Origin of the sequence: Bradyrhizobium frederickii, assembly GCF_004570865.1 — a bacterium.
GTDB classification, from domain to species: Bacteria; Pseudomonadota; Alphaproteobacteria; order Rhizobiales; family Xanthobacteraceae; genus Bradyrhizobium; species Bradyrhizobium frederickii.
The window spans coordinates 55,208-165,912 of sequence record NZ_SPQS01000013.1 but is presented as its reverse complement, the minus strand read 5'-3'; the positions used below and the strand labels follow the sequence as shown (position 1 = coordinate 165,912).

The window sequence follows — 110,705 nt, the reverse complement described above, 5'->3', positions numbered from 1 at the left end:
GTGCTGAGCGAAATCCGCTACGCGCTCGAAGTCTCGGGCCTGCCGACGCATCGGCTGGAGATCGAGATCACCGAGTCCTCGCTGCTGCGCAATACCCAGCTCACGCACGACATCCTCTCGCAGCTTCATGCGCTCGGCGTGCGGATCTCGCTCGACGATTTCGGCACCGGCTATTCCAGCCTGAGCTATCTGCACAATTTCCCGATGCAGAAGGTGAAGATCGACCGTTCCTTCCTCGAAGGCATCGATGCCGATCGGCCGCTGACGCTGTTGCGTGGGGTGGCGCGGCTAGCCGCCGATCTCGGCATGTCGGTCGTGGTCGAGGGCATCGAGACCAACGAGCAGCTCGAGCTGATCAGCGCCGACGGGACCATCACCGAAGGGCAGGGCTATCTTTTCAGCCGGCCGGTGCCCGCCATTCGGGTTCGGCAGTTGCTGAATGCCTCGCACGGCCGCCGCTCGCCCGACGATCAGCTGACCATCGCCTCGCGATCGATCGCGTGACGCCTCCGTAGAATTGCGGGAAATCCCTGATTCTTTGCAACCGGCAGGGTTAACCCTAACGGGGCGCTTTAATTGCGCCGGCGTTAAGAAGGTGTTAATCCTGTTCCTCCCGCAAGGGTTGTTTGTCAGTTGAGGAATGTTGGATGAAGCCCGAAGCCGAACCGCGCGCTTCGCTCTCTGTGCGGGGGGGAGCGCTGTTCGATCGCGTCGACTACCGATCCATCGAGACTCCTGAGGAGAAAGATCAGCTCTATCAGATGCGCTATAGGGCCTATACGCGTGGCGGATTGATTCCGCCGTCAGAGTCCGAGCGCTACAGCGATAGCTACGACGATGCCCCCAATGCCAGGACGTTCGGAGTGTATGTTGACGGAGAGCTCTGCAGCTCCATCCGTCTCCACGTCCTGACGTCAGAACATCGGGCGTCCTGCACGACCGACTTGTTCGGCGACGTTCTTCACCCCCGCCTTGATCGCGGCGAAGTTTTCATCGATCCGGCCCGCTTTGTTGCGAGTCCGGAAAAAGCCAAGTGCTTTCCGGAGCTGCCTTATGTGACGGTGCGGCTCGTCTTTCTGGCCTGCGAGCATTTTAATGCCGATACCGGGCTCGCGCTGGTTCGTCCCGCGCACGAGGCGTTCTATCGCCGGGTCTTTCTCAACGAAACCATCGCAGAACCGCGCTTGTTTCCAAATGCGTTGGCAAAGGTCGCATTGATGGCGTCCAACTTCCGTGCCGTGCGGGAAAAGGTCTTAACGCGTTTTCCGATCATGCGCTCAAGTGCATTTGAGCGACGAATGCTGTTTGGGCCCAGCGGTCAGCCATCCCAGAGCATCGTCTCGCCGAAATTGCCCTCCGAACGTCCAAAGCTGGTCGTCTATTCCTGAGAGACCTCGAGCTCCGGTCCGGCACCAGGCCCGGACCGGGCTTAATTTTAGCCGGTTTGCGCCGGTGCCGAGGCTTGCCTTCACCCTCGCGCCACATTTACAACCCATTAACCATGACGGGTGCTTTTCGCTGGTTGGGGGCATTTGATCGGCTGAGGCAAGGTTCCGTCAAGGTTGACGGAACGTTCGCTTAACCAACCCCCTGTAGACCGGACAGCAGTGGACTAACGTGAGCGTGGAGGCTCCGGAATGAAACATCCTATGCGTATCCTCCAGGGATTGAAGCTGGTCGCGGTGCTGGCCGTCGCGCTGTCGATGGGCGCCTGCGCCAACAAGAATGCCGCGACGGATGCGATGGCCAATGCGGCGACGCCGGGCAGCCAGCAGGACTTCGTGGTGAACGTGGGCGACCGCGTGTTCTTCGAAAGCGACCAGACCGATCTGACCCCGCAGGCGATCGTGACCCTGGAGAAGCAGGCGCAGTGGCTCCAGACCTATCCGCGCTACTCCTTCACCATCGAAGGTCATGCCGACGAGCGCGGCACCCGCGAATACAACATCGCGCTCGGCGCCCGCCGTGCCCAGTCGGTGCGTTCGTTCCTCGCCTCGCGCGGCATCGATCCGAACCGCATGCGCACGATCTCCTACGGCAAGGAGCGGCCGGTCGCCGTCTGTAACGACATTTCGTGCTGGTCGCAGAACCGTCGCGCCGTCACGGTGCTGAACGCGAGCTCCTGACGCGAATATACTGACGCGCAGTCAGGCGCCGTTCATCTTCAGAAACCGATTATGCCGGCGCCCTCTCGGGCGCCGGTTTCGTTTCAGCAATCCGTGACCTAAAACCCCTTGGTGGCAGTCACAGTTTTGGCGTACTCCCTTCCTCATTGTGTGGCGCGGCGAATGGTCTGCCGCGCGCCACGTCGCTTTCGTCGTCAGGGCAAGATGTCATCGAAATTCAAGGCAATTACCGGCACCGTGGCGACCGCCGCGCTGCTCTCTTTGTGCTCGCCCGCACCTGCGCAGTCGATCTTCGCGCAGTCGGATGATGCCGACCCCGAGATGCGGATCGAGCGGCTGGAGAACCAGCTGCGCCAGCTCACCGGCCAGAACGAAGAGCTGCAATACCGCAACCGCCAGCTCGAAGAGCGGCTGCGGGCGCTCGAGGGCGGCGCGCCGGCCGCGCCCGGACAGGCGCCCAATGTCGCCGCCATGCCGCCCGCCCAGATCGCACCAAGTCAGGTCGCGCCGGGCTATCGCCAGCCGCAGCAGCAGGCCGTGCAGCCGACTTACGAGCAGCCGCAGATCGCGTCTCCCGCACCGATCGTTCAGGAGCAGCCGGCGCCGGGCGCCCCCGGCACACGCCGCCGCGGCGATGCCTTCGACCCCAACCAAAACCCGAATGCGCCCGGCGCGCCGCGCGCGCTCGGCGGCGGGCAGCAGCCGATGCCGGCAGGCAGTCAGGTCGGAGCACCCGGCGGCCACATCGGCTCGCCCGGCGGCCGCGGCGCCGGCGAGCCGCTCGATCTCGCCAACACCAGCCCGCGCAATCAGCCGCAGGCAGCGCCCCCGGCGGCCCAGCCCGGCTATCCGGCGCCGGCGGGCGCCACCGGTTTGACCACCCTGCCGCCCTCGGCAACGCCGCGCGACGAGTTCGATCTCGGCATCGGCTACATGCAGCGCAAGGACTATGCGCTCGCCGAGCAGACCATGAAGAATTTTGCGCAGAAATATCCGAGCGATCCGCTGCTCGGAGACGCGCAATACTGGCTCGGCGAGAGCTACTTCCAGCGCCAGCAATATCGCGACTCCGCGGAAGCCTTCCTCGCCGTCACCACCAAATACGAAAAATCGGCCAAGGCCCCGGATGCGCTGCTCCGGCTCGGCCAGTCGCTCGCCGCCCTGAAGGAGAAGGAGGCTGCCTGCGCCGCCTTCGGCGAGGTCGGCCGCAAATATCCGCGCGCCTCCGCCGGCGTCAAAGCGGCCGTGGACCGCGAGCAGAAGCGGGTGAAGTGCTGATCCACCGCGCGGATCACTGACAAAGCGGATGGCGCTGCGTTAGATTGCGCCCGCCATTCGCTGGCGATTGCTGGGCAGCGTCATGTCAGACGATGACATTTCTCCGATCTCCACCCGCGAGGCGAGCCGCCTCTTCGCCGGCCTGAAGAGCGCGCCGGCGCTGGTGCTCGCCGTCTCCGGCGGGCCCGACTCGGTCGCACTGATGTGGCTTGCTGCGCGCTGGCAGCGCAGCCTTGCGCGCGCGCCGCTGCTCACCGTCGTCACGGTCGATCACGGCCTGCGGCGCGAGGCGGGGCGCGAGGCGCGCGAGGTCGAGCGGCTCGCCGCCGAACTCGGACTGCCGCACCGGACCCTGCGCTGGCGCGGCGTCAAGCCGAAGACGGGGCTGCCGGCGGCCGCGCGCGAGGCGCGCTACCGCCTGCTCGCGGAAGCCGCCCGTGCCGTCGGCGCGAGCCATGTGCTGACCGCCCATACCCGCGACGACCAGGCCGAGACCTTGTTGATGCGCCTGTTTCGCGGCAGCGGACTTGCGGGACTGTCGGCCATGGCCCCTCTCAGCGAGCGTGACGGCATCGTGCTGGCGCGGCCGCTGCTCGACGTCCCGAAGGCGCAGCTGGTCGCGACCTTGAGGCGGGCCAAAATCGGCTTTGCCGACGATCCCACCAACCGCGACCCCGCCTTCACCCGGCCGCGGTTGCGCGCGCTGCTGCCGCTCCTCGCGGCCGAGGGCGGCAATAGCAGGAATCTGGCGCGGCTTGCGACCAGGCTGGCGCGGGCCAATGCGGCGGTCGAGGTGCTGGCCGACGGCGCCGAGCGCTTCCTTCGTTTGCGGGATCGCGGCGAAGCGCCGCAGGCGGGAGAGCGAAGCTTCGAGGCTTCTGCCTTTGCCGCCCTGCCGGATGAGGTCCGTCTCCGGCTCCTGCTGCGGGCCATCAACGCGCTCGGGCATGAAGGGCCTGCGGAACTCGGCAAGGTCGAAACCCTGATGTCCGTGCTGGATCAGGCCATTGCGGCAAGTCTGCGCGCCCGCGCCAGTCGTCGCCCGGTCCTGAAGCAGACGCTTGCAGGAGCCTTGATCAGCCTTGCCGGCGGGCGTATCCACATCGCACCGGCGCCGGCTAGGCGCCGCAAGGGCGGATAGGCGTGGACGAGGGCGGATCATGACACCAGCCATTTCGGCCCCGCACCGTCAGGACACCTTAACCAGGCAGGAAAAACCCCGCTCTGGGCGCCATTTTTTCAGCGGGAATCGCGCTAAGATGGGCTAAATAGTCCCATCTCATTCCCTTGGCAGCGACCCGGGCGGCACCTAGATTGTATGCGTCTAACCGAGAGGATTCCTTGGGGATTTTCTCTAGCTTGCCCAAGTAGCTCCTGAAGGACCAGGCCGCGATCCGCGCGACCACGAAGGAAGATCGATGAACGCCAATCTGCGCAATTTCGCCCTCTGGGTCATCATTGTTTTGCTGCTATTGGCGTTGTTCACGCTCTTCCAGAATCCGGGCCAGCGGGCCTCCTCGCAGGACATCGCCTTCTCGCAGCTCTTGAGCGAGGTTGACCGCGGCAATGTGCGCGACGTCGTGATCCAGGGACCGGACATTCACGGCACCTTCACCAACGGCTCCAGCTTCCAGACCTACGCGCCGAACGACCCGACGCTGGTGAAGCGCCTGTATGACAGCAAGGTGCAGATCACCGCGAAGCCGCCGGGCGACAACGTGCCGTGGTTCGTCTCGCTGCTGGTCTCCTGGCTGCCGTTCATCGCGCTGATCGGCGTGTGGATCTTCCTGTCGCGGCAGATGCAGGGCGGCGCCGGCAAGGCGATGGGCTTTGGCAAGTCGCGCGCCAAGATGCTGACCGAAGCGCATGGCCGCGTCACCTTCGAGGACGTCGCCGGCGTCGACGAGGCCAAGCAGGACCTGCAGGAGATCGTCGAGTTCCTGCGCGACCCCGGCAAGTTCCAGCGCCTCGGCGGCCGCATTCCGCGCGGCGTGCTGCTGGTCGGCCCTCCCGGCACCGGTAAGACCCTGATCGCGCGTGCGGTCGCGGGCGAAGCCAACGTGCCGTTCTTCACCATCTCGGGTTCGGACTTCGTCGAGATGTTCGTCGGCGTCGGCGCCTCCCGCGTGCGCGACATGTTCGAGCAGGCCAAGAAGAACGCGCCCTGCATCATCTTCATCGACGAAATCGATGCCGTCGGCCGTCACCGTGGTGCCGGCCTCGGCGGCGGCAATGACGAGCGCGAGCAGACGCTGAACCAGTTGCTGGTCGAGATGGACGGCTTCGAGGCGAACGAGGGCGTGATCCTGATCGCCGCGACCAACCGCCCCGACGTGCTCGATCCCGCGCTGCTGCGTCCGGGCCGCTTCGACCGCCAGGTCGTGGTGCCCAATCCTGACGTCGTCGGCCGCGAGCAGATCCTCAAGGTTCACGTCCGCAAGGTGCCCTTGGCGCCGGATATCAACCTCAAGACCATCGCGCGCGGCACGCCGGGCTTCTCCGGCGCCGACCTGATGAACCTCGTCAACGAGGCCGCGCTCACCGCCGCCCGACGCAACAAGCGGATGGTGACGCAGGCCGAGTTCGAGGAGGCCAAGGACAAGGTGATGATGGGCGCCGAGCGCAAGTCGCTCGTCATGACCGAGGAAGAGAAGCTGCTGACGGCCTATCACGAGGGCGGCCACGCCATCGTCGGCCTCAACGTGCCCGCGACCGATCCGATCCACAAGGCGACCATCATCCCGCGCGGCCGTGCGCTCGGCATGGTCATGCAGCTCCCCGAGCGCGACAAGCTGTCGATGTCTCTGGAGCAGATGACCTCGCGCCTTGCCATCATGATGGGCGGCCGCGTCGCCGAAGAGCTGATCTTCGGCCGCGAGAAGGTGACCTCGGGCGCCGCCTCCGACATCGAGCAGGCCACGCGGCTGGCTCGCATGATGGTGACCCGCTGGGGCCTGTCGGAAGAGCTCGGCACGGTCTCCTACGGCGAGAACCAGGACGAGGTGTTCTTAGGCATGTCGGTGTCGCGGACGCAGAACGCCTCCGAGGCGACGGTCCAGAAGATCGACTCCGAGATCCGCCGTCTGGTCGAGGAAGGCTACAAGGAAGCGACCCGCATCCTCACCGAGAAGCATGCCGACCTCGAGGCGCTGGCCAAGGGCCTCTTGGAGTTCGAGACGCTGAGCGGCGACGAGATCGTCGATCTGCTCAAGGGCAAGAAGCCGAACCGCGAATCCGTGCTCGAGCCGACCACGCCGCGCGCCTCCGCGGTGCCTCCGGCCGGCAAGTCGCCGCGCCCGCGGCCCGATGCGGATCCCGGCCTGGAGCCGCAGCCGCAGGCCTAGTGGCGAGCGGCAGATGAGATTGAAAAACGCGGCGGAAACGCCGCGTTTTTTGTTGGCTGGCTGCGCGTTCCAGGGGCGAGCGACGCGGGCGCCGCTTGAGGCGGGCGACCGACGCGGAGCGCCTGAACCCGCCTTCGCGCGGCAAATGCGCGAAACACTCAAGAAGAACTTAACGCTTGCGTCCTACTTTGGCCCGCCATGACTGACCAGGTCGTCCACAGCGCGGTTCAACCGTTTTCGGCACGTGCGGCGCTGCCTTGGGCCGTAGGGCTGGTCGTCTATGCCGTGCTGCTGGTGGCCGGGCCGCGGCTGCTCGGTGATCCCGACAGCTATTCTCACATCGAGGTCGGGCGGTGGATCATCGCACACGGCACGCTGCCGGCGAGCGACCCCTTTTCCTTTTCGATGCACGGCGCACCCTGGATCACTTTCGAATGGCTGTCCGAGGTCATCTATGCCGGGATCTATGCGCTTGCCGGATGGCCAGGCGTCGTCGCCCTCGCGGCCGCGGCGATCGCGCTCGCTTTCGGCCTGTTCACGTCCTTCCTGCTGCGCGAGCTCTCGCCGACCCTGACGCTGCTCATGGTGATCGCAGCAATCGTCCTGCTGGCGCCGCATATGCTGGCGCGGCCACATGTCTTGGTGCTGCCGCTGATGGTGACCTGGGCCGCGGCGCTGGTCCGCTGCATGGACCGCCGCGGCCCTCCGCCATATTGGGCCCTGCCGCTTCTGGTGCTGTGGGCCAATCTGCACGGTAGCGTGGTGTTGGCGCTTGGCCTGATCGGCCCGGCGGTGCTCGAGGCATTGCTGCGTGAAGAGCGCGCCCAATGGCCGCGCGTGCTGCTGCGGTGGCTGCCATTTGTGGCACTTGCCGTCGCTGCGTCCTGCCTGACGCCGCACGGGCCGGAACCGCTGCTGATGCCGCTGACGACGCTCGGCCTCGGCTCCGCGCTCGCCTGGATCGGAGAATGGCGGCCGCAGGACTTCAGCCACGTCAGTGGCTTCGAATTGCTGCTGCTCGCCGGCATCTTTGCGCTCTCGCGCGGCGTCACGCTGCCGGTCGTGCGGGCCTTGGTGGTGATCGGCCTGCTTCATTTCGCGCTGGCGCAAATCCGCAATGCGGATCTGCTGGCCATGCTGGCGCCGCTCTATCTGGCGGCTCCGCTGGGTCGGACGTTCGGCGGGCCGGCCGAGGATGGTGCAACGGTCTCGCCGCGCGGCCTGAATTGGGTTGGGCTCGGTCTGTCGATTGCAATCAGCGGGGTGGCCTTGGCGCGTGACGTCCGGCCGGCTCCGGCCATCACACCCGAGGCCGCCGTCGCCCAAGCCAACCTCGCCAAGGCGGGGCCCGTGCTCAACGATTATTCCTTCGGCGGCTATTTGATCTTTGCCGGCATTCCCACCTTCATCGACGGTCGCGGCGAGCTGTACGGGGGCCCGTTCATCAACCGCTACAATCGCGCCCTGGCGCTGATCGACCTGGACGATTTTCTCAAGCTGCTCGACCAATACAACATCGGCGCGACGCTGCTCGCACCGCGCACACCGGCGGTCGCGATGCTCGACCGGCTGCCGGGGTGGCAGCGCGTCTACAGCGACGATGTGGCGGTCGTGCACAAGCGGCGGGATACGCCGCAACGCTAGGTTCAAGCGGTCCCGAAGGCGGCGTATTGGCCGCCGAGCCACACGCCGCTCAGGGCGTCTTCGAGGCGCCGGGCCGGCTTGCTGTCCCAGGGCAGCAGCAGGAAATGCCGCGCGCCGATCTCGCGCAGGCCGCTGGCTGCCATCAATTTCCGGGTCGTGCCGGCCCCGAGCAGGACGGCGTCCCGGTCGAACTCACAGCGCGCGACGGCAAGCCGCGTCAGCGGGTTGTACGGATTGTGCTCGATCACGCAGACGAGTCCCCCGGGACGCGTCACGCGGCGCATCTCGGCGATGAACTGCGCCCATTGCGCCGGCACGATATGGTGCATCACGCAGATGGTCGTAACCAGGTCGAAGCTGGCATCGGCAAACGGAAAAGCAGCGCCGTCAAACTCCCGGTAGTCGACCTCGCCATTGCGCGCGCGCGCCTGCGCCAGGCTGGCCGAGGAAACGTCGATGCCGCTCAATCGGCCGACCATGCCGTGCAGCAGCGGGTGAAGACTGCCGACGCCGCAGCCGACGTCCAGCATGTCGGGCTTCTCAACGTCCAGCCGCTGCGCGATCAGATCGCGCAGCAGATCGGCCTTAGCGCGCATGAAGAAATCATGCGGCAGACCCGAGAAGTCGATCGAGGACTGGACCACGTCACGGTAATTGTCGTGATAGCCGTCGAACAGCTCGGTCATGCGCTGGATCACTCGTTGACGGCGTGGATCGCGGGCGTCGCCGCCGTCTCGTCGCGATCGAAGCCGACGCGTGCCTGCACCACGTAGAGCGGGCGGCGTTTCACCTCGGCATGGATGCGGCCGACATAGAGCCCCACGATGCCCGTCATCAGCATGTTGATGCCACACAGCAGCGACACGACGACGATCGTCGAGGACCAGCCGGTCACGAGATGACTGTCCTTGCCGAGCCACAACAGGACAACCCAGCCGCCGTAGAGCAGCGCGAGCCCGGACACCGTCAATCCGCACCAGATGGCAAGCCGCAAGGGCAGATCGGAAAAGCCGAGCGCGGCGTTCACCGCCAGCCGGACCATCTTGAACAGCGGGTATTTGGTTTCGCCGGCGGCGCGCTCGAGGCGGTGGAAGGCGACCTCGGCCTGGCGGAAGCCGAGCCAGGCGATCATGCCGCGCACGAAGCGATCCTGCTCCGGCATCTGCCGGAGTGCCTCTAGCACCTTGCGATCGATCAGGCGGAAGTCGCCGACATCGGCGGGGATGCCGACGGAGGACATCCTGCCGAGCAGCCGATAGAACAGATGCGCGGTCGCACGCTTGAAACGGCTTTCGCCCTCGCGCGACAGGCGGCGGGCGTGGACGATGTCGTTGCCCTCCTTCCACTTCGCGATCAATTGCTCGATCACTTCGGGCGGATCCTGCAGATCGGCATCCATGACGATGATCGCGTCACCTTGCGCGGCGTCCATGCCGGCGGTGATCGCGATCTGATGGCCGAAATTTCGCGACAGGCCGATGTAGCGAAAGCGCGAGTCGCGCGCGGCGAGCGCCCGTAGCACGATCGAGCTGGAATCGCTGCTGCCATCGTCGACGAAGATTGCTTCTGCCGGCCCGTCGAGCCGGAACATGACCTGGTCGAGCCGGCGCAACAGGACCGGCAGCACGGCTTCCTCGTTGAACACGGGGATGACGAGGCTGTAGCGGATCGATCTGGAATTGGCCGCCATGCGAAGGGTTCCGGCTGGGTTGCAGAGGCGGGAGTCTATAAGCCGGTGGTTAAGGTCGCCTTGCCGCAAATGTTAAGGGTCTAGGGCCTGGGGTATTGGCGGGAGGGACGGGCCGAGAGGCGGGGTCCGGTTAACCACGCTTGGGACGCGCCGGCTTCGGTCTAGGATTTGCGGCGGATCCTGTAGAGAACAAATCGCGCCGAGGTCTCCAGCACCTCCAGCCGATCCGGCAGCGGATTTGCGGCCGGCGATCCCAGCACATAGAGGTAGTCGAAATCCTGGGACCAGGTGCGGATAAATGGCGGAATGTCCGCCGGTGGCTGGCCCGTCGCGATCGCGGCCAGCAGGCCCGACTGCACCGGCCCTCCATAGGGAATGGAAATCTTGCGCACGGCCTCACGCGGCCGCACGGGCTGCTTGCCCACCTCAGTGAACAGGTTGGGCACGAATGCGCCAGCATAGTGCACGGCCAGCGTCGGCGCATAATACATCGGATACGAGGTGAGGTCGGCGAAGGGCGGGTCGCCATTGTCGTCCGTGCTGCCGACGAGGACGCGTGAGCCGCGATCGATCTTCTGGAACGAGGCGATGATCGACGCGTAATCGGCGCGGTAAGGCAGCCAAACCGAAAGAACGACGGCGAGATTGAGCAGTATGATGCCGCTGATACCGGCGAGCGCAGCCATTCTCCACGCCCGGTTCGGCAGCGACAGCGAGCAGAAGGCGGGCAGGATCAGAGCCGCGGCGGGAATCACGCGAAGATCGACGAACGAGGTTCCGAACAGCTTCGAAGGTATGACAAGATAGAGGAGCGTAAAGCCGACCGCGAGCCAGATCCCGGCCGTATCGAGCCTGAGGGCGCCGCGTCTCGCGGCGAGAAGCAGCGCGATCGTCAGCGCCAGTCCGGTCGCTGCCGCTGTCGTCAGATTGTAGCCGTTCATGATGCGGAGCGGCCAGACCGGCTTGAATCCCAGGAACCAGCTCGTGCCTTCGCTTCCGACCGAACCTGCGGTGACGTGCATGATCGCAAACAGCGCAAGCGCCGGGAGCGCCAACGCGCCAAGCCGCGCGGCCGCGACGGAATAGGCGACTTGCCGCTGGCGAATGTGCGACAGCTCGAAAAGGCCGAGCGTCGCGCCGTAGATGCCGAGCGAAAAGAAATGCGCCACGTACAACGCGGCGACGAAGATCAAATTGGCGGCGAAGCGCAGCGGCCATGGGCCTTCTGCCAGCATCAGATAAACGGCGATGCCCCAGAGCGCGAGGCCCAGGCCGAACTCGAAGTTCACGAAGCCCCAGCTGAACGGCAGGCAGTAGAGGAAAGCCAGCGCAGCGAAGCCGGCAAGCTGAACCCGTCCCTTCCTGACCCATTCAAGCAGCAGCGCGCCGGAGACGATCAGCAATTGGCTCAGCAGCAGAAACAACCGTGTGGCGCTCTCGACGCTGATCAGCCGCGCCATCTGCGGGACCAGCAGATCCATTCCAAGGTTGGGATAGAACGCCCAGGCCACCTCGTAATGCGGATTGGCATCGGGGGTGCCGCTTTGGCTCAGAATGTACATGCGAGCGAGGTGATTGGGATAATCGACCATCGCGGGAATGGGGGTCAGCAGCACCGGAAGAAACGAGACGGCCGCCAGCATTGCAAGAACCGCAATCGCCACCGATCGGTCGGAGCCGAGAGGAGCCGGAATTGTCAAGGCCGGCCTGTCGGATCCGGAGGCGGCGCGGCCGCGCCCTCCGCGTAGTCTCGGACATGAATGACGGCAATGTCGTCCGCATAGATCCGCTTCCAGCCCTTGAGCTGGTCGAGGATCTGCGGGCCGGGCGCATCGGCGACCAGGAGCGTTGCGTCGATCTTGTACTCATCGAGCAGGCGCGGCAGCAATTCGGGCTTCTTGCCTTCCGTCGCCTTGAAGAAGTCCACCACGAATTTCTCGCCGTAGAGCTCGGCGCGGCCGTCGATGAAGACCGGAATATCGCGCGAGATCAGATAGCCGCCGAACTGATAGGCGTTGAAGATGCGCTGCACCTTGCGTTGCTCGAGCAGGTCGACCGCCGCAACCGGGGTGTGCGTCATCGTGAAGCTGAAGCGATGGTGCGCCATGTAGAGCGACGTCGAGGTCCAGCCAGCCGCCACGATCATCAGCGCGCCTGCTGCGGTGACATAGCGGGCTGGCCAGCGATCGGCGCCCGTGGCGTCAGCCGGCGCGCGCTCGAACATCTCGCCGAGCGGCTTTGCCAGCACCAGCGGCACCAGGAACGCAAATACCTCGATGCTCCTGACATGGGTCAGCGCGCTCCAGGTCAGGAACAGGATCAGGAAGATCCGGGGCGCCGACAGCACGAGACCGCGATAATAGCCGAATGCGATCAGGCCGAGCAGGGCGCCTTCGAACGGGGTGAACGTGGCGAAGTTCGCCGGCATCCATTCGAAGATCAGCGACAGCAGCTCGCCGAGGCCGAGGATGCTGGTCGCGCCCTGGAGCGTCCGCCAGCCGTAGGGCGTGCAGCAACTCGCGATCAGCGCGCCGATTCCGAACAGCACCCAGCGCATGAACAGTCGAAGCCGTCGTCCCTTCTCGGCATGCTCGACCGCCTCGAGCGAGATCGGGCCGATCAGCGCCAGGCCCAGCACGAAACCGCCGTGCAGATTGGCCCAGAGCGCCATCAGCGGCAGCCAGTACCAGGACGGCGCGCTCCTGCGGTCGGCGGCCGCCATCAGCAGGCCGATCCACGCCACCATGACGGGCAGCGCCAGGATATGCGGACGCGCCAGCACGTGGTGGGCCGACAGCAGCAGCGCCAGCATCGCGAAAAGCACGGCGCGTGGGGCCTCGATCTGCGCGCCGAGGAGGTAGACGAAGATCGCTACCGCGAGCGCGACCCCGAGCGCGGTGAGGATGACGGGACCTGCCCAGTCCCATTGCGCATGGGAGGAGGCGAACAGCACCTGCGACAGCCACGACGTCGAAATCCACGGCGTGCCCGTTCGCGTGAAGGAATAGAAGTCGATGGTGGGCATGGCGCGGTGATCGACGATCCATTGCCCGATCTTGATCTGCCAGAACGTGTCGGAATCCTGCAGCCGCGTGTCGCCGAGATAGAGGAACAGCAGATAGGCGGCGGCACCGGCGCACAGCGGCACCAGGGCCCTCGCGCGGCTCTGCACCGCGATGCCGTCGGCAAAGGAAAGCGACATGCCGCCTCGTCGTCCTGTTGTTCTTGTTGGTCAAGCATGATCCGGACCCGCAGCGCCGCGTAGCGCGAAGTGTGGTGCGGCCTTTCCGAGAGATCACGCTCGAACAACGCCGTGAAACGCGACGAACGATTGATCTCGTCGCGCTTCAGTTCGAGCCGGTGGCATTGGACCACGGCGGTCATAACTTCGGGTAAACCCGCAGCGCCATGTCATGTCCCGACAATTTAACAGATTGTTTTAGATTCGATTTTACCATCGGCCCACACACGCGATCCGCCCGGTGTTTACGCAGTCGAATTAACTGCGGCGCAATTCTTTGCCTCTACGTTCGGTTCCATGGTCGGCGGCGCTGGGAAGCCGGAGAGACCAGATCAGTTGTAAGCCTCGTGTACTCATTTGGAGCACTCTATGAAGAACCTCGTTGCGCGTTTCGTGAAGGATGAATCCGGCGCCACCGCCATTGAATACGGCCTGATCGCCGCCGGCATCGCGCTGGCAATTATCACCGTCGTCAACAATCTCGGCAGCACGCTGAACACCAAGTTCACCGCGATCTCGACCGGCCTCAAGTAAAGCCGGACGACCCAGGAATTTCGGAGAGCCTCGTCCTTGACGGGGCTCTTTTCTTTTTGACGGGGCTTGTGCGTAGGGCTTGTCAATTTCATTGCCTCCGTATTGTTACGAGCCCGCTTTAAGATCTCGGTAAGAAGTGTAGTTATCGATCTTACAACCCTGGCACGGTAGTTTTATGTGTTGGCAGTGGCCGCGCTGCGGAGCGTGCCACGCGTTTGTTGGTCACTGTCGCGCCATGCATCTCGTCGCGAATCCCAGGGACCCCGCGGGGCGGCATCTTGGCTACTTTCGGGAAGCAGGATCCGCAGCGAGGTAGAGCGAGCAAGGCCTGATCAGCCTTCGCCGTCAGGGCTGGCGCTCCAGTCCAGTCGCCGCGACGCTCCACGCATTTCCCATCTTGTCATTCACCCTGAATAGTTGTTCAGTCCTTGCGGGGCGATTTGCATCTTTGACGTGACGAAGCGTTCGGCCGCAGGGCGTGCGGCTGGCGTGTGGGACAGGAAGCGCGCCATGGTTTATCGGCGGACGCATCAAGTGGTGAAGCGCCTTGCGGCGCGGCGCAGCGCGATTCTGGCGGCGGCGCGAGAGACGGCGGCGGAGGGCGGCATGGCGGCGGTGCAGATCGCGCCGGTCGCGGTCCGGGCCAACGTCGCGGCCGGGACGGTCTACCGCTACTTCCCCTCCAAGGCCGAGCTGATCTCTGAGCTCATTGCTGAGGTCTCCCGGGACGAGCTCGCGGCGATCCGGCGGGCGGCCGACGCCGCGCCGGGCCCGTCCTCGGCATTGGCCGCGGCCGTGACGACCGTGGCGGTGCACACCCTGTCGCAGCGCAGGCTCGCCTGGGGCATCCTGGCCGAGCCCGTCGACGTCGATGTCAGCGCCTCGCGCCTGGCCAGCCGGCGCGAGATCGCGGGCGAGATGGCCGCCCGGATCGACGCTGCGGTGCGGGCCGGTCACCTGCCGGCGCAGGACACCGCGCTCGCCGCCACCGCCTTGCTCGGGGCGCTGCATGAGGCGCTGGTCGGGCCGCTGGCGCCCGACAATCTCGATGATCCCGCCAAGCTACGCGATGCGGTGCAGACCGTGACCCTGCTGGCGCTGCGCGCGGTCGGGGTCATGGACGCCCGCGCCCGCGGCCTGGTGGTGCAGCAGACACTGCTGCCGACGACGAAGGCGCTGGTTGGCGCGTAAATTCGCCGCGCGAGCGAGGCGGCAGCCTCATCCCGCTCAGTTCGTTGACCGGGCGCGCCTTTTCGTGAAACCGCAGCAACCGCGCCGGACGCTCCGGCTACTTTGCATGGGGTTGTTTTGCGATATTTGTGCTGGCCGGGTCGTGGCCGGCCTACAAATTCGCGTCGCCCTCGGGGCCGACCGAGGCGATGCGCACCATGTTGGTGGTGCCGGGAATGCCGAGCGGCACGCCGGCGACGATGATCACGCGCTGGCCGGCGCGGACGAAGCCGTCGCGGAACGCGATCTGGCCGGCGCGGCCGACCATGTCGTCCTGATCGCGCGCGTCCTCGGCCACCACGCAGTGCACGCCCCAGACCACCGCGAGCCGGCGGCCAGCGGTGATGTTCGGGGTGATCGCCACGATCGGCGGCTTCGGCCGCTCGCGCGCCACGCGCACCGCGGTCGAGCCCGACGAGGTCCAGCAGATCAAGGCGGGCAGGTCGAGCGTCTCGGCGATCTGCCGCGCGGCATCCGCAATGGCATCGCCCGCGGTGGATTCCGGCGCCGGGCGCTGGGCCATGATCACCGACCGGTAGGTCGGGTCGCGCTCGACCTCCTCGCCGATGCGGTTCATGGTCGAGACCGCCTCGACCGGGAATTTTCCGGCGGCAGATTCGGCCGACAGCATGATGGCGTCGGCGCCTTCATAGACGGCGGTGGCGACGTCCGAGACTTCGGCGCGGGTCGGGACCGGCGACTGGATCATCGATTCCAGCATCTGGGTCGCGATCACCACCGGCTTGCCGGCGCGGCGTGCCATGCGCGTCATCTGCTTCTGCAGGCTCGGCACGCGCTCCAGCGGCAGCTCGACGCCGAGGTCGCCGCGCGCCACCATCAGCGCGTCGGAGGCCTCGATGATGTCGGCGAGGCGGTCGATCGCCTGCGGCTTCTCGATCTTGGCCATCACGGCGGCGCGGCCGCGGATCATCTTCTTGGCTTCGAGCACGTCGTCGGCGCGCTGCACGAAGGACAGCGCGATCCAGTCGACGCCGGTGACGAGGGCGGCTTCGAGGTCGGCGCGGTCCTTCGGCGTCATGGCGGAGACCGGCAGGTCGGTGTCGGGCAGGCTGACACCCTTGCGGTCGCTCATCTTGCCGCCGACCACGACACGCGTCACCGCGTGCTCCTTCGAGGTCTCCTCTGCGATCAGACGCACCTTGCCGTCGTCGAGCAGCAGCGCGTGGCCGGGCCGGAGCGCGGCCAGGATCTCGGGATGGGGCAAGTGGACGCGCGTGGCATCGCCTGGCGTCTTGTCGGAATCCAGCGTGAAGGTCTGGCCGTTCTGGAGCTGGACCGAGCCTTCGGCGAAGGCGCCCAGCCTGAGCTTCGGGCCCTGGAGGTCGACCAGGATGCCGATCGGCCGGCCGTAGCTCGACTCGACGTTGCGGATCGTCGCCACCAGCTCGCGCATCTTGTCATGCGAGGTGTGGCTCATGTTGATGCGAAACAGGTCGGCGCCGGCCTCGAACAGGCGGCGGATCATGGCGAGGTCTGACGACGCCGGTCCCAGGGTCGCGAGAATCTTGATACGGCGAAGACGCCTCATGGCTTATTTCCAGACGGGGGTGGCAGGCCGGGCGAGCCGGGGGGCGTAGCACCGGGCGGGCCATTGGGCAAACCGGGAACTCCGCCTGGGCCAACCGGGCCGGGCAGGCCAGGCACGCGCTGTTGCGCCGGCTGTTCGTTGGCGTCGGTCAGCTGCACCGTCCACGCCCGCTGCTCGCCGGTGTCGACCTCGAAATAGCCGGTCCGGTCGTAGCCGCGCGCGAGGCAATCCTCGGTGCCGCGGATGGTGAACTCCTTGTCGCGCGAGCACATGAAGGCCTGCCCCGACCACTCGCCGCCGCGATCATAGTCGATCGCGTAGATGTAATAGTAACGGGCGACCAGCGTTCCCCGCAGCAGGGTCTCGCAGGAGCGGGAGGAGATGTTCCACCAGCCCTCGGTGGTCCAGCCCTCGGCGTCCTTGTAGCCGAGCGCAATGCCGACCCGGCTCGACGTGTTGTTGCAGAGGCGGAAATCGGCGGAGGCCGGGCCGGCGCAGAGGCACAGCCAGACGACCACCAGCACCGGGACCAACCGGGCGAGCAGGCGAAGCGGGGAGCGGGGAGATTCGGCAATCATTGTCGCGGTAGCTATACCAGATCATTGACGATTTGGCGTAGGGCCGGGAACGGCCTCCAAAGAGCGGCAACGCCAGTTTCGGGGCGGTTTGCGCCGGGATATGGCAAAATCTGTGACAGTGCCCACCTGATCCCGTAAGGGTGACCTCCATCGGGCAGGGTTAAGGGGATACAACCATGGCAATCGACGACAAAACCAGAACCGAGCTCGAGGCGGCCGCTTTCCGGCGCCTGGTCGATCACCTGAAGACGCGGACCGATGTCCAGAACATCGACCTGATGAATCTGGCGGGCTTCTGCCGCAACTGCCTGTCCAACTGGCTCAAGGAAGCCGCCGACGCCCAAGGCGTCGCTTTGAGCAAGGACGAGAGCCGGGAGGCCGTCTACGGCATGCCCTACGAGACCTGGAAAGCGAAATACCAGGGCACGGCGACGCCCGAGCAGTTCGAGACGATGAAGCAGGTGCATCCCCACGGCCACTGAGTTCGCGCACACCTGAGTCGCACCACACAACAGCTTTCTGCGCCCCGCAGCAGGAAGGTGTGGGCGCGCTGTGGACGAGCACGATGGTGCCTTGAACGCAGTCGGCACCGACCCTAAGGGTTCTAGCCAGCACGCGCGGTGAGGATGCCGGCGTCACCTCGTTTTGCCAGTTCCATTGGGAGTACCTAGATGGCCACCTCCGCCGCCGTCCGCGACGACGAGCCCGCGACGAAATTTGCCAAGGACCAGCTCAAATCCATCATCGAGCGCATCGAGCGGCTGGAGGAAGAGAAGAAGGCGATCTCCGACGACATCCGCGACGTCTATGCCGAGAGCAAGGGCAACGGATACGACGTCAAGGCGCTGCGCACCATCGTGCGCCTGCGCAAGCAGGACCCCAACGAGCGCGCCGAGGCCGAGACGATCCTCGAGACCTACATGCAGGCGTTGGGGATGATCTGAGGCGTCCTGCCTCAAACACCGCTGCTGCAGCCCGGATGGAGCGCAAGCGAAATCCGGGACTTCTCAAAACGCACGATTGTTCCCGGATGGCGCTGTGCTCAATCCGGGCTACGCGACCGAGTTTTGGAAATAGTCGCTTCGATCAGCGCAGCGCGGCGGTGCGCACGACGAATGACGTCGTCTGGAGCTTGGCGGTGGCGCTGCCGGAGAAGGTCTCGCAGGACAGGCCCTGCATCGGATCGTCGGCAAAACCCATCGCGATCACGGCTCGCGGCTTGACGAAATAGGCACGCAGCGCCGCCGTATCCAGCTCGCCCATCAGCGTGACCGACATCGCACGGCTGGCGCTCGGCGACAGCATCACGATCTTGAGCCAGATGCTCTCGCCCTTGGCGGCGGAGAGGCGCGTCGCGGTCGCGACCATGCCGTCGGTGCTCTTGCCGACCACCGTGTTGATCTCCGTCGCCTGAGCGAGGCTGCGCGATGCGGGGCGGGCCGAACGCGGGATCGGCGCGGAGGCGGCGACGACATTGGCGCGGTCAACCGGAGAGGCGGCCGGCGCGTAAGCCAGCGCCTGAAGAGCTGCGTTGGGCAGGCTCGCGGTTGGTTGCGGATCGGTGGCGGCGGCGAGCGCCTGACGCGCCTTCAACGCTGCGACCTGAGCCGGCGTCGCCTGCTGCGGCGCGGCCGGGACATCATCCCAGAAGCCGCGGGCATTGATGATGTCGGCCGGAGTCTCAGGCTTGCCCTCGACAGACTTGCCGGTCGCCGGCTTGTCAGCCATGGGCGCGGGCTTCGGCTTGGGCGGCGCAACGAGCTGCGCATCGGCCGAAGCGAGCTGGAAGGTTGCGGCGATCTGCGGCTTGGCGCGGGGCGTCGGCACCAGCTCGGCGGGCTTGGCGGCGGCTGCGACCACGGTCGGCGCGGACGGCTTCGCGGCCGTTGCGGGCGCGCCCTCGTCATCCTCGTCGCTGCTCGCGGCGGGAGCCGGCTTGCTCCTGAACAACGCGGCGAAGAAATTCGGCTTGCTGCCGGCGTCGTCGCCGCTGCCGCGCCGCTCGATCTCGGCCTTGGCGACCTCATACCCCTTCAGCGGCACGCCGTCGGTCGGCAGATGCACCGTCTTGCCGTCCGGGAAGACGCGGGCGAGCTGGTCATGCGTCATGCGCGGCCAGTGCCGGACGCTGCCGGTGTCCAGATGCACGAAGGGCGAGCCGGAGGTCGGATAGAAACCGACGCCGCCGCGCTGCAGGCGCAGGCCGGCGAAACGGATCTGCTCCAGCGGCACGCCCGGGATGTAGAAGTCCATCGCATGTCCCAGCATGTGCTGGCTGGAGCGCGCCACGCCGGAGGAGCGGCGGCGGAGCATGGCGTTGGTGGCGGGGGAGCGGTAGGAGGAGATGATCTGGATCGGCTGCTTGCCGTCGACGTCGCGATAGACTTCCCAGAGGATGTCGAACAGGCGACGGTCCATCACCGTCTCGTCCTGGGTGCGCCAGTCGCGCAGGAAGTGGTTGAGCTGCTTCAGTGCCGCTTCGTCGTAGCGGCCGTCGCGCTTGAAGGTGACCGTGAGATCTTCGCCGGAATGGGTGTGATGGAAGGAGAGCGTCTTGGTCTCGTTCAGCGCGGCGGCGTCATGAACCGAGCCCGCGCCCGCAAGCAGCAATGCGGCAGTGAGGCCGATCCGCGGACCGGCCTTCACTCCCGCATGGGACAACGATAGCACAGCGAATTTGCGTGCGAGACCAGTCAGCACGTATGAGCCCACCCAGTCGACGAGCGTTCAAAATGGACTCTCCCGCCAACCCCGTTAGCAGCGTGAAGAGGATGAACGCTTTCTTAAAGCAAGAAGGTTAATTCGAGGTTGACCTTCCCGCCCCCAAACCAAGTCAGAATACAATCCTAACCGGTTGACTGTGGCAAAAAAACGCCCGCTGCCCGGACCCGGATCGACAATGGTTAACGCTAAACGGCCCCATCCATGGGAGGGGCCGTTGATTTCGTTGCGGTATTTAGAAGTCGGGCCGCTTCAGGCTCAGCGGGTGAACACTCGCTGCGGCGGCCGGCGGCCGACCGGAGCCGGCGGCGGGGTGGGCGCCCCGAACAGCCGCTCGAAGAAGTTCGGACCGGAGGAGCCGAAGCCGCCGCCATTGTTGGCCACCGCAACGCCTGAGGGCAGGGTGGTCGCCGGTCGCGAATAGCTCGGCTGCGAGTGCGCAACGACGGCCTCGAGATCCTTGCCGCGGTTGTTCTTCAGGATGTTGATCATGGTCGCGTCGCGGCCATAGACGTCCTTGCGGAATTGCAACTTGCCGGCATCGTCCACGAAGGCGGTCTGATAGGTGATGTTGACCGGGATCGGCGTCGGGAATTTCAGGTCGATCTCGCTCTTGCCGTACATGCTGCGCACGCGCTCGGGCGTGTACTTCTCGTTCGGCATGACGATGTTGAGCAGCACCGAGGCGTATTGATCCGGGTTCTGCACGCGCATGCAGCCATGGCTGAAGGCGCGATCTTCCCTGGCGAACAGGTTCTTGTCCGGCGTGTCGTGCTGATAGACCAGGAACTTGTTCGGGAAGTTGAAGCGGATGCGGCCGAGCGCGTTGGCCTCACCGGGCGGCTGCGAGATGTGCACCGAGCCGTCGCGGTTCTGCTCGAGCTTGAGGCCCATGCGCTGGAGCACGGTCGGGTCCTGCTGAAGCGCCGGCAGATACTCGTTGTAGACGATCGACGGCGGCACGTTCCAGGTCGGGTTGACCGTGATGTACTTCATCGTCTCGGTCAGCAGCGGGGTCGCATGCGAACCCGGCTTGCCGGTGACGACGCGGGTGGTCCAGACCTGCTGGCCGCGCTGCATCACCTTCAACGTGTAGTCGGGGATGTTGAGGATCACATAGGCATCGCCCAGCGAGGGCGCGCCGAGATCGCGCGGCAGCCAGCGCCAGCGCTCCATGTTGACCAGCACGACGTCGATCTGCCTGTCGCGCTTGGGAGTATTGAGCGCCTTGACCGTCTTGTCGTCGAGAATGCCGGTCGGCTTCATCTCGGCGCCGCTCTGGAATTTGCGCACGGCGTCGGCGACGGCGGCGTCATAGCGGGTGTCGCTGGCGTTCTCGGCGAGGCCGAGCTTGGCGCGAAGCTGCGGCACGCGCGGATCTTCCACGACGATCTCGGCCTGCTTCTTGGTCGCCGCCGTGTACTTCAGCGCCGGACCGTCGGCGATCTCGATCACCGGGCCGGTGCCCAGACCGCGGAGCTCCGCGAGCTTGGCCTTCAGCTCCTTGTAGAGCTTGTGCGGCGGGTTGTAGCTGTCGAGCGCTGTGGAAGCGTCAGCTGCGGTCGTGACCTTGGCGAGCACCTCGTTCGGGTCGACCGGATGCTCGGGATAGAGGATGTCGCCGCTGACCTGCGACCAGTGCATGCGACCGCTCTGCGCGTGGCGTGCATAGTCGAACATGCTGGCGGTGAGCTTGAGCTCGGCATCGGCCAGCGCATCGGGCGTGGTGGCGCCGGCGAAATCCGGCACCGGATAATCGGCGGGGCTGAGGCCGTCGGAGGCGGCGTCCTTCAGCCGGGCGATGACGCCCTTGGCCGCGGCGGTCAGGCTGCCGCCTTGCGTCCAAACCGGCGCGAAGTCCCGGGCTCCATAAAACTTCTCGATCGCCGCGCGCTCGTTCTTGCGGTCGAAATGGCGCGACGTCTTGGCGCCGATGAGGTCCTTGAGCTTGTCGGCGACCGGCTGGTCGGCGGCGGGAACGTTGCTCGCGGCCTTCACCGGCTCGGCGGCCGGAGCCGCAGCGGGTGCCGCCGGCGATGCCGCGGTGTCGGCCTTGGCGGGCTCGGTCTTCGCAGGCTCGGTCTTGGCAGGCTCGGTCTTGGCAGGCTCAGTTTTGGCGGTCTCGCTCTTGGGCGCCGCGGTGGCGGGCGTGGTGGCGAGGTCGGAAGGCTTGGTCTCGACCTTGTCAGGGGCGGGGGCGACGTCAGCCTTCACGGGCTCCTTTGTCGGCTCCTTGGCGGAATCCTGGACCGTGGCGGTGGTGTCGAGCCTGATGTCGGCTGCGGTCGGGGGCGGGACGTTGGCCGGCTCGGGACGCGGGATCGCGGCTTCGATCGCAAGCTCTGCCGCGCTGCTGCGCGACTGATCCTGCGCCAGGGCCGAGCTGGCCGACACCGTGAGGAAGGTGGCCGCGACCGTCATCAAGACACGGTCAAAGCCCGCACGGTGGTTCAAACAGTTCCGCATTGTGTCGCACCCCTCGGGTGAACTGTCCCTCATGGAACAGCTTCGTTATCGCCTATTGAGCTTCGGCTAAATCGCGCCGGCCTCTCGAAAGTTGCACGCCTGCACGCAACGATTCCCACGCAGACGATATACAGGCCCCGGTTTTGCAGCCAGCGCTACCCGGGACAATTCACGCCAAACTGACTTCAAGGCAGCCTCTTGGCAACGGATTGTGCGCTTGCGTCACGCGCTTTTCCCTGTGTCTGTCACTTCCAAGTCACGGTTCAAGACGCAGTCGAATTCTGTCGTCGGGCGAACGGTTTACAGCCGGTCTCGCATCGCCCCGCGAAGCTGTGTTCGCATCAGGCTCAGTGCGTCTCCTCGCCGCTTTTCCCGCCATGGCCGGGCACCCCCGCCTCGTCGAGCTTGCGGTAGAGGGTGGACCGGCCGATCTTGAGGCGGCGGGCCACTTCGGACATCTGGCCGCGATAATGCGAAATCGCGAAGCGGATGATCTCGTTCTCCATGTCCTCGAGCGGGCGAACCTCGCCGGTCGGGGTCAGCATGGCGAGAGTTCCGGCAGCTGGAAGCGGCGCGATTGGTATTTCATTACCTGACACGACCGAAGGAGTGGCCGCCGGCTCGAGCATCAGCGGGGCGGTCGGAATCTCCGTGATGGGATGCGGCTGCGAAGCGAGCAGGGGGAAATCACTGAGGCCGAGCTGGTCGCCGTCGCTCATCACCACGGCACGGTAGACCGCGTTCTCGAGCTGGCGGATGTTGCCGGGCCAGTCGAGCTGGGCGAGATGCGCCATCGCCTCGCCGCTGATGCCGGCGATCTGGCGGTTCTCCTCGGCGGCAAAGCGCACCAGGAAATGCCGGAGCAGGTGCGGGATGTCCTCGCGCCGGGCCCGGAGCGAGGGGATCGTCAGCGGCAGCACGTGCAGACGATAGAACAGGTCTTCCCGGAAGTGTCCCTGCTTCACCCGCTCCAGCAGCTTGCGATTGGTTGCCGAGACGATGCGGACGTCGACCTTGACCGGCTTGCGGCCACCGACCGCCTCGACGGCACCCTCCTGGAGCGCGCGCAAGAGCTTGACCTGAGCGGCCAGCGGCAGCTCGCTGACCTCGTCCAGAAACAGCGTACCGCCATGGGCCTCGACGAACTTGCCCATGTGCCGCTCGGTGGCGCCGGTAAAAGCACCCTTCTCGTGGCCGAACAGAATGGATTCGACGAGGTTGTCGGGAATGGCGCCGCAATTGACGGCGACGAACGGCTTGGCCTTGCGCTCGCCGCTGCCATGGATGGCGCGCGCGAACATCTCCTTGCCGACGCCGGACTCACCTTCGATCAGAACGGGGATCGAGGAGTTCGCCGCCTTCTGCGCGGCGCGCATGACCGGCGCCATCGCCTCGGCGCGGGTGATGATATCGGAGAAGGTCAGCCGGCCCTCGCGGCTGTGCCGGATGCGCTGCAATTCGCCCTTGAGCGCGGAGACGTTGAGAGCGTTGCGTAGTGAAACCTGAAGCCGCTCCAGGCCGACCGGCTTGACCACGAAATCGGCCGCACCTGCGCGCATCGCCGAGATCACGTTGTCGATGCCGCCATGCGCGGTCTGCACGATGACGGGGACGTTGAGGCCCGCTTCACGCATTTTCGCCAGCACGCCCATGCCGTCGAGGCCGGGCATCACGAGATCGAGGATGACACCGTCGATGGCCCGAGCATCGGGAGCGGTGAGGGCGGCGATCGCGGCATCGCCGGAGTCCACGACGACCGTCTCATAGCCGCATTTCTGCACCATGTTCTCGACCAGCCGGCGAGCTACGGCGTCGTCGTCGGCGATCAAAATACTGGCAGCCATGGTGTTCCCCGCACGCTACTACTATCTGTCTCGAATCGGGGCACTCTGGCCGAAGCCGATTAACGCACTCTTAAACCTTGATGCCCCCGCCCGCCGCTTCGATTGTTGAACACAGGTTTCCCACACGATGAATTCGCGCTCCAAGTCTGCTCTCAGGAAGTCTGCTCTCAAGAAGTCTGATCTCAAGACGCCCGCTCTCCGCAAGCCTGCCACCAAGACATCCGCCGTCAAGAAATCGGCCGCCAAGAAACCCGTTGCCGACAAATCCGCCGCCAAGACAAAGCCCTCCAAGACCTCACTCGCAAAGCCCGCGAGCAAGACCGGCAGGCTTCCGGAGTGGAACCTGGCCGATCTCTATTCCGGGATCGATGCGCCGGAAGTGACGCGCGATCTCGAAAAGATGGCTGCCGACTGCGTCGCGTTCGAGACGGACCACAAGGGCAAGCTGGCGACAGGGACAGCAAACGAAGATGGCGGAAAATGGCTCGCGGAGGCTGTGCGACGCTATGAGGCGATCGATGATCTCGCCGGCCGCCTCGGCTCCTATGCCGGGCTCGTCCATGCCGGCGACAGCATGGACCCTGCGATTTCAAAGTTTTACGGCGATGTCTCCGAGCGGCTGACGGCGGCATCGACGCATCTTCTGTTCTTTGCGCTCGAGCTCAATCGCATCGATGACGATATTTTGAACCGCGCCATGCAGGCTCCCGAGCTCGCGCATTACCGTCCGTGGATCGAGGATCTGCGCAAGGAGAAGCCGTATCAGCTCGACGACAAGCTGGAGCAGCTCTTCCTGGAGAAGGCGCAGACCGGCTATTCCGCCTTCAACCGGCTGTTCGACCAGACCATCTCCGGCCTGCGTTTCAAGGTCGGGTCCAAGGAGCTCGCGATTGAGCCGACGCTGAACCTGCTGCAGGACCGCGATGGCTCAAAGCGCAAGAGCGCGGCGGAAGCGCTGGCGAAAACGTTCAAGGCCAATGAGCGCACCTTTGCGCTGATCACCAACACGCTCGCCAAGGACAAGGACATCTCCGACCGCTGGCGCGGATTTCAGGATGTCGCGGATTCCCGGCACCTCAACAACCGGGTCGAGCGCGAGGTGGTGGACGCGCTGGTGGCCTCGGTGCGCGCGGCCTATCCAAAGCTGTCGCATCGCTATTATGCGCTGAAGGCGAAGTGGTTCGGCAAGAAGCGGCTGGCCTATTGGGACCGCAACGCGCCGCTGCCGTTTGCCGCGACCGACGTCATCGCCTGGCCGGAGGCGCGAAACATGGTGCTGACGGCCTATCGCGGCTTCTCGCCTAAGATGGCCGATATCGCCGAGCGCTTCTTCACTGATCGCTGGATCGACGCGCCGGTGCGGCCGGGCAAGGCGCCGGGTGCGTTCTCGCATCCGACCACGCCGTCCGCGCACCCCTACGTGCTCATGAACTACCAGGGCAAGCCGCGCGACGTGATGACGCTTGCTCACGAGCTCGGCCATGGTGTGCATCAGGTGCTGGCGGCGAAGAACGGCGCGCTGATGGCGCCGACGCCGCTGACGCTGGCGGAGACGGCAAGCGTGTTCGGCGAGATGCTGACCTTCCGGCGGCTGCTGGCGCAGACCAAGAGCGCCAAGCTGCGCCAGGCGCTGCTGGCCGGCAAGGTCGAGGACATGATCAACACGGTGGTGCGGCAGATCGCGTTCTATTCCTTCGAGCGCGCGGTCCACACCGAGCGCAAGAACGGCGAGCTCACGGCGACGCGGCTCGGCGAGATCTGGCTGTCGGTGCAGGGCGAGAGCCTCGGGCCGGCGATCGAGATCAAGGCGGGTTACGAGAACTACTGGATGTACATCCCGCACTTCATCCACTCGCCGTTCTACGTGTACGCCTACGCCTTCGGCGATTGCCTCGTGAACTCGCTCTATGCCGTCTACGAGAACGCGGCCGAGGGCTTTGCCGAGCGCTATCTCGACATGCTCGCCGCCGGCGGCACCAAGCATTATTCCGAGCTGCTGCGACCGTTCGGGCTCGATGCCAAGGATCCCAAATTCTGGGACGGCGGGCTCAGCGTCATCGCCGGGATGATCGACGAACTGGAGGCGATGGGCTGACGCACGCGACGTAAAACATTTGTTGAACGGTCGGCCGTGGGGAGTTATACAAGTGTATAACGAGGTGCGACCATGAACGAGAACACGGACCCGAAGGACCTGAAGAACGAGTCCACCGTGCTTCAGGTGAGAAAGATAGGCAATTCGATTGGCGTGATCCTGCCGAAAGAGCTCGCGGCTCGCCTGAATCTCAAAGAGGGCGACAAGCTGTTTCCGGTCGAGCAATCGGGCGGTGGTGTCTTGCTGACGCCGCATGATCCCGACTTCGAAAAAGCAATGGAAGTCGCGCGGCGAGGCATGAAGCGTTATCACAACGCACTCGCCGAGCTTGCCAAATGAGCGAGCCGTTCTGGCTGACGCGTCGGATCATCATTGCGATCCATGACGAACAGCTGGTGATCCATGGCGGTGCAAGCGGCCTTCGAGACGAAGGCATGCTCGAATCCGCGCTCGATCGGCCCAGAAACAAATGGTCTTACGAGAGCGCGGATCTTCCTGAACTGGCGGCGGCATACGCTTTCGGCATCGCGCGCAATCATCCGTTCGTCGACGGCAATAAACGCACGTCTCTGCTGGCGCTGTACACGTTTCTCGGCGTGAACGGCATCGACTTCGTTGTGCCCGAGGCAGAAGCGGCAGCCATGATCCTGTCGCTCGCTTCCGATGAGGTCAGCGAGGAGAGCCTCGCGCGCTGGATCCGCGACAATTGGGATTCCAAATGAGCCGATTTGCGGGAAAACCGCGCCCCCCTGCCGTTGCCCTGCCCGAGAGTTTGCGGTATTGCCACCCAGGAATTCGACTTTCGACTGGGGACATCCATGGCTGACCATAGCGAAGTGGCCTACACCACCGCCGACGGCAACGACTATGTTGCCCACGAGCAGACCTATGAGGGCTTCATCAAACTGGTGAAGTATGGCACGGCCTCGGTCGCGCTCATCGTGATCCTGATGGCGATCTTCCTCACCTGATCCATCGCCTGCCGCGCCGCCAGCGTCGTCGGTGCCCATAAAATTTGCATTCAAGCCGGTCCCAAAACCGGTATCCAACGTTGCGGGAGTAACGCTAAGTTCGCGTGCGCGCTTTTTCCCGCGTCGCCGGAGGCCTCATGAAGATTGCCGTTGCCAAGGAAATCGATCCGTCGGAGCCGCGTGTCGCCGCTTCGCCTGATACGGTGAAGAAGTTCAAGGCGTTAGGCGCCGAGATCGCCGTCGAGCCGGGCGCCGGCATCAAGTCGGGCCTGCCGGATTCCGAATTCACTGCCGCAGGTGCCACCGTCAGCACCGACGCGCTGAAAGATGCCGACATCATCATCAAGGTGAAGCGCCCCGAAGCCTCGGAGCTGTCGCAGTACAAGCGCGGCGCGCTCGTCATCGCCATCATGGATCCCTACGGCAACGAGGCCGCGCTGAAGACGATCGCCGATGCCGGCGTCTCCGCCTTCGCGATGGAGCTGATGCCGCGCATCACCCGCGCGCAGGTGATGGACGTATTGTCCTCGCAGGCGAACCTTGCCGGTTATCGCGCCGTGATCGAGGGCGCCGAAGCCTTCGGCCGCGCCTTTCCGATGATGATGACGGCGGCCGGCACCGTGCCCGCGGCCAAGGTGTTCGTGATGGGCGTCGGCGTCGCCGGCCTTCAGGCCATCGCGACCGCGCGCCGCTTAGGGGCCGTCGTCACCGCGACCGACGTGCGTCCCGCCACGAAAGAACAGGTCGAATCGCTCGGCGCAAAATTCCTCGCCGTCGAGGACGAAGAGTTCAAGAACGCGCAGACCGCCGGCGGCTACGCCAAGGAAATGTCCAAGGAATATCAGGCCAAGCAGGCCGCGCTCACCGCCGAGCACATCAAGAAGCAGGACATCGTGATCACCACCGCGCTGATCCCGGGCCGGCCGGCGCCGAAGCTGGTCAGTGCCGAGATGGTCAGGTCGATGAAGCCGGGCTCGGTGCTGGTCGATCTCGCCGTCGAGCGCGGCGGCAATGTCGAAGGCGCGAAGCCGGGCGAGGTCGTCGATCTCGATGGCATCAAGATCGTCGGCTACACCAATGTCGCCGGCCGCGTCGCGGCCTCGGCCTCCAGCCTCTACGCCCGCAACCTGTTCTCCTTCATCGAGACCATGGTCGACAAGAAAGAGAAGAAGCTCGCCGTCAACTGGGACGACGAGCTGGTCAAGGCGACCGCGCTGACGAAAGACGGCGCCGTCATCCACCCGAACTTCCAGCCGAAGGCATAAGGAGAGATCGCCATGGAGCATGTTGCACAGGTCGTCGACCCCTTCGTCTTCCGGCTGTCGATCTTCGTCCTCGCCGTCTTCGTCGGTTATTTCGTGGTGTGGTCGGTGACGCCGGCGCTGCACACCCCGCTGATGAGCGTGACCAACGCGATCTCCTCGGTGATCGTGGTCGGCGCGCTGCTCGCGGGCGGCGTTGCCAACGTCTCGAGTGGCTCGGGCTGGGCGCGCGCCTTCGGCTTCGTCGCGTTGATCTTCGCCTGCGTGAACATTTTTGGCGGCTTCCTTGTCACCCAGCGCATGCTGGCGATGTACAAGAAGAAGTCGAAGTAAGCGGCCACCTCGGGCTGACGGGACAGATGGGGACCTGAGATGAACGCCAATCTCTCTGCATTGTTGTATCTCGTGGCGGGGGTGCTGTTCATCCTGTCGCTGCGCGGATTGTCGAGCCCGGCCTCGTCGCGCCAGGGCAACTTGTTCGGCATGATCGGCATGGCGATCGCGGTCGCGACCACGCTTGCCAACCATCCGCCGGCCGACGGCCTGGCCTGGGTGCTCGTCATCGTCGGCATTGCCATCGGCGGCACCATCGGCGCTGTCATCGCGCGCCGCGTGCCGATGACCTCGATGCCGGAACTGGTCGCCGCCTTCCACTCGCTGGTCGGCATGGCCGCCGTGCTGGTCGCGGCCGGCGCGTTCTACGCGCCCGAGGCCTTCGACATCGGCACGCCCGGCCACATCCATGCGCAGAGCCTTGTCGAAATGTCGCTCGGCGTCGCCATCGGCGCGCTGACATTCACGGGCTCGGTGATCGCGTTCCTGAAGCTGTCCGCGCGGATGAGCGGCGCGCCGATCATCCTGCCGTTCCGCCACATCATCAACATCGCGATCGCCGCCGCGCTGGTGTTCTTCATCGTCGGGCTGGTGATCTCCGGCAGCGCGTTCGACTTCTGGATGATCGTCATCCTGGCGCTGGCGCTCGGCGTGCTCATGATCATCCCGATCGGCGGCGCCGACATGCCGGTCGTGATCTCGATGCTGAACTCCTACTCCGGCTGGGCCGCGGCCGGCATCGGCTTCACGCTCGGCAATTCGGCGCTGATCATCACCGGCGCGCTGGTCGGATCAAGCGGCGCGATCCTGTCCTACATCATGTGCCACGCGATGAACCGGTCCTTCATCTCGGTCATCCTCGGCGGCTTCGGCGGTGAGACCGCCGCGGCCGGCGGCGGTACGGGCGAGCAGAAGCCCGCCAAGCTCGGCTCGGCGGACGATGCGGCCTTCATCATGAAGAACGCGCAGAAGGTCATCATCGTGCCCGGCTACGGCATGGCAGTGGCGCAGGCTCAGCACGCGCTGCGCGAAATGGGCGACATCCTGAAGAAGGAAGGCGTCGAGGTGAAATACGCCATTCACCCGGTGGCAGGCCGTATGCCCGGCCACATGAACGTGCTGCTCGCCGAAGCCAACGTGCCCTATGACGAGGTGTTCGAGCTCGAGGACATCAACTCCGAATTCGCGCAGGCCGACATCGCCTTCGTGATCGGCGCCAACGACGTCACCAACCCGGCGGCCGAAGAGGACAAGACCTCGCCGATCTACGGCATGCCGGTGCTGCAGGTCTGGAAGGCCGGCACCGTGATGTTCATCAAGCGCTCGCTGGCCTCGGGTTATGCCGGCATCGACAATCCGCTGTTCTATCGCGACAACACCATGATGCTGCTCGGCGACGCCAAGAAGGTCACCGAGAACATCGTCAAGGCGATGTAGGCGCGCGAAGGAAGCGGACCGTGGCCATCGACAAGGATGGCACCGGTCCCATCGCATGCCGCCCAAGGCGACGCGCGAGCAGCGCGTCAAATGGCACGCCGCCCACAAGGTGGCGTGCGGCTGTCGCGACTTACCGGCAAGCCTTCGGCCTGACGTCATGAAATTGCTGCGGAGCCGTCGCAAGCCCTGAGTTCAAACCGGGGCCGGCCGCGCCATGATCACCATCGCCAAGTGGACTGTCATCCTGCTCGTGACCGTCTATTTCGTCGGGCTCGTCGTGCTGTATGTCCGGCAGCGCGAGATGCTGTTTCCGATCCCGCCCGTCGGTCGCACTGCACCCGATGCCGCAGGTTTGCCCGAGGCAGAAGAGCATGTCCTGACCACCTCGGATGGCGAGAAGGTCATTGTCTGGCACGTGCCGGCGAAGTCCGGCCGTCCCGTGATCCTGTATTTCCCGGGCAATGGCGATTTTCTTGCGGGTCGTGTCAGCCGCTTCAAGGCCATGATTGCTGACGGCACCGGCCTCGTCGCGCTGTCCTATCGCGGCTATGCCGGCTCGAGCGGCGCGCCGAGCGAGCAGGGCCTGCTGCGCGACGCGGCCAAAGCCTACGCTTTCACCAGCGCGCGCTATGGGGCGGAACGAATCGTCGCCTGGGGCTTTTCGCTCGGGACGGGCGTGGCGGTCGCGCTCGCCTCCGAACACGCCATCGGCAGATTGATCCTGGAGGCGCCGTACACTTCGACCGCCGACATTGCAGCATTGGCATTCCGGTACGTGCCAGTGCGCCTTCTCATGCGCGACCAGTTTCGCTCCGACGAACGGATCGCGCGCGTCACGGTGCCGCTGTTGGTGATGCATGGCACCAATGACCTTGCCATTTCGATCCTGTTCGGGGAGCGTCTGTTCGCGCTCGCGCATGAACCGAAGCAGTTCGTGCGCTTTGCGGGCGGCGGACATGACAATCTCGACAGTTTCGGTGCGGTCGAAACGGCAAGGCGCTTCATTGGATATTAGACGATCCGTCACGCGGCTCAGGGGCGTATCCCTCGTCGCCATGCTCGCCTTGTTGCCGCAGCAGGCCTGGGCCGCAACCGGGCTCGACGGTGCGGCGATGCGCTGGCCCTATGCGCTGCCCTTTGCCGGTCTGCTGCTGTCGATCGCGCTGGGGCCCTTGTTGTTTCCGAAGATCTGGCACCATCATTACGGCAAGGTCGCCGCCGCCTGGTCGCTGGCCGCGCTCGTCTCGCTCGTGATTTTCGCCGGCGGCACGGCAACACTGGCGGCGCTCGTCCACGCCATGCTCGCCGAATATCTCGGCTTCATCGTGCTGTTGTTCTCGCTCTACGTCGTGGCTGGGGGCATTCTCATCACCGGCGACATCAAGGCCACGCCGGCGATCAATGTCGGCATCCTCGCGCTCGGCACGCTGGGGGCGAGCATTGTCGGCACCACGGGTGCCGCGATGATCCTGATCCGTCCGCTGATCCGAGCCAACCGGCCGCGGCGGCATAACGCTCATGTCATCGTGTTCTTCATCATCCTGGTTGCCAATGTCGGCGGCGCGTTGAGCCCGCTCGGCGATCCTCCGCTGTTCGTTGGCTTCCTGCATGGTGTCGACTTCTTCTGGACCACACGGACCATCTGGCTGCAGACCGCGCTCGTGGCCGGATTGCTGCTCGCGATTTTCGTCGCCGTCGACGTCTGGCGCTTCCGCAGCGAGCCCTTGCGCGAGGAGGCCGGTTCCGCCAAGCCGGTCCGCATCCGCGGCCTCGTCAATCTCGTGCTGATAGCTGCCATCGTCGCGAGCCTGCTGATGTCGGCGATGTGGAAGTCCGGCATTGCCTTCGACGTTCTCGGAACGAAGCTCGAGCTGGAGGATATCGCGCGCAATTCGGCGCTGCTCGCCATTGCGGCGCTGTCGGTGTGGCTGACGCCGGACGAGCACAGGCTGGCCAACGGCTTCACCTGGGAGCCGATCCGCGAGGTCGCAAAGCTGTTCGCGGGCATCTTCGTCGCCATCATCCCCGTGATCGCCATGCTCAATGCCGGTCACCACGGCGCCTTCGCCTGGCTGTTGTCGGCCGTAACGGGGCCGGACGGAGCGCCGCGCGAGGTCGCCTATTTCTGGTTCACGGGCTTGATGTCGGCATTCCTCGACAATGCACCGACCTATTTGTTGTTCTTCGAGCTCGCCGGCGGCGACCCGCACGTGTTGATGCATGAGATGTCGGGCACGCTTGCTTCCATCTCGATGGGGGCGGTCTACATGGGGGCGCTCACCTATATCGGCAATGCGCCGAACTTCATGGTAAGCAGCATCGCCAGCGAGAACGGCATCGAGATGCCGAGCTTCTTTGGCTATCTCTTGCGCGCCAGTGCCGTGCTGATCCCGCTGTTCCTGCTGCTGACGTTCCTGCCCATCGCACCGATGCCGCACTGGCATTGAATCTGCCGGCCGATTTGCTACTGCTCGGCCGGATGATTGGAGCCGATGGATGAGCGCGCATAATCCGATGCCCCGGTCGGCCTGGATCTTTCCGGCGCTGGCCGTGCTGTTGTTCGCAGCCGTCAGCGCAACGGGCTACGCGTTCACGCTCTCGCTGAGCGGGCTCGTCTTCGCGACCGTGCTGCTCGTCATCCTGTTCGGCACTGTGTTCGCCGCGGTTCATCATGCCGAAGTGATCGCCGAAAGGGTCGGCGAGCCCTATGGCACGCTGGTGCTGACGCTCTCGGTGACCATCATCGAGGTGGCGCTGATCACCACGATCATGCTCGGTGACAAGCCCGCGCCGGCGCTGGCGCGCGACACCGTGTTCGCCGTGGTCATGATCGTCTGCAATGGCCTCGTCGGGCTCTGCATCTTCATCGGCGGCCTGCGCTATCGCGAACAGGGTTTTCAGCTGTCGGGCGCCAACGTCTATCTCAGCGTCCTGTTCGCGCTCGCGACCATCACGCTGATCATGCCCAACTACACGACCAGTACGCCGGGGCCGGTCTATTCGGCAGCTCAGCTCGGTTTCGTCGACGTCGTCACGCTCGCGCTGTACGGGGTGTTTCTCTACACCCAGACGGTCCTGCACAAGGATTACTTCGTCCATGAACGGGCGGACGGGGACAGCGGCGCGGTGCATCTGTCGGGCAGAAAGTTCGTGCTCAGCGTCCTGCTGCTGCTGATTGCACTGCTGGCGGTGGTGCTGCTCGCCAAGAAGTTCTCGCTGGTAGTCGATGCCGTTGCGGTCAGGATCGGCGCGCCTCCGGCCTTTGCCGGCCTTCTGGTCGCGCTCCTGATCCTGATGCCGGAAGGCGTCGCGGCCGTAGCAGCGGCCCGCAGGAACGATCTGCAAAAGAGCATCAACCTCGCGCTGGGCTCGTCGCTCGCCACCATCGGGCTGACGATTCCGGCCGTCGGCATCGCCACCTACGCGCTCGACAAGGAGCTCGAGCTCGGCCTCAGCGCCCAGGGCAGCGTGCTCCTGCTCCTGACCTTCTTCCTGAGCATGCTGACCTTCGGCACAGGCAGAACAAACGTCCTGTTCGGGCTGGTCCATATGGTGGTATTTGCCGTCTACGTATTCATGGTTTTCGTGCCCTGAACCCATTTTGCGCGTCCGCCGCCCTCGCCGGCCGGATCGCGTCCCAGGAGAGTTACCGATGCTTGCCGCCAGATCCGAGGTTCAGGTCGATAACGAACAGGTCCGGGTGACCGAATGGCGGCTCGGTCCGGGCAGCGCCACCGGGCATCACACCCACGGCATGGATTACGTGATTGTTCCCGTGGTCGCCGGCGAAATGACCATCGTGGCGCCCAATGGCGAGCGGTCCAAGGCGCAGCTTGCGGCCGGGAAATCCTATTTCCGCAAGGCGGGCGTCCAACATGACGTACTTAACGAAACCTCAACCGAGATCGTGTTCCTTGAGATCGAGCTAAAGCCGTAAGTCCGGCCTTAACAACTTGCCATCGATCCGTCGCAGTTGATCCCTTACAATGCCCCAAAGTTCCCGCATCAGATCGCGCGGGGAGTGGCCGGAATGCTGAAATACCTCGCTAAAATTTCGATGGATATTTTCCCCTCGGTGCTCGCGACGATCATCGGGGCGTACATCGTTAACCACTACATCAACGCCAAGCCGGCGGCTGATGCCCCTGCGGCCGTGGTGGCCCCTTCCCAGGCCGGCAGCGACGGCAAGCCGACGGACACCGCCAACCTTCCTGGGCCCGGCGTCAAGGCCAAGGGCATCTCGGAGAAGAGCGTCTCCGACAAGGGTGTGACGGACAAGGCTGCGGCCGAGAAGCCCGCCGAGAAGCGTGAGACCAAGGCTGCAGACGTCGCGCCTGCCGACGCCCCCTCGCATGGCCGCCCCCCCGCGCGCGAGAAGGCCGCCGCGAAGGCGACCCCGCCAACCACTGCACCGGTCGCGGAGGCCAATGCCGCGCCGGCCGGAGCGTCCCAGGCTGCGACCCCCGACGCCAACGACTTGGCGCGCGCCGCCATCGAGCGTCTTCGCAAGTCGCCTGAGGGCAAAGCTGCCGAAGCCAAAGCTGCCGAGACCAAGCCGGTCGAGCGGACCTCCGAGCCCGCGGTGCGCGAAGCTACCCGCGTCCCCGAGGCTCCGCGCGTCATCACGACGGAGCCCTCAGCGGTCCGTCCGCTGCCGCCGCCGATCACGGTGTCCACGCCCTCGCCGGAGACCTATGGCAATGGCGGTCCGTCGCCGTCTTACACGGCCTCGGTCGGCAACGACGACCCGAATCGGATCTCGCCGCCGGCGGACATTCCCGTGCCGGTGATCGCGCCGCCGCTCGATCTGCGCGCCGATGCCGGTGCGACCATGCCCCGGCCGAAGAAGACCAATGTGGCCGACGAGATGCTGTCGGGCATGAAGTCGATGTTCCACTCCGTTCTGCCCAAGAGCGCCACTCCGGACTAAGACAGCGTCTGCGGCGGGTCCAAGCCGTCAGCCGCCGACGCGGGCGAGGCCGCTGCGTGCGGTGTCGTCGCGTGGACGAAGCGAGACGGCCCTGGTGTAGGATGCCGCCGCCTTGGCCTTGTCGCCCAGCCGTTCATAGGCCTGTCCGCGCGTGGTCCAGACCTGCGCGTTGTGCGGATCCGCCTCGGAAGCCTCATCCAGATCGGCTGCGGCCTCCTTGATCTTGCCGAGCGCGAGATAGCTGGTGGCGCGGCCGAGCAGCGGTTCGACCTTCTGAGGGTTGAGTCCGCTCGCGGCGCTGAAATCGGCGATCGCGAAGTCGTGCTGATGATTGGCCTGGTAGATCAGGGCACGGCCATAAAGCGCCTGCGCATTGTAGGGATCGAGACCGACTGCGCGATTGAACTCGTCGAGCGCTGCCGCGGTCTCGCCTGACTTCGCCAGGGATTGGGCTTTTGCGGTGTGGGCCTGAGCTTCGGTGACGTTGCCGGGGCTCACCGCGCTCTCAGCGGGCGCGGCCGCCTTGGGCGCCTCCTGCGGCTTGTCCTTCTCCGGCATCAACGATCCCAGATCGAAGGAGCACGCGCACAGCGCAATCCCCATCAAAGCCAGCGCGAACGGCTGCCAGATCCGGCGTCGCCGCGCCAAGCCGCGCTCGGGGAAAGGGGAGGCCATTTACGGTTCGCTCGCGCTCGTGCCGCACTGGTAGTGCCCCGTCCCAGAAAGGCACCGCTCACAAACAATAACGCGGGCCAGGGGCCCGCGTCATCGGAAACTGAAGTCTTGCAAGATCCGGTAGATCAGCGCGGTCCGCGCGGACCTGCACCCGGGCCGCCACGGCCGCCGCGATCACCGCCGGGGCCGGCGCCGAACACCGGCTTCGGCTTCATCGGCAGCAGGCCTTCGCGCTGCAGCTTCTTGCGGGCCAGCTTGCGCGCGCGGCGCACGGCTTCGGCCTTTTCGCGGGCCTTCTTCTCGGAGGGCTTCTCGTAGTGACCGCGGAGCTTCATCTCGCGGAAAATTCCCTCGCGCTGCATCTTCTTCTTCAGCGCCTTGAGGGCTTGATCGACATTGTTATCGCGAACGAGAACCTGCACGCGGCATCCTCTTCAGTGGATCGGATTTGAATTCTGGTAAGACGAAGGGGATGGCGAAACGCGCAAGCCCTTAACCTTGAGGGCGCCCATGTATCAGACAAAACCTGGAATGTCCACCGGCCAAGCGGGGATTCGGGCCAAGTTCAGCCATTAAATGAGGCAAAATACCTCCGTGCGGCCCTGATTTGGGAGATTTGACGCCCATGATGGGGCCGTTCCGGAGCTTTGTTCCGGAATCTTGCAAGCAGGGGACTACACATGGATATCAAGAAATACGCTGCAGAAGCCATCGGGACCTTTTGGCTCACATTCGCAGGCTGCGGGAGCGCGGTGATCGCCGCCGGCTTTCCGCAGGTCGGAATCGGCCTGGTCGGTGTCTCCCTCGCGTTCGGACTCAGCGTGGTCACCATGGCCTATGCGATCGGCCATATCTCGGGTTGCCATCTCAATCCGGCGGTCACCGTCGGTCTTGCAGCCGGCGGCCGTTTTCCCGCCGGGCAGATCCTGCCCTATGTGATCGCCCAGGTGGCTGGTGCGATCGTGGCTGCATGGCTTCTCTATGTCATCGCGAGCGGGGCTCCCGGATTCGACGTCGGCAAGGGCTTCGCATCCAACGGCTACGACGCGCATTCGCCCGGCCAGTACAGCATGATCGTGTGCTTCCTCACCGAGGTGGTGATGACGATGATGTTCCTGTTCATCATCATGGGCGCCACCCATGGCCGCGCGCCCGCGGGCTTCGCACCGCTCGCGATCGGGCTCGCGCTGGTGATGATCCATCTCGTCAGCATCCCCGTCACCAACACGTCGGTGAACCCGGCGCGCAGCACGGGTCCTGCGCTGTTCGTCGGCGGCTGGGCGACAGCGCAGCTTTGGCTGTTCTGGGTCGCGCCGCTGATCGGCGGCGCGCTGGGCGGGGTGATCTATCGCTGGCTCAGCGAGGAGCCCGCAGGAATCGTCGCGGGCGTGAAGACGGCGTAGAGAGCGTTTTCGAGCGAAGCGGATACCGGTTCGCGTCAAGAAAACGCGTCAAAAGAAAATTGCCAAGCGGGATCGCAGCGATTGCCGCGGTCCCCTCACTTGCCTTGCGATGGCCTGACTTCGGTGACGTGGCCCATCTTGCGGCCGGGGCGCGGCGCCCCCTTGCCATAGATGTGCACGGTCGCGCCAGGCACGCCCAGCCACTTCTCGTAGTCGTTGATCTCGTCGCCGATCAGGTTGGTCATGGTGACGACCTCGCCGTGCCGCACCGGCTTGCCGAGCGGCCAGCCGGCGATGGCGCGGATGTGCTGCTCGAACTGCGAGACGGACGCGCCGTCGAGCGTCCAGTGCCCTGAATTGTGCACGCGCGGAGCGATCTCGTTGACCAGCACCTTCGGTCCGGTGCCATTGGCCAGCACGAACATCTCGACGGCGAGCACGCCGACATAGTCGAGCGCGCTCGCGATCTTTCCGGCAATGCTGCGCGCTTCCTCGGCGAGCGTGTCCGGGATCTGGGCCGGCGCGCGCGATATCTTCAGGATGTGGTCGCGGTGCTCGTTCTCGGTGACGTCGAAACACTCGACTTCGCCTGTGACCGAGCGTGCGGCGATCACGGAGATCTCGCGCTCGAACGGCACGAAGGCTTCCAGGATCGCCGATTTGGTGGCGAGGCTGGTCCACACCTTGGCGATGTCGTCGCCCTCGCGGATGATGGCCTGGCCCTTGCCGTCATAACCGAAGCGGCGGGTCTTGAGCACGGCCGGTAGGCCGATCCTGGCGATCGCCTCGCGCAACGAGGCGACGGAAGTGACGTCGGCGTAGGCTGCGGTGCCGATCCCGAGGCGGCTGACAAAATCCTTCTCGGCGAGCCGGTCCTGGGTGGTCTCGAGGATCTTGCGATTGGGGAGCACCGGGCGGCGTGCGTCCAGCACCATCGCAGCGGCCGAGGGGACGTTCTCGAATTCGTAGGTGATGACATCGACGTCGCCCGCGAACAGCTCGAGCGCTTCGACATCGGCATATTCGGCGCAGGTCGCGTTCAAGACGACGTCGAAAGCCGGCGAGTCCGGATCGGGCGAGAACACCTGGCAGCGCAGGCCGAGCCGTGCCGCAGCCATTGCCAGCATCCGGCCCAATTGTCCGCCGCCGAGGATTCCGATGGTGTCACCGGGCTTCAGCTTCACGTGCCGGGTGTCAGTCACGCCTGGCCCTCCGGGCGCTCAGCGACCGCCTCGGTCTGAGCCTTGCGCCAGGCGGCGAGGCGGTCGGACAAGGCCGGATCGGACAGTGCCAGGACGGATGCTGCCAGCAGCGCGGCGTTGGTCGCGCCGGCCTTGCCGATGGCGAGGGTGCCGACCGGGATGCCGGCGGGCATCTGGACGATCGAATAGAGCGAATCGAGGCCCTTGAGCGACTTGGATTCGACGGGAACGCCGAACACCGGCAGTTCGGTCAGCGCCGCCGCCATGCCGGGCAGGTGCGCAGCGCCTCCAGCGCCGGCGATGATGACCTTGTACCCCGCGGCCTTGGCGCCCTTGGCGAAAGCAAACAGCCGGTCGGGGGTGCGGTGGGCCGAAACGATGCGGCTGTCGGCTGCAACGCCCAGCGCGGCGAGCGTGTCGGCGGCGTGCCGCATCGTGTCCCAGTCCGACTGGCTTCCCATGATGATGGCGATCGGCGCGGTCATGACGTTAATTGTGCCCGAAAAACAGAAGGATAGGCCAGATTAACGGTTCCGGCCGGCGGCTCGCAAGGCGGTGGCAAGGAGAAGGGAATCCACTATCCTGTCTTGGTGAATCCCCGCAAGCCTTCATTGAGCAGGATGCCCATGAAGAAACCAAAAAGGGCGCGTGCTGCGAAGGCCAAGGCGGCCCGGAAGACCAGCGCCGGCCGTTCCAAAGCCGCCCCGAAGCGCCCGGCCAAGCGTCCTGCGAAGCCGCCGCGGCGCGCCGCGGCGGGCGATGATGGCGCCAAGGAGACCCTCAGGGCGACGATCCGGGACTTGCGGACCAAGCTCAAGGAGGCGCAGCGCCGGGTCGCGGAGCTGGAAGCCGCGGCCGATACCGATTTTCTGCTCGAGATTCCCAACCGCCGCGGCTTCGAGCGCGAACTCGCGCGCGCCGTCGCCTACATGAAGCGCTACCGCGCCAGCGGGGCGCTGATCGTGCTCGACGTCGATCGGCTGAAGCCGATCAACGATTCGTTCGGTCATGCCGCCGGCGACGAGGTGCTCAAGGCGATTGTCGCCATACTGACGCGGCAGGTCCGTGCCTCCGACGTGGTCGGCCGGCTCGGGGGCGACGAGTTTGCGCTGCTGCTCTGGAATCTGAGCGAGACCGATGCCAAGGCGAAGGCCGCCGCCTTCGAACAGGCGATCGACGAATTGTCTTTCGTCTTTCGCGGCCAGCACGTGAGCGCGGGTGCCTCCGCCGGTGTTGCGCTGCTGGGGGCGCAATCCGATGCAGGCCGCGCCCTGGAGGAGGCGGATGCCGCGATGTATGTGCGCAAGGCGCACCGGCGGCACGAGCCGCGGATCAGTCTGGTCAGCAGCTGATTCCTACAACGTGGCGAGATCTTCCGGCACGTTGCCGAATTTGCGCAGCAGCGTGGCGTCCCCGAATTCGCCGGTCATGGGATCGCCGCTGCGGCTGAACGCGACCGCACCGATGTGGCCTGCGCCGCGCGACAAGGCCTCGGCGCGCCGCAACGCGGCCGTCGAACTCTGGCATTCTTCCGCTGCACCTGCGACAGGCGAGCCGTCGGCATCGATCAAGAAGGGCATTGCAACGTAATAGGTCACGTCCGACATGGCGCTGCTCCGAAGTTGAACTCAGGCGACGTTGCTCTTGCTCCGCATCCTGCTGTGCGAGGTCTCGGGGATGCAGCCGGCGGAGATTGCCGCCTGCAATTCCTCCAGCTCGGCCTCCAGATATTCGTTGGCCATGATCAGCGCCTTGATGGTGCTGCGCAGATTGCCGTCGCACATCGCGATGGCCTGGTCGCAGGCCTGTTCATAGTGGCTGTTGTCGAGAAGGGCGGCTGTCGACATCTGCGTTTCCTCGGGCGTTCCTGGGGGCGTTGGGGCACCCCAATGTTCTTATTTTGTTCTTTTCGAGTCAAGCGGATTCGATACCGGGTGGGCTTGTCGCGCAGCCTGTGGATCAGGCGATGATGTCGGGCGTGATCTGGTCTTCGATGAACGCGATGCGGTCGCGCAACAACAGCTTGCGTTTCTTCAGTCGCTGCAACCGCAACAGGTCGGGGGCGGGCGATTGATGCAGTGCATCGATCGCCGCATCGAGATCTCGGTGTTCCTGCTGCAACCGGGTGAGCTCGGCTTCGAGCTCACGCTCGTCTTCATTGGTCATGTCTGCGGTGGCCGAAAACCGATAGGCGTGAGACTAAGGCTGTGGATGCCCTGTGGAAATTATCGTCCTTGCGCGGCGTGATCGCAAGCGATCTGCGCCCTTGCTCGCCGATCTCCCGCAACATATTTCCGCGGGGGCGCCGAGCGACCGTGCAAGCGCATTGATATCACGGATTTTTCCGGCGCGGTTCCTCTACTCACGCTTCGTTACATATGAATTTTCAAAAATGAAGCTGCAACGACGGATACCCATCGACAGAACGAATCGGTGATGTAGACTTGCTTGTCCGGATCGAATCCTGAGGTTCAACCCTACCGAGGAGGTTTCGAATGACAATTCAGGCACATCTCGTTGAATTGGAACGGAAGCACAAACTTCTCGAAAACGAATTGCACGACGCTCTCGTGCACCTTTCAACAGACGACCTGCAAATTGTTGAGTTGAAGCGCCGGAAGTTGATGGTCAAGGACCAGATCGAGCGTCTGAAGCACGGCGACACGCTCCACTAGTAACCCCCATAACAGCGTAGAGTTGATCGTACCCTTCATCATGCAGGGATGAGAGTTATTGCGCTCGTCCCTGCTGCAAGGGAAGCATCGCGCAACGTGCTTGCGCGATGCTTGAACCTGTCTGCGCTCTAGACCTCTGCGAGCTCGGCGACGTGATCTGCGATCGCGAGCGATGACGTCAGTCCAGGGGACTCGATCCCGAACAAATTCACAAGCCCTGCGACGCCGTGATCGCGCGGACCCTGCATCAGGAAGTCCTGCGTGGCCACCGCGGGCGGTACGATCTTCGGCCGGATGCCTGAATAGCTCGGCATCAACGCGCCGTCGGGCAGCGCCGGCCAATATTTGCGGATCGCCGGATAGAAGCGCTCGGCGCGTGACGGGTCGACCTCGTAATCGATCGTCTCGATCCATTCGACGTCAGGGCCGAAGCGCGCCTGGCCGGCCATGTCCAGCGTCAGGTGCACCCCCAAACCGCCGGGTTCGGGCACCGGGTAGATCAGGCGCGAGAACGGCGCCTTGGCATTGCAGCTGAAGTAATTTCCCTTGGCGAGATAGGCCGGCGGAATTCGCTCCAGCGGCATGCCGTCGATATTGCGCGCCACCGTCGTCGCCGACAGCCCCGCGGCGTTGACGAGCAGGCTGCATTGCAGCGTCATCGGCGCCTCGCCCCCGGCCTCGATCTCGATGACGCCGCCGGCCGCCTTGGCGCGGATCAGCGGGGTGCGGAACGCGAAGGCCGCGCCGGCTTCCTCGGCTTCGCCGCGCAGCGACAGCATGTAGGCGTGGCTGTCGATGATGCCCGTTGAGGGCGACAGCAGCGCGGCGTCGCAGGCCAGCGCCGGCTCCAGCGCGCGTGCCGCCTCGCCCGCGAGCAGCTGCATGTCGAGCACGCCATTGGCCTCGGCATGCGCCTTGATCGATTGCAGCTTCGCGGTCTCCTGCGGGCTGGTCGCGACGATCAGCTTGCCGCAATTCTTGTGCGGGATGCCGCGCTCGGCACAGTAGCGGTAGAGCGCGTGCTTGCCGGCGACGCACATGCGCGCCATCCAGCTCCCGGCGCGGTAGTAGATGCCGGCATGGATCACCTCACTGTTGCGCGAGGAGGTGATGGTGCCGATCGCCTCGGCCTCCTCGAGCACGATGACCTCGCGGCCGGCCTGCGCCAGCCTTCGGGCCACCGCGAGCCCGACCACGCCGGCTCCGATGACGACGCAATCGACCCTATCCATGGTTGTGCAGCATGCCCGCTGGGAGCGCCGGTGGCGTAAGACCTGGAACGAATGGCGCGGGGCCGTTTTCCGTTAAGGAAGAATTTATCATGTCAGGCCAATTGCCGTATTTCACGTCACATTTTTCTGTTGCGCGTACAGGCGTTTACCCGATCCAAACCCGTGAAGCCAGACAATCCGACGTTGAAATCGCGGGTGGCTGATGGCTGAGAAGAACTGGCACGAGGGCAGCACGCTTCCGATTGCTGTGCAGGCCGTTGTGTGCCTCGCCGGCACGGTTGCGCCCGCGCGCGCCCTTGCGCTGTCGGACGGCTTTGCCGCGCCGAGCTATCTTGGTCAGCTCGACCCCAACATGGTCTGGGAAGCCCTGATCGCAGGCATCGTCGTCTGCGCCTTCCTTGCCGCGATCTCGCTGTGGATTCATTCCTCGCTGCGCCGGACCAGACGTTTGCAGCTGCGGCGCAACGCCTTCGTCTCCTCCGCCATGAACAATCTCAATCAGGGCGTGGTGATGACGGATGCGCAACGCCGCATCATCTTCTGCAACGACCGCTATCTCGAGATCTACGGCCTGACGCGCTCGGATCTCTGGCCTAACATGAACGGCTATGAGCTGCTCGACCTGCGACGTAGGCGCGGGGTGCTCGGCGGCGCCTCCGACGACGAGTTCTATGAGAAGGCGGCCAGCACCAATGGCCTGATCACCGAACTTCCGGACGGTCGGGCCATCCTGGTGAAATATTTCGTGCTGCCGAACGGCGGCTCGGTGGCAACGCATCTCGACGTCAGCGAGCAGCGCAAGCTGTCGCGGCAGCTCGCCTCGACCAAGCAGTTTCTCGAAACGTTGCTGGACAATGTTCCGGCCTGCGTGGCTGCGAAGAACATCGAGGACGGCCGCTATATCTTCGCCAACCGCGCCTATGAGCGGTTCTGGGGCTTCTCGCGCGACTACGTCGTCGGCAAGAAGGCGCGAGAGCTGTTCGAATCCGCTTCGGCGGACAGCATCGAGGCGACCGACCGGGCAGCACTCGATTCGCCGGACGGCCAGTTCCGCAACGAATTCGAGGTCGACCGCGGCGGCGAGCGGCGCATGGTCGCCTCGATCCGGATCGTGGTCCGCAACGAGAGCAACAAGCCTGAATTCCTGATGCTCGTGTTCGAGGACATCACCGACCGCCGCTCGCTGTCGAAGGAGCTGGAGAGCACCAAGAAGTTCCTCGAACTGGTGGTCGACAACATCCCGGTGGCGCTGATCGTCGAGCAGGTCAAGGATGGCCGCTATCTGCTCGCCAACCGCAGCGCGGAGACGATCCTCAATCGCCGGCGCGAGGAAGCCACGGGCCTGACGGCGTCCGACATCTTCAACCCCAAGGAAGCCAAGCTGATCATCGCGCGCGACGAGGCCGCGATCAAGAAACGCGGGATGATCACCGAGGAGCATCCGATCTCCACCAAGGACGGCCTGCGGCTGTTCCTGACCCGCCGCGCCACCGTGCTCGGCGACACCGGCGAGCCGCAATATCTGATCAAGACCCACGAGGACGTCACCGACCGCCGGCAGACCGAGTCGCGCATGGCGCACATGGCCTATCACGACGGCCTCACCGATCTGCCGAACCGTGCGGCCTTCCTTCAGGCGCTGACCCAGATGATCGAGGCCTGCGAGGGTACCGACGAGGAGTTCGCCGTGCTCTGCGTCGACCTCGACGGTCTCAAGGAGGTCAACGACGTCTTCGGCCACGCACTCGGCGACAAGCTCCTGATCGAGGTGGCCCAGCGGCTTCAGGACTCCGCCCGCGGCGGCGTGGTCGCGCGCCTCTCCGGGGACGAATTCGGCCTCATCATCGACGGCAAGCAGCCGGATTCCGGCCTTGCGCTGGCGCAGCATCTCGGCGAAGCCGTCGCGAAGGAATTCCAGATCGACGGCCGAGCGGTCCGCGCCGGCGCCACCACCGGCATGGCGGTCTTCCCGCACAATGGCGCCGACGGCGCCTCGCTGCTTGCCAATGCCGGTGCGGCGCTGTTCCGCGCCAAGCAGAAGTCCCGCGGCACGATCAGCCTCTACCAGCCGGAAATGGACCAGCAGATCCGCGATCGCCGCGTGCTGCATCAGGACCTGTCGATGGCGATCAAGAACGGCGAGCTCTCGCTTGCCTTCCAGCCGCAGGGGGCCGCGGGCGGCAGCGTCGCCGAGAGCGAGATCATCGGCTTCGAGGCATTGGCGCGCTGGCAGCATCCGGTGCGCGGCCAGGTCTCGCCGGCCGAATTCATCCCGATCGCGGAGGAAAGCGGCCTGATCGTCGAAATGGGCGAGTGGATCCTGCGCGAGACCTGCCGCGAGGCGGCGTCCTGGCCGAAACCGCTCCAGGTCGCGGTCAATCTGTCGCCGGCGCAGTTCATGCACGGCGACGTGGTTGGCCTCGTCCATTCGATCCTGATCGAGACCGGCCTTGCGCCCGGCCGGCTCGAGCTTGAGATCACCGAGGGCGTGCTGATCGAAGATTTCGACCGGGGTCTCGCGCTGCTGCGACGCCTCAAGGCGCTCGGCGTGCGCATCTCCATGGACGATTTCGGCAGCGGATATTCCTCGCTGAGCTACCTCCAGGCGTTCCCGTTCGACAAGATCAAGATCGACCGCGCCTTCATCATCAATCTCGGCCGCAACCCGCAATCGGCTGCGATCGTCCGCGCGGTGATCGATCTCGGCCACGGCCTCGACATGTCGATCGTCGCCGAGGGCGTCGAGACGATCGAGCAGCTCGCCTTCCTCGCCAAGGAGGGCTGCGACGGCGTGCAAGGCTATCTACTCGGCAAGCCGTCGCCGATCGGCAAATATGCCGGTCTGGTCGGTCGCGCCGAGGTCATGGAGCTTGCGCTCAAGACCGGCTAGAGCGTTTTCGAGCGAAGTGGACACCGGTTCGCGTCAAGAGAACGCGTCAAGAATAAGAATCCAGATCTATTCCGTTCCGATTTCATCGGAACGGAAATGGTTCTAGAGATGATGGGGCGCTTTGCTCCTTCTCGACGGCCTCATGGCGGATTACGACCTTGCGATCATCGGCGGCGGTCTGAACGGTGTCAGCCTCGCGCGCGATGCGGCCGGCCGCGGTCTGCGGGTCGTCCTGTTCGAGCAGGGCGATCTCGGCGGCGCGGCGTCCTCAGCGACACCCCGGCTGATCCACGGCGATCTGTCGGTGCTGGAGCGGCGCGGGTTCTGGCGGGTGCGCCGGGCGCTGGCCGAGCGCCGGATCTGGCTCGTCATCGCGCCGCATCTGGTCCGGCCGATGCGCTTTGTGATCCCCGCGCATTCCGACGCGCGTCCGCCGTGGCTGCTGCGCGCCGGCCTGTTGCTCTATGACAGGCTCTCCAGCCCAAGCGGCCTGCCGCCATCAGCCTCCATCGACATCACGCATCATCCGGTCGGCAACGCGCTGAAGCGCCCGTTCGGCACGGCCTTCGAATATTCGGACTGCGTCGTCGACGATTCCCGCCTGGTGGTGCTCACGGCGCTGGACGCGGCCGAACGCGGTGCTGCGATCCGGACCGGCGCGCGCTGCGTGCGTGCCGACAGAACAGACATCTGGCGGCTCGCGGTGGTCGATCGCGGCCATCGTCGTACGATCACGACCCGTGCGCTGGCCAACACCAGCGGGGCGTGGGCGTCGACGGTCGCGGAGACGGTGCTGCGCCAGCCGCAACCCGCCGCAGCGCCCATGCAGATGAGCCAGATCATCGTGCCCAGGCTGTTCGATTCCGACAACGTCTACGTCTTCCAGAACAGCGACGGACGCCTGATCTTCGCCTCCCCTTTCGAGCGGGAGTTCACGCTGATCGGCACTGTCACGAACGAGTTTACCGGCGATCCCGCCATCGTCGCGATGCGGGGGGCCGATGTCAGCTATCTCTGCGAGGCGGTCAGCCGCTATTTCCGGGAGCGCGTCGCCCCGGCCGATGTGGTCCGGACGGTCTCCGGGGTCAATCTGACGCCGGCGTCCGCACGGCGAGGTGACGGCACGACTTTATTCCACGCGCGCCGGCGCAAGGCGCCGCTGATCACGATGTTCGGCGGCGACGTCACCACCTCGCGTCTGCGCGCCGAGCGGGCGGTGACGAAGCTGACGCCGTTCTATCCGATGTCACCGCCCTGGACTGCGGGGGCCGCGCTGCCCGGCGGCGATTTCGCCTGGGACCGTTTCGACACCGAAGTCGACCTTGCGCGCGATCGCTGGCGCTTTCTCTCCGAAGCGCAGGCCCAGCGCCTCGTCGCCGCCTATGGCTCGCGCTTGGCCGCCGTGCTGGGGGAGGCCAAGACCCGCGGCGAGCTCGGTCCCGCCTTCGGGCCCGAGCTGACCGGGGCCGAGGTGCGCTATCTCATGACCCGCGAATGGGCGCGCTTTCCGGATGATGTCCTGTGGCGCCGGTCCAAGCTCGGCCTGACCATGCCGGCAGCGGATCGTGAGGCGCTGGCCGCGTTCATGGCAAATCTGAACTAACTTGAGCAGCGCGTGCCCGGCATCCCGCCGGGATCTCATGACGGATGGCGTGGATGACAATCTCCTCGCTCCCAACCTCGTAGAAGACGAGGAACGGGTAGGGCGTCGCAGTTAGCCTTCGAATGTCCGGATCATCGGTTCGCAGACCGATCTCGGGATGCACCAGCAATAGACCGATCACGTCCTGAAGGCGCTTTTGAACGCGCGCTGCTCCCTGAGGCGACGCTTCCGCGATGTAGGTCAAGATGGAATCGAGGTCGGCGAGCGCCGGGAGCGTGTAGCGGAGTTTCACAGGCCGTGCTTGGCCCAAGTGGCGCGGACTTCAGCCTCGGTTGCGAATTCGCCTCGTTTGGCCGCCTGCTTGGATGTGGCAATCGCTGACCTCTCATCATCCGAGAGGATGACGTGAGCAGATGCTTCCGCGCCGGCGAGTTGCAGGACGACCCGGGCAATATCGTCCTGTGCATCTGCCGGCAGACTTCGCGCGATCTCCAGGGCCTGGTCCAACAACTTGGTCATGTTTGTGACTATACGCCTTTTGGCGTCCGCATGAAGGCCAATTTGGCACGACTTCCCCCGACCCGGTTGAGCAAAAGCCGATCGAACGCTAGCGTGCGGCGGAATCGGGGTTGGCAGGAAACATGACGGACGAATTGCCCAAAACGCACGGCGCGACGGGTGCGGCCGATGGAGACGCGGTCGCAGCCGGCCAGCCGCTGCTGCGCATCGAGGCCGTCGCCAAGACCTTTGGGACGTTCCGCGCCGTGGATGGCGTATCGCTCGACATCAAGGCCGGCGAGTTCTTCGCGCTGCTTGGGCCCAGCGGCTGCGGCAAGACCACGTTGCTGCGCATGCTCGCCGGCTTCGAGGCGCCGGACGAGGGGCGAATCCTGCTCGGGGACAAGGACATCGCGCAGGCGTTGCCGCATGAGCGGCCGATCAACATGATGTTCCAGAACTACGCGCTGTTTCCGCATCTGTCGGTGCGCGACAACATCGCCTTCGGCCTGAAGCGCGCAGGCATGGCGCGTGCCGACATCGCCACCCGCGTGGCCGAGATGGTCGCATTGGTGAAGCTCGAAGGGCTCGAGAAGCGCAAGCCGGACCAGCTCTCCGGGGGCCAGCGCCAGCGCGTGGCGCTGGCCCGCGCGCTGGCCCGCCGCCCGCAATTGCTGCTGCTCGACGAGCCGCTCGCGGCGCTCGACAAGAAGCTGCGCGAGAGCACGCAAGGCGAGCTGATGGAGCTGCAGCGCCGGCTCGGCATGACCTTCATCATCGTCACCCACGACCAGGAGGAGGCGATGACGATGGCGAGCCGGATCGGCGTGATGAAATCAGGCAAGCTCGCGCAGGTCGCGAGCCCGCGCCAGCTCTACGAGGCGCCGCGCTCGCGCTGGATCGCGGAGTTCGTCGGCGACGTCAATCTGTTCGACGGCGAGTCCAAATTGCGCGACGGTCATCGTCTGATCATTGGCACGCGCGATGCGGGGGCGCTGGTGGTGGCCGAGCCGCGTGAGCCGGTCGGCGCGGGAAGATTGGCGGTCGCGATCCGTCCCGAGAAGGTCAAGCTGTCGCGGCACGGCCCGGTGAGCGAGGCCGGCCGTGAGACGGCGATCAACCGGCTCGATGGCGTGATCGCCGACATCTGCTATCTCGGCGGCACCACCACCTACAAGGTGAAGCTCGACACCGGCGGAACGGTGCAGGCGTCCGTCGCCAACAATGCGCGCATCGACGTCGATGCCTACAGCCTGAACCAGCATGTGGTCGCCTGGTTCACGCCCGACGATTGCGTGGTGCTGCAATCATGAGCGCCCGCCGCATCTTCGCGCGCCCAGCGCGCTTCGCCGCGATCGCTCCCTATGTCTGGATGGTGCTGTTCTTCCTGGTGCCGTTCGCCTTTGTGCTGAAGATCAGCCTGTCGCAGACGGCGATCGCGCAGCCGCCCTACGAGCCGGTGTTCGATCCGACGGCGGGGTGGGACGCACTCAAGGCGGCCCTGGCCGCGCTGTCGTTCGATAATTTCAGGCTGCTCGCCTCCGACGACATCTACATGTTCGCCTATCTGCGCAGCCTTACCGTCGCTGTCACGGCGACCGCGCTTCTGCTCCTGATCGGTTATCCCATCGCCTATGGCATGGCGCGGCTGCCGAAGCGTTGGCAGGCGGTGGCGATGGTGCTGGTGATCGTGCCTTTCTGGACCTCGTTCCTGATCCGTATCTATGCCTGGATCAACATCCTCCAGCACGACGGCCTGCTCAACCAGATCCTGCTGGCGCTGCACCTGGTCAGCCAGCCCGTGGTCTGGCTCTCCACCGACAGCGCGATGTATATCGGCATCGTCTATTCCTACTTGCCGTTCATGATCCTGCCGCTCTACGCCACGCTCGCCAAGATGGAGCCGGCGCTGGAGGAGGCGGCCGCCGATCTTGGGGCAGCGCCCTGGCAGGTGTTCTGGCTGGTCACCTTTCCGCTGTCGCTGCCCGGCGTTGGCGCCGGTGTGCTGCTATGCTTCATTCCCATCGTCGGCGAGTTCGTCATTCCGGATCTTCTGGCCGGCTCCAATTCGCTGATGATCGGCCAGACCCTGTGGCTCGAATTCTTCACCAACAAGGATTGGCCGGTCGCCTCTGCCGCCGCCATCGTGCTGCTGGCCGTGCTGCTGGTGCCGCTGTTGCTGTATGAGCGCCTGCAGAAGCGGCAGCTGGAACAGGGACGCTGAGACGATGCGCAAGGCCTCCCGCCTGTCCCGCTTCAACATCGCCTCGCTCGCGCTGGGGCTCGCGTTCCTTTATCTGCCGATCCTCATCCTCGTCATCTATTCCTTCAACGCCTCGCGTCTGGTGACGGTCTGGGGCGGCTGGTCGCTGCGCTGGTATCACGAGTTCTTCAACGACCGCGCCATGATCGAGGCGGCCTGGATGAGCCTGCGGGTCGCGGTCTCATCCGCGACCATTGCCACGCTGCTCGGCACGCTCGCCGCGGTCGCATTGTCGCGCGGCGAGCGGTTCCGCGGCCGCACGCTGTTCTCCGGCATGCTCTATGCGCCGCTGGTGATGCCCGAGGTGATCACGGGGTTGTCGCTGCTGCTGCTGTTCGTGGCGCTCAACGCCGAGCGCGGCTTCTGGACCGTGACCATCGCCCACACCACGCTGACGATGTGCTTCGTCGCCGTGGTGGTGCAGTCCCGCCTCGGCTCGCTCGACCGTTCGCTGGAGGAAGCCGCGATGGACCTCGGCTGCAACCCGGTCCGCGCGTTCGTGGCCGTCACGCTGCCACTGATCGCGCCGGCGATCGTCGCCGGCTGGATGCTGGCCTTCACGCTGTCGCTGGACGATCTCGTGATCGCGAGCTTCACCACCGGCCCCGGCTCGGCGACGCTGCCGATCCGGATCTATTCCGAGGTGCGGCTGGGAGTGAAGCCCGAGATCAACGCGATCTGCACGCTGGTGATCGCCCTGATCGCGCTCGTCATCGTCATCGCCTCGCTCGCTTCGAAGCTGTCGAGCTCGCAGGGCGAGAGCGCAGCGCCGCTGTAGGATCGGGCTGTCGTTGCGAGGAGCCCTTGCGACGAAGCAATCCAGAGTCTCTCCGCGGAAAGATCCTGGATTGCTTCGCTGCGCTCGCAATGACGAAGGGGGCTTAAGACTTCACCGCGCCCGCGGTCAGCCCGCCCACCATGTAGCGCTTGAAGGCGTAATAGACTGCGGCCGGCGGCAGCGCGTAGATGAAGCCGGTGGTCATCAACAGCTCCCAGGGCGAATCGTCGGCGGCGAGGAAGTTGCCGAGCGCGACCGGCAGCGTGATGTCGGTGTCCTTGGACAAGAGCAGGAATGCGTAAAGATATTCGTTCCAGGCCAGCAGCACCGCATAGGTGCCGATCGCGACCAGCGAGGGCATCATCAGCGGCACATAGACCAAGCGGAACAGCTGCAGCGTGGTCGCGCCGTCCATCACGGCGGCCTCGTCGAGCTCGACTGGCAGCTTGTCGGACGCTTGCTTCAGCACCCAGATCGCGTAAGGCGAGGCGATCGTCACCATCGCCAGAATCAGCGACCAGTGATTGTTGAGCAGGCCGTAATTGCCCATGGTCCGGTACATCGGCACGGCGAGGAACGCCGCCGGGATGAAGTAGGTGAACAGCGCGAGATTCATCACCCAGCGGCCGCCCGGCACCTTAAGCCGCGAGATCGAGAATGCGGCGGCGGTCGCGATGAACAAGGTCAGTGCGCCGGCGGCCAGCGCGATCACAGTCGAGTTCCAGAACTGGATCCAGAAGTCGCGCAGGAAATAGTGCTCCTGGTAGAACACGATGTGAAAGTTGTGCAGCGTCGGGTGATCCGGCCACAGCTTGCCCGAGAACGCGTCCTCCTTCGGGGAGATCGCAAACAGGAACATGTGATAGATCGGGATCATCGTCCACAGGAAGACGGGAATGCCGATCAGCAGGAGCCGCGCTTCGGTCCCGACTTCGCGCAAGGAGGGGAGCTTCATCGCGACAACCGTTTCATCATGAAGTACACGAGCGGCAGGACGAACGGCATCGCGCAGACGATGGATGCCATCGCCAGCGAGAGCTGGTCGAGCCGGAGATAGCGGATGCCGAGCGTTGCCAGCACGTGCGTGAGGTCGGCCGGGCCACCGCCGGTGAGGAGATAGACGCTGTTGAAGTCGCCGAGCGTCCAGATCATCGAGAGCAGCGTGCAGGTGACGTAGAGCGTCTGCATCGACGGCCAGGTGATGTAGCGGAATTTCTGCCACCAGCTCGCGCCGTCGACCTCGGCGGCTTCGAACAGATCGTTCGAGATCGCAAGGCGGCCGGTGATCAGGATCAGCGTCCAGAACGGCAGCGACTTCCAGATGTGCACGGCGATCGCCATGCTGAGCGCCACGGTCGGATCGTTCAGCCAGTTCGGGCCGTCCTCGCCGGTGAGGGAGAAGATGAAATGGTTGACCATGCCCCATTCGGGATTGAGCATGAAGCGCACCGACAGGATGGTCGGGATCGACGGCACCGCCCAGGGCAGGATGAAAATCACCGACAGCCATTTGATCCAGGGGCGCTGCACGGCGAAGAAGCCGGACAGGAACAGCGCGATCAGCATCTTGATGTTGATGCCGATGACCAGGAAGATCAGCGTGTTGACCGCGGCGCGCGCGAAGATTGGGTCGTTGTAGAGCGCGACATAGTTCGCCGGAGCGCGCGCGAGCCACAGGCCGTAGCAGACGGGATAGACCACGAAGGCAAGGAAAACGAGCAGATAGGGCGCAAGCAGCACGATGCCCCAGACCTGCGCCGGGGTCAGCCGCGACGACAGGGGCGGGCCGGGGATTGCCTGATCGCCAGAGAGCGTGATCGCCATTCTTTTCGGACTCTTCTCAAATCTAAAACCTCTCCCCGCTTGCGGGGAGAGGCCGGATCGCCCTCGGGCAATCCGGGTGAGGGGGTACAGGACTCACTACGCGCACAACTAGCGGATAGAGCCCCTCACCCCAACCCTCTCCCCGTAAGAACGGGGAGAGGGAGGGGATAGACCTTAACCCGCGACCTGCTTGATGCGGGCGATCAGTTCGTCGACGGCCTTGTCGACCGGAACCTTCTCGCTGACGACGCGGTTCATCGCCTTCGCCCACACGTTCTCGTTGTTGAGAATCGTGAACTTCCAGTTCTTGGTGAAGTCGAATGCCGCGGTTCCGCCCTTGAACTGCGCGTAGACGGCCTTGCGGTGCTTGTCAGCCTGCCAGAACGGGCTTTCCTGGCTTTCCTTCGTCACCGGGAACCAGCGGCCGAGCGCGCCCTCGATGTAGGGACGGACGTTCTCTTCCTGGAGCAGGAAGCTGATGAACTGCTTGGCCTCGGCCTTGTTCTTGGCCGCGGTGAACACCAGTCCGGTCTTGACGTCGGAGCGGTAGCGGATGGTCGAACCATCCGGCGCCTTGGGGAAGGACGCCGTGATGATGTCTTGCTCATAGGCCTTCTTGCCGGCTTCGCGCTGTTCGGGCGTGAGTGCCTGGTTCGAGGAATCTTCAAACCACTTCGCCGCGATCGAGATCGTGAAGTTGTGGGTCATCACGATGGTCTTGTTGTGGAAGGCGACGTTGTTGTCGGGATCCTTCCAGGTCGTGGAGGACGGCGGCGTGCAGCCCTTGATGTAGGTGTCGGTGTAATCCTTCATCGCCTTGATCAGGTTCTCGCGAACCGTGGGATCGTCGACCGTGAGCTTGCCGTCGTCGTCGACCAGCTTGACATGATAGGCGTCCATGAAGGTGTAGAACGACTGGAAGGAATCGGTGGATTCCACGCCCATCGGCTGGCCGACGGCATAGAGGCGCTGGCCAGTGGCCTTGCGGATCGCCGGCTGCACCTTGTCGCACCAGAACGTCCAATACCCGGTCCAGTCGTTCGGGATATCGGCCAGCTTGAAGCCGGCCTTCTCCAGCATGTCGTTCCAGATCTGAACGTGCATGCTCTGCTGCTTCAGCGGAAAGCCGTAATAGGCCTTCTTCTTGGTGACGTCGTTGTAGAGGATCGAGGCATCCAGGGTGTTCTGCACGAACCGGCCCTTGATCGGCTCCATGACGTCGGAGAGATCCTCGAGCTTGCCCTCATAGGCCCACTTGCCCTGCGCCTGGACGTCATAGGAATCGGAATAGGCGACATCGGGCACGGTGCCGGAGTCCAGTGCAGCCACCGTCTTCGGAATCATGTCCTGGATCGCGTATTGCGACAGTTCGACCTTGATGCCGGTCTTGGCTTCGAATTTCTTGATCGTCTCGATCAGTGCGTCGTCTTCGGAGCGATAGAAGCCCTTGCCCCACCAGACCGTGATCGTCTTCTGCTGCGCAAATGCGGGTGCAGCGGCTGCAAACAGCCCGGCCGCAGCGACCGCCAGTGATACTGCGCCAATAACCTTGGATTTCACGTTTTTCTCCCTCAAACGGCCGGTGTTTTTAACCGGTCGTATAAAACACTAGCGCATGGCGGTAATCCGATCTAGCGGCTTCTTGTCAGATCTATGTCGCGTTTGGAGAGAGGCTGTGGGGATGCGAATTCGCGCATCGATCCAAAGGCCGCATCAATACATGCCAATCAATTCGCCTCGCGGTGTCTGGCCTTGTCAGCGTTTCGCTCTAGGGCCGGTCGCAGCGGCGTTCGGGCTCGTGTCAGCGGATCGGGAACGCGGCCTGCCTTGCCCACTTGTTCGGGCAGGCGAGTGCCATGCCTCAAGCAGCATCTTGAGAAACTGGCTGGCGTGAGGCGACAGGGTCGCCCCGCGCCTCCGCACGATGCCAATCGTCCGCGATACTTCCGGCTCGATCAGGCGAAGGGTGTGAATGATCGGATGGCCGGCCGCAGGGGTCGCCAGCTTCGGGAGCACGGCGATGCCGAGGCCCGCTTCGACCAGGCCAAGCGAACCGGAGAGGTGAGCGACTTCATAGGACCAGTTCAGTTGCAGGCCGTGTCGCGCCAGCGCATTGTCGATCAGAGCACGATTGCCGCTGTTGCGACCGACGGTGATGACCCGGTGCGGAACGATCTCCGGCCAGCTCACCTGCTTGCGCGATGCCAGCGGATGGTCGTGGCGGCAGGCCAGTACGAAGGGGTCCTCTAGCAGCTTCTCGAATTCGATTTCGGCATGCGACGCACCGATGAAATTGATGCCGAAGTCGGCTTCGCCGCGCGCGACCGCTTCCAATCCCTCATTGGCACCGATGTCGAGAATCCGGATGCGAATGCGCGGATAGGCCTCGGCAAACCGGCCGATCGCACGCGGCAGGAAGTAGAACACCGCTGTCGGCACCGCAGCCACCGAGACCAGGCCTGAGCTTCGCGCGCCGATATCCTGGATGGCGAGCACCGAGGTCTCAAACTCGTCGATGAGGCGGCGCACCTTCGGGAGGAAGTCACGGCCGGTCATGGTGAGTTTGACGTGGCGTGTCGATCGCTCGAGCAATGGTGCACCGAGGCTTTCCTCCAATTTCTGAATACGCCGGCTGAGCGCCGGCTGCGACAAATTCAGCGCTTTGGCGGTCCGGACAAAGCTTCCCGTCTCGGCGACGGTGATGAACGCCTTGAGGTCCAGCAGTTCCGCGTTCATTGGCAGTCTCCAATTATACCGATATACGAAATAATACCTCGGATCTTTGCATTTAACAAAAGAGTTCCGCCGAGCGATGTTCTGACCCGCGCGAAAATGTCGCCGGACGGAAGAGCTCCATGAACGATCAGATTGCCATTCCTTGTGTGGTCATGCGCGGCGGCACCTCGCGCGGACCGTTCTTCCTGGCCAGCGATCTTCCGGCCGACGCAAGATCTCGCGACGCGGTTCTTTTGTCCGTGATGGGAAGCGGACACGATCTTGGAATCGACGGGATCGGCGGCGGCAATGCCGTCATCAACAAGGTTGCGATCGTCGGGCCGGCCACGGTGCCCGGTGCTGATGTCGATTACCTATTTGCCCAGGTGCGAGTTCGTGAAGGCATCGTCGACACTTCGCCGAACTGCGGAAATATGCTTGCGGCGGTGGGGCCGTTCGCAATCGAAGCCGGTCTGGTCGCCGCCACCGCAGATCGCACCCATGTGCGCATCCACAATGTCAACACCGGCAAGCTGATCGACGCGACAATTGCCACACCTGGAGGGCAGGTGACTTACGAGGGCGAGGCGCGGATCGACGGCGTACCGGGAACGGCCGCGCCCATCGAACTGTCGTTCCCCAACGCGGCCGGCGCACGCACCGGCCGTCTGCTGCCGACGGGACGAGCGGTCGACCGCATCAGGGGAATAGATGTGACCTGCCTCGATGCGGCGATGCCGGTCATGCTGGTCCGCGCGGCTGATCTGGGATGGAGCGGCCGCGAGGCGCCCTCCGACTTTGCCGACAGCGGTTTCCGCGCGCGTCTCGAAGACTTGCGGATCGAAGCGGGACGTCGGATGGGCTTTCCCAATCCCGCGAACATGGTGATCCCGAAACCGGTTCTGATTGCGCCCGCAAGCGCGGCGACGTTGAACGTCAGGTACTTCATGCCGCACGACTGCCATAGCGCGCTGGCGGTCACCGGCGCTGTCGCGATCGCCACGGCGTGCGTCACATCAGGAACGGTCGCTGCAGAGATGGTCGGACCGCTGGCGCCGCCGGTGCCGATCGCGCTCGCCCATCCCTCCGGCCAACTCGTGGTCAGGCTTGAGCCCGGCCCGGTTGCGCGGGTGCTGCGGACAGCCCGGCGAATCTTCGAGGGCCACGTCTTCGCCCGCCGGTCACACGTGCCTCAGTCGGTGCTGGCGGCCTGACGCCCGCGCCTGCGAAGCCATCACAAAAATATCAAAGCCATGGGAGAAAAGAGAATGCAGAAGGAAGCGCTGGTTGGGCACTCGATCATCGAGGCTCGGAAGCCATTCTACCGGATTCTCTACGTCCAGGTGCTGATCGGCCTCGTGCTGGGTGTCCTCACGGGCCATTTCTGGCCCGAATTCGGCGCCGCGCTGAAGCCGTTCGGGGACGGCTTCGTCAAGCTAATCAAGATGATGATCGCGCCGATCGTGTTCTGCACCATCGTCAGCGGCATCACCAGCATCAGCGATTCCCGCGAGGTCGGCCGCACCTTGGTGAAATCCATGGCGCTGTTCTATCTGTTGACGGTGCTCGCACTGTTGGCCGGGTTGATCGCGGTGTCATTGATTCAGCCGGGCGCCGGCATGCATGTCGCCGTCAGCACGCTGGATCCGTCGGTGGCTGCGAAATTCACCAAGCAGGCCGGTGCGAGTGGATTTACGGACTTCGTGCTGCACATCATTCCGCATTCGTTCTTTGGAGCGTTCGCCGACGGTGAAGTGCTGCCGGTCCTGTTGATCTCCATCCTGATCGCTTTTGGCCTCAGCCGTGCCGGCGATGGGGGCGCCGTGGTGACGAAGGCGGTCGCCTCGTTCTCTCACGTACTGTTTATGTCGTTCGGTCTCATCATGAAGCTGGCTCCGCTCGGCGCCTTTGGCGCCATGGCGTTCACGGTAGGCCGCTATGGCATCCGTTCGATCGGCTCGCTCGGACTGCTGATCCTGACGTTCTATATCGCCTGCTCCGTGTTCGTGGTCGTCGTGCTTGGTACGCTGGCGCGGCTGAACGGCTTCAGCCTGTGGAAGACCATCCGCTACTTCAAGGAAGAATTGCTGATCGTGCTCGGCACGTCGTCGTCGGAGCCGGCGCTGCCTGGCGCGCTACGCAAGCTGGAACAGCTCGGATGCCGCAAGGGAGTATCGGGCCTCGTGCTGCCGATGGGCTATTCGTTCAATCTGGACGGCAGCGCGATCTATCTCACCCTGGCGTCCATGTTCATCGCTCAGGCCTGCGACATCCATCTGTCGTGGGGGCAGATCGCGGCAATGCTCGGACTGATGCTGCTGACCTCCAAAGGGGCGGCCGGCGTCACCGGCAGCGGCTTCGTCGCGCTTGTCGCGACGCTTTCGGTGATGCCGGATCTGCCCGTGACCGGCGTGGCGCTGCTCGTCGGCATCGACCGCTTCATGTCGGAGGCGCGGGCGCTGACCAGCATGATCAGCAATTGTGTCGCGTCCATCACCATTTCGCTGTGGGAGAACGCCTGTGACCGAGAGGTGTTGGCCCGTGAACTAGGACAGAATGGCCGTGTCGAGCTTCCGGTTGGGACAAAGATCGCCGGGGCGACAGTGATGCGGGATGACAACAGCTGGGTTTCAACGACGCAATCGGCCGCGTGATGGCCATCTTCCGATGAAATCGGCCGCAGGTATTGGTTTCGAACGCGAACCTGTGGCGGCAACCCAACAAAGCGACCGCGATCACGCTAGTTCGACTTGGCGTTTTCCCTGACGCCTTCCTTGGCATTGTCCGCCGTCGGCGATCCGTCCTGCGCGGGGCGCTTCCCGCCCCCGGTGATGCGCTGCTTCAGGAGATCGAGGAAGGGCGACGCCGCGGGCGACTGCCGGATCAGGCTTTCGGGGTCGGGGAAGATCAGCGGATCGTCCCAGGGGCCCTGCACCATGAAGGGCAGTTGAAAGCCGGACGCCGTATTGAGGCTCGCCACGCCCTTCATGTCGTATTCGCGCGTCGGCACCGAGGCGGTGCCGGTCAGCGTGATCTTCGCCGCCGGCCCTTCGATTCGGATGTCCTCGGCGGTGGCGATCCCGTCGGAGAATTTCACCGCGATGGTGAGGTTGTTATACGGCGTCGAACCGTTGCGGAAATTGCCGCCGCCCGACAGCGGACGCCGCTCCAGGCGCTTCAGGAGCTGCTCGGCGTTGAAGCCCGAGATCGCGCCGTCATGCCCGGTGATGGTGGCGCTGCCGTCGAGTGACTGCACGAGGCCGAACGGGCTCGAGCCAGAGGCGAACAGCGACACGTTGATGTTGCCGCGACCGGACAGCTTGTTGAGGCCGAACAATTCGGTGGCGCAGGCCTGGAGGTCGACGTCGGTGAACTGGAATTGCGCCTTGATGTCGGCGACGGTGTCGGAGCGCGCGATGCCGAACGAGCCCTTGGCGATCCCGCCATAGACCTGCGCCTCGCCGACCGAGAGCGCCAGCGTGCCGTTGCGCAAATTGGCGCCGATCGCGGTGCGGCCGAGCCTGGTCGGCCCGACCGTCAGCCTTGCCGCCGACAGGCGCATGTCGAGGTCGGTGGTCGACAATCCCTGGAGATCGAACAGCTGCCTGTTCCAGTCGCGCGCCCCGCTCGCCAGCAGGCGGAAGGTGGAGATATAGGGCGTGAAGTCGAGCGCGTCGGCGGCAAGCGTCGCCTGCAACGTCTGCCGGCCGTTATTGGCGTAGGTCATGACGCCCTCGGCGGCGTTGCCGTCGAGCTCGACATTGACGTTGGTGAGCGCGATCGAGGCGCCGACGACGTTGGCGCGCGCCTTCAGCGCGAAGCGGCCGAAGCCGCCGCTGGCGGGCTGCGGCTGCCCGGTCCAGCGCAACGCGTTGCGCAAGGAGGGGCTGTCGATCGTCAGCGTACCCTCCATCATCGGGCTGGTGCGGTTGGCGACGCTGCCGTCGAAGGCGAGCTTGAGCGGCGCGCTGGCGATCCGCGCCTTCAGACCCGATCGCTCGCCGGAGAGGGCGGCGACGAAATCGGAAAAGCTGATCGAGCCGTCGACGCGCTCGCCGCGCCAGTCGAACTGTCCCGTCGCGGCGAAGGAGCGCGAGATCGAGGGCCAGGCCAGCGACAGGTCGATGTCGCGGAGCTGCTCGGTGGCGTGGGTGGCTGCGTCCGCGTAGGCGAGCACGCCATCCTGGATCCGGATTTCGGAGAACGAGACCTGATTCTCGGCCCCGGGCTTCATGGTGCGCGCGATGGTCTGGATGAAGGGCGTCCAGTTGCTCTCACCGTCCGGCTTCAGGCTGACATGGATGCGCGGCCGCAGCAGCGTCAGGTCGGCAATCTCGAACCGCCGCAGCAGGAGCGGCAGCAGCCGCAGATTGGCGGTGAGCACGTCGACATGGAGCGCGGAATCGCTGGTGCCGCCGCCCTTGAGGCCGACGTCGTGGAAGGAGATGTAGCTCGCCGGCAGCACGGAGATGTCGATGCTGCCCGCGACGTTGAGCTCGAGCCCGGTGACGTCGCGGATCTGCGCTTCGACCGCCTTGCGCAGCGCGTCGCGGTTGATGAGCCAGGAGGTCGCGATCAGGGCGATCAGCGCCACGCCGAGCAGCGCCGCGATCGGCGTCCCGAGGCGCTTCATTCCTTGGGCCATGGTCAATGGCGTGTCCTGATCGGGTTGGTCGTTGGAGCCGGAAGGGCGGGTCGGGAAACCTGCGCGGCCACGCCCAAGCCCTATTATGTTAAGTCCCGCAACTTGATGGGTTTTCTTGTCGCTTTCAAGGCCGTGGACGGTTCTGCCCACGGCGTGGGCAGCTTCTATCACCCGGACGCGGTGCGGAGAACCCCGTATCATTGACGGCTTTGGAGGATTTCGCCTAATAATCGCCGCCAATACGGCGCGTCGCCTCCAAACCGAAGGTTCAGTCGAAGGTAATTTGTATGAACAAGGTCTATCCCGACGCCAAGTCGGCTCTCGACGGCATCTTAAAAGACAACATGATGATCATGTCGGGAGGTTTCGGCCTCTGTGGCATCGCCGAGGAGCTGTCGGATGCGATCCGCGAGTCCGGCGTCAAGGGCCTGACGGTGGTCTCCAACAATGCCGGCGTCGACGGCATCGGGCTGAGCCGCCTGCTGGAAACGCGCCAGATCAAGAAGATGATCTCGTCCTATGTCGGCGAGAACAAGCTGTTCGCCCAGCAATTCCTCGCCGGCGAGCTGGAACTCGAATTCAATCCGCAAGGCACGCTCGCCGAGCGCATCCGTGCCGGCGGCGCCGGCATTCCGGCCTTCTACACCAAGACCGGCGTCGGCACGCTGATCGCCGAAGGCAAGGAAGTGAAGGAGTTCGACGGCGAGAAATATCTGATGGAACGCGGCCTGTTCGCCGACCTCGCCATCGTGCATGCCTGGAAGGGCGACACCGCCGGCAACCTCATCTACCGCAAGACCGCGCGCAACTTTAACCCGATGATGGCGACCGCCGCCAAGATCACGGTGGCCGAGGTCGAGCATCTGGTTCCGGCCGGTGAACTCAATCCCGACCACATCCACACGCCCGGCATCTTCGTGAAGCGCATCGTCGAGGTCGGCACGGCCAAGAAGCGCATCGAATTCCGCAACACCCGCCCGCGCCCGGCAGCTTGAGATCAGGAGAATCAGATGGCCTGGACCCGTGAACAGATGGCCGCGCGCGCCGCGAAGGAATTGCGCGACGGCTATTACGTCAATCTCGGCATCGGCATCCCGACGCTGGTCTCGAACTACATTCCGGATGGCGTCGACGTCAGCCTGCAGAGCGAGAACGGCATGCTCGGCATGGGACCGTTTCCCTATGAGGACGAGGTGGATGCCGATCTCATCAATGCCGGCAAGCAGACGGTGAGCGAGCTGCCGTCGACCTCGTATTTCTCGAGCGCGGATTCCTTCGGCATGATCCGCGGCGGCCACATGGACCTGTCGATCCTCGGCGCCATGCAGGTGGCCCAGAACGGCGATCTCGCCAACTGGATGATCCCCGGCAAGATGGTCAAGGGAATGGGCGGCGCAATGGACCTCGTCGCCGGCGTCAAGCGCGTCGTCGTGGTGATGGAGCATTCGGCCAAGGACGGCCCGAAGCTGCTGAAGAAGTGCAATTTGCCGCTGACCGGCGAGCGCGTGGTCGACATGGTCGTCACGGATCTCGCCGTCTTCACCATCGACAAGCACGGCAATGGCGGCATGGCGCTGATCGAACTCGCCGAGGGCGTCTCGCTCGACGAGGTCAAGGCCAAGACCGAAGCGGAATTCCGCGTGGCGCTGACGAACACGTAAGCGAGAAACGCTGGGGCGCGCATCACAATAGGGCTGCGCGTCCTTACGATTTTGGTTCAGCGATCAGGTCGGGCGACGACAACTTAATGGTCGAAGCACCACGGCTGCTCGGACGATGTGCCCATGCCTTCAAGCGGGGCCGCTCGGCACCTCGGAGAACCGGGTCAACCAGACCACCGGACCGATGCTGGCGGCGATGATCAGGAGGGCCGCAAGCGCGCCGTCCTCGAAATTGCCGCGGCTTGCGAACTGGTAGATCGACGTCGACAGCGTTTCGACGTTGAGGGGCCGCAAGAGCAGCGTTGCCGGCAGCTCCTTCAGGCAGTCGACGAACATGATGATGACGGCGCCAAGCATCGCGGGCCGGAGCAACGGCAGATAGATCTGGCTCAACATGATCGCCTGGCCCGCGCCGACCGAGCGCGCGCTCTCGTCATAGTCGCGCGGAATGCTGTCGAACCCGGCCTTGATCATGCCGACCGGCACGGCCAGAAAACGAATCGTGTAGGCGATGACGACGGCCGTCCCCGAGCCGACCAGGATCAGCCCGGGCAGCGAACGTCCCGTCCAGGCAGCGACCGCACTCAGCGCGTTGTCGACCGCCAGTACGGGGGTCAGCAGACCGAGGGCAATCACGAGACCCGGCAGCGCGTAGCCGGTCTGCGCGATGCTCATCGCCACATATCGCAGAGGATCCGGCCGAAAGCGGTGCGCGATCGTCGTGGCGAGCGCAAGCATCAGCGCCACGAGCGTCGCGAGCGCTGCATAGGCAAACGAATGGAAGGTGTGGCGCCACAGGAGCGGGTCGAAATTTGCAAGCAGTCCGCGACCGAGAGCCTGATGCGCCAGATAGAACAGCGGCACGACGAAGCCGATCAGCACCGGCAGCGCGCAGACCGCAAACGCGATCCACGCTCTTGCGCCCGAAAGCGGGGTTCGCTGCCTCACATGCGGGCTTTCGGCCGAGAATTCGGCGTTGGCGTTGCGACGGCCGTAACGCTCCATCGCGATCAGGCCGGCGACGATCGCAAGCATCAGGCATGCGAGTTGCGCCGCACCGGCGAGGCTGCCGCGGTTGAGCCAGGTGGTGAAGATCGAGACCGTCAGCGTGCGGATGCCGAGATACTCGCTGGCGCCGATGTCGTTGAGCGTTTCCAGCGCGACCAGCGCCACGCCGACCGCGAGCGCCGGCCGCGCCATCGGCAGTGAAACCCGCCAGAAAACGGTCCATCGGCCGGCCCCCAGCGTCGTAGCCGCCTCGGCGAATTCGGCAGACTGAACCTGAAACGTCGCACGCGCCGACAGATAGACGTAAGGATAGAGCACGAGCCCGATCACGAAGATGGCGCCCGGCAGCGAGCGCAGGTTGGGCAGATGGCCGAGGGCGTCGTGCAGCGGCAGCCAGATCGCCAGGGTGCGATGCACCAGGCCGAGCGGTTCGAACAGGTCGGCATAGACGTAAGCCGCAAGATAGGTGGGAATCGCCAGCGGCAGCGGCATCAGCCACAGCAGCATGCCCCGGCCGGGAAAATCGTGGCGCGATATCACCCATGCAGTGCCGGCGCCGATCAGAAGTGTGAGCGCGCCGACCCCGACAAGCAGGAGGGCGGTGTCCAGGAGGGCAGCAGGCAGCACGTAGTTGATCAGGTCGTGCCACACATCGGGCGCCGGCTGCAAAGCCAGCGAAACGATCGAGATCACGGGCGCCGCGACCAGGATCGCGGTTGCGATCGCGATTGCGGTCGCGGCGCGCCCGGCGTGGGCGCGGCCTCTCAAACGAGGCCGTGCGCCCGAAGCTTCTGCCAGTTTGAGAGACGAGGGCCGCCAGAGATCAGTTGTCAAAGCCGACCTTGTCCACCAGCGAGGCCGCAGCCTTGCGGTTGGCAGCGATCTTTGCGATCGGCAGCGGATCTGGGCCGAGATTGCCGTAGCCCGCGATGGTAGAGTTGATGGGGACGCCGCTCCGAACCGGATATTCGTAGTTCTGGTCGGCATACATCTGCTGCGCCTGCTCGCTAACGAGCCACTCGATCAGCTTGATGCCGTTGGCCTTGTTGGGCGCGTGCTTGGCGAGCAGCACGCCGGAGAGGTTGACGTGGGTGCCGCCGCCCTCGAAGGTCGGCAGGATGACGCGGGTCGCCTCCGCCCACGGCTTCTTCTCGGGATCGTTGTTCATCATCAGCGCCCAGTAATAGGTGTTGCCGATGCCAATATCGCACTTGCCGGCGGCAACGTCACGCGCGGCTTCACGATCGCCGCCCGACGGCTTCTGCGCGAGATTGGCCTTCACGCCGCGCAGCCATTCCTCGGCCTTGGCTTCGCCGTGCTTGGCCGTGTAGGCCGCGAACAGGGCGTTGTTGTAGATGTGCTGGCCCGAGCGAATGCAGATCTTGCCCTTCCACTTGGGATCGGCGAGCTCCTCATAGGTAATCTTGTCCTGCTTGACGCGATCCTTCGAGGCATAGATCACGCGCGCGCGCATGGAGATGCCGGCCCAGTGTCCGTCCGGATCGCGATACTGCGCCGGCACGACCTTGTCGACCAGCTCCGACTTGATCGGCTGGGTGACGCCCGCCTGCACGGCCTCGTCGATGCGGCCGATGTCCACCGTCAGCAGCACGTCGGCCGGACCGTTGGCGCCTTCCGCCTTCATGCGCTGCTCCAGACCTGAGCTCGCGGAGACGACATTGACCTTGACGCCCGTATCCTTGCTGAATGCGTCGAACAGCGGTTGGATCAGCTTGGTCTCGCGATAGGTATAGACGTTGACTTCGCCATTGGCGGCTGCTTTCGACGCGAAGGATAAGGTCAGGCTCAATACCGCCGCGGAGGCGGCGAGGACGCGAAGATCGATCATAAGGGCTGCTCCAGGCGGGCGATTGACGCCAGATTGAGTAGCGCAGGCGATGCGACAACGTCAGCGACCCGATGTCGCGAGAAGCACGACTTAGAGCGATTCCAATATCTATTATTAGATCGATTCTAATCGACGAGACGTTGACGGGAAAACGTATGCGCGCCGCTATGATTATGATCTTGCCGCCCACACCTTGCTCCAGCGCGCCGATACGCTCGCCACCCACGACGTCTCCTCGCGCACCAGGCGGAAGCCGAGATTGGCGGGGGGCACGCCCTAGGCGCAGCCGCCGGCGCGGGCGTCGCGGATGAAATCGGTGACATAGGCGCGGTGCGCACCCTCGGCGACGCGCACGCCGCAGTTCACGGTCGGGCGGCCGGCATTGCCTGAAGCGTCGACGCGCGAGCGCACGAAGCAGGTCGACGTCCACTCCCAGACATTGCCGCCAAGATCTTCGATGCCGTGTTCGTTCGGGCCGAACTTGCCGAACGGATAGGTCTTGGTGTCGGCGAGGTCACGCTCGGATTCGCGCTCATAGCGCCTGATCCAGCGCTTGGAAGGATCGTTCGCATCGACCGCAAGACCGTCGTCCTTGAATCTGGAGCCGGCGGCAAAGGCCCATTCCTCATCGCTCGGCAGCCGGTAATGGTGGCCCGTCTTGCGCGACAGCCAGCCCGCATAGGCCTAGGCGTCGTGCCAGTTCACCTGCACCGCAGGGCGATCGGGGGCGACCGCCACGTCGCGCCCGCCTGAACGGCCGAACCATGACGGCTTGCCGGCGTCGACTGGGCGGTGGCAGTATTGCCTCGTCGAGGGCAAAATCGGACATGGCGATGCCACTGATCAAGATCTGGGTTTATGAAGGAATCCTCGCCTCGAGCGTTGCCGGAATGATCGACGTCTTCACGGCGGCAAACTGCATCGCGGGCGGACGCCGGACATCGGGGAAGCCGGCGCCATTGCGATGGCGCATTGAGTCGATCGACGGCCGGGAGGTTCGGACCGCGTCGGGCCAACGCATCGATGTTGATGGACCGATCAGCACACGTTCGCCGGCTGACGCCGTCGTCGTGCCGGGCCCGTTCGTCCCCGACGTGGAAGGATTCCTGAACCGGAAGGAGCTGGTCACACCGCTGATCGAGGCCTTGCGCCGGCAGCATCAGCGCGGCGTGCTGCTGGCATCCTATTGTACGGGGAGTTTCCTGCTGGCCGAGGCTGGCCTGCTCGACGGCTCCGTCGCGACGACGCATTGGGCGAGAGGCAAGACGTTCGCGCAGCGCTACCCCAATGTCGACCTACGCATCAACGACATCATCACCGAGCAGGACGACATCATCTGCAGCGGCGCGGTGACGAGCGCTCTCAATCTCGCGCTGCGCATCGTCCAGAAGCTCGTCGGCGCGGAGGTCGCCGCGGAAACCGGCAAGCTGATGCTGATCGACGGCAACCGGGTGGCGCAGTCCTCCTACGCGAGCATGTCAGAGAATCACCATTCCGATGCGCTGGTGTTGCGCGCACAGCGGTGGATGGAAAGATCGCTCCAGCGCGGCTTCAGTCTTGGCGAACTCGCGCGTCAGTTGGCGGTCAGCGAGCGAACCCTCAATCGGCGTTTCAAGCGAGCCATGGGCAAGACGCCGCTGCACTATCTGCAGAGCCTGCGGATCGACGTTGCCAAGCGGCTGCTTGAAACCAAAGATTTGACGATGGATGCCGTGAGCCAGCGCGTCGGCTACGGCGATCTTTCCACATTCCGGCGCCTGTTCAAGCGCGAGACCGGTCTGTCGCCGCGAGACTACCAGCGGCGCTTTTCACGCCGTCATCGGCACCGCGTCGCCGTTGCCGCCTGAGGGCGTGTCCGAAATACCTTCGAAAATGGCGATATCGCCACTGCCGCCGGCCGGGCATCGCGTCCTAGAACGGCTCATGCGCGTCGCAACCAGCGGGCGCCGCGGGATGAGTGCAAGGAGGCTCAACCATGCCGATGATCGATCTGACAATTCCAGAAGGGGCCTTGAAGGCCGAGGCCGAAGCTCGCCTGGTGAAGGAGCTCGGCGACATTCTGATCGGACACGAAGGGTTCGACCCGGCAAGCCGGGTGGCGCAAAGTGTTACGGTCGTCTTCCTGCACAGGCCGGCCGCAATCTTCGTCGCAGGCGCGCCGTCCGAGAGGCCGCGCTACCGGATCGTGCCTTCCGTTCCCGAAGGCCAGTATACCGATGCCTCGCGCAAGGCGCTCGTGAGGGACGTCACCGAGGCGGTAGCTCGTGCGGAAGGAGGCAGCTTCGACGACGTGGCACCACGCGTCTGGGTGTTTCCCACCGAGGTCGAAGATGGCACATGGGGCAGCCGCGGCGGCATTCACAGGATGGCCGACATCCACGCTTTCATCGCCGGTCAGCAGGAACGCAACGTGGGCGAGGAGCGCCTGGCACGGCGACGCCACAGCAAGGCCATGGCGCTGCTGGAGGGCGTGCTCGACGCCACACGTAGCGCGCAGTCAGCCGACCAGCGCTCGTCACGACCTGGATGACCAGCTCTTGCTGAGACGTCCCGATACGCTCGCCACCCACGACGTCTCCTCGCGCACCAGGCGGAAGCCGAGATTGGCGGGCGGCACGCCCTGGGCGCAGCCGCCAGCGCGGGCGTCGCGGATGAAATCGGTGACATAGGCGCGGTGCGCACCCTCGGCGACGCGCACGCCGCAGTTCACGGTCGGGCGGCCGGCATTGCCTGAAGCGTCGACGCGCGAGCGCACGAAGCAGGTCGACGTCCACTCCCAGACATTGCCGGCAAGATCTTCGATGCCGTGTTCGTTCGGGCCGAACTTGCCGAACGGATAGGTCTTGGTGTCGGAGAGGTCGCGTTCGGATTCGCGCTCATAGCGGCTGATCCAGCGCTTGGAAGGATCGTTCGCATCGACCGCAAGACCGTCGTCCTTGAATCTGGAGCCGGCGGCAAAAGCCCATTCCTCATCGCTCGGAAGCCGGTAGTGGTGGCCCGTCTTGCGCGACAGCCAGCCCGCATAGGCCTCGGCGTCGTGCCAGTTCACCTGCACCGCAGGGCGATCGGGAGCGACGGCCACGTCGCGATCGAGGGCGCGGCAGGCGCCGTCCTGCACGCAAAGCTGATAGTCGGATGACGAGACCTGGTTTCGCATGATGTGCAGCGGCCGGTCGACGCGCATCGCGCGCAGCGGCGCTTCCGCCTGCTGCCCGCCGCGTGTGAAATCGCCGGCCTCGCGATAGGACAGGCTGCCCGGCGCGACCCTGGCGATCGCAGGCTCCCTCGCCGTGCCGCGGACTGCCATGGTCGAAACCAGCGGTGCCATCGCGATCGGCCCTGCGAGCCCGGCGGCGCAGGCGAGTGCCAGTTTGAGCTTGAATGCGATCAGCATGGTCATTCCTCGAAGAAAGAAGGGGCCGGTGATAACCGGCCCCTTGTCGCGTTTAGTTGGTCTTGGGAGCCGGTATTTCGGCAGGTGCCTTCACCTGGGTCATCAGATCGTCGTTCCACTTGCCTTCGACCTTGAAGTGCGCGGTGGCGCCAAGGTCTGCGGCTTCGATCAGATTGTGCGTGACGTAGGCGTAGATGCCGGGCTGTTGGAACTTGTACAGCGCAGCTCCCGCCGAGCCGCCGCGGATGAACCAGGTCTCGAGCCCGACTTCAGGTGCATTGCCGAACTTGCCGGTCTCCCAGACATAGTCGCCATGGCCGCCGATCAGATGCGGACGGCTGTCGCGATTGGCCTGCGAATGCACGATCAGGACGTTGTCTCCAACCTTGGCGGTGAGCGCATTCTTGCCGGTGAGCGCGCCGACCTTGCCGTTGAACACGACATGGGAAGGGATCAGCTTCTTCATCACCTCTTCGGTCTCGGTGAAGGCTTCGCCCGGCGAGTCGTAGGATTTGAAATTGCCCTTCTCGTCGCGCGGCACGTACATGTCCTGCTCGCCGATATAGAAGATCTTGTCGTACTTCAGGGCGTGACCCTTGCCGTCGTTCAGTCCGTCGCGCGGCAGCACCATCACGGCGCCGTTCATGCCGGAGACGACGTGCCAGGGGATCATCGGACCACCCGGTGCGCAGTGATAGACGAACACGCCGGTCTTGGTCGCCTTCCAGCGCAGCACGACCTGCTCGCCGGGGTTGATCAGCGTCAGTTCGCCGCCGCCGAGCGCGCCGGTCGCGGAATGGAAGTCGATGTTGTGCGGCATGGTGTTGGTCGCGGGATTGACCAGCGTCAGCTCGACGTAGTCGCCCTCATGTACGACCATGAGCGGTCCCGGCATCGAGCCGTTGAACGTCATTGCCTGGAAGGTGGTGCCCTTGTCGTCGATGACGACCTTCTTTTCCTCGACCGTCATCGTGAACTCGACGATCTTGGGGCCCTGGGTCGTGGCCTGCTCGTGCGCGTGCACGAAGGGCGGAGCGACCAGCTCTACCTTCTGACGCGGCAGCTTGAGATCGCTGGCGGCGAAAGCCGGGGCCGCCAGCATCAAAGCGGTCGCGGCGGCGCTGATCAATGCGGCTCTGCGGGTGAACATCGGAAGCATCCTTCATCTGAAAAGGTTTGATGACGGAATGCAGTGTGCTCCGATCTCGGGGATGGTGTTTGCGCTGCAACAAGGTTTTGCCGGATTCAGCTCCGCAACAGCACCTAGCTGTCTCAACGGAGCAGGATCGGCGCGCCACGTTAACCGCATCCGATGGCGTGATGCGGATGTCGCGGCCGAGTGACCAGCGGCCGCACGGCGGCGCCGACATTTCTGACGCGCCACGGATCGTTGCCGACGCGTTCGGCGCCTGCGGCCTTGGAGAAGACGCGACTAGAACAGATGCTTGGCAAGCCAGACCGCTGCCCAGATCGCCAGCGACAGCACGGCGAGGACAGCGATGACGGCGGCCAGGGCGCGCGCGGCGCCGGCCGGAGCCGGTGCGACCGGGGTCGGGCGGAAGTCGTCGAAACGCGGGATATGGCCGCGGACGTCGAGCAGGGAAAGGATCAGTTCGAGTGCGAGAAGCCTCATGGCAACGCTCCGGATGGCCGCACGAATGTTCTGATCATGGCCGGGAACCGGCCGCCGGGCTTTGCGCGAGCGCAAAGTCCCTTCGGCGCATCCGGGTTAATTGAACTCATTCCGTGATTTGCCGTGATGTCTGCACACGGCCGAAATTTACGAATGGGTAAGATATGAGAGCTGATCTTGCGGCGAGCTACGGCGAGGAGCGATTGCCACGCTACACGAGCTACCCGACCGCGCCCCATTTCTCGACGGCGGTCGGCCCGGACACCTACGCCCGTTGGCTGGCGGAGCTGCCCGCGGGCGCCAGCGCGTCCCTCTATCTCCACGTGCCGTTCTGCCGCGAGATGTGCTGGTATTGCGGCTGTCACACCCAGATCGCCCGCCGCGACGAGCTCATCGCCGGCTATCAACGGACGCTGCGCAGCGAGATCGCGCAGATCGCCGAGACCATCGGCCGCCGCATCAAGGTGGAGCACATCCATTTCGGCGGCGGCACGCCGACGATCATGGCGCCGGAGGCTTTCGCCGAGTTGATGGCGACGATGCGCCAGAAGTTCTTCGTGCTGCCCTCGGCCGAGATCGCGGTCGAGATCGACCCCCGCACCTTGACCGCCGACATGGTCGAGGCGATGCGGCTCTCCGGCGTCAACCGGGCGAGCCTTGGCGTGCAGAGCTTCGATCCCGTGGTGCAGCGGGCGATCAATCGCGTGCAGAGCTTCGAGCAGACGGCCTCCGTGGTCGACATGCTCAGGCGCGCCGGCGTCGCGGGAATCAATTTCGACCTGATCTACGGGTTGCCGCACCAGACCGTCGCATCGTGCCTGGATACGGTTCGGCGCAGCCTCACCCTCGCGCCCGACCGCCTCTCCGTGTTCGGCTACGCCCATGTGCCGCAGTTCAAGAAGCACCAGCGCATGCTCAACGAAGCCGTGCTGCCAGACGGCCTCGCGCGGCATGACCAGGCTTGCGCGATCGCCAATGCGCTGAAGGAGGCCGGTTACGTGCAGATCGGGCTCGATCATTTCGCCCGGCCGGGCGATGCCATGGCGGTGGCGTTCGAGGAGGGGACGCTGCGGCGCAATTTTCAGGGCTACACCACCGACAAGGGTGAGGTCCTGCTCGGCTTCGGCGCCAGCGCGATCGGGCATTTGCCGCAGGGTTACGTCCAGAACGAGGTGCAGATCGGCGCCTATGCGCAGAGCGTCGCCGCCGGCCGTCCCGCTACCGCGAAGGGCTATCGGCTCACCGACGACGACCGGCTGCGCGCCGACATCATCGAACGCATCATGTGCGAGTTCAGCGCCGATCTCGGCGACATCTGCGCCCGCCATGGCGCCGAGGCCACGGCGATGTTGCGCTCGGCGGCGCGTTTGAGGCCGCTGATCTCCGATGGCGTCGTGAGGCTGGAGGGCAATCGCCTCGCAGTCGCAAAAGACTCGCGCTTCCTGGTTCGCAGCGTCGCCGCCGCGTTCGACGCGCATCTCAACCCGGCAAAGCAGCTGCACAGCCGGGCGGTGTAATTCGTCATTCCGGGGCGCGCGCAGCGCGAGCCCGGAATTCTTTTCTGTACGTCATCCGCCGCCCGATGGATTCCGGATTCGCGCCAAACGGCGCGCCCCGGAATGACGAGCTGAGGGAACCGGCAACTGCTTGCGCTCCAACAAAGAAAGCACCACCCCCGCCGTTATCGTCATCTCCGAACGGAGTTGTCCATGTCCTTTGGATCCGACGATCTGGTCGATGACATCATGCGTACGGCGCCGCACACCATCCGCGTGTTTCTGGCCTTCAGAATGGCCTGTGTCGGTTGCCCGATCGCAACCTTCCACACGGTGGATGATGCCTGCCGCGAGCATGGCATCGACCGCGAAAAATTCCTCGCCGCGCTGGTCGATCGCGTGCCGGCGTGAAACGGTCTGGAATTCGCGCGGGCGCGCGTGGATTCTCGGGTGAGGGGCGGCTTTCGCCGTAAGCGGAAGCCCCCACCCCTATCTTGGACGGAGGCGCCTTGGTGCGGCCGTCACGCCGCCCCGCTGTCTGCGCTCCGCTCCGCCAACACCACGATCCCGTGCGGATCGCGCAGGATGATGCGCTGACGGCCGCTTTCGACGAGGCCTTGGCTCTCCCAGCCGCTGAGGATGCGGCTGACTGTGTGCAGCGTGGTGCCGGTCATCTGCGCGATGTCCTGGCGGCTGATCGGGAAGTCGATCTCGATGCCGTGGTCGAGCTTCTTGCCGGACTGCTTGGCGAGGCGCAGCAGCGCATGCGCGACGCGCTGCTCGACCTGCTGGGTCGACATTTCCAGGATGCGGGTGTGGCTCTCCTGGAGGCGCGTGCCGACGGTCTGGAGCGTGTTGGCGGCAAGCGAGGGAAATCGCTCGACCAGCCGCGGCCAGGCCGAGGTCGGCCAGATCAGCACCACGCTGTCGTCGACTGCGGTCGCGGTCGCCGGGTATCGCGCGGCGCCGATCGCCATGGCAAGCCCGAACGTTTCGCCGGGCGCGACGTAGCGCACCACGATCTGCTCGCCGGTCGGCGTGGTCTTGGCCGCGCGGACGTGACCGTGCAGCAGCAGGAAAAAGGACTGCGCGTCCGCGCCCTGCTCGAAGATGGCACTGTTCTTGGGATATCGCGCCGAACGGGCCTCACGCAGGATCTCGTCCAGAGCTTCTGGTGTGAGCCCGGCAAACAGCGGCAAATGCGCAACCAGCGATGTGTCGACCTTGGCCATTCTGCCTCCTTGGCGTCGGGAGTGTGATGGCACCTGCAATCGTTCGATAGTTTGCGATAGCGCAAAACGCGACGATCGGTTGGCAGTATTTTTCCAGGCAACGGACTGAAATTCATTGGAGTTGACCCTATGGCTGGCGCCCGATCCCGCAACTATGAGGGCTGGCCGCTGTTTGCGCACAGTTTTCGGCCTTTCTTCCTGCTCGCCGCGATCCAGGCGGGATTGTCGATCCTGGCCTGGCTGCCGATGTTCTATGGCGAATTGTCGGTGAGTTCCGCATTCGCGCCGCGCGACTGGCACGTCCACGAAATGCTCTACGGCTTCCTGCCGGCGGTGATCACCGGGTTCCTGTTCACGGCCATTCCGAATTGGACCGGCCGGCTGCCGATCCAGGGCACCTCGCTCGGGGCGCTGGTGATGGTCTGGCTTGCCGGGCGGGTCGCGGTGACGCTGTCGGCCGATACCGGCTGGGCGTTCGCGTTGGCCGTCGACGCCGCCTTCCTGGCGCTGGTCGTCGCCGCCGCGGCGCGGGAGATCATCGCAGGCGGCAACTGGCGTAACCTGCCGGTGGTGGGGCTGGTGTCCGTTCTGCTCGCCGGCAACGTCGCTTTCCATCTCGAGGCGCATTACCAGGGCGCGGCCGATGTCAGCATCCGCGTCGGTATCGGTGTGGTCGTGCTGCTGATCACGCTGATCGGCGGCCGCATCATTCCGAGCTTCACCCGCAACTGGCTGGTCAAGTTCAATCCCGGCCGTCTGCCGGTCCCGTTCGGGCGCTTCGACGGCGTAGTGATCGGATGCAGCGCGCTCGCGCTCATCTCGTGGGTCGTGGTGCCGCTGAATGCCGTCACTGGTGTGCTGATGGCGCTTGCCGGCGGGCTGCATCTGGTGCGGGTTGCGCGCTGGGCCGGCGATCGCACCTTCCGCGAGCGGCTGCTCGTGATCCTGCATGTCGGTTACGGGTTCGTGCCGTTCGGCTTCATCCTGCACGCCATTGCGGTGTTCGGAGCGCTGCCGGCGAGTGCAGGCATCCACGCCTGGATGACCGGCGCGGCGGGAACCATGACGCTCGCGGTGATGACCCGCGCAAGCCTCGGCCATACCGGACAGGCGTTGACGGCTTCGCCGGCGATCCAGGGAATCTATGCCGCGGTCATCATCGCGGCTCTGGCCCGGGTCGCGGCCGTGATGTTTCCCGCGCACAGCTATGTGTTGTTGCACATCGCCGCCTGCGGCTGGCTCGTCGCGTTCCTCGGATTTGCCGTCGCGTTCGGCCCGCTCCTTGCCGGCAGCCGTCGGCGCGCCCTCGCCATCATGGGCGTGCCGGCTCCGGCGCGCTGACTCATGCGGCGCTCGCCGAGGGCGCATCGGCCGGCGGTGCCGTTGGCCTCACGCCCTTGCGCCAGTCGGTGATGGTGCAGCCGAAGCGGCCGCGGAACCAGCGTGCCATGGCACTCTGCGCGGAGAAGCCAAGCTGCATCGCGATGTCGCCCAGCGGCCGTCCAGGGTCGTCGATCAGCTGAGTGACGAGATCGGCGCGTTGCGCATCCAGGATTGCCGAGAAGCTGGTGCCCGATGCGGCGAGATGGCGGTGGATGGTGCGGCGGGTGCAGGCAAGATGCTCGGCGACGCGCTCGACGGTGCAGTCGCCGGTAGCGAGCAGGGTCCGCACGACCTCGTCGACCTTGCCTTCCCAACTTGCCGGCCGGGTCTCGATTGCCTCGATCCGCTTGCGCAGATATGTCGCGATCAGGGGATGCGCGCCCGGGATCCGGCGCTCCATGTCGTGCGCCGACAGCAGGATCGCATCGTCCTCGGCGTTGAAAGTCACGCGGCAGCCAAAGAAGTCGCGGTAGCGCTTGCGGTCCTTCGGTGGCGGATAATGCAGATGCACTTCCTGCGGCCGCCAGTCATGGCCGAACAGCGATTGGATGATGCGGTGGACGCTGCCGAGCGCCATGTCGATCGACTGGCGCGGCGCGCTCGGCTGCCGGCCGCGCAGATGCAGCGTGACGGTCACGGTCTGCCTGCCGCGCGTCACGTCCAGCCGCATGCCGTCATGATGGATATGGATGAAGCGCGAGAACGCTTCGATCGCTTCGCCCACGGTCGCCTGCTCGCGCACGATCAGGCCGACCGCGCCGAAATTGGTCAGGCCGCCGCGCTCGGCGAGACGCAAACCGAAATCTTCGGCGCCGGACGCCGTTGCCGACAATTCGAGCAGACGGCGCAGGCCGGTGACGGCAATGGGAGTGTCGGGCTTGTCGAGACAGGCCAGCGGCAGCCTGGCCTTGCGCATCATCTGTCTGGGATCGAGCCCCACCGACCGGGCAATTTCCGGGTAATAGCTCAAGCCTGCGCTGCGAACGAGGTCGGTCATGCGAACCGTTCCTGCCAGCCATTCCCGCAGATGTCCCGAAATGTAAAGTTTCTGTCTCGTTCCGTCAAATCCAGGAACCGGGCGGAACATACATAGGGGAAACCGAGGCACTGGCGTGAATGCCGTGCTCATGACGGCGCGGCGTGGCGATGGGGCCTGCTTTCCGTCTCGGACCATTTGACCAAGACATTGCTGGATCGGGATTATGCCGGGAAACACGCTTTCCAAGGGTGAGGTATTTGTCATCGAGACTGACGCGGCCTCCCGCGAACAACTTTCAGCTGCGCTCCAACAGAGCGCTTATGACGTGATCTGCTTCGCTGACAGTGCGTCTCTGTTGTCCGAGGCAAAGGCGCGGATGCCGGCCTGCGTACTGATGGAGCTGCCGTCCGATCGCTCCGGCCTCGACATGCTCAGGCGGCTGCGCCAGGAAAACTGCATGGCGCCGGTGCTGGTAACCTCGGCGAACGGTAGCATCGCCTTGGCGGTTGATGCCATCAAGAGCGGCGCGGCGGACTTCATCGAAAAGCCGTTCCGCACCCATGACATCGTCGGCCGGATCGATGCCGCCATCGATGAATTCGCGCAGCCGCGCACGAGCCGGCAGGGCTGGCTGCCCGGCTGCGAGCCGCTGACAGCGCGCGAAGCCGACGTGCTCGAGCACCTCGCCGCCGGCCTGACCAACAAGGAGATCGCCCGCCGCATGCATCTGAGTGCGCGGACGGTCGAAGGTTACCGCGCCGGCATCTTGAAGAAGGCCGGGGCCAAGAACGTGACCGATCTGCTCCGACGCATCTTCGGCCAGGGCTCGCCGACCCAGGCTTAAGACCCGCCGGATCGCCATACGTTCCGCAGCCTTGGTGCCGCCGCAACGGTGCCCAACGGAAACCCCAATCGAACCGGTTCCTTCCCTGCCGCGTCCAACCATCTTGGCAAGGCATCTTTCGCGCGTCCGGCTGGTGGCGCGTCGATATCGGCAGGGAGGAATTTCATGCGCATCACCGCAAAATGTCTGGCAACCACGAGCCTGGTCCTGGTGACCACGGCCCTCGCGGTGCCGTCATGGGCCGCCGAATTGGACGCCAATTCGGCGATCGACACCGTGACGGTCTATCCCGATGGCGCCACCGTCACCCGCATCATCGCGCTGGACCTCGCCTCCGGCGACTCGACCCTGGTCGCCAGGGATTTTCCGCTCTCGCTCGATCCGTCCTCCCTCCGCGTCGAAGGCGAGGCGGGCGCCAAGCTCACCATCGGCACGATCGATGCCCGGCCGCCGCGGGCCACGCCGCCCGTCAACCTGTCCGAGCTCGACAAGCGCATCGAAGCGCTGAGGGATCAGCGCGCCGACCTGCAAGGGGCGATCGACTCGGCGAACGCAAGGCGCAGCTTTGCCCAGCGCTTTGCCGAAGCCTCGCCCGCAGGCCTCGGCGACAAGGGCGAGGCCCGGCCGATCACCGAATGGCGCGCGGCCTTTGCCGCGGTCGCCGAGGAGACCGCGACCGCCGACACGACGATCCGCGACGCCACGCGAAAGCAGCGTGAGATCGACCGCCAGATCGCGCAGCTCGAGGCCGAGCGCTCGGCCAAGCCGCCAAGCAAGCTGGAGGTGCGAATCGACGTCGCCTCGGCCGCCGCGACCAAGGCGACGCTGCGGGTGACTTACGCCGTGCGCAACGCACGCTGGGTGCCGCTCTACGACGCCCGGCTCGACACCGGCGCCAAGGATCGCAGGCCGCAGCTCGAACTCGTTCGTCGCGCCGAGATCACGCAGTCGACCGGCGAGGACTGGTCGAATGTCGCGCTCGGTGTCTCCACGGTGCGTATCGGGCGTGGCGGCAGTGCGCCGGAGCTCGGCTCGCTGGTAGCGCAATATCCGCAGCCGCCCAAGCCGCTGGCGCTCGGCACCGCCTCGGACCTGGCGCGGCCTGCACCCATGACGCGCCAGGCCCAATCGCCGGCGATGGCCAAGATCGCGGAGGCGTCCGAGTCGCGCGAACGCGCCGACGAGCAGCAGGCGGTGGCCGAGATCGGTGGCTTCCAGGCGACGTTCAAGATTCCCGGCCGCGTCAGCCTCGGCGCCGCGGAAGGAGCCAAGAGCATGCGCATCGCGGCCATGACGGTGCCCGCCGAACTTGCCGTCCGCGCCGCGCCCGTGCTGGACCCGACCGCCTTCCTCGAAGCCAGCTTCAAGCAGACCGACGACACGACCCTGCTGCCTGGCAAGGTCGCGATCTATCGCGACGGCGTCTTTGTCGGTCGCGGCAAGATCTCGGCGTCGGCCAAGGACGACATCGTGCGGCTCGGCTTCGGCGCCGACGACAAGGTCAGGATCGAGCGCGCCGTGCTCAAGCGCAATGAAGGTTCGGCCGGCCTGCTGGTCACGACGTCCAAGACCGACGAGCGTTCGTTCAAGACCACCATCCGCAACGGTCATGATTTCCCGCTTCGCGTTGCCATCGAGGATCAGTTGCCGGTCAGCGAGAGCGAGGACATCGTCGTCGAGATGGTGCCGTCGACCACGCAGCCGACCGCGAGCAACATCCGCGACAAGCGCGGCGTGCTGGAATGGTCGTTCGACGCCAAGCCCGGCGAAGTCCGCGACATCAACTTCGCCTGGCGCATCCGCTGGCCGAAGGACAAGAGCATGGTGATCGTGCCGGCGGGGTAGCCACCACGAACGAGGTGTGCACTCCCTCTCCCGCTTGCGGGAGAGGGGCGGGGTGAGGGTTCTTTCCTCTGGGGGAATCTTCGTTGTCGAGACACCCTCTCCCCAGCCCTCCCCCGCAAGCGGGGGAGGGAGGACACCTTCAGCGCGGAGGCGCCGCCGCCTGCATCGACTGCGGCAGCACGTACGGCACGCCGTCGTCATCCCGATGAACCACGGCCTCGATCTCGAAAATGTCACGGATGATCTCGCGCGTGACGATGTCTGCGCGCGAGCCGTCCGCGGCAAGCTTGCCGCCAGCCAGCACGATCAGCCGGTCGGCAAAGCGGATGGCCAGGTTGAGGTCGTGCAGGATCGCGATCACCGCCGTGCCGCTGCCGGCGCGGCGGCGCGCCGCTTCGACGAGGTCGATCTGGTGACGCAGATCGAGGCTCGAGGTCGGCTCGTCCAGCAGCAGAAGTCCCGGGCCATGCTCGGCTTCGCCGCAGGCGAGCTGCACCAGCACACGGGCAAAATGGGCGCGCTGCTGCTCGCCGCCTGACAGGGTCGGCAATTGCCGTTCGCGGAAATGCGCAAGGCCGACCTCCTCGAGGGCGGCATCGACGAGCGGGCCCGCGTCACGCGCGCTGCGACCGCCGGCGCCCATCAGCACGACCTCCTCGACGGTGAAGGGGAACGAGACGCTAATGTGCTGGGACAGCATCGCGCGGCGCGCGGCAAGCTCGCGCGGCGTGAAGCTGCCGATGTCGCGCTGCTTCAGGCGCACCTCGCCTGCGCTCGGCCGGAGATCGCCGGAGAGCAGCCGCAGCAAGGTCGATTTGCCTGCGCCGTTCGGACCGATGACGGCGACCATCTCGCCGGCCGCAACCGTCAGGCCGACGCCATCGAGCAGCGTCGCGCGGCCGGCGCGCTTGCTGAGGGATCGCGCCTCGATCACGGCACTCATAGCGAGGCGAGCCCGCGCTGCCGCAGCAGGATGAAGAGGAAGACCGGCGCGCCGACCGCCGCGGTCAGGATGCCGATCGGCATCTCCGCCGGCGCAACGATCGTGCGCGCCAGGGTGTCGGCGCCGACCATCAAGATCGCGCCGAGCAGCACCGAGGCCGGCAGCAGCAGCCGATGCGCGGGTCCGATGACGAGGCGGAGCAGATGCGGCACGACGATGCCGACGAAGCCGATGACGCCGCTGATCGATACGGCGACGCCGGTCATGGCGGAGACCATGACGATCGAGATCCGCTTCAGACGCTCGACATCGACCCCGCCGTGAAAGGCGTCGGCCTCGCCGAGCACCAGGAGATCGAGGCCGCGCGCGATGAAGGTGCAGGCGCCGAGCCCGATGACGAGGACCGGTGCGAGCAGGGCGGCTTTAGTCCAGGTCACGCCGCTCATCGAGCCCAGCATCCAGAACGTGATGTCGCGGAGCTGGCGGTCGTCGGCGACGAAGACCAGAAGCCCGATGCCGGCATTGGCGATGGCGGTGATGGCGACGCCGGCGAGCAGGAAAATCGCGATCGAGGTGCGCCCCGAACGGCTCGAGATGCCGTAGAGGATTGCGGTCGTGGCCAAGGATCCCGCGAATGCAGCGAGCGGCAGCAGCTCGGCCTGGAGGAAGCGCAGCGTCTCGCCGAAGCGCGAATCGGTGAAGACGATCGCGCTTGCGGCTGCGAGCGCGCCGCCACTGGAGACGCCGACCAGCGCAGGATCGGCGAGCGGGTTACGAAACAGTCCTTGCATGATCGCGCCGGCCGCGGCGAGCAGGCCGCCGATCATCGCGGCCGCCGCGATCCGGGGGACGCGGATCGACCATAGCACGAGCTGGTCGCGGGCGGTCATGGCCGTGCTTTCGCCTGACAGTCCGAGTGCGGCAGGCAGGCGGGAGAGGGGGATGCCGGCGGCGCCGAGCGTCAGCGCGACGATCGCGGTGACCGCGAGCACCGCGATCAGGAGCAGGATCGCTAATGATGTAGACGGCCGCCTCGCGCCGGCGTGTCGTTCCGGGCTGCGCGCTCCAGTCTCGACTGCCACGCTCATTGCCGGCAATTCGCTGCCGACAGCGCCGACGTGAATCCGTCGCCCCGTTCGGCCAACGCTGGATAGAGTCTTGTGGAAAGATCGCGGGCCGCTGCCGCCGTCCGGGGTCCGAAGCCGAGCAAATAGAGCCCGTCCATGGCGATGAAGCTCTTGTTGGCCGCGACCGGCGTCAGCGCAAACCCGGGATGGGCATAGATCGCCTCGGCCTGGACCGGGTCCTTGCCGCGTTCGATCGACAGCGCGACGTCAGGTCTTGCCGCCGCGATCGCCTCGTCGCCGATGATCTTGTAGCCGTCGAAATCGTCGATGGCATTGGCGGCGCCGGCGAGCTGGATGATCTCCTCGGCCGCAGTCTTGCGGCCGGCTACCAGCGCTCTCCCGTTCTGCAGCGACATCACGAACATCACGCGCACCGGCCTGGTCACCTTGGCACGCAGGGCGCGGAGTTGCGCAAAATCGGCGCTGACCGCGGCGCTCAGGCACGCGGCGCGCGCGTCGACGCCCATGGCGTGACCGACCAGTTTGATCTTCTCGATCAGGCCGGCCTCGGAGAAAGTGTCGGGCACCAGCACCAACGGCACCTTCGCTGTCTCCAGGATGTCCATGGTCTCGCGCGGACCCGAGCCCTGGATCGCCAGGATCAGGGTCGGATTGAGGCCCAGCACGCCCTCGGCGGAGATCTGGCGCATGTAGCCGACATTGGGTTTGTCCTGCAGCGCTGCCGCCGGATAAAGGCTCGTGGTGTCGACGCCGACCAGCCGGCTCTCGAGCCCGAGCGCATAGAGGATCTCGGTGATGGCGCCGCCGATCGAGACCGTGCGCGCGACGTCTGCAACATTGATCTCGCGATTGCGCGCGTCATGCACGGTGATGCCCGCGGCGTGCGCGGCCGGCGCGAGCGCGATTCCGCTGCAGAGCAGGAGGTTGGCGAGGATGCGACAAAATGCCATTGCAGATTACTTCGTCAGGATCAGCTTGTTCTGCGAGGTCAGCCGAAGCCGATAGCTGTCTTCGCCATGCGCAATGATGATCTCGCGGGCGGCCGCGAACAGCTCGCGGCTGTCGATCTGGCCGCCTCGCATGGTCAGGGTTCTCGTTGTCGCAGAAGAGCTTCCTGCTGCCCCCGCCGCGTCGCCGTCGTTGTCTGCGGACGTTGCTGACATGTGAAGTGTGATGCGCCTTCGAAACCTTGGAGTGCTGCTTGTTTGTATAGGCGGCACCGAGCGCATTCCAACGGCTGCAATTTACAATCGATATAAACTGCAACCTGATGTCATTGACCGTCAGGGTGTTGCCACGTAACCAATTATGGCGGTGGGGAACATGCCCGCGCGACTTGAGAAGTCAGCCAGCCAGCCGTTCGCGTTGCGAACGCACGCCAGCCAGCCAGAAGATTCCAAATTTTGAAGTGAAGTGCAGGCTGGGGCTGATATGGCTGACGGGGCTAGGTATTCGCGCGCCCTGATTTTGGGCGCGTCGGTGGTTTCATTTGCGGCAGTGATGACGGAGAGCGGTCTCGCGCAGACTGCATCGCCGCTGTCCGAAAACGCGTCTACGGAACGGCCGAAACAGGCCAAACGCAAGCCGTCAAAGCCGCAAGTCGCGCAGCAGCCAACGCCTGAAATCCTGAACGCTCGCGCCCAGGCCGGCAGCACGGCGCCGGTGCAGGTGCTCGACACCATCACGGTCGCCGCAACCAAGACCAAGGAGCGCGCGATCGATGCGCTCGCGCCGGTCAGCTCGATTTCGCTCGACCAGATCCAGGGGATCCAGCCGAACCGGCTGTCGGGCATCTTCTATGCGGTACCCGGCGTGTCGTTCCAGGAGCGCGGCGACGATCCCGCAACGGTCATCAACATCCGCGGCCTGCAGGATTTCGGCCGCGTCGCTGTCGTCGTCGATGGCGCCCGGCAGAACTACCAGCGCACCGGCCACAATGCCAACGGCTCCTTCTTCCTCGACCCTGAATTGATCGGCGGCGTCGATGTCGTGCGCGGGCCGACCGCCAACATCTACGGCTCCGGCGCGATCGGCGGCCTGGTCTCGTTCCGCACCAAGGACATCAATGACGTGCTGCGTCCCGGCGAACGCTGGGGCGTCGATCTCTCCGGTTCTTACGGGTCCAACAACAATCGTGGTCTCGGCTCGGTGTTCGGCGGCGTCCGCGCCACACCCGACGTCGATATCTTCGGCGGCGCGGTCTACCGCACGCAAGGCAACTACAAGGACGGCAACGGCACTGAGATCGGCAACACCGGCAATCAGGTCGAGAGCGGGCTGATGAAGCTCACCGTGCGGCCGGCGCTCGGTCACGAGGTCAAGTTGGGCGCTGTCTTCCAGGATTACCAATACGATATCGGTCAGTTCAATCGCGGTCCGACCACCACCCCAGCGCTGATTGCCCTGAATCGCGGCTCATCGGTCTATGCGTCCGATACCAAGAACTACACCGGCACCGTGACCTGGAATTATTCGCTCCCGAGCGACAATCTGTTCGACTGGCACATGTCGGTCTATGGCAATCGCACCGATAACGACCAGACCAAGACCTACCATTACGGCACGATGCCGTCGGCCTATTGCAACGGCGGGTTCGGCAACAACGTCTCGGGCTGCGTCGGCGACCAGCGCGGCTATGTCCTCAATACCTACGGCATCGACGTCAACAACACCACGCGCTTCAACGTGGGCGATTGGCGCAACGCCGTCACCTGGGGTATCGACGCCTTCCAGGATGACGTGATCACGACCGATAGCCGCGGCAATTCCAACATCACGACGCCGAGCGGCATCCGCACCGTGTCGGGCGGTTTCCTTCAGCTGAAGCAGAACTACAGCACCTGGTTCGAGGCGGTGAGCGCGATCCGCTATGACCGCTATGACCTCGATTCTGGCAAGACGCATGCCGGCGGCGACCGCTTCTCGCCGAAGATCACCCTCGGCGTCACGCCGGTCCCGGGCTTCCAGCCCTATGTGAGCTATGCCGAAGGCTATCGCGCTCCGTCGATCACCGAGACGGTGATCTCGGGCGCGCACGCGACCGGCGGCGGGCCGGCTCTCTTCCCCTGTCCAGGCGGCACCACCGGCCTGTTCTGCTTCCTGCCCAACGCGAACCTGCGTCCTGAGGTCGGCAGGAACAAGGAAGTCGGCTTCAACCTGAAATACGACAGCATCTTCAGTGCCAATGACTCGTTCCGTGGCAAGATCAATCTGTTCCGCAACGATGTCAGCGACTACATCGACCTCGTCGCCTCGACGCCGGTGCCGACGGGGTTCGGCTCGTCCAGCCAGTACTACCAGTACCAGAACATCGCGCAGGCCCGTATCCAGGGCTTCGAGGCGGAGACGATGTACGATGCCGGTAATTGGTTCATCGGCGTCGCCGGTCACTACATCCAGGGCAAGAACGTCGCCACCAATATCGGGCTTGCAACCATCACCCCGCGCAAGGTCGTCACGACCGGCGGTGTCCGCCTGCTCGATCGCGCCCTGATCCTGTCGGCGCAGTGGGCCTCGTTCGGGGCCAACAAGGACGTTCCCGCCGGCTATCTGCCTGCAACCGGCTACGAACTGGTCAACCTGTACCTGACCTACAATGCGACCAGGGACATCGTGTTCACGGCCTCGATCGACAATCTCCTGAACCAGTATTACCGGCCTTACGCCATTCCCGGCAGCTCGACCGACGGCACCACGCAGAACGACGTGCTGTGGTCGAGCCCGGGACCGGGCAGGGTCTACAAGGCCGGCATGAAGATCCACTTTGGAGGTGCGTAAGGGACGGCGCGTCGCAATAGCACAAACATCTCCGCCGGGCCGTGCTGATGCTCCAGCGCGGCTTCGGTGCGTTTCATTTTGATCAGAAGGAGAGACTTTCATGTTCATCGCTATGAATCGTTTCCAGGTGAAGAAGGGCGCGGAGACCGCGTTCGAGACCGTCTGGGCTACGCGCGAATCCTATCTCGGCAGCATGCCGGGCTTCGTCGAGTTTCATCTGTTGAAGGGACCGGAAGCCGAGGACCACACGCTCTATTCGTCGCACACCAGTTGGGTCGACAAGGCCGCGTTCGAGGCCTGGACGCGCTCCGAGGAGTTCCGCCGCGCCCATGCCCGTGCCGACAACAGGACCGGCGAGAGCCTGTATCTCGGTCACCCCAAGTTCGAGGGCTTCGAGGTAATCCAGAGTGAGCGCAAGGCAGCGGCGGCCTGAGGCAGTGGCGCACCAGAGGAGCCGGACATGTTGAGCACGGATCTCGCCGATCTCAGGGCCTATATGGCCGACAATCCCGGCGCGGTGATCGAGGACGTGGCGCGTGAGCGCAACGTCACCCCGCGCGCGGTGGTCGAGGCGCTGCCATCATCCATGGTGCGCATCGGTGGCGGCGAGCACTTTGCCGCCGTCATGCACGACATCGCGGAATGGGGCGAGGTCACGCTGATCGTGCACACGGATGATGCGATCTTCGAATTCACCGGCGCCATTCCTGCCGGCGAGATCGGTCGCGGCTATTTCAACCTGATGCAGCCGAAGGGCCTGCACGGCCATCTCCGCCACGAACGTTGCGCGGCAATTGCCTTCGTCGAGCGACCCTTCATGGGCAAGACCTCGGCCTTCGTCGCGTTCGTGAACGCCGACGGCGGCATCATGTTCAAGGTGTTCGTCGGCCGCGACGAGACAAGGGCGCTGCGGGCGGATCAACTGGCGCGGTTCCGCCAGCTTGCGGACCGAATCGCACCAGCGCTCTAGTTCGCTTCAACCTGTCGGGAGACCGGGATGCAGAGCAATTTTGGGCTTCGGCACGTGATCCTAACCGTCGCGCTGGCGCTCGCGCCGACCCCGGCCCTCGCGATCGACCAGGCCTTGTTGCCGCGCAACCTGTCGCCGTGGGGCATGTTCCTCGGCGCCGACGTGGTGGTGAAGACGGTGATGGTCGGGCTCGCCGTCGCCTCGCTGGTGACCTGGACGGTGTGGCTCGCCAAGACTATCGAGCTGCGCCGCAAGGGCGCGCTCGCGCGGCAGCGGACGCGCGCGCTCGAAGGTAATCTGACTCTGGCCGAGGCATCCGCGCGTGCCGGTGACGCGAACGACGCCGTCGCCCAGCTGATCCGGTCCTGCGCCAGGGAGGCCGAACTCTCCGGCGGCGTGCTCGACGACGGCCTTCAGGAACGTGTCGCGCTGCGGCTCGAACGGGTCGAGGCGGCGATGTCGCGGCAGATCGCGCGCGGCACCGGCGTGCTCGCGACCATCGGTGCCATCGCGCCCTTCGTCGGCCTGTTCGGCACGGTCTGGGGCATCATGAACTCCTTCATCGGGATTTCCGAGAGCCACACCACCAGCCTCGCAGTGGTCGCGCCTGGCATCGCGGAGGCGCTGCTCGCCACCGCGCTCGGCCTTGTCGCGGCGATCCCGGCGGTCGTGATCTACAATCATCTCGTGCGCGGCGTCGCCAATTATCGGGCCCTGCTCGGCGACGCCTCGGCTCAGCTCATGCTGCTGGTCAGCCGCCAACGCGACCAAAGGGAATTCCGATTGGCGCGGGCGGCGGAGTAGAGCCATGGCCGCGAAGCTCGGTACGCACTCCGGATCGCCGCGCAAGCGCGGCGACCTTGACGATCTCGACGTCACCCATGAGATCAACGTCACGCCGTTCATCGACGTGATGCTGGTGCTCCTCATCATCTTCATGGTGGCCGCTCCGCTTGCCACCGTCGACATCGGGGTCGATCTGCCGGCCACCGCGGCCGAGCCGGCGCCGCGACCGGACAAGCCGGTCTTCGTCACCGTCAAGCCGGACCTGTCCGTCGCGGTCGGCGAGGATGTCGTCGCCCGCGAGGCGCTCAGCACCTCGCTCGATGCCGCCACCAAAGGCCGCAAGGACGAGCGCATCTATCTGCGCGCCGACAAGGCCGTCTCCTATGGCGACCTGATGGAGGTGATGAACGCCTTGCGCAATGCCGGCTATCTCAAGGTCGCGCTGGTCGGCCTCGACGGACGCAGCTGATGGCCGCGAACGCCTTTGCTCTGCACGAGCCGCTCGGCGAGCGTGAAACGGCGCGCTGGAGCCTCTCGGCGGCCGCGATCGTGATGTTGCATGTGGCTGCCGTGCTGCTTGCGATGAATTGGCAGAGGTCGCAACCGGAGCAGGGCGTCAGCCTGCCGGCGATCATGGTCGATATGGCGCCGCTGACCTCGGCGCCGCAATCGACGCAGGATGACGTCGCACCAGGGCCGGTGATGCAGGAAGCCGACGCATCGCCGCCGGAGCCAGTGCAGCAGCAGACCGTCGAGGAGACCATCGCGCCGACGCCGCCGCAGGACAAGCCTGATGTCGTGGCCCCGCCGGAGCAGAAGTTGGAGCCGACGCCGGCCAGGCCGGAGCCTGCGAAGATCGTACCGCTCGAAAAACCCGCGCCCGCAAAGCCCAAGGTGGTTCGCCGCGAAGCCAGGAAGCCGTCGGAGGCGACGCCCGCGCCGCGCACCAGCGCACCGCCGCGCGCCGAGCGTGAGGCGCCGATGGCGTCGGCCCAGAGCGCCGGCGCGCTGGCCTCGGTGATCGCATCCTACAATCAACGAGTCCGCGCCCACCTGATGCGCTTTCACTCCTATCCTGCCGGCGGCGGCGGCCAGCGCGGCGTCGCCAGGCTGAGCTTCACCGTTAGCCGCAGCGGGCAGGTCACGTCCAGCCGCCTTGCCGGCTCATCCGGCGTCGCTGCCTTCGACACCCAGGCCATGGCGATGGTCCGCCAGGCCTCGCCGTTTCCGCCGGTGCCGGACGAGATCAAGAACGGTGCCATGAGCTTTACGATTCCGGTGGAGTTTACGGTGAGGTGAGGATGCTCGCTCACACCCATTCACGGTCTGACGTGTAAAGGGTGCGAGGGGTTGTCTCCGCGACCTCATTGAGAGTGTAGGACTGAAGTTCTGTCCCCGTCATTGCGAGCGCAGCGAAGCAATCCAGACTGTCTCCGCGGAAAGATTCTGGATTGCTTCGCTGCGCTCACAACGACGGGGGATGAGGCCCAGCCCTCTCCCCGCAGGTGGGGAGAGGGAGAGGAGAGACCTCGTCCTACTTCGCCTTCAGGAAGTCCGCGACTTCGAGCAGCACGAACTCGTTGTCGTCGGCCTTGTTGGGATCGCGGCTGGAGGAGAACGGCAGGTTGTTGTCGTTGCCGACGATGATGTGGCTGTCGTCGACGCGATCGACGTTCTCGATGGTGAAGAACGGGAAGGTGTAAACGCCATCGTTGAGCGGCTTCCGCGCCTTCTTGTCGGGATCCTTGATCTTCATAAGGTCGATATAGCCGATCTTGCGCACGGGCTTGCCGACATTGGCGTCGGTGAGCTCGATCTTGTAGACGCGCTTGAACTTGGCGAGATCTGGGAAGCAGTTCTCGCCGCGGGTGCCTTGCGGACAGGCCTTGTCGGCCGTGCCTTCGCCGTTGTCGCGCTCGATGATGAGGCCGGAGGCCTGATCGATCATGTTGAAGTCGCCGATCGCGTTGCCGTTCTGCTCGAACACATACTGCCAGGAGCGACCGGTGAACTTCTCCGCGGCGACGTCGAATTCGAGAATGCGGGCGGCTTCCTTGCCGTCGACCTTTTCCCAGTCCTTCTTCTCGGCATCCCACAGCGGTCCCTCGAGCAGGCCATAGAGGAATTTGCCGTCTTTCGACGAGGCGAAGCCCTCATAGCCCTTGGAGCGGCGGAGGTTGACGTTGGTGTAGGTCGCACCCGGCGCACCCGGCGTCGCGACGGCCCAATTGTCCGGCGAGCGCACCGGCTTGCCGTCGGCAACCGTGTCGAACACGCCGAGGATCTTGCCCGACTTGTCAGCCTTCAGGATATAGGGGCCGAACTCGTCGCCGATCCAGAAGGTGTCGCCGACGATCTGGAAGCCTTCGGTGTCGAAATCGGAGCCGGTGAGATAGCGCTTCTGGGTATCCTCATGCACGATGCGGAAGGGCACCTTCTTGTCGGGGTCGTGCAGGAAGATGGTCTCCTGTCGCTCGATCTTGCCGCTGGCCCAATCCATCTTGTAACGGTTCAAATACAGCATCGAGTCCGGCGAGTTGGCGCGCGCGCCCATGCCGTTGTCGGTGATGACCCAGAAGCTGCCGTCGGGCATGGTCTTGATGCCCGAATGCCCTGGAGCGGCTGGCCCTTGAACGGCAGCGACACGCCGGTGGGACGCTCGTAGGACTTGCCCATCACGGTGCCAAGCGCGTCGACCCGCTTGCCGGTGGTATATTTGCCTGGGGTCTTGAGATCGGCGGGGGCGTCAGCCGGCGCGTCGATGAACGACTCGGCCGGCATCACCACGTGGCCGGCGAGCTTGGCCGGGAATTCACCTTCGCTCTGCGCTCGCGGTGAGAACGATCGTTGCGACGGTGCTGAGAAAAGTCGCGCGCATGTGCGTCGCCTGTTGGCGGACGCACGCCTTATGCGGACGGCACGTTGCAGTTTTGTGAAGCCGGGCCAAACGCCGCAGGCCCGGTTATTGCTTGGCGGCGAGGAGATCGGAATTGGGTTCGGTGACGCCTGATCCGATCTCGTTGCGCTTCAGGCAATCTTGCGCGCGAGGAAATCGCGGATCAGGGGCGTTACCTCGTCGAACCTGTCCTCGAGCAGGAAGTGGCCGGAATTGATGAGATGAAACTCCACCTGGGGAAGGTCGCGCTTGTAAGGATGGGCGCCGTCGGCCGGAAAGATGAAATCATTCTTGCCCCACACGATCAGCGTCGGCGGCTTGTGCTTGCGGAAGTAGGCCTGCACTGCCGGGTATAGCGGCAGATTGGTCCGGTAGTCGTAGAACATGTCCAGTTGGATTTCGTTGTTGCCGGGCCGGTCCAGCAGCGCCTGGTCATGGACCCAGTTGTCGGGCGAGATGCGGCTCACGTCGGACATGCCGTCGGTGTACTGGAATTTGGTCGTCTCCAGGGTCAGCAGCTTCATCAGCGCCTGACGGCTGGTGTCTGACCCGTCGGCCCAGTATTGCTTGATCGGATTCCAGAACTCCTTCAGTCCTTCGTCGTAGGCGTTGCCGTTCTGAACGATGAGGCCGCTGATGCGCTCGGGATGTTTGAGCGCCAGCCGCCAGCCGACGGGCGCGCCGTAGTCCATGACGTACATCGCGTAGCGCTTGACGCCAAGCTGGTCGAGCAATCCGTCGACGAGCTCGCCGAAGCGATCGAACGTATACTTGAATGTCGCGCGCGGCGGCATGTCGCTCTGTCCGTAGCCCGGGTAGTCGGGAGCGATCACGTGGTACCGGTCGGCCAGCGCCGGAATCAGGTTGCGGAACATGTGCGACGACGTCGGAAAGCCGTGCAGCAGCAGCACCACGGGTGCATCCTTCGGCCCTGCCTCCCTGTAGAAGATCTTGATCCCGTCGACGGTCCTGGTCCGATGGTACGTGACTGGATAGCCCGCGGCTCCGGCGTGATCGCGTTGCGGCTTCGCCGCGGCAGCCGGCGCAGCCGCGGCAACGGCAATTCCGGTCAAGCCAAGGACGAGGTGTCGGCGATCAAGGCCGGCTGATGGGCGTGTGATGTTCTCGGTACTCATGTCGATCTCCCAGTCAAAATCGGTGATGATTGTATTCGTCGGTACCCGCAGGCCCGGGGCAGCATTCTGCGATGACGTCGTCAAAGCGGCCGGTGGACTTGTGCTCGGCGGCTTATGGCTGGTGCGCCGGAGGATGCCGAAGGCAGATCCGAATCCACGCTGTCTTCGCGCGTGAGGCCGAAATGCCGGAATTGCGAGCAGCCGAATGATGTCCGGCGTTCGTCGAATGATCGTTTTCCAGGCACCTTCCAGCCGTCCATTCCAATGTCCGCAGCGGGCTTCGGGTAACCGATTGCGACCGGCGGGATCAGTCCATAAGATCGAGAAGCAACTTCTCAGGTTACGGAAAGACGCGTCTGATGGACCGGCTGGAGGCGATGTCGGTGATCATCGCCGTCAATGAAACAGGAAGCTTCTCGGCAGCCTCCCGGCGCCTCAGAATGCCGGTCGCAACGGTCAGCCGGACGGTTGCCGAGCTTGAGGCGCGGCTGAACGCCCAGCTGTTTCAGAGGTCGTCGCGCCAGATGACGCTGACCGATGCGGGACGATCCTATATCGAGGCCTGCAAGCGGATCATCGAGCAGGTGGACGATGCCGAGAGGGAGGTCTCCGGCGAGTACAGAAGTCCGAGGGGGGATCTCGCGGTCACGGCGCCGTGGGGACTGGGCCACATGCACCTTCTGCCGATCGCGCTCGAGTTCAGGGAAGCTTATCCCGAGATCGGGCTGCGGCTCGTCCTTACCGATCGCATCGTCAACACCGTCCACGAGAATATCGACGTGTCGATTCGAATCGGCAGTCTGCCGGACAGCAACCTGATCGCGACCCGGGTCGGCTCGGTCCGGTTCGTGCTCTGCGCCAGTCCCGGATACCTCGCGAAGCGGGGGCACCCGAGCGAGCCCGCCGATCTCGCGTCGCACGATTGCATCGGCGTCGACAGCCATGCGGCGCAGAAGAGCTGGAAGTTCGTCAAGGACGGCAACGAAGTCACGGTGTCGATACGGTCGAGATTGACGGTGAGCGACTCGGAAGCGGCGGTCGAAGCTGCCGTCGCAGGTGCCGGCGTCACGCGCGTGATGTCCTACAAGATGGAGGCTGCGCGACGTTCCGGCCAGCTCGTCCTCATGCTGGAGGAATTCGAGCAGGCGCCCTGGCCCGTGCATATCGTCTACGCGGAGCGAAAGCCCGCTCCGCTCAAGCTCCGCGCCTTTCTAGATTGGGCCACGCCGCGCCTCAAGGCGCGGCTGGCCTAGTTATTCCTTCACCGCGCCGGTCAGCGACGAGACGTAGTAATCCACGAATAGCGAGTAGAATACCGCAACCGGCAGCGAGCCGAGCAGCGATCCCGCCATCAGCGCGCCCCACTGATAGACGTCGCCAGTGACGAGCTCGGTCAGGATCGCGACGGGCACGGTCTTGTTGGCGCCGCTCTGGATGAAGGCGAGCGCATAGATGAACTCGTTCCAGGACAGCGTGAAGGAGAAGATGCCGGCCGAGATAAGCCCGGGCACCGCGAGCGGCAGCGTGATCCGGCGCAGGATCTGCAGCCGCGTCGCGCCGTCGACCAGCGCGCATTCCTCGAGCTCGTAGGGGATCGATTTGAAATAGCCGATCAGGAGCCAGGTGCAGAACGGCACCAGGAAGGTCGGATAGACCAGGATCAGCGCAAGAGGACTGTCGAACAGGCCGAATTGCACCACGACGGTGGCGAGCGGAATGAACAGGATCGACGGCGGCACCAGATAAGCGAGATAGATCCCAAGCCCGACATAGGGGCTGCCGCGGAAGCGCAGGCGTTCGATGGCATAGGCGGCGAGCGTCGATGCGATCAATGACAGCGTGGTCGAGCCGATCGCGACCAGCATCGTCGTCTTCAACCAGCGCGGATAGGCTGTGTCGAACAAAAGATGCTTGATGTGGGCGAGCGTCGGCGAGGAGATCCAGAACGGATTGTGCGCCTTGTAGTTCATCAGCTCCGCGTTCGGCTTGAACGAAGTGATCGCCATCCAGTAGAACGGGAACAGCAGGATCAGCACGAAGCAGCCGAGCGGCAAATAGATCATCATCAGCCGCCGCAGGCCGGAATCCCAGGCCATGGTGTCGGGCGCGGCTTTGGCGTTAGCGACGCCGGTTTGCGCGACGGTATCAGTCATTGCCCTCTCCCTGCTGCCATTTGCGGCGCGCCAAGCCGAAATAGGAGAACAGCGTCGCGAACACCAGGAACGGGATCATCGACACCGCGATCGCCGCACCTTCGCCGAGCTCGCCGCCGGCGATGCCGCGCTGGAAGGCCAGCGTCGCCAGCAGATGCGTCGAGTTGCCGGGCCCGCCGCGGGTGATGGCGTAGACCAGCTGGAAGTCGGTGAAAGTGAAGATGATGGAGAAGGTCATGACGATGGCGAGGATCGGCATCATCATCGGGAAGGTGATGTAGCGGAAGCGCTGCCAGGCGCTGGCCCCGTCGAGCATCGCGGCCTCGTAGAGCGAAGGCGAAATGGTCTGCAGCCCCGCCAGCAGCGAGATCGCGACGAAGGGAATGCCGCGCCAGATGTTGGCGGCGATCAGCGAGAAGCGCGCCGGCCAGGGCGAGCCGAGGAAGTCGATATTGCTCGACCGCCAGTGCAGCACGTCGACGAGCAGGTAGGAGATGATCGAGAATTGCGGATCGTAGATCCACCAGAACGCCAGCGCCGACAGCACCGTCGGCACGATCCATGGCAGCAGGATGATCGCGCGCAAGAGGCTCTTGAACGGAAAATGGTTGTTGAGCAGCAGCGCGAGCCAGAAGCCGAGTGCGAACTTCCCGAACGTCGCGATCCCCGTATAGACCACGCTGTAGAACACGGCATTCCACCACAGCGGATCGGTGAGCAGATACTGGAAGTTTTCGAGGCCGACATAGACACCGCGTCGGCCGATCGTGGTGTCGGTGAAGGCGAGCCAGATACCGAGGCCGAGCGGATAGGTCAGGAACACCGTGAGCAGCCCGATCGCGGGCGCAAGGCACATCACGATCAGGAACGGCTTGTAGTCGAACAGCCGGACTAGCCAGTTCGGCTGCCGCTGCGTCAGGGCGGAGGAGGAAAGCGTCGTCACGGACATCAGGTCGTTATCCCGTCTGTGTAAGTCACGCCACCGTCATTGCGAGGAGCTCGCGACAAAATGCGTAGCAATTTGGCGCTGTAGCGACGAAGCAATCCAGGGCTGTAGCCGCGGCGACGGACTGGATTGCTTTGCTTCGCTCGCAATGCGGCCGCTACTTCTGCCGCCGAAAGTACCGCTTGCAGCGCTGTTCGGCTTCCGCGGCCGCGACCTCCGGGGTGGCCGCGCCGGTCGCAACCGCCGAGAACATCTGAATCAGCACGTAGTCGGCGCTGACTGCACCCGTCGCCGTGGAGATCGGGCCCTTGTAGCCGTCATAATATGTGCTCTTCATCGTGTCCTTGAAGATCGAGACCTTGGGGTCGCCTTTCCAGACGGCTGAGTCGGCATAGGCGGCGAGCGGCTGCGACCAATAGCCGGAATTGGCATTGAGCCAGGGCTCGTACTGATCGTTCTCCAGCATGAATTGCAGGAAGGCCTTCGCCGCGTTGGGGTACTGGCTGTGCTTGAATACCATCGCGTTCAGCGTCAGGCCTGCCATCGGGGAGACCTTGGCCACGCCCTTCGGCAGCAGCTGATGCTCGCTGTCGTCGGCGATCGCCTTGGTCGCCGGATCGTTCTTCAGCGAGAAGTACAGCGAAACGCCATTGGCCGTCAGCGAGATCTCCTGCGAGGAATAGGCCCGATTGTTGCTGACGTCGTTCCATGACGTCGTGCCGGCGATGAAGGTCGGGTAGAGCTGCTTGACCCAGTTCAGCGCCGCAATGGTCTCCTTGCTGTTGATGACGACGTTGCCTTCCTCGTCGAGCAGGGCGCCGTTGTGCGACCATAGCGCCCAGTTTGCGAAGCCGTTGCCGTCGCCCTTGGCGTTGCCGAGCGCGAAGCCGGCCGGCTTGCCGGCCTTGTGCAGCTTCTGGCAAAGATCGACGATTCCGGCATGATCCTCCGGTACCTTGTCGAAGCCGACCGACTGCAGGATCGACTTGCGGTAGATCAGGGGCCCGGCGGTGGCGCCGAATGGTAACCCAATCCAGGCGTCGCTCTTGTTCTTCTTGCCGTAGCGCTGCGCCAGCGGCAGCCAGCCGCCATAGCGCTTGCCGAGGTAGTCGGCGACGTCGGTCAGCTCGATCAGCTTGTCGATGTAGATGTGGGGGGCATCGGAGAAGCCGATGATGATGTCGGGGCCGGCGCCGGAATTCGACGTCACCGCGGTCTGCTGGTTGATGTCCTCCCAGCCGACGAAGTCGACCTTGACCTCGACGCCGGTTTCCTTGGTGAACTTCGCCGCATTGGCGCGGAACACATCCTCGTCGGCCTGGACGAAACGCACCGGGCGCAGCATGCGCAAGGATGCGCCCTTCTCGATCTCGCGCTTGGGTGCCGGAACGTCGGCAGCCTTGATCGTGGATGTTTGCGCTGCAGCACCGGTGGCGGCGAAGGTTGCAGCGGATAGGCCCAGCGCCAAGGCATCACGACGGGTGATGTCGCTCCTCATCAGTACCTCCCTATATGTTTTCCCTTCCCGGCGTTGACCGCCGGTGAAGGGTCGTTTCGGCTGTCGGCGCGTTCTACGCCGCCCGCCTAGCTGTTCGGTCCCCGGTCCATGCTGACGGGTTGCCAGCGACGGAGCGTGGTGTTCTGCAGCACCGACGGATTGACACAGCTTACCGGCCACATGCCCTGCAGCACCAGTGACAATTCGTAGCCCACCCGGCGCTTGCGCGCCTCGTCAAACCGTGCCGAGGCCGAGGCGACGTGGGCGGTCAGGGTCACGTTTTCCATGCCGAGCAGGGGATTGTTGTGCGAGGGCGGTTCCTTCTCCAGCACGTCGAGCGCGGCGTGCGCGATCCAGCCCTCCTGCAGCGCCTTGATCAGGCTTTCCTCGTCCACGGTGGCGCCGCGCCCGGTGTTGATGAAGATCGAGCCTTTCTTCATCTGCCGGAAGTGCTTCTCGGTCAGCATGTGATGCACCTCGGGCCGTGCCGGAGCATGCATCGAGACGAAGTCGGATTGCGACAGCACCTCGTTCAACGTGGCGGGGATCACGCCGTGGTCGTACATCAGCGTTTCCTGGATGAAGGGATCGTAGGCCATCATGCGCAGGCCGAACGGCGCCGCGCGCTTCGCGACTGCACGCGCGACGCGCCCGAACGAGACGAAGCCGAGCGTCTGGCCCATCAGGCGCGGGATCTTGAGCAGCGCCGGCCGGCCTTCGGCCCAGCGGCCGTCGCGCACCATGCGGTCCTGCTCGACCAGGCGGCGGAAGCCGGCTAGCAGCAGCATCATGGCGTGGTCGGCGACCTCCTCGATGAAGGTGTCGGGAATGTTGGTCACCGGGATTCCACGGGCGGTGGCGGCCTTGACGTCGACGCTGTCGACGCCGACCGAGCCGAGCGTGATGACCTTGCAGCTCTGCAGGCTGTCGATGATCGACTTGGTGATGGGGATGCCCTTGGCATAGATCGCGTCGGCATTCTTCGCGGCAGCGATGAACCCGGCTTCGTCGGCGGGCGCCTCGACGATCTCGGCATCGATCGGATCGAGCGCCTCGCGCTCGTAGGAATAATCGCTGCCCGCGACGGTGAAGCTCGCACCCTTCGGCGTCACCACCCTGTATTTCGGCATGTCCTGCTCCCGATTTGGTTTCTTGTTGCGACCCGCCTTCGGGCGAGCCTTTGCGTCTTTTACGCGAAATCGCAGCTTGCGCGTACAATTCCAGGTTGTTGATGGTGAGGTATGTTGCCAGTTTTCGACGTTCGGTCCGGGCTTCTACGGAGCTCCGTAAGTAACTTGCTAAGGGCTTCCCCCTAAAGCTTGATTCGATTTCGAGCGATCTCGTCGCGTGCCCGTATCCTTTATTGCCGGAGCCATCCCGTGAAATTGAGCAATCTGAAGATCGCCCCGAAGCTCGGAATTCTCGTTGGCGTCACGCTGTTGGGTCTTTGCATCTCCGGCGTCCTCGCCGGCTACCTGATGAAGCAGGAGATGGTGACCGCACGCATCGACCAAGCCAAGGCGATTGTGGAGATGGCGCGCAACTACGCTGCCGCGCTCAAGAAGCGTGTCGACGCCGGCGAGATGACGAAGGACGCGGCGATGGCCGAGCTTCGACGCTACGGCAACGCGATGACCTATGACAACGGCGCCGGCTACCTGTTCGGCACCTCATACGACGGCATCACCCAGCTCGCACCCGATCCGAAGGTGATCGGCGCGAACCGCATGGACGTCATGACCAACGGCCGCAAGCTGTCCCTCGAGCTGATGGACGGCGTCAAGGCCAACGGGTCGATCCTGCTGCATTATGAATATATGAAGCCCGGTCAGGAGAAGCCGATCCGCAAGATCGGTTACGCGGTCGCGGTGCCCGGTCTCGACATGTATCTCGGCACCGGCGCCTATCTCGACGACATCGATGCCAAGATGGGGCCGGTCTACTGGATGCTCGGCATTGCAATGCTCGGCATCGTCATCGTTGCCGGCGGCGTCGCCTGGCTGATCGGTCGCGGTATCAGCCGCCCGCTGGCACTGCTCGGCGCCCGCATGAAGGACCTCGCCGACGGCAAGCTCGAGGGCGACATTCCGGGCGTAGGCCGCGGCGACGAGGTCGGCGCGATGGCCTCGACCGTGCAGATCTTCAAGGACAACGCGGTTCGCATCCGTGCCCTTGAGAAGACCGAGGCCGATGCCCAGGAGCGCGCCGCTGTGGAACGTCGCAGCGCGATGGAAGAGATCGCCAACGACTTCGAACGCAGCGTCAACGGCATCGTCCGCTCGGTCTCCTCGGCTGCGGCCGGCATGCAGACGACGGCGCAGTCGATGACCGCGACTGCCAGCGACGCCTCCTCGCGTGCGGCAACGGTCGGCGCCGCCTCGCAAAAGGCCTCCGGCAATGTCGGCACGGTCGCGGCCGCCGCCGAAGAGCTGTCGAGCTCGGTTGCGGAGATCTCGCGCCAGGTGACGCGCTCGACCGAGGTTGCGAGCCGCGCCGTCAGCGACGCCGAGCGCACCAACGCTACGGTGCAGGAGCTCTCCACCGGCGCCGAGAAGATCGGCGAGGTGGTCAAGCTCATTCACTCGATCGCGGCGCAGACCAACCTGCTCGCGCTCAATGCCACCATCGAGGCGGCACGCGCCGGCGAGTCCGGCCGCGGCTTCGCCGTGGTCGCCTCCGAGGTCAAGGCGCTCGCCAACCAGACCGCCAAGGCCACCGAGGAAATCTCGGCCCAGGTTGCGGCGATGCAGACCTCGACCAGCGATGCGGTGGCGGCGATCGGCGGCATCACGCAGACGATCGCGGAGATGAGCGAGATCACCGCGGGCATTTCCGCTTCGATCGAGCAGCAGGGCGAGGCCACCCGCGAGATCGCCCGCAACATCCAGTCGGTCGCGGCCGGATCGAGCGAGATCAACGCCCATATCGGCAGCGTCACCTCGGCCGCGGAAGCGACCGGCACGGCGGCAGGCGACGTGCTCACCAATGCCCGCGAGCTGGACACCCAGTCCGGCGCGCTGCGCAGCGCGGTGGACGGCTTCCTCGCCAAGGTGCGCGCGGCGTAAATTTCTTGCTCTGAATTCGTAGGGTGGGCAAAGACGCGAAGCGTCATGCCCACCTCATTTTTTAGTCGCGGGAACTGGTGGGCACGCTACGCTTTGCCCACCCTACGAGAGCCGTGCCGTGGACCCTACTGCTTCTCGATCTTCGCGTTCGTGATCAGCTTGTCCCACAGCACGAGCTGATCCTTCACGAACGCCCCGAGTTCTTCCGGCGTGCCCGAGAAGGCGTCCATGCCAAGCGTGGCGAGCTTGGCCTTGATCTCCGGATTCTCGATGATCTTCCTGATTTCCGCGTTCAGCCGCGTCACGATCTCCTTGGGCAGGCCGGCCGGGCCGAAATAGCCCTGCCAGGACGAGATGTCGAAGTCCGGCACGCCGGCCTCCTGCATCGAGGGCAGATGCGGCACCAGCGGCGAGCGGTCCTTGGTGGTGACGGCGAGCGCGCGCAGCGCGTTGCCGTTGACGTGCGGCAGGCCGGTCAGGATGTCGACGAACATCATCGAGACGCGCCCGCCCATGACGTCGTTGAGCGCCGGCGGCGAGCTCTTGTAGGGCACGTGCAGGAGGTCGAGCCCGGCATTGTGCGCAAAGGTCGCACCCGAGACGATCGCCGAGGACGATCCCGAGGCGTAGCTCAGCTTGCCCGGATTGGCCTTGCCATAGGCGACGAGCTCGGCGACGGTCTTGGCCGGCACCTCCGGATGGACCACCAGCATGAAGGGCAAATCGCCGGTGCGCGCGATCGGCGTGAAGTCCTTGACCGGATCGTAAGTGAGGCTCTTGAGCAGATAGGGATTGGCGGAATGCGTGGTGTTGGTGGTCACCAGCAGCGTGTAGCCGTCGGGGGCGGCCTTCGCGACATAGGTTGCGGCGAGCATGCCGTTGGCGCCCGCCTTGTTCTCGATCACGATGCCGACGCCGAGCGCCTGCGACAGATGCTGCGAGATCAGCCGTGTCGTGGTGTCCGTGCCGCTGCCGGCCGCGAACGGCAGCACCAGCGTGATGTTGCGGCTCGGATAATTGTCGGCCTGGGCCGAGGATGCGGCGGCGAAGCACAATGCGGCCGTGGCCACGGCACGCAAGTTTCGAATCAGCCCTGAAATCATCTTGAGACGTTCCCTCTTTTTGGTTGGCGGGGAACCTAGCGTCTCTACGTTGAAATCGGAAGACGGGAGTTTGTCTCATGCCCCGGACGCTGCGCAGCACGAAGTGATGCGCAGCAGAGCCGGGGCCCATGCTGCGGCGAGCTGGGTCCCGGGTCTGCGCTTCGCTTGCCCGGGACGTGAGAGCGCTCACGTCCGTCACACGGAATTACTTGCCGGCCGAACCCTGGCGCGAGGCGATCACGACGCCGGCGAGCACCAGGGCGTAGCCGATCAGGTGGAACGGCTGCAGCTTTTCGCCGAGCAGCAGGATCGCCATCGCCGAGCCGAATACCGGCACCAGATGGAAGAACGGCGCGGCGCGGTTCGGCCCGATCAGCGCCACGCCGCGGTTGAAGAACAGATAGGCCAGCGTCGACGGAAAGATCAGGATGTAGCCCAGCGTCGCCAGCGTGATCCCGTCGAATTGCAGGACGCGGCCGCTTGCCGCCTCCCAGATCGCCGTCGGCAGCAGCATCGTCGCTCCGCAGCAGGTGGTGAAGGACAGGAAGGACAGCTGATGGATCTTTGGCCGGCGCGGGATGAAGGCGGAGTAGAGCCCGAACGCCACCAGCGACGAGGCGAACATGATGTCGCCCCTGTTGAAGCTGATGCCGGCCAGCGCAGCGAGATCGCCGCGCAGGATGATGATCAGTACGCCAACGAGCGAAATCGCGATGCCGGCGAATTGCGCACCCGTCAGCCGCACGCCGAACAGCACCAGCGACCACAGCGCCACGAACAGCGGACCCGCTGACTGGATCAGCAGCGCGTTCAGCGCCTCGGTGTACTGCATCGCCCAGTACGAGATCGCGTTGTTGAAGGCAAAGCCGACCAGCGACAGGAACAGCATCAAGGGCAGGCTGCTCCGCAACGCAGGCCAGTCCCGCTTCAGATGCGGCCAGGCGAACGGCAGCAGGATCAGGAACACGCCGAACCAGCGGATCGTGGTCACCGTCAGCGGCGGCACATGCGCGCCGACATGACGCGCGAGCACGATGTTGCCGGCCCAGAACAGCGAGCTCAGGCTGAGCAGCAGATAAGGCTGGTTGTTGAGCCAACTGGCCGGATTGGAGGCCTTTGGCGCGGGCGAAGCGATCGTCATTGGCGTTGCATACGAGCTTGCGCCGGATCGGCGTCGTGGCACAAGTCACGGGGCCGCAATGCTACAATGCAACCATGATCCGGGGAGGTGCCATTGGCGGTTAATATGTTGAACATCGAGGGCCTGGAGCGGCTCGATCCGCAGGCGCCGGTGGTGATGCTGAACCTGATGCGTTTCCACGCGCGCTCGCGCGACGGCGACGGATCCGGCTGGGACGCTTATTTGCGCTACAGCGCTATCACGGTGCCGATGATCAAGGCGCGCGGCGGCACCTTGCTCTGGACGGGCGAGGCCAAGGCTGTCGCACTCGGCCCGCACGCCGGCAACGGCTGGGATTTCGTCGCGCTGGTCTATTATCCGACCGTTGCGGCTTTCCTGGACATGATGACGTCGGAGGCCTACGAGCGCGAGGCCGATCCGCACCGCCTCAGCGGCTGCGCCGAGCACGTGATCATTGCCACGAGCGAAGCCTACAGCAAGCTCAAGGTGAAGTAGGACTGTCCGTCGCGCGGCACGCGCCTTCCCCTATCCCACAAGGGGAAAAGGAAGAACTAGCTCGCCTGCTTCCGTGACGCCACGAACACGCCCGACAGCACCAGCGCAAATCCGATGAAGTGGAACGCTTGCGGATGCTCGCCGAGGAAGACCATCGCCATGATCGAGCCGAACACCGGCACGACGTGGAAGAACGGCGCGGCACGGTTGGCGCCGATCAGGCGCACGCCGCGATTGAAGCAGAGATAGGCGAGCGTCGAGGGGAACACCGCGACGTAGAACAGCGTCAGCAGGTTCGGCCCGTCGAGTTTCATGACCGGACGTGCGGACAATTCCCAGATCTCCAGCGGAACGAGGCAGGCCGCGCCCACCCCGAAGGTGAAGGCGAGGAACGACAGGCCGTGCATCGGCGGCCGCTTCAGGGTCAGCACCGAGTAGAGCGCGAAGAAGATCAGCGCGACGATGAAGATGAGGTCGCCCTTGTTGAACTCGATGTTCGACAGCGTGGTGAAATCGCCGTGCAGCAGGATCGTGAGCACGCCGCACATCGACAGCAGCACGCCGAACGCCTGCGCCGCGGTGAGGCGGATGCCGAGGATGGCCAGCGACCACAGCGCCACGACCAGCGGCGCGGCTGACTGCAGCAGCAGCGTGTTGAGGGCCTGGGTATGCTCCAGCGCCCAATATTGCAGGGTGTTGAAGGCGCCGATGCCGGTGATCGAGAGTGTGACCATCAGGCCGAGCTTGCCGCGGATCGCCGGCCAGTCCTGGGCAAGATGCTTCCAGGCGAATGGCAGCACCAGCAGGAAGGCGAAGAACCAGCGCAGGAACGACAGCGTGACCGGCGGGATGTGGCCGGCGGCGAGCCGTCCCACGATGGCGTTGCCGGCCCAGCACAGCGCGGTGATGCTGAGCAGCAAGTAAGGCTGGTTGGCGATCCAGCTGTGACCGGATCTTTCCGCGCTCGTGCTCTGACCGGTGGCGGACATTGTGATTGGTATGGCCCCGCTTGCACCGAGGCTTCCGGCCCGGCGGGATCCGGGCCGGCTGATCGCCCGGCCCTGTCCAAAGACACGGAAATCGGGGCTGCATCAACAGGGGGCGGACGCATCGCGACCATGCAGCGGCCGAGATCGGTCTCACGCTTTGGTCGAAGCTTGCCGAGCAGCCCTGGAAGGTTTCTGGATTTTCCGGGGATATCAAAGGCTTAAAGTGTCTCTTGAGCCCCGAAAAAGCCTCGTTCTTGCTTGCCTAGAGCGGCTGCTTCCTTTATCCGGTTGGCTGCCTTGCGTGCGAGCGGCTCCCGGCCGTCAGCTTGGCTGGCGCATCTAAAATCTTCGAAGGATTACCCGCGAATGGCCAATGTTGTCGTCGTCGGCGCCCAGTGGGGCGACGAAGGGAAGGGCAAGATCGTCGACTGGTTGTCTGAGCAGGCGGACATCGTCGTTCGCTTCCAGGGCGGCCATAACGCCGGCCACACGCTGGTCATCAACGGCAAGACCTACAAGCTCGCGCTCTTGCCCTCGGGCGTGCTGCGCGAGGGCAAGCTGTCGGTGATCGGCAATGGCGTGGTGTTCGACCCCGCCGCCTTCCTCGACGAGGTCACCAAGCTGCGCTCGCAAGGCGTCGCGGTCTCTCCGGACAATCTGCGGGTGGCCGAGAACGTCACGCTGATCCTGCCGCTGCACCGCGAGCTCGACGCCCACCGCGAATCCGCCAATGCGGCGACCGCGATCGGCACCACCCGCCGCGGCATCGGCCCGGCCTATGAGGACAAGGTCGGCCGCCGCGCCATCCGTCTGATGGACCTCGCCGACCTCGACACGCTCCCGCACAAGATCGACCGGCTGCTGGCCCACCACAATGCGCTCCGCCGTGGCCTCAATCTGCCGGAGTTTGACGGCAAGCAGATCCTGAAGGAATTGAGCGCGCTGGCGCCGCAACTGCTGCCCTACGCCGAGACGGTGTGGCGGCTGCTCGACATCAAGCGCCGCGAAGGCAAGCGCATGCTGTTCGAGGGCGCGCAAGGCGCGCTGCTCGACGTCGACCACGGCACCTACCCGTACGTCACCTCGTCCAACACGGTGGCGGCGCAGGCCGCGACCGGTGCCGGCGTCGGGCCGGGCGCGGTCGGCTACGTGCTCGGCCTGTGCAAGGCCTATACGACCCGCGTCGGCCAGGGCCCGTTCCCGACGGAGCAGGACAACGAGACCGGCCGAAAGATCGGCGAGCGTGGCCGCGAGTTCGGCACCAATACCGGCCGTCCGCGCCGCTGCGGCTGGTTCGACGCCGTGCTGGTCCGCCAGGCGGTCCGGACCTGCGGCATCAACGGCCTCGCGCTGACTAAGCTCGACATCCTCGACGGCTTCGACACCATCGAGGTCTGCACCGGCTACAGGCTCGACGGCAAGGAGATCGACCATTTCCCGGCCGGCGAGGGCGCCCAGGCCCGGGTCGAGCCGATCTATGAGACCATCGAGGGCTGGAAGGAGCCGACCGCGAGTGCGCGGTCCTGGGCCGACCTGCCAGCCCAGGCCATCAAATACGTCAGGCGGATCGAGGAATTGGTGGGGTGCCCGGTCGCACTGCTTTCCACCAGCCCCGAACGCGAAGATACTATCCTCGTGCAAAACCCGTTTGAGGCTTAACGATCTCTTACCAGGACGCGCGTATAATTGAGTAGAAATGGCTGATTACTATCCGCTGATCGCCCGCGCTATTGCCGCCCTGGACCCCAACGCTCCCGGCGAAAGCCGTCGCGCGCTCTATGAGCGGGCGCGCACGGCCCTGATCGCGCAGCTGCGCAGCGTGCAGCCGCCGCTCTCCGAATCCGAGATCACCCGCGAAAGGTTGTCGCTGGAAGAGGCCGTCCGCAAGGTCGAATCGGAGGCGGCCCAGCGCGCCCGCGAGGCCTCGCGCCCCGGTGGCGGCGGGCGCAGCGGCGGCAGCGGGGATGCCTTTCGCCGCGCCAGCACCAGAGCCGCTGAAGGCAACGCGGCTGCGGCCTCGCCGGCCCCGCCGCGGACGCGTCCGGCTCCGCCGCCGCCGCGGGCCGACCGTCCGTCCGTCAACCTCGACGACCAGGGCGACGCCCAGCGCCCGCCGCGCGCTCCCCGTTTCGACGCCCCGCGCCAAGCCGGACCGGCCGCGCCGCCGCCGATGCCGGAGCCGCCGGCGGCTGGACGCGATCGCGCCGGCGCCCGCCGTCCGCCAGATCTTGGGCCGCCGTCGCTGCCGCCGGCACCGGGCGTGCGCGGCTTCCGCGACATCACGGCCGATGCCAATGATCTCGGCGGTGCGGCCGCGCAGGCCAGCCGCGCCGCGCGCCGCACCTACGCCAACGTGCCCTCGCCCTCGCCGGAATTCGACCGGCTCGAGCCCAGCCTGGAAAACCGCGCCGGCGAGCAGGACGCGCCCTATTCCTACGACGAGTCGATCGAGGAGGCCGAGCGCTACGCGCTGCCGCCTTCGCCGCGGCCGCGCATCGCGCCCGAGCGCGAGGCCAAGAAGCGCGTCCGCACCGGCTCGGCCTTCCCGTTCAAGAGCGCGATCGCCGTCGGCATCGTCCTGATCCTGGTCGGTGCCGGCATCCTCTGGGGCAAGCCGCTGCTCCAGATCGCGACCAACCTGTTCAAGTCCTCGCCGACCCAGGTGGTGGAGACGCCGAACACTGCCTCGCAGCCGCAGACCAAGCCGAAGATTCCCGATCGCGTCGGCCAGCCCTCGGCCAGCGACCAGCCTGTCGCGCCGGTGGCGCAGAAGGTCGTGCTCTATGACGAGGATCCGTCCGATCCGAAGGGCAAGCAATATGTCGGCTCGGTGGTGTGGCGGCTGGAGCCGATCAAGGCCTCCGGCAACCAGAAGGCCGACGTCGCCGTGCGCGCCGACATCGAGATTCCCGACCGCAAATTCAAGATGACGATGTCGTTCCGCCGCAACACCGACTCCTCGCTGCCGGCGAGCCACACGGCGGAGCTGACCTTCATCCTGCCGCCGGATTTTCCGGGCGGCAGCGTTTCCAACGTGCCGGGCATCCTGATGAAGTCGAACGAGCAGGCGCGCGGCACGCCGCTCGCAGGGCTCGCGGTCAAGGTCACCGACGGCTTCTTCCTGGTCGGCCTGTCCAACGTCGATGCCGACCGCTCCCGCAACGTCCAGCTCCTGAAGGAGCGTTCGTGGTTCGACGTGCCGCTGGTCTACGCCAACCAGCGCCGCGCCATCATCGCCATCGAGAAGGGCGCCCCCGGCGAGCGCGCCTTCAACGACGCCTTCGCGCAGTGGGGCGATTAGCAGGCTTTCTATAATCCTTCGTCATTCCGGGGCGCGCGGAGCGCGAGCCCGGAAATCCATCGTGCAGCGGGTGATGTCGGCAAATGGGTTCCGCGTTCGGTGCTGCGCACCGCCCCGGAATGACATCCTGGATGGATGATTACTGCGCCGCCGCTTCCCGCTTGCGCGAGGCGACAGCCTCGCGGTCCATCACGGCGCGGCAGCCCGGGCTGACCTGCGCCTTATTCCGGACCATGCAGGCCCTGACCCGCGGAATGTCGGGGATTTCACTGGAGCACAGCCGCATCGCATCGCCGGTGCACATCTGCTGCGCTTCGGACGAGAAGGCAAGGCCGGGCGAGGTCTGGAGTGCGATGGCTGCGGTTGCGACGGCCAACAGCGAAGCGGTGGTCTTGAGCAGCGAAGCGATGGTCTGATAGTGTGTCATGCAGAATGGATCCCCGAATCCTTAGGCTTGAGCCACTTGGTTCTTGGGGCGCCGCACGCGACTTGATCTGCCGCATGTCACAGCCTTCACGCCGGGAACTTGGCCCGGATGTGGTCGCTCGATTTCTTGATTGTCCGAATCGAAAAGTGCTGCGCCGCCCGAGCGAAGTATGCGCCATTGTCGCGAGCCTGCAATGGTCGGCGCAAAGGAATTCGCAATTGTTGCACGCGAGTCACGTCGCGTGCGATCAGATCAGCCGATCGGCGCTCGCTTGTTCCACATCGCTCGCGCCAAGCGCGGCGGCGTGTTCCTCGACGGCGGTGACGCCTTTGGCGGTGAGCTCGAACAGGTCACCGTCCTTCATCACGTAGCCGTCGGCGATCAATTGGCCCATCTTGCCTTGCCGGTCGTCGGCGAAGGCAACGGATTGGCTGATGTCCCGCAGGATTGAGAGTTCTTCCTCGCGCAACATGACTTCACTCTCCATCTGCGGGAACGATCCCCGATCGTCACATGCCGTGGCTCTGAAATACCTTGCTGCACGGCTTCGACAGCTTGGCCCGGTTGGCTTGCAGGCAGCTCTGCACCGCGCCGTCGTTGCCGAGGTCCTTGCGACAGAACCGCGATGCGTCCCGCGAGCAGGCCTGCTGCTCCTGCGGCGTGCCCATATGGCCTTGCGCAAGAGCGGGTGCGTCCGGCAGGCCGGTCAGGGCCGCCAGCGCGATTGTCGCCAGGAGAAATTTGCGGGCCATCGGCGACTCCAATCTGCCAGGGATCATTAAGGTTCTGTCTGAACTCGTCGCCCTCTCACTTGTTCCCCCAAAGGCGGAGCCGGCCCCGCTATTCAAGGTTCCCGCGGCGCTGCTATAACCGCCGGGAAGTGTGAGGGTGTTTGATGAAACGCTATCTGGTGTTTGCGCTGGTTGGCCCGTTCGTCGGCGGGTTTCTGCTGCTGCTGACGACGACATATCAGTCCGGCTATTGGACCCAGACCAGTCTCGGCGAGGTCGGGAAGCTGTTCGCGGTGTTCTTCAAGACCCTGCAATACAGCTATCTGTTCGGCTTGCTGCCGGCGCTGATGATCGGTGCGGTCGACGACATCCTGGTTCACATCAGGCGGGTCGGCCCGGGCTTGCGGATGCTGCTGGTCGGCCTGTGCGCCTTCGTGCTGGCCTCGCTCACCTACAGCTCGCGCGGGCCGGATTCCGGCGCGGTGCAATTCATCCTGTACGGCCTCGTCGGCTTTGTGCCGGCGGTGATTTCGTCCTGGCTCGTGCATAGATACGTCAAGGAGCCGCAGGCTGTGGCGGCGCCGACCTGAGTGCGCGACGTTCGGGCGCGGCGCAGAACTTCCGCCGCGCCGGCGCGTTCCCTCGAGACCATGACCATGTCCGACGACGATATTCTCGCTCCGCGCAGGCCCCGTTCGGGGAGCGGCTCGCGCGCGCCCTTTTCGGGCACCGAGGCCCGCGGGCCGATCATCGACCAGGACGGCCGCGAAATCCGCCCCGAAACGCTGGAGCAGGGGTTTCGCGAGTTCCGCGTCGAGTTTGGCAAGGACAATCCGTTCTCGGGGAGCCCGTTCGGCAACCTGACGCGGGAGCAGCGGATCGCGCGGCTGGAGGCGATCGCAAAGCTGCTCGACATCGCCTTCATCCTGCCCGGCACCAACATCCGCTACGGCATCGACGGGCTGATCGGTCTGATCCCCGTGGTCGGCGACATCATCACCACGGCGATCTCGCTGTGGCTGGTGCGCGAGGCCCGCGCGCTGGGCGCGCCCTGGTACGTCACCGCGCGCATGCTCGGCAATGTCGCGCTCGACGGCGTCGTCGGCTTGGTCCCGTTCGCGGGCGACGCTTTCGACGTCATGTTCCGCGCCAACATGCGCAATGTGCGGCTGCTCCGCCGCTGGCTCGACAAGCAGCCGCGGATGTAAGGCGAGCTTCTTCCTTTGCCTCTCCCCGCAAGCGGGGCGAGGGAGAAGACGGAAGGCCCGGAACGCAAAAAGCGCGACGACCTTTCGGTCATCGCGCTTTCCGCGCACATCGTAAGGCTCAGCGAAAACTTACGCCGCGTCGGCGTCGGTCTCGGCGGCGGGCGCCGGCTTGGGACGGCGGGGCAGCGGGAAGGCCTCGCTCTCATAGAGCGAGCGGATGCCGTTCTGGTCGAAGCGCGCTTCCTCGACCTGGAGATAGGCGCCGTTCAGCGAGTCCGTCGGCAACTGCTCCATCGCGAACTGCACGGCTTCGGCCGCGGTGCCGAACCGGCGATAGGTGAAGCCCGCACGCTTCTTCTTCCGGATCGCGGCGGGGAAGAGTTCGGCGGAGGTGTTGAAGTTGAACGGACGCAATGGACGCATGGTCAAAGACCTCGTGATCTTCTCTGGGGCTTTAAGCGCGTGGGGTTTGGGAGGGCAGGGGCCGCAATCGAGCGAGCCCGCCGCACATGCCATTTTCGCCTCCTAATATAAGCCGATCTGACAAAAATGCGACCCCTGCGATGAGAGATGATGAATCCGCGCATGGCAGCCCCGCGGCTGCAATAAGTCTAATAATTTCAATATGTTGAATGGTTTACAGCTTGCCCAGAAGCAGCAGGACGATCAGCACCACCAGCACGACGCCGCCGATCCCCATGCCGGAATGGCCGAGGCCATAGCCGTAACCGCCCAGGCGGCCGGACAGGCCCCCGAGCAGATAAATGATCACCAGGACGATCAGAATGGTCCCGAGCATGGCTTCCTCCCTCGCTGCCGCCAAATGCGATGATCGGCCGCACCGCCAAAGAAGAAAAGCACATCGTGCGGTCGGGTTCCATGAAGGAACTCGACCGCACAGGCCGATTATTCGGGCTTCAGCTTCAGCGCCGCCGAGTTAATGCAGTAGCGCAAGCCGGTCGGTCCGGGGCCATCGGGGAAGACGTGGCCGAGATGACCGCTGCATTTGGAGCAGAGCACCTCGGTGCGGATCATGCCGTGGCTCACGTCCCGCTCCTCGTCGATATGGCTGTCGACCGCGGGCTGGGTGAAGCTCGGCCAGCCGCAGCCGGAATCGAACTTGGCGTCCGACGAGAACAGCACGTTGCCGCAGCCGGCGCAGACATAAGTGCCGGCGCGGTGGTCGTGCTCATATTCGCCCGAGAAAGGACGCTCGGTCGCCTTCTCACGCAACACCGCATACTGCATCGGCGACAATTCGCGCCGCCACTGCTCTTCGCTCTTGATGACCTTGTCGTCGGTGGTTTTCGTCTTGGTGTCGGGCATGGGTCTCCCGTTCTTGAGATGATCTTGCGATCAGTTGGTGGCCTTGCTGGCACTCACCAGCGTCGGCTTTTCAATGTAATTATCCGCGAACAGCTTTTTCAGGTTCTCGACCTTGGGCAGGTCGTTATAGGCGATGTAGGGCTGGTTGGGGTGCAGGGTCAGATAGTCCTGGTGGTAGGCCTCCGCCGGGTAGAACGCCTCCAGCGCGCCGACCTTGGTCACGATCGGCTTGCTGAACACCTTGGCGCTGTTGAGCTGGGCGATATAGGCCTCCGCCACCTTCTTCTGCTCGTCCGAGGTGGTGAAGATCGCCGAGCGATATTGCGGGCCGACATCGGGGCCCTGGCGGTTGAGCTGGGTCGGGTCGTGCACCACCGAGAAGTAGATCTGGAGGAGCTTGCCGTAGGAGATCTTCTTCGGGTCGTACTTGATCTCGACGGACTCGGCGTGGCCGGTCCGACCGCTCGAGACGGTCTGGTAGTCAGCGGTCGCCTTGGTGCCGCCGGCATAGCCGGAGACCGCGTTGATGACTCCGGCGGTGTGCTGGAAGACGCCTTGCACGCCCCAGAAGCAGCCGCCGGCGACGACGGCGGTCTGGATCCCGCTCGCGGGCGCTGCATCCATGGCGGGAGCCGGGATCACGACCGCATTCTCCGCTGCCCGGGACGGCATGGCAAAGGCCAGCGTCAGGGCGGCGGTTGCGGCGAGCAGGGAAGCGAGGGCAGGTCGGCGCATGGCGGGTCCTCTTTCGCAAGGTCTGACAGTCTAGGGCGATCAGGGCCGGACGAACAGTTGTCCGGCGGCCTTTTCGCATCATCCGAGGTACGGACGCTGCAGCAGATTGTTACGACGCGACGGACACGAGTCCGTGAAATAGGCCGCAGGGGACGGCGCGGCGAGCGCGCGCCTTGGCGAGACCGGGAACTCCGCGCTAGATGAACCCGGGCGATCGATCATCGACTCACGAAGAACTTGCTGGCTGGAGCAGGCCTGACAACATGTTGCGCGTCGTTTCCCTGACCCTCGTCATCCTGGCCGCCGGCGCGTCGAGCGCGGCGGCCGACCCGCATGCCGACGAGCTCGCCATCTGCCGTGACCGCCAGGCCGAGGCCCAGGCCCGCGCGAGCGCCTGCGACAATCTGCTGAAGGCCGACCAGCTCGGCGGCAAGGACAAGGCGATCGCGCTCTCCGTGCGCGGCAACACGCTGATCAACAAGCGGGATTACGACCAAGCGATCGAGACCCTGTCGATCGCGATCGATCTGGATCCTGACTACGTCGTTGCCCTCAACCTGCGCGGCCTCGCCTATGAGCGCAAGGGCCAGGAAGACCTCGCCATGGCGGACTACAACCTCGCGCTCCAGAAGCGCCCGGCCTATGGCGTTCCCTACAACAACCGGGGCGTCATTCACGCCCGCCGCGGCGCGCTGCAAAGCGCGGTCGACGATTTCACCTTGTCGATCAAGTACACGCCGAAATTCCTGCTTGCCTGGACCAATCGTGCCCGTGCGCGCACGCTGCTGAAGGATTTCGACGGTGCGCTCGCCGATTTTGCGGAGGCCGAGAAGATCGATCCGGCCGCACCGCAGATCGCCGGCAACCGCTGCATCACTTACGGCATGATGAGACAATTCGACCAGGCCTTTGCCGATTGCAACCGCCTGATCGAGAAACAGCCGAAGAACGTGTTCGCGATCAACAATCGCGCCGACGTCAGCATGATGAAGGGCGACTTCGACGCCGCCCTGAAGGACTACAACACGGCCATCCAGATCAACCCGAACAACGTCCGCGCCCATTCCGGCCGCGGCCAGATCTACGAGCGCCGGAAGGATCTGGCGCAAGCCCGCGCCGACTATCGCGCCGCGGCCTATTCGCTGACGAAGTTCGACGACACCGAGGTTGCGCGCGCCCGTGCCATCGCGCAGGAGCGGCTCGCCGCGCTCATGCCGCAGTCGCCGGGGAGCCCACCCACCGGCCGCCGCGTGGCGCTGGTGATCGGCAACGGCGCCTACAAGAACGTCCATGCCTTGCCCAATCCGCCGCGCGATTCCAAGCTGATCGCGAGCGTGCTGCGCGAGGTCGGCTTCCAGTCCGTGATCTCCGTCAACGACCTTACCCGCGACAAGTTCTTTGACGCGTTGAAGGCCTTCGCGGAGGAAGCGGAGAAGGCCGACTGGGCCGTGGTCTATTTCGCCGGCCACGGCTTCGAGATCGGCGGGGTGAACTATCTCGTTCCCGTCGATGCCAAGCTCGCCGCCGACAAGGACGCCGAGACGCAGGCGGTCGCCCTCGAGCAGGTGATCGCGGCGGTCGGTGCCGCGCGAAAAATGCGTCTCGTGGTCCTGGATGCCTGCCGCGACAATCCGTTCGCGCCGACCATGCAGCGCACGCTGTCGCTGAAGCTGGTCGACAAGGGCTTTTCCAACATCGAGCCCGGCGCCGGCTTCATGGTGGTTTACGCCGCCAAGCACGGCGAGACCGCGATGGACGGCGACGGCAGCGCCAACAGCCCGTTCGCCACCGCTCTCGCCCGCGAGATCAAGCAGCCCCGCGTCGAGATCAGAAAACTGTTCGACATCATCCGCGACGACGTCTGGGCCGCGACCAAGCACGGGCAGCAGCCGTTCACCTACGGCTCGCCGCCGGGACGGGAAGACTTCTATTTCGTCGCGGGCAAGTGAAGGCCGGCGTTGCCGCGCGCTTTCACATCAGCGAGTTGAACCAGTCGAATGCGGTCGATTGCCCGTTCAGGACGGTGCCGTTGCCATAGAGGCTTGCCAGAAACGTGCCGCGATGGCTTGCACCGGCAACCGGTACGCCGGCCGCGAAACGTCCACCCGCGGCAATCGCCGGCTTGACCAGTCGCGGGTGCAGCGCCTCGTCGGCCAATCCGTAATAAAACCGGATCGGGGAATCGTAGTCCCAGAAAGTCGCGCCGTTGCGACCGAGCTGGCGCAGCAACCTGCTGTTGGTGTCCTGGGTGAAACGGTCGAAAAACCCGTCCACCAGGAGGTCTGCAGCCGGCGGAACAGTCTTGGCGGTGTCGCCTGCCAGGCTGTAGTCGGCCCAATATTTCTCAGCGAACGCCTGATGTTGCGGCTTGATGGCGGTCTTGAACAGATCGCTCAGCCCATAATACTGGCGATAGCTTCCAAGCAGCACGACCAGGCAGGGCGTGATCCAGGCCGGCGGCATCGGGTAGGACGTCTCAGCGGACGGAATATAGGATGTCGGGTTGACCCAATAATGGAAGCTCTCGGCGAGATTGTTGAACGGGCTCTGGGTCGCACTTGCCGTCACCTTCATGCCGCGCCGTTGCATCTCCTGCTTGAGCCATTGCGTGTTCAGCGCGCCTTGCGACCAGCCGTTCAGAAACAGCGCGGATTGGCGAAGGCCGAGCGTCTTCAACTCGAGGAGGCCGGCATCGAGCACGTCGAGGCAGCATTGCACCGTGGCACCTTTCACCGCATAGGCCTCGCCACGACCGTTGCGAAGCGGGCCCTTGCCGATGTAGTCGGCGGCGATGACGGCATAGCCGTTGCCGGCGAAGCGCTGGATGTTGAACAGCGTCTCCAGCGAATCGATATTGTCGCGAAGCTGGTAGCCTTCGTCGCCAAGTCGCAGCAGGTTCGAAGGAACCTGATCGAACGACAGAATCGTGCCGTGTTGCCAGGACAACACCGGCAATGCCCCGCGCACGCCGACGGGGACCGCAACGAGCGC

The 110,705-nt window shown here is 64.9% G+C and carries 107 protein-coding genes and 2 pseudogenes (2 of these 109 running past the window's edge); 56 read left to right on the top strand and 53 right to left on the bottom strand.

The annotated features are described in order from the left end of the window. From E4K64_RS23200 to E4K64_RS23170, 7 genes are all read left to right on the top strand, one after another. A protein-coding gene (locus E4K64_RS23200) for a putative bifunctional diguanylate cyclase/phosphodiesterase (RefSeq protein ID WP_135165587.1) crosses the window boundary here: on the top strand, positions 1-504 show its 3' end. It extends 1,827 nt beyond the left edge of the window; 504 of the gene's 2,331 nt are visible here — the last part of the coding sequence; the start codon falls outside the window, past its left edge; it ends in the stop codon at positions 502-504. A 143-nt stretch (positions 505-647) separates the two neighbouring features. Further along, complete coding sequence (locus E4K64_RS23195) at positions 648-1,388, top strand: N-acyl amino acid synthase FeeM domain-containing protein (RefSeq protein ID WP_135165586.1); 741 nt, start codon at positions 648-650, stop codon at positions 1,386-1,388. Positions 1,389-1,637: 249 nt separating this feature from the next. Beyond that, a complete protein-coding gene (pal, locus tag E4K64_RS23190) occupies positions 1,638-2,126 on the top strand; it encodes a peptidoglycan-associated lipoprotein Pal (RefSeq protein ID WP_035704649.1) in 489 nt (162 codons plus the stop codon). A 204-nt stretch (positions 2,127-2,330) separates the two neighbouring features. Further along, a complete protein-coding gene (gene ybgF / locus E4K64_RS23185) occupies positions 2,331-3,404 on the top strand; it encodes a tol-pal system protein YbgF (RefSeq protein WP_135165585.1) in 1,074 nt (357 codons plus the stop codon). Between the two features lie 82 nt (positions 3,405-3,486). After that, entirely contained in the window at positions 3,487-4,545 is a 1,059-nt protein-coding gene (tilS, locus tag E4K64_RS23180; RefSeq protein ID WP_135165584.1) for a tRNA lysidine(34) synthetase TilS, read from the top strand. Between the two features lie 277 nt (positions 4,546-4,822). Further along, a complete protein-coding gene (gene ftsH, locus E4K64_RS23175) occupies positions 4,823-6,748 on the top strand; it encodes an ATP-dependent zinc metalloprotease FtsH (protein WP_097659839.1) in 1,926 nt (641 codons plus the stop codon). A 198-nt stretch (positions 6,749-6,946) separates the two neighbouring features. Continuing rightward, the gene (locus E4K64_RS23170) at positions 6,947-8,392 is read left to right on the top strand and encodes a hypothetical protein (RefSeq protein ID WP_135165583.1); all 1,446 of its coding nucleotides are present in this window, start codon (positions 6,947-6,949) and stop codon (positions 8,390-8,392) included. Positions 8,393-8,394: 2 nt separating this feature from the next. Here E4K64_RS23170 and E4K64_RS23165 read toward each other — a convergent pair whose 3' ends face one another. From E4K64_RS23165 to E4K64_RS23150, 4 genes are all read right to left on the bottom strand, one after another. Beyond that, complete coding sequence (locus E4K64_RS23165) at positions 8,395-9,078, bottom strand: class I SAM-dependent methyltransferase (RefSeq protein WP_167772205.1); 684 nt, start codon at positions 9,076-9,078, stop codon at positions 8,395-8,397. A gap of 8 nt (positions 9,079-9,086) precedes the next feature. Beyond that, on the bottom strand, positions 9,087-10,082 hold the full coding sequence (locus E4K64_RS23160; protein ID WP_135165581.1) for a glycosyltransferase family 2 protein: 996 nt from the start codon (positions 10,080-10,082) through the stop codon (positions 9,087-9,089). 161 nt (positions 10,083-10,243) lie between these two features. Then, positions 10,244-11,746, bottom strand: a complete 1,503-nt coding sequence (locus E4K64_RS23155; protein WP_135165580.1) for a hypothetical protein — start codon at positions 11,744-11,746, stop codon at positions 10,244-10,246. Between the two features lie 32 nt (positions 11,747-11,778). Beyond that, positions 11,779-13,284: a hypothetical protein gene (locus tag E4K64_RS23150; RefSeq protein ID WP_135165579.1), complete on the bottom strand. Its 1,506-nt coding sequence runs from the start codon at positions 13,282-13,284 to the stop codon at positions 11,779-11,781. A gap of 408 nt (positions 13,285-13,692) precedes the next feature. Here E4K64_RS23150 and E4K64_RS23145 point away from each other — a divergent pair, with 408 nt between their 5' ends. Both E4K64_RS23145 and E4K64_RS23140 read left to right on the top strand, forming a co-directional pair. Then, entirely contained in the window at positions 13,693-13,857 is a 165-nt protein-coding gene (locus E4K64_RS23145) for a Flp family type IVb pilin (protein ID WP_126258786.1), read from the top strand. Positions 13,858-14,367: 510 nt separating this feature from the next. Further along, the gene (locus E4K64_RS23140; protein ID WP_135165578.1) at positions 14,368-15,048 is read left to right on the top strand and encodes a TetR/AcrR family transcriptional regulator; all 681 of its coding nucleotides are present in this window, start codon (positions 14,368-14,370) and stop codon (positions 15,046-15,048) included. Between the two features lie 151 nt (positions 15,049-15,199). On the opposite strand, the gene pyk is transcribed toward E4K64_RS23140, so the two are convergent. Together pyk and E4K64_RS23130 are read right to left on the bottom strand one after the other, a co-directional pair. Next, on the bottom strand, positions 15,200-16,636 hold the full coding sequence (gene pyk / locus E4K64_RS23135; RefSeq protein ID WP_135165577.1) for a pyruvate kinase: 1,437 nt from the start codon (positions 16,634-16,636) through the stop codon (positions 15,200-15,202). Then, positions 16,633-17,214 carry a DUF1036 domain-containing protein gene (locus tag E4K64_RS23130; RefSeq protein WP_135165576.1) on the bottom strand — a complete coding sequence of 194 codons (582 nt, stop codon included), beginning with the start codon at positions 17,212-17,214 and terminating at the stop codon, positions 16,633-16,635. The genes pyk and E4K64_RS23130 overlap by 4 nt, the downstream gene beginning before the upstream one ends. 176 nt (positions 17,215-17,390) lie before the next feature. On the opposite strand from E4K64_RS23130, the gene E4K64_RS23125 reads away from it, so the two are divergent. Next, complete coding sequence (locus E4K64_RS23125; RefSeq protein ID WP_135165575.1) at positions 17,391-17,696, top strand: DUF1244 domain-containing protein; 306 nt, start codon at positions 17,391-17,393, stop codon at positions 17,694-17,696. Between the two features lie 189 nt (positions 17,697-17,885). After that, positions 17,886-18,158, top strand: coding sequence for a DUF2312 domain-containing protein (locus E4K64_RS23120; protein WP_008546273.1), 273 nt, complete (start codon positions 17,886-17,888; stop codon positions 18,156-18,158). Positions 18,159-18,300: 142 nt separating this feature from the next. Here the strand turns inward: E4K64_RS23120 and mepK are convergent, their stop codons facing one another. The 3 genes from mepK to E4K64_RS23105 all read right to left on the bottom strand — a co-directional run bounded on the left by mepK (position 18,301) and on the right by E4K64_RS23105 (position 24,245). After that, complete coding sequence (gene mepK / locus E4K64_RS23115) at positions 18,301-19,926, bottom strand: peptidoglycan L,D-endopeptidase MepK (protein ID WP_135165574.1); 1,626 nt, start codon at positions 19,924-19,926, stop codon at positions 18,301-18,303. Between the two features lie 267 nt (positions 19,927-20,193). After that, positions 20,194-22,401 carry a L,D-transpeptidase family protein gene (locus E4K64_RS23110; protein WP_135165573.1) on the bottom strand — a complete coding sequence of 736 codons (2,208 nt, stop codon included), beginning with the start codon at positions 22,399-22,401 and terminating at the stop codon, positions 20,194-20,196. Positions 22,402-22,748: 347 nt separating this feature from the next. Beyond that, positions 22,749-24,245, bottom strand: coding sequence for a sigma-54-dependent transcriptional regulator (locus E4K64_RS23105; RefSeq protein WP_135165572.1), 1,497 nt, complete (start codon positions 24,243-24,245; stop codon positions 22,749-22,751). A 127-nt stretch (positions 24,246-24,372) separates the two neighbouring features. Between E4K64_RS23105 and E4K64_RS23100 the strand changes: the two genes are divergently transcribed. The 12 genes from E4K64_RS23100 to E4K64_RS23045 all read left to right on the top strand — a co-directional run bounded on the left by E4K64_RS23100 (position 24,373) and on the right by E4K64_RS23045 (position 35,273). After that, positions 24,373-26,340, top strand: coding sequence for a M3 family oligoendopeptidase (locus tag E4K64_RS23100; protein WP_135165571.1), 1,968 nt, complete (start codon positions 24,373-24,375; stop codon positions 26,338-26,340). A gap of 72 nt (positions 26,341-26,412) precedes the next feature. Next, entirely contained in the window at positions 26,413-26,679 is a 267-nt protein-coding gene (locus tag E4K64_RS23095) for an AbrB/MazE/SpoVT family DNA-binding domain-containing protein (RefSeq protein WP_135165570.1), read from the top strand. Then, complete coding sequence (locus tag E4K64_RS23090; RefSeq protein WP_135165569.1) at positions 26,676-27,062, top strand: type II toxin-antitoxin system death-on-curing family toxin; 387 nt, start codon at positions 26,676-26,678, stop codon at positions 27,060-27,062. The genes E4K64_RS23095 and E4K64_RS23090 overlap by 4 nt, the downstream gene beginning before the upstream one ends. A gap of 96 nt (positions 27,063-27,158) precedes the next feature. Next, positions 27,159-27,311: an aa3-type cytochrome c oxidase subunit IV gene (locus E4K64_RS23085; RefSeq protein WP_008136857.1), complete on the top strand. Its 153-nt coding sequence runs from the start codon at positions 27,159-27,161 to the stop codon at positions 27,309-27,311. Between the two features lie 137 nt (positions 27,312-27,448). Next, positions 27,449-28,576 (top strand): Re/Si-specific NAD(P)(+) transhydrogenase subunit alpha, encoded by a 1,128-nt coding sequence (locus tag E4K64_RS23080; protein ID WP_135165568.1) that lies wholly within the window; start codon positions 27,449-27,451, stop codon positions 28,574-28,576. A 12-nt stretch (positions 28,577-28,588) separates the two neighbouring features. Further along, positions 28,589-28,906 carry a proton-translocating transhydrogenase family protein gene (locus E4K64_RS23075; protein WP_027545555.1) on the top strand — a complete coding sequence of 106 codons (318 nt, stop codon included), beginning with the start codon at positions 28,589-28,591 and terminating at the stop codon, positions 28,904-28,906. A gap of 39 nt (positions 28,907-28,945) precedes the next feature. Continuing rightward, positions 28,946-30,343, top strand: a complete 1,398-nt coding sequence (locus tag E4K64_RS23070; RefSeq protein ID WP_135165567.1) for an NAD(P)(+) transhydrogenase (Re/Si-specific) subunit beta — start codon at positions 28,946-28,948, stop codon at positions 30,341-30,343. 217 nt (positions 30,344-30,560) lie between these two features. Beyond that, complete coding sequence (locus E4K64_RS23065) at positions 30,561-31,358, top strand: alpha/beta hydrolase (protein WP_135165632.1); 798 nt, start codon at positions 30,561-30,563, stop codon at positions 31,356-31,358. 97 nt (positions 31,359-31,455) lie between these two features. Next, a complete protein-coding gene (locus E4K64_RS23060) occupies positions 31,456-32,790 on the top strand; it encodes a sodium:proton antiporter (RefSeq protein WP_235884755.1) in 1,335 nt (444 codons plus the stop codon). A gap of 49 nt (positions 32,791-32,839) precedes the next feature. After that, on the top strand, positions 32,840-33,937 hold the full coding sequence (locus E4K64_RS23055; protein WP_135165565.1) for a calcium:cation antiporter: 1,098 nt from the start codon (positions 32,840-32,842) through the stop codon (positions 33,935-33,937). Between the two features lie 58 nt (positions 33,938-33,995). Continuing rightward, on the top strand, positions 33,996-34,280 hold the full coding sequence (locus E4K64_RS23050; protein ID WP_126258802.1) for a cupin domain-containing protein: 285 nt from the start codon (positions 33,996-33,998) through the stop codon (positions 34,278-34,280). A gap of 93 nt (positions 34,281-34,373) precedes the next feature. Then, positions 34,374-35,273 carry a hypothetical protein gene (locus E4K64_RS23045; protein ID WP_135165564.1) on the top strand — a complete coding sequence of 300 codons (900 nt, stop codon included), beginning with the start codon at positions 34,374-34,376 and terminating at the stop codon, positions 35,271-35,273. Positions 35,274-35,300: 27 nt separating this feature from the next. On the opposite strand, the gene E4K64_RS23040 is transcribed toward E4K64_RS23045, so the two are convergent. Both E4K64_RS23040 and rpsU read right to left on the bottom strand, forming a co-directional pair. Then, a complete protein-coding gene (locus E4K64_RS23040; RefSeq protein WP_135165563.1) occupies positions 35,301-35,948 on the bottom strand; it encodes a tetratricopeptide repeat protein in 648 nt (215 codons plus the stop codon). Between the two features lie 125 nt (positions 35,949-36,073). Beyond that, the gene (gene rpsU / locus E4K64_RS23035) at positions 36,074-36,370 is read right to left on the bottom strand and encodes a 30S ribosomal protein S21 (RefSeq protein ID WP_008546194.1); all 297 of its coding nucleotides are present in this window, start codon (positions 36,368-36,370) and stop codon (positions 36,074-36,076) included. Positions 36,371-36,628: 258 nt separating this feature from the next. Here rpsU and aqpZ point away from each other — a divergent pair, with 258 nt between their 5' ends. Continuing rightward, positions 36,629-37,351: an aquaporin Z gene (gene aqpZ / locus E4K64_RS23030; protein ID WP_135165562.1), complete on the top strand. Its 723-nt coding sequence runs from the start codon at positions 36,629-36,631 to the stop codon at positions 37,349-37,351. A 95-nt stretch (positions 37,352-37,446) separates the two neighbouring features. Here aqpZ and E4K64_RS23025 read toward each other — a convergent pair whose 3' ends face one another. Then, positions 37,447-38,553 carry a 5-(carboxyamino)imidazole ribonucleotide synthase gene (locus E4K64_RS23025; RefSeq protein ID WP_135165561.1) on the bottom strand — a complete coding sequence of 369 codons (1,107 nt, stop codon included), beginning with the start codon at positions 38,551-38,553 and terminating at the stop codon, positions 37,447-37,449. Then, entirely contained in the window at positions 38,550-39,038 is a 489-nt protein-coding gene (purE, locus tag E4K64_RS23020; protein WP_135165560.1) for a 5-(carboxyamino)imidazole ribonucleotide mutase, read from the bottom strand. The genes E4K64_RS23025 and purE overlap by 4 nt, the downstream gene beginning before the upstream one ends. A 141-nt stretch (positions 39,039-39,179) precedes the next feature. On the opposite strand from purE, the gene E4K64_RS23015 reads away from it, so the two are divergent. After that, positions 39,180-39,905 carry a GGDEF domain-containing protein gene (locus tag E4K64_RS23015; protein ID WP_167772204.1) on the top strand — a complete coding sequence of 242 codons (726 nt, stop codon included), beginning with the start codon at positions 39,180-39,182 and terminating at the stop codon, positions 39,903-39,905. 3 nt (positions 39,906-39,908) lie between these two features. Here the strand turns inward: E4K64_RS23015 and E4K64_RS23010 are convergent, their stop codons facing one another. The 3 genes from E4K64_RS23010 to E4K64_RS23000 all read right to left on the bottom strand — a co-directional run bounded on the left by E4K64_RS23010 (position 39,909) and on the right by E4K64_RS23000 (position 40,719). Then, on the bottom strand, positions 39,909-40,160 hold the full coding sequence (locus E4K64_RS23010; RefSeq protein ID WP_128918215.1) for a hypothetical protein: 252 nt from the start codon (positions 40,158-40,160) through the stop codon (positions 39,909-39,911). Between the two features lie 21 nt (positions 40,161-40,181). Next, a complete protein-coding gene (locus E4K64_RS23005; protein WP_135165558.1) occupies positions 40,182-40,400 on the bottom strand; it encodes a hypothetical protein in 219 nt (72 codons plus the stop codon). A 112-nt stretch (positions 40,401-40,512) separates the two neighbouring features. Beyond that, positions 40,513-40,719: a YdcH family protein gene (locus tag E4K64_RS23000; RefSeq protein ID WP_008546179.1), complete on the bottom strand. Its 207-nt coding sequence runs from the start codon at positions 40,717-40,719 to the stop codon at positions 40,513-40,515. Between the two features lie 329 nt (positions 40,720-41,048). On the opposite strand from E4K64_RS23000, the gene E4K64_RS22995 reads away from it, so the two are divergent. Beyond that, positions 41,049-41,228 (top strand): YdcH family protein, encoded by a 180-nt coding sequence (locus tag E4K64_RS22995; protein ID WP_028138361.1) that lies wholly within the window; start codon positions 41,049-41,051, stop codon positions 41,226-41,228. A 128-nt stretch (positions 41,229-41,356) separates the two neighbouring features. On the opposite strand, the gene E4K64_RS22990 is transcribed toward E4K64_RS22995, so the two are convergent. Further along, positions 41,357-42,460, bottom strand: coding sequence for an NAD(P)/FAD-dependent oxidoreductase (locus E4K64_RS22990; RefSeq protein ID WP_135165557.1), 1,104 nt, complete (start codon positions 42,458-42,460; stop codon positions 41,357-41,359). 202 nt (positions 42,461-42,662) lie between these two features. On the opposite strand from E4K64_RS22990, the gene E4K64_RS22985 reads away from it, so the two are divergent. Together E4K64_RS22985 and E4K64_RS22980 are read left to right on the top strand one after the other, a co-directional pair. Next, positions 42,663-45,350: a sensor domain-containing protein gene (locus tag E4K64_RS22985; RefSeq protein ID WP_135165556.1), complete on the top strand. Its 2,688-nt coding sequence runs from the start codon at positions 42,663-42,665 to the stop codon at positions 45,348-45,350. Positions 45,351-45,492: 142 nt separating this feature from the next. Beyond that, complete coding sequence (locus E4K64_RS22980; protein WP_135165555.1) at positions 45,493-46,953, top strand: glycerol-3-phosphate dehydrogenase; 1,461 nt, start codon at positions 45,493-45,495, stop codon at positions 46,951-46,953. On the opposite strand, the gene E4K64_RS22975 is transcribed toward E4K64_RS22980, so the two are convergent. Together E4K64_RS22975 and E4K64_RS22970 are read right to left on the bottom strand one after the other, a co-directional pair. Beyond that, on the bottom strand, positions 46,934-47,245 hold the full coding sequence (locus E4K64_RS22975) for a type II toxin-antitoxin system RelE/ParE family toxin (protein ID WP_135165554.1): 312 nt from the start codon (positions 47,243-47,245) through the stop codon (positions 46,934-46,936). The two genes, E4K64_RS22980 and E4K64_RS22975, sit on opposite strands and share 20 nt — an antisense overlap. After that, positions 47,242-47,472, bottom strand: a complete 231-nt coding sequence (locus E4K64_RS22970) for a hypothetical protein (RefSeq protein WP_135165553.1) — start codon at positions 47,470-47,472, stop codon at positions 47,242-47,244. The genes E4K64_RS22975 and E4K64_RS22970 overlap by 4 nt, the downstream gene beginning before the upstream one ends. Before the next feature lie 122 nt (positions 47,473-47,594). On the opposite strand from E4K64_RS22970, the gene E4K64_RS22965 reads away from it, so the two are divergent. The 3 genes from E4K64_RS22965 to E4K64_RS22955 are packed head-to-tail and all read left to right on the top strand — an operon-like array spanning position 47,595 to position 50,492. After that, on the top strand, positions 47,595-48,764 hold the full coding sequence (locus E4K64_RS22965; RefSeq protein ID WP_135165552.1) for an ABC transporter ATP-binding protein: 1,170 nt from the start codon (positions 47,595-47,597) through the stop codon (positions 48,762-48,764). Beyond that, entirely contained in the window at positions 48,761-49,675 is a 915-nt protein-coding gene (locus E4K64_RS22960; protein ID WP_135165551.1) for an ABC transporter permease, read from the top strand. The genes E4K64_RS22965 and E4K64_RS22960 overlap by 4 nt, the downstream gene beginning before the upstream one ends. A gap of 4 nt (positions 49,676-49,679) precedes the next feature. Beyond that, positions 49,680-50,492 carry an ABC transporter permease gene (locus E4K64_RS22955; RefSeq protein WP_135165550.1) on the top strand — a complete coding sequence of 271 codons (813 nt, stop codon included), beginning with the start codon at positions 49,680-49,682 and terminating at the stop codon, positions 50,490-50,492. Positions 50,493-50,595: 103 nt separating this feature from the next. Here the strand turns inward: E4K64_RS22955 and E4K64_RS22950 are convergent, their stop codons facing one another. The 4 genes from E4K64_RS22950 to E4K64_RS22935 form a co-directional block, all read right to left on the bottom strand. Next, entirely contained in the window at positions 50,596-51,447 is an 852-nt protein-coding gene (locus E4K64_RS22950; protein WP_135165549.1) for a carbohydrate ABC transporter permease, read from the bottom strand. Next, positions 51,444-52,316: a carbohydrate ABC transporter permease gene (locus tag E4K64_RS22945; RefSeq protein ID WP_135165548.1), complete on the bottom strand. Its 873-nt coding sequence runs from the start codon at positions 52,314-52,316 to the stop codon at positions 51,444-51,446. The genes E4K64_RS22950 and E4K64_RS22945 overlap by 4 nt, the downstream gene beginning before the upstream one ends. Before the next feature lie 174 nt (positions 52,317-52,490). Continuing rightward, the gene (locus tag E4K64_RS22940; RefSeq protein WP_135165547.1) at positions 52,491-53,876 is read right to left on the bottom strand and encodes an ABC transporter substrate-binding protein; all 1,386 of its coding nucleotides are present in this window, start codon (positions 53,874-53,876) and stop codon (positions 52,491-52,493) included. Between the two features lie 195 nt (positions 53,877-54,071). Further along, complete coding sequence (locus E4K64_RS22935; protein ID WP_135165546.1) at positions 54,072-55,052, bottom strand: LysR family transcriptional regulator; 981 nt, start codon at positions 55,050-55,052, stop codon at positions 54,072-54,074. A 119-nt stretch (positions 55,053-55,171) separates the two neighbouring features. Between E4K64_RS22935 and E4K64_RS22930 the strand changes: the two genes are divergently transcribed. Together E4K64_RS22930 and dctA are read left to right on the top strand one after the other, a co-directional pair. Further along, on the top strand, positions 55,172-56,245 hold the full coding sequence (locus E4K64_RS22930; RefSeq protein WP_135165545.1) for a 4-oxalomesaconate tautomerase: 1,074 nt from the start codon (positions 55,172-55,174) through the stop codon (positions 56,243-56,245). Between the two features lie 54 nt (positions 56,246-56,299). Then, a complete protein-coding gene (gene dctA, locus E4K64_RS22925) occupies positions 56,300-57,685 on the top strand; it encodes a C4-dicarboxylate transporter DctA (protein ID WP_135165544.1) in 1,386 nt (461 codons plus the stop codon). Between the two features lie 86 nt (positions 57,686-57,771). Here dctA and E4K64_RS22920 read toward each other — a convergent pair whose 3' ends face one another. After that, entirely contained in the window at positions 57,772-59,676 is a 1,905-nt protein-coding gene (locus E4K64_RS22920) for an AsmA family protein (protein ID WP_167772212.1), read from the bottom strand. Between the two features lie 287 nt (positions 59,677-59,963). On the opposite strand from E4K64_RS22920, the gene E4K64_RS22915 reads away from it, so the two are divergent. Then, the gene (locus E4K64_RS22915; RefSeq protein ID WP_135165543.1) at positions 59,964-60,671 is read left to right on the top strand and encodes a CoA transferase subunit A; all 708 of its coding nucleotides are present in this window, start codon (positions 59,964-59,966) and stop codon (positions 60,669-60,671) included. Between the two features lie 15 nt (positions 60,672-60,686). Continuing rightward, positions 60,687-61,337, top strand: a complete 651-nt coding sequence (locus E4K64_RS22910; RefSeq protein ID WP_135165542.1) for a 3-oxoacid CoA-transferase subunit B — start codon at positions 60,687-60,689, stop codon at positions 61,335-61,337. Positions 61,338-61,466: 129 nt separating this feature from the next. Here the strand turns inward: E4K64_RS22910 and E4K64_RS22905 are convergent, their stop codons facing one another. From E4K64_RS22905 to E4K64_RS22895, 3 genes and pseudogenes are all read right to left on the bottom strand, one after another. Further along, on the bottom strand, positions 61,467-63,113 hold the full coding sequence (locus E4K64_RS22905) for an ABC transporter permease (RefSeq protein ID WP_135165541.1): 1,647 nt from the start codon (positions 63,111-63,113) through the stop codon (positions 61,467-61,469). 55 nt (positions 63,114-63,168) lie between these two features. Then, positions 63,169-64,194 (bottom strand): Fe(3+) ABC transporter substrate-binding protein, encoded by a 1,026-nt coding sequence (locus tag E4K64_RS22900; RefSeq protein ID WP_135165540.1) that lies wholly within the window; start codon positions 64,192-64,194, stop codon positions 63,169-63,171. Positions 64,195-64,365: 171 nt separating this feature from the next. Next, positions 64,366-64,950: pseudogene (locus tag E4K64_RS22895) on the bottom strand (formylglycine-generating enzyme family protein); the annotation flags it as partial. A gap of 134 nt (positions 64,951-65,084) precedes the next feature. Between E4K64_RS22895 and E4K64_RS22890 the strand changes: the two are divergent. After that, positions 65,085-66,041: a GlxA family transcriptional regulator gene (locus tag E4K64_RS22890; protein ID WP_235884751.1), complete on the top strand. Its 957-nt coding sequence runs from the start codon at positions 65,085-65,087 to the stop codon at positions 66,039-66,041. A 128-nt stretch (positions 66,042-66,169) separates the two neighbouring features. After that, positions 66,170-66,724, top strand: a complete 555-nt coding sequence (locus E4K64_RS22885; RefSeq protein WP_135165539.1) for a tautomerase family protein — start codon at positions 66,170-66,172, stop codon at positions 66,722-66,724. Here E4K64_RS22885 and E4K64_RS22880 read toward each other — a convergent pair. The 3 genes from E4K64_RS22880 to E4K64_RS22870 form a co-directional block, all read right to left on the bottom strand. Continuing rightward, entirely contained in the window at positions 66,710-67,588 is an 879-nt protein-coding gene (locus tag E4K64_RS22880; RefSeq protein WP_135165538.1) for a formylglycine-generating enzyme family protein, read from the bottom strand. The genes E4K64_RS22885 and E4K64_RS22880 overlap by 15 nt on opposite strands. 52 nt (positions 67,589-67,640) lie before the next feature. After that, positions 67,641-68,738, bottom strand: coding sequence for a copper-containing nitrite reductase (nirK, locus tag E4K64_RS22875; protein ID WP_167772203.1), 1,098 nt, complete (start codon positions 68,736-68,738; stop codon positions 67,641-67,643). A 282-nt stretch (positions 68,739-69,020) separates the two neighbouring features. Then, on the bottom strand, positions 69,021-69,221 hold the full coding sequence (locus tag E4K64_RS22870; protein WP_135165536.1) for a hypothetical protein: 201 nt from the start codon (positions 69,219-69,221) through the stop codon (positions 69,021-69,023). A 164-nt stretch (positions 69,222-69,385) separates the two neighbouring features. Here E4K64_RS22870 and hemN point away from each other — a divergent pair, with 164 nt between their 5' ends. Further along, positions 69,386-70,738 carry an oxygen-independent coproporphyrinogen III oxidase gene (hemN, locus tag E4K64_RS22865; protein WP_135165535.1) on the top strand — a complete coding sequence of 451 codons (1,353 nt, stop codon included), beginning with the start codon at positions 69,386-69,388 and terminating at the stop codon, positions 70,736-70,738. Between the two features lie 192 nt (positions 70,739-70,930). Then, positions 70,931-71,128, top strand: a complete 198-nt coding sequence (locus E4K64_RS22860; protein ID WP_126258824.1) for a DUF1858 domain-containing protein — start codon at positions 70,931-70,933, stop codon at positions 71,126-71,128. A 110-nt stretch (positions 71,129-71,238) separates the two neighbouring features. Here E4K64_RS22860 and E4K64_RS22855 read toward each other — a convergent pair whose 3' ends face one another. After that, positions 71,239-71,949 (bottom strand): Crp/Fnr family transcriptional regulator, encoded by a 711-nt coding sequence (locus tag E4K64_RS22855; protein ID WP_135165534.1) that lies wholly within the window; start codon positions 71,947-71,949, stop codon positions 71,239-71,241. A gap of 129 nt (positions 71,950-72,078) precedes the next feature. On the opposite strand from E4K64_RS22855, the gene E4K64_RS22850 reads away from it, so the two are divergent. Beyond that, positions 72,079-73,290 (top strand): NnrS family protein, encoded by a 1,212-nt coding sequence (locus E4K64_RS22850; protein ID WP_135165533.1) that lies wholly within the window; start codon positions 72,079-72,081, stop codon positions 73,288-73,290. A 1-nt stretch (position 73,291) separates the two neighbouring features. Here E4K64_RS22850 and E4K64_RS22845 read toward each other — a convergent pair whose 3' ends face one another. Then, positions 73,292-74,329 (bottom strand): AraC family transcriptional regulator, encoded by a 1,038-nt coding sequence (locus E4K64_RS22845; protein WP_135165532.1) that lies wholly within the window; start codon positions 74,327-74,329, stop codon positions 73,292-73,294. 205 nt (positions 74,330-74,534) lie between these two features. Between E4K64_RS22845 and E4K64_RS22840 the strand changes: the two genes are divergently transcribed. Both E4K64_RS22840 and E4K64_RS22835 read left to right on the top strand, forming a co-directional pair. Next, positions 74,535-75,155, top strand: a complete 621-nt coding sequence (locus E4K64_RS22840) for a response regulator transcription factor (RefSeq protein ID WP_135165531.1) — start codon at positions 74,535-74,537, stop codon at positions 75,153-75,155. A gap of 165 nt (positions 75,156-75,320) precedes the next feature. After that, positions 75,321-77,000: a mucoidy inhibitor MuiA family protein gene (locus tag E4K64_RS22835; RefSeq protein WP_135165530.1), complete on the top strand. Its 1,680-nt coding sequence runs from the start codon at positions 75,321-75,323 to the stop codon at positions 76,998-77,000. Positions 77,001-77,139: 139 nt separating this feature from the next. Here E4K64_RS22835 and E4K64_RS22830 read toward each other — a convergent pair whose 3' ends face one another. From E4K64_RS22830 to E4K64_RS41225, 4 genes are read right to left on the bottom strand one after another with little or no spacing between them, the layout of a single operon-like run. Beyond that, the gene (locus tag E4K64_RS22830) at positions 77,140-77,943 is read right to left on the bottom strand and encodes a heme ABC transporter ATP-binding protein (RefSeq protein ID WP_135165529.1); all 804 of its coding nucleotides are present in this window, start codon (positions 77,941-77,943) and stop codon (positions 77,140-77,142) included. After that, positions 77,940-79,031, bottom strand: coding sequence for a FecCD family ABC transporter permease (locus tag E4K64_RS22825; protein ID WP_135165528.1), 1,092 nt, complete (start codon positions 79,029-79,031; stop codon positions 77,940-77,942). The genes E4K64_RS22830 and E4K64_RS22825 overlap by 4 nt, the downstream gene beginning before the upstream one ends. After that, entirely contained in the window at positions 79,028-79,981 is a 954-nt protein-coding gene (locus E4K64_RS22820) for a heme/hemin ABC transporter substrate-binding protein (protein WP_135165527.1), read from the bottom strand. Before E4K64_RS22820 ends, E4K64_RS22825 begins: the two co-directional genes overlap by 4 nt. A gap of 6 nt (positions 79,982-79,987) precedes the next feature. Then, the gene (locus E4K64_RS41225; RefSeq protein ID WP_164718750.1) at positions 79,988-80,194 is read right to left on the bottom strand and encodes a hemin uptake protein HemP; all 207 of its coding nucleotides are present in this window, start codon (positions 80,192-80,194) and stop codon (positions 79,988-79,990) included. A gap of 268 nt (positions 80,195-80,462) precedes the next feature. On the opposite strand from E4K64_RS41225, the gene E4K64_RS22810 reads away from it, so the two are divergent. The 6 genes from E4K64_RS22810 (at position 80,463) to E4K64_RS22785 (ending at position 85,863) form a co-directional block, all read left to right on the top strand. After that, entirely contained in the window at positions 80,463-82,808 is a 2,346-nt protein-coding gene (locus tag E4K64_RS22810) for a TonB-dependent hemoglobin/transferrin/lactoferrin family receptor (RefSeq protein WP_209311983.1), read from the top strand. 100 nt (positions 82,809-82,908) lie between these two features. After that, positions 82,909-83,241 (top strand): heme-degrading protein HmuQ, encoded by a 333-nt coding sequence (hmuQ, locus tag E4K64_RS22805; protein WP_027573166.1) that lies wholly within the window; start codon positions 82,909-82,911, stop codon positions 83,239-83,241. A gap of 27 nt (positions 83,242-83,268) precedes the next feature. Continuing rightward, positions 83,269-83,778 carry a heme utilization cystosolic carrier protein HutX gene (gene hutX / locus E4K64_RS22800; protein WP_135165525.1) on the top strand — a complete coding sequence of 170 codons (510 nt, stop codon included), beginning with the start codon at positions 83,269-83,271 and terminating at the stop codon, positions 83,776-83,778. Between the two features lie 27 nt (positions 83,779-83,805). Then, positions 83,806-84,582: a tonB-system energizer ExbB gene (gene exbB, locus E4K64_RS22795; RefSeq protein WP_135165524.1), complete on the top strand. Its 777-nt coding sequence runs from the start codon at positions 83,806-83,808 to the stop codon at positions 84,580-84,582. Positions 84,583-84,586: 4 nt separating this feature from the next. Next, positions 84,587-85,033, top strand: a complete 447-nt coding sequence (gene exbD, locus E4K64_RS22790; RefSeq protein ID WP_126258838.1) for a TonB system transport protein ExbD — start codon at positions 84,587-84,589, stop codon at positions 85,031-85,033. Next, positions 85,033-85,863, top strand: coding sequence for a TonB family protein (locus tag E4K64_RS22785; protein ID WP_135165523.1), 831 nt, complete (start codon positions 85,033-85,035; stop codon positions 85,861-85,863). The genes exbD and E4K64_RS22785 overlap by 1 nt, the downstream gene beginning before the upstream one ends. Before the next feature lie 235 nt (positions 85,864-86,098). Here the strand turns inward: E4K64_RS22785 and E4K64_RS22780 are convergent. Further along, positions 86,099-87,442: pseudogene (locus tag E4K64_RS22780) on the bottom strand (esterase-like activity of phytase family protein). Positions 87,443-87,591: 149 nt separating this feature from the next. Beyond that, a complete protein-coding gene (locus tag E4K64_RS22775) occupies positions 87,592-88,596 on the bottom strand; it encodes an alpha/beta fold hydrolase (protein WP_135165629.1) in 1,005 nt (334 codons plus the stop codon). A 359-nt stretch (positions 88,597-88,955) separates the two neighbouring features. On the opposite strand from E4K64_RS22775, the gene E4K64_RS22770 reads away from it, so the two are divergent. Further along, positions 88,956-89,849, top strand: a complete 894-nt coding sequence (locus tag E4K64_RS22770) for a LysR family transcriptional regulator (protein ID WP_135165522.1) — start codon at positions 88,956-88,958, stop codon at positions 89,847-89,849. On the opposite strand, the gene E4K64_RS22765 is transcribed toward E4K64_RS22770, so the two are convergent. The 4 genes from E4K64_RS22765 to E4K64_RS22750 form a co-directional block, all read right to left on the bottom strand. Then, positions 89,850-90,749 carry a carbohydrate ABC transporter permease gene (locus E4K64_RS22765; RefSeq protein ID WP_135165521.1) on the bottom strand — a complete coding sequence of 300 codons (900 nt, stop codon included), beginning with the start codon at positions 90,747-90,749 and terminating at the stop codon, positions 89,850-89,852. It lies immediately after the preceding gene. Next, positions 90,742-91,698: a carbohydrate ABC transporter permease gene (locus E4K64_RS22760; RefSeq protein WP_135165520.1), complete on the bottom strand. Its 957-nt coding sequence runs from the start codon at positions 91,696-91,698 to the stop codon at positions 90,742-90,744. The genes E4K64_RS22765 and E4K64_RS22760 overlap by 8 nt, the downstream gene beginning before the upstream one ends. A 154-nt stretch (positions 91,699-91,852) precedes the next feature. Continuing rightward, on the bottom strand, positions 91,853-93,193 hold the full coding sequence (locus E4K64_RS22755) for an ABC transporter substrate-binding protein (RefSeq protein WP_135165519.1): 1,341 nt from the start codon (positions 93,191-93,193) through the stop codon (positions 91,853-91,855). A gap of 86 nt (positions 93,194-93,279) precedes the next feature. Next, complete coding sequence (locus tag E4K64_RS22750; RefSeq protein ID WP_167772202.1) at positions 93,280-94,323, bottom strand: C-terminal binding protein; 1,044 nt, start codon at positions 94,321-94,323, stop codon at positions 93,280-93,282. Between the two features lie 249 nt (positions 94,324-94,572). Between E4K64_RS22750 and E4K64_RS22745 the strand changes: the two genes are divergently transcribed. Continuing rightward, the gene (locus tag E4K64_RS22745) at positions 94,573-96,258 is read left to right on the top strand and encodes a methyl-accepting chemotaxis protein (RefSeq protein ID WP_135165517.1); all 1,686 of its coding nucleotides are present in this window, start codon (positions 94,573-94,575) and stop codon (positions 96,256-96,258) included. Between the two features lie 125 nt (positions 96,259-96,383). On the opposite strand, the gene E4K64_RS22740 is transcribed toward E4K64_RS22745, so the two are convergent. Together E4K64_RS22740 and E4K64_RS22735 are read right to left on the bottom strand one after the other, a co-directional pair. After that, entirely contained in the window at positions 96,384-97,361 is a 978-nt protein-coding gene (locus E4K64_RS22740) for a Bug family tripartite tricarboxylate transporter substrate binding protein (protein ID WP_135165516.1), read from the bottom strand. 205 nt (positions 97,362-97,566) lie between these two features. Next, positions 97,567-98,502 carry a DMT family transporter gene (locus E4K64_RS22735; RefSeq protein ID WP_167772201.1) on the bottom strand — a complete coding sequence of 312 codons (936 nt, stop codon included), beginning with the start codon at positions 98,500-98,502 and terminating at the stop codon, positions 97,567-97,569. A 105-nt stretch (positions 98,503-98,607) separates the two neighbouring features. On the opposite strand from E4K64_RS22735, the gene E4K64_RS22730 reads away from it, so the two are divergent. Beyond that, complete coding sequence (locus E4K64_RS22730) at positions 98,608-98,997, top strand: DUF1330 domain-containing protein (RefSeq protein WP_209311982.1); 390 nt, start codon at positions 98,608-98,610, stop codon at positions 98,995-98,997. A gap of 56 nt (positions 98,998-99,053) precedes the next feature. Here the strand turns inward: E4K64_RS22730 and E4K64_RS22725 are convergent, their stop codons facing one another. Further along, positions 99,054-99,986 (bottom strand): DMT family transporter, encoded by a 933-nt coding sequence (locus E4K64_RS22725; protein WP_135165513.1) that lies wholly within the window; start codon positions 99,984-99,986, stop codon positions 99,054-99,056. A 366-nt stretch (positions 99,987-100,352) separates the two neighbouring features. On the opposite strand from E4K64_RS22725, the gene E4K64_RS22720 reads away from it, so the two are divergent. Both E4K64_RS22720 and E4K64_RS22715 read left to right on the top strand, forming a co-directional pair. Continuing rightward, positions 100,353-101,645, top strand: a complete 1,293-nt coding sequence (locus tag E4K64_RS22720; RefSeq protein WP_126258850.1) for an adenylosuccinate synthase — start codon at positions 100,353-100,355, stop codon at positions 101,643-101,645. Positions 101,646-101,682: 37 nt separating this feature from the next. Beyond that, complete coding sequence (locus E4K64_RS22715; RefSeq protein WP_135165512.1) at positions 101,683-103,287, top strand: hypothetical protein; 1,605 nt, start codon at positions 101,683-101,685, stop codon at positions 103,285-103,287. A gap of 139 nt (positions 103,288-103,426) precedes the next feature. Here E4K64_RS22715 and E4K64_RS22710 read toward each other — a convergent pair whose 3' ends face one another. From E4K64_RS22710 to E4K64_RS22700, 3 genes are all read right to left on the bottom strand, one after another. After that, the gene (locus E4K64_RS22710; RefSeq protein ID WP_167772199.1) at positions 103,427-103,714 is read right to left on the bottom strand and encodes a hypothetical protein; all 288 of its coding nucleotides are present in this window, start codon (positions 103,712-103,714) and stop codon (positions 103,427-103,429) included. Between the two features lie 247 nt (positions 103,715-103,961). Then, the gene (locus E4K64_RS22705) at positions 103,962-104,186 is read right to left on the bottom strand and encodes a hypothetical protein (protein WP_135165511.1); all 225 of its coding nucleotides are present in this window, start codon (positions 104,184-104,186) and stop codon (positions 103,962-103,964) included. Between the two features lie 37 nt (positions 104,187-104,223). After that, complete coding sequence (locus tag E4K64_RS22700; protein ID WP_167772198.1) at positions 104,224-104,466, bottom strand: hypothetical protein; 243 nt, start codon at positions 104,464-104,466, stop codon at positions 104,224-104,226. A 143-nt stretch (positions 104,467-104,609) separates the two neighbouring features. Between E4K64_RS22700 and E4K64_RS22695 the strand changes: the two genes are divergently transcribed. Both E4K64_RS22695 and E4K64_RS22690 read left to right on the top strand, forming a co-directional pair. After that, on the top strand, positions 104,610-105,035 hold the full coding sequence (locus tag E4K64_RS22695; RefSeq protein WP_135165509.1) for a DUF5413 family protein: 426 nt from the start codon (positions 104,610-104,612) through the stop codon (positions 105,033-105,035). Between the two features lie 60 nt (positions 105,036-105,095). After that, positions 105,096-105,653 carry a DUF4112 domain-containing protein gene (locus E4K64_RS22690; RefSeq protein WP_126259018.1) on the top strand — a complete coding sequence of 186 codons (558 nt, stop codon included), beginning with the start codon at positions 105,096-105,098 and terminating at the stop codon, positions 105,651-105,653. A 129-nt stretch (positions 105,654-105,782) separates the two neighbouring features. Here the strand turns inward: E4K64_RS22690 and E4K64_RS22685 are convergent, their stop codons facing one another. The 4 genes from E4K64_RS22685 to msrA form a co-directional block, all read right to left on the bottom strand. After that, entirely contained in the window at positions 105,783-106,076 is a 294-nt protein-coding gene (locus E4K64_RS22685; protein ID WP_027560969.1) for a hypothetical protein, read from the bottom strand. A 214-nt stretch (positions 106,077-106,290) separates the two neighbouring features. After that, a complete protein-coding gene (locus E4K64_RS22680) occupies positions 106,291-106,452 on the bottom strand; it encodes a DUF3309 family protein (protein ID WP_135165508.1) in 162 nt (53 codons plus the stop codon). Positions 106,453-106,559: 107 nt separating this feature from the next. Beyond that, positions 106,560-106,979, bottom strand: a complete 420-nt coding sequence (msrB, locus tag E4K64_RS22675; protein WP_135165507.1) for a peptide-methionine (R)-S-oxide reductase MsrB — start codon at positions 106,977-106,979, stop codon at positions 106,560-106,562. Positions 106,980-107,009: 30 nt separating this feature from the next. Then, a complete protein-coding gene (msrA, locus tag E4K64_RS22670; RefSeq protein ID WP_135165506.1) occupies positions 107,010-107,714 on the bottom strand; it encodes a peptide-methionine (S)-S-oxide reductase MsrA in 705 nt (234 codons plus the stop codon). A gap of 263 nt (positions 107,715-107,977) precedes the next feature. Between msrA and E4K64_RS22665 the strand changes: the two genes are divergently transcribed. After that, on the top strand, positions 107,978-109,663 hold the full coding sequence (locus E4K64_RS22665; RefSeq protein WP_135165505.1) for a caspase family protein: 1,686 nt from the start codon (positions 107,978-107,980) through the stop codon (positions 109,661-109,663). A 22-nt stretch (positions 109,664-109,685) separates the two neighbouring features. Here the strand turns inward: E4K64_RS22665 and E4K64_RS22660 are convergent, their stop codons facing one another. Further along, positions 109,686-110,705: the 3' portion of a twin-arginine translocation signal domain-containing protein gene (locus tag E4K64_RS22660; protein WP_209311981.1), read on the bottom strand. 363 nt of this gene lie beyond the right edge of the window; the window shows 1,020 of its 1,383 coding nt (coding positions 364-1,383); its start codon lies beyond the right edge, outside the window; it ends in the stop codon at positions 109,686-109,688.

What these genes read in the sequence shown, in the direction of transcription:
- hemN (WP_135165535.1), top strand. Translation starts at nt 69,386, where the DNA reads ATGAGAGCTGATCTTGCGGCGAGCTACGGCGAGGAGCGATTGCCACGC.
- E4K64_RS22680 (WP_135165508.1), bottom strand. Translation starts at nt 106,452, where the DNA reads ATGCTCGGGACCATTCTGATCGTCCTGGTGATCATTTATCTGCTCGGG.
- E4K64_RS22710 (WP_167772199.1), bottom strand. Translation starts at nt 103,714, where the DNA reads ATGACACACTATCAGACCATCGCTTCGCTGCTCAAGACCACCGCTTCG.
- E4K64_RS22810 (WP_209311983.1), top strand. Translation starts at nt 80,463, where the DNA reads ATGGCTGACGGGGCTAGGTATTCGCGCGCCCTGATTTTGGGCGCGTCG.
- E4K64_RS23125 (WP_135165575.1), top strand. Translation starts at nt 17,391, where the DNA reads ATGGCAATCGACGACAAAACCAGAACCGAGCTCGAGGCGGCCGCTTTC.
- E4K64_RS23105 (WP_135165572.1), bottom strand. Translation starts at nt 24,245, where the DNA reads ATGGCTGCCAGTATTTTGATCGCCGACGACGACGCCGTAGCTCGCCGG.
- E4K64_RS23060 (WP_235884755.1), top strand. Translation starts at nt 31,456, where the DNA reads ATGCGCTGGCCCTATGCGCTGCCCTTTGCCGGTCTGCTGCTGTCGATC.
- E4K64_RS22955 (WP_135165550.1), top strand. Translation starts at nt 49,680, where the DNA reads ATGCGCAAGGCCTCCCGCCTGTCCCGCTTCAACATCGCCTCGCTCGCG.
- E4K64_RS22720 (WP_126258850.1), top strand. Translation starts at nt 100,353, where the DNA reads ATGGCCAATGTTGTCGTCGTCGGCGCCCAGTGGGGCGACGAAGGGAAG.
- E4K64_RS22770 (WP_135165522.1), top strand. Translation starts at nt 88,956, where the DNA reads ATGGACCGGCTGGAGGCGATGTCGGTGATCATCGCCGTCAATGAAACA.
- tilS (WP_135165584.1), top strand. Translation starts at nt 3,487, where the DNA reads ATGTCAGACGATGACATTTCTCCGATCTCCACCCGCGAGGCGAGCCGC.
- E4K64_RS23045 (WP_135165564.1), top strand. Translation starts at nt 34,374, where the DNA reads ATGCTGAAATACCTCGCTAAAATTTCGATGGATATTTTCCCCTCGGTG.
- E4K64_RS23165 (WP_167772205.1), bottom strand. Translation starts at nt 9,078, where the DNA reads ATGACCGAGCTGTTCGACGGCTATCACGACAATTACCGTGACGTGGTC.
- E4K64_RS22735 (WP_167772201.1), bottom strand. Translation starts at nt 98,502, where the DNA reads ATGACGATCGCTTCGCCCGCGCCAAAGGCCTCCAATCCGGCCAGTTGG.
- ftsH (WP_097659839.1), top strand. Translation starts at nt 4,823, where the DNA reads ATGAACGCCAATCTGCGCAATTTCGCCCTCTGGGTCATCATTGTTTTG.
- E4K64_RS23090 (WP_135165569.1), top strand. Translation starts at nt 26,676, where the DNA reads ATGAGCGAGCCGTTCTGGCTGACGCGTCGGATCATCATTGCGATCCAT.
- E4K64_RS23000 (WP_008546179.1), bottom strand. Translation starts at nt 40,719, where the DNA reads ATGACCAATGAAGACGAGCGTGAGCTCGAAGCCGAGCTCACCCGGTTG.
- E4K64_RS22700 (WP_167772198.1), bottom strand. Translation starts at nt 104,466, where the DNA reads ATGGCCCGCAAATTTCTCCTGGCGACAATCGCGCTGGCGGCCCTGACC.
- E4K64_RS22960 (WP_135165551.1), top strand. Translation starts at nt 48,761, where the DNA reads ATGAGCGCCCGCCGCATCTTCGCGCGCCCAGCGCGCTTCGCCGCGATC.
- hutX (WP_135165525.1), top strand. Translation starts at nt 83,269, where the DNA reads ATGTTGAGCACGGATCTCGCCGATCTCAGGGCCTATATGGCCGACAAT.
- E4K64_RS41225 (WP_164718750.1), bottom strand. Translation starts at nt 80,194, where the DNA reads ATGTCAGCAACGTCCGCAGACAACGACGGCGACGCGGCGGGGGCAGCA.
- pyk (WP_135165577.1), bottom strand. Translation starts at nt 16,636, where the DNA reads ATGAGGCGTCTTCGCCGTATCAAGATTCTCGCGACCCTGGGACCGGCG.
- E4K64_RS22830 (WP_135165529.1), bottom strand. Translation starts at nt 77,943, where the DNA reads ATGAGTGCCGTGATCGAGGCGCGATCCCTCAGCAAGCGCGCCGGCCGC.
- E4K64_RS23015 (WP_167772204.1), top strand. Translation starts at nt 39,180, where the DNA reads ATGAAGAAACCAAAAAGGGCGCGTGCTGCGAAGGCCAAGGCGGCCCGG.
- E4K64_RS23145 (WP_126258786.1), top strand. Translation starts at nt 13,693, where the DNA reads ATGAAGAACCTCGTTGCGCGTTTCGTGAAGGATGAATCCGGCGCCACC.
- E4K64_RS23095 (WP_135165570.1), top strand. Translation starts at nt 26,413, where the DNA reads ATGAACGAGAACACGGACCCGAAGGACCTGAAGAACGAGTCCACCGTG.
- E4K64_RS23005 (WP_135165558.1), bottom strand. Translation starts at nt 40,400, where the DNA reads ATGTCGACAGCCGCCCTTCTCGACAACAGCCACTATGAACAGGCCTGC.
- E4K64_RS22730 (WP_209311982.1), top strand. Translation starts at nt 98,608, where the DNA reads ATGTTGAACATCGAGGGCCTGGAGCGGCTCGATCCGCAGGCGCCGGTG.
- E4K64_RS23195 (WP_135165586.1), top strand. Translation starts at nt 648, where the DNA reads ATGAAGCCCGAAGCCGAACCGCGCGCTTCGCTCTCTGTGCGGGGGGGA.
- msrA (WP_135165506.1), bottom strand. Translation starts at nt 107,714, where the DNA reads ATGCGCCGACCTGCCCTCGCTTCCCTGCTCGCCGCAACCGCCGCCCTG.
- ybgF (WP_135165585.1), top strand. Translation starts at nt 2,331, where the DNA reads ATGTCATCGAAATTCAAGGCAATTACCGGCACCGTGGCGACCGCCGCG.
- E4K64_RS22915 (WP_135165543.1), top strand. Translation starts at nt 59,964, where the DNA reads ATGAACAAGGTCTATCCCGACGCCAAGTCGGCTCTCGACGGCATCTTA.
- E4K64_RS22840 (WP_135165531.1), top strand. Translation starts at nt 74,535, where the DNA reads ATGCCGGGAAACACGCTTTCCAAGGGTGAGGTATTTGTCATCGAGACT.
- E4K64_RS22775 (WP_135165629.1), bottom strand. Translation starts at nt 88,596, where the DNA reads ATGAGTACCGAGAACATCACACGCCCATCAGCCGGCCTTGATCGCCGA.
- nirK (WP_167772203.1), bottom strand. Translation starts at nt 68,738, where the DNA reads ATGTTCACCCGCAGAGCCGCATTGATCAGCGCCGCCGCGACCGCTTTG.
- E4K64_RS22740 (WP_135165516.1), bottom strand. Translation starts at nt 97,361, where the DNA reads ATGATTTCAGGGCTGATTCGAAACTTGCGTGCCGTGGCCACGGCCGCA.
- E4K64_RS23050 (WP_126258802.1), top strand. Translation starts at nt 33,996, where the DNA reads ATGCTTGCCGCCAGATCCGAGGTTCAGGTCGATAACGAACAGGTCCGG.
- E4K64_RS23160 (WP_135165581.1), bottom strand. Translation starts at nt 10,082, where the DNA reads ATGGCGGCCAATTCCAGATCGATCCGCTACAGCCTCGTCATCCCCGTG.
- E4K64_RS22705 (WP_135165511.1), bottom strand. Translation starts at nt 104,186, where the DNA reads ATGTTGCGCGAGGAAGAACTCTCAATCCTGCGGGACATCAGCCAATCC.
- E4K64_RS22845 (WP_135165532.1), bottom strand. Translation starts at nt 74,329, where the DNA reads ATGACCGACCTCGTTCGCAGCGCAGGCTTGAGCTATTACCCGGAAATT.
- aqpZ (WP_135165562.1), top strand. Translation starts at nt 36,629, where the DNA reads ATGGATATCAAGAAATACGCTGCAGAAGCCATCGGGACCTTTTGGCTC.
- E4K64_RS22850 (WP_135165533.1), top strand. Translation starts at nt 72,079, where the DNA reads ATGGCTGGCGCCCGATCCCGCAACTATGAGGGCTGGCCGCTGTTTGCG.
- E4K64_RS22910 (WP_135165542.1), top strand. Translation starts at nt 60,687, where the DNA reads ATGGCCTGGACCCGTGAACAGATGGCCGCGCGCGCCGCGAAGGAATTG.
- dctA (WP_135165544.1), top strand. Translation starts at nt 56,300, where the DNA reads ATGCAGAAGGAAGCGCTGGTTGGGCACTCGATCATCGAGGCTCGGAAG.
- E4K64_RS22920 (WP_167772212.1), bottom strand. Translation starts at nt 59,676, where the DNA reads ATGGCCCAAGGAATGAAGCGCCTCGGGACGCCGATCGCGGCGCTGCTC.
- E4K64_RS22750 (WP_167772202.1), bottom strand. Translation starts at nt 94,323, where the DNA reads ATGCCGAAATACAGGGTGGTGACGCCGAAGGGTGCGAGCTTCACCGTC.
- E4K64_RS22930 (WP_135165545.1), top strand. Translation starts at nt 55,172, where the DNA reads ATGAACGATCAGATTGCCATTCCTTGTGTGGTCATGCGCGGCGGCACC.
- E4K64_RS22985 (WP_135165556.1), top strand. Translation starts at nt 42,663, where the DNA reads ATGGCTGAGAAGAACTGGCACGAGGGCAGCACGCTTCCGATTGCTGTG.
- E4K64_RS22970 (WP_135165553.1), bottom strand. Translation starts at nt 47,472, where the DNA reads ATGACCAAGTTGTTGGACCAGGCCCTGGAGATCGCGCGAAGTCTGCCG.
- E4K64_RS22765 (WP_135165521.1), bottom strand. Translation starts at nt 90,749, where the DNA reads ATGACTGATACCGTCGCGCAAACCGGCGTCGCTAACGCCAAAGCCGCG.
- E4K64_RS23085 (WP_008136857.1), top strand. Translation starts at nt 27,159, where the DNA reads ATGGCTGACCATAGCGAAGTGGCCTACACCACCGCCGACGGCAACGAC.
- E4K64_RS22890 (WP_235884751.1), top strand. Translation starts at nt 65,085, where the DNA reads ATGATCGACGTCTTCACGGCGGCAAACTGCATCGCGGGCGGACGCCGG.
- E4K64_RS22690 (WP_126259018.1), top strand. Translation starts at nt 105,096, where the DNA reads ATGACCATGTCCGACGACGATATTCTCGCTCCGCGCAGGCCCCGTTCG.
- E4K64_RS23110 (WP_135165573.1), bottom strand. Translation starts at nt 22,401, where the DNA reads ATGCGGAACTGTTTGAACCACCGTGCGGGCTTTGACCGTGTCTTGATG.
- purE (WP_135165560.1), bottom strand. Translation starts at nt 39,038, where the DNA reads ATGACCGCGCCGATCGCCATCATCATGGGAAGCCAGTCGGACTGGGAC.
- E4K64_RS22755 (WP_135165519.1), bottom strand. Translation starts at nt 93,193, where the DNA reads ATGAGGAGCGACATCACCCGTCGTGATGCCTTGGCGCTGGGCCTATCC.
- E4K64_RS22715 (WP_135165512.1), top strand. Translation starts at nt 101,683, where the DNA reads ATGGCTGATTACTATCCGCTGATCGCCCGCGCTATTGCCGCCCTGGAC.
- E4K64_RS23080 (WP_135165568.1), top strand. Translation starts at nt 27,449, where the DNA reads ATGAAGATTGCCGTTGCCAAGGAAATCGATCCGTCGGAGCCGCGTGTC.
- E4K64_RS22785 (WP_135165523.1), top strand. Translation starts at nt 85,033, where the DNA reads ATGGCCGCGAACGCCTTTGCTCTGCACGAGCCGCTCGGCGAGCGTGAA.
- E4K64_RS23010 (WP_128918215.1), bottom strand. Translation starts at nt 40,160, where the DNA reads ATGTCGGACGTGACCTATTACGTTGCAATGCCCTTCTTGATCGATGCC.
- E4K64_RS22820 (WP_135165527.1), bottom strand. Translation starts at nt 79,981, where the DNA reads ATGGCATTTTGTCGCATCCTCGCCAACCTCCTGCTCTGCAGCGGAATC.
- E4K64_RS23130 (WP_135165576.1), bottom strand. Translation starts at nt 17,214, where the DNA reads ATGATTGCCGAATCTCCCCGCTCCCCGCTTCGCCTGCTCGCCCGGTTG.
- E4K64_RS23070 (WP_135165567.1), top strand. Translation starts at nt 28,946, where the DNA reads ATGAACGCCAATCTCTCTGCATTGTTGTATCTCGTGGCGGGGGTGCTG.
- hmuQ (WP_027573166.1), top strand. Translation starts at nt 82,909, where the DNA reads ATGTTCATCGCTATGAATCGTTTCCAGGTGAAGAAGGGCGCGGAGACC.
- pal (WP_035704649.1), top strand. Translation starts at nt 1,638, where the DNA reads ATGAAACATCCTATGCGTATCCTCCAGGGATTGAAGCTGGTCGCGGTG.
- E4K64_RS23075 (WP_027545555.1), top strand. Translation starts at nt 28,589, where the DNA reads ATGGAGCATGTTGCACAGGTCGTCGACCCCTTCGTCTTCCGGCTGTCG.
- E4K64_RS22665 (WP_135165505.1), top strand. Translation starts at nt 107,978, where the DNA reads ATGTTGCGCGTCGTTTCCCTGACCCTCGTCATCCTGGCCGCCGGCGCG.
- E4K64_RS23055 (WP_135165565.1), top strand. Translation starts at nt 32,840, where the DNA reads ATGAGCGCGCATAATCCGATGCCCCGGTCGGCCTGGATCTTTCCGGCG.
- E4K64_RS22900 (WP_135165540.1), bottom strand. Translation starts at nt 64,194, where the DNA reads ATGATCGATCTTCGCGTCCTCGCCGCCTCCGCGGCGGTATTGAGCCTG.
- E4K64_RS22695 (WP_135165509.1), top strand. Translation starts at nt 104,610, where the DNA reads ATGAAACGCTATCTGGTGTTTGCGCTGGTTGGCCCGTTCGTCGGCGGG.
- E4K64_RS23100 (WP_135165571.1), top strand. Translation starts at nt 24,373, where the DNA reads ATGAATTCGCGCTCCAAGTCTGCTCTCAGGAAGTCTGCTCTCAAGAAG.
- E4K64_RS23150 (WP_135165579.1), bottom strand. Translation starts at nt 13,284, where the DNA reads ATGTCGCTTTCCTTTGCCGACGGCATCGCGGTGCAGAGCCGCGCGAGG.
- E4K64_RS22870 (WP_135165536.1), bottom strand. Translation starts at nt 69,221, where the DNA reads ATGAGGCTTCTCGCACTCGAACTGATCCTTTCCCTGCTCGACGTCCGC.
- E4K64_RS22945 (WP_135165548.1), bottom strand. Translation starts at nt 52,316, where the DNA reads ATGGCGATCACGCTCTCTGGCGATCAGGCAATCCCCGGCCCGCCCCTG.
- E4K64_RS22965 (WP_135165552.1), top strand. Translation starts at nt 47,595, where the DNA reads ATGACGGACGAATTGCCCAAAACGCACGGCGCGACGGGTGCGGCCGAT.
- E4K64_RS22685 (WP_027560969.1), bottom strand. Translation starts at nt 106,076, where the DNA reads ATGCGTCCATTGCGTCCGTTCAACTTCAACACCTCCGCCGAACTCTTC.
- E4K64_RS22990 (WP_135165557.1), bottom strand. Translation starts at nt 42,460, where the DNA reads ATGGATAGGGTCGATTGCGTCGTCATCGGAGCCGGCGTGGTCGGGCTC.
- E4K64_RS22825 (WP_135165528.1), bottom strand. Translation starts at nt 79,031, where the DNA reads ATGAGCGTGGCAGTCGAGACTGGAGCGCGCAGCCCGGAACGACACGCC.
- E4K64_RS22885 (WP_135165539.1), top strand. Translation starts at nt 66,170, where the DNA reads ATGCCGATGATCGATCTGACAATTCCAGAAGGGGCCTTGAAGGCCGAG.
- E4K64_RS22995 (WP_028138361.1), top strand. Translation starts at nt 41,049, where the DNA reads ATGACAATTCAGGCACATCTCGTTGAATTGGAACGGAAGCACAAACTT.
- E4K64_RS22950 (WP_135165549.1), bottom strand. Translation starts at nt 51,447, where the DNA reads ATGAAGCTCCCCTCCTTGCGCGAAGTCGGGACCGAAGCGCGGCTCCTG.
- E4K64_RS22980 (WP_135165555.1), top strand. Translation starts at nt 45,493, where the DNA reads ATGGCGGATTACGACCTTGCGATCATCGGCGGCGGTCTGAACGGTGTC.
- E4K64_RS22860 (WP_126258824.1), top strand. Translation starts at nt 70,931, where the DNA reads ATGTCCTTTGGATCCGACGATCTGGTCGATGACATCATGCGTACGGCG.
- exbD (WP_126258838.1), top strand. Translation starts at nt 84,587, where the DNA reads ATGGCCGCGAAGCTCGGTACGCACTCCGGATCGCCGCGCAAGCGCGGC.
- E4K64_RS23040 (WP_135165563.1), bottom strand. Translation starts at nt 35,948, where the DNA reads ATGGCCTCCCCTTTCCCCGAGCGCGGCTTGGCGCGGCGACGCCGGATC.
- E4K64_RS22725 (WP_135165513.1), bottom strand. Translation starts at nt 99,986, where the DNA reads ATGTCCGCCACCGGTCAGAGCACGAGCGCGGAAAGATCCGGTCACAGC.
- E4K64_RS22935 (WP_135165546.1), bottom strand. Translation starts at nt 55,052, where the DNA reads ATGAACGCGGAACTGCTGGACCTCAAGGCGTTCATCACCGTCGCCGAG.
- E4K64_RS22760 (WP_135165520.1), bottom strand. Translation starts at nt 91,698, where the DNA reads ATGTCCGTGACGACGCTTTCCTCCTCCGCCCTGACGCAGCGGCAGCCG.
- E4K64_RS23120 (WP_008546273.1), top strand. Translation starts at nt 17,886, where the DNA reads ATGGCCACCTCCGCCGCCGTCCGCGACGACGAGCCCGCGACGAAATTT.
- E4K64_RS22835 (WP_135165530.1), top strand. Translation starts at nt 75,321, where the DNA reads ATGCGCATCACCGCAAAATGTCTGGCAACCACGAGCCTGGTCCTGGTG.
- E4K64_RS22855 (WP_135165534.1), bottom strand. Translation starts at nt 71,949, where the DNA reads ATGGCCAAGGTCGACACATCGCTGGTTGCGCATTTGCCGCTGTTTGCC.
- E4K64_RS22880 (WP_135165538.1), bottom strand. Translation starts at nt 67,588, where the DNA reads ATGCTGATCGCATTCAAGCTCAAACTGGCACTCGCCTGCGCCGCCGGG.
- exbB (WP_135165524.1), top strand. Translation starts at nt 83,806, where the DNA reads ATGCAGAGCAATTTTGGGCTTCGGCACGTGATCCTAACCGTCGCGCTG.
- E4K64_RS23170 (WP_135165583.1), top strand. Translation starts at nt 6,947, where the DNA reads ATGACTGACCAGGTCGTCCACAGCGCGGTTCAACCGTTTTCGGCACGT.
- E4K64_RS23140 (WP_135165578.1), top strand. Translation starts at nt 14,368, where the DNA reads ATGGTTTATCGGCGGACGCATCAAGTGGTGAAGCGCCTTGCGGCGCGG.
- msrB (WP_135165507.1), bottom strand. Translation starts at nt 106,979, where the DNA reads ATGCCCGACACCAAGACGAAAACCACCGACGACAAGGTCATCAAGAGC.